This is a genomic window from Paenibacillus sp. FSL R7-0273, assembly GCF_000758625.1.
Lineage (GTDB): Bacteria > Bacillota > Bacilli > Paenibacillales > Paenibacillaceae > Paenibacillus_AQ.
Genome location: NZ_CP009283.1, coordinates 2,372,669 through 2,488,011, shown reverse-complemented (window position 1 = coordinate 2,488,011; position 115,343 = coordinate 2,372,669). Strand labels below are relative to the sequence as shown.

Here is a 115,343-nt window from a genome sequence, read left to right as displayed (position 1 = left end):
GCGCCACAACCAAAAAGATAAGTGAGATCGCCGTAAAACTGAGAACCAGCTTCCATTTCATGGATAAGTGCAGCATATTTCTTTTCAAGCCTTATCATCCCTTCTGTTAAAGCCTTGGTCATTTCGTTATGTATGTAATATTTGCCACGCACTTATTGTAGAAGCTGGATATTAACGGCTCTGCGGGGTTTTGTATGCGCACCGTAAATAAATTGTTGCAATATTGTTAACCCGGGACTGCAGCAGCATGACAAAATACCCACATAAACAACAAAAGACAGGCACCCTTACCGGGCACCTGCCTGAAAAATACTAATGTATTGATTTACTGTGCAGCACTTTCGTCCATATACATAACTTCCCACAGATGCCCGTCCGGGTCCTGGAAGCTCCAATTATACATAAAGCCGTGATCGACCGGATCGTTGAACGGCTTGCCGCCGGCATTCAGCGCCTTCTGCACCAGCTCGTCCACCTGTTCCCTGCTTGCTGCGGAGAAACAGGTAATAACCTCTGTATGGGCAGCAGAATCAATAATCGTCTTGTTCGTAAACGTACCGAAATACTCCCGTGTCAGCAGCATAGCATACGTATTGCCGTTAATAATCATACAGGTTGCGTTCTCATCCGTAAAATGAGGATTAAATTCAAACCCTAACGCGGTAAAAAATTCAACTGACCTCTGCAGATTGGCAACGGGCAAATTAATAAACACCTGTCCTGCCTGAAATCCCATTCGCTGATCACCTCGTACATGAATTTGGGCGTGCTCCGCTCCATTATAGCATGCAGTTTTCCCATAACAATAAAATTTAAAATATCCTTGCCGCAAAAAAGCTCCTGGATTTGCCTCCGTTTTTTGCGGCGCGGAACACTTTATAATAACAGGCTTTGTTTACTGTACAGCCTTCAATAGCTTAGCAAGCAAATGCGCCGTTTCCTCGCGTGTCGCTGAAGCCTGCGGGGCAAAGTTCACCGTACCGTCCGCCGCAGCCTGGCCTGACAGGATTCCCGCCTGCCGGACTGCCTTGGCCGCTTCCTGCGCGTAGCTGCTGATCGACGCCTGATCAGCGAAGCCGGCAGCTGTACCCCCGTTAACCGGCAGGCTCCAGTTCATCGCTTCAGCCAGACGGGTAATCATCACCGCCAGCTGTTCGCGTGAAACATTAGCCTTAGGATTAAATCGGCCGTCTCCTGTACCGTTCACAATTCCGTTTGCGCTGGCCCAGCTCACAGCTGTCCCATAATAATCATCAGCCTGCACATCGGTAAAGCTGCCGGCTCCTGCTGTATTCAGATCCGCTCCTGCAAGGCGGGCCAGCAGCAGCGCTGCATCTCCGCGGCTCAGCTGAGCCTTAAGCCCGAATTGCCCTGCCGAGGTGCCTGAGATAATACCGCGCGCCGCCAGATAAGTAATGGAATCTCTGGCAAAGCTGTTTGCAGTATCGTTAAACACCTGCTTGTTATAGCCGACAGCATAAACCGAGAAGTGCGGGGTCTTAAAGGTCAGCATTCCGGCTGCCGCGTCGTAGCTGCTTGCAGGCAGCACAGACAATGCTCCGGATGCTGTTACGTAATAAGCAGCAACCGCATTGGCATCTTCACCTGCAGACAAGGTATAAGGAATGCGGACCAGAGCACTGCCTGCGCCAAAGCTGGAAACCTCCCTGCTGCCGGCTTTTACTGTAAAGCTCAGCACCGGACGGGTGCCGATCAAGCCAGTTGAATCCGCCGGGAACGCGGCTTTGGCAACGGTCAGGCTGACAGCCTCCCCTGCCGCAGCAGTGTGGATGGCAGAGACGGCATTCCGGTCCAGCGAAACCGTACCGGAGCTGCTGGCAAAGGTCACTGTCTGAATCTGGCTGCCGGCGAGTTCGGCCCATGCAGCTGCCGGCACCTGAAGGGTAGCTGCTGCTGATGTATCAGACGCCGCTGTACGGAACAACAGCTCCTTTGCCACTGCTCCCTGCAGCAGCTCCAGTGCAGCTGTCACATCCTCCAGGCTGACAGGATAAGAAGTATTGCCGGCTGAATCCGTAACTGCTGCAACCTCTACAACAGCCTTGCCGTCAGCCTGGATGACAGTTCCATCAGATGCTGGAACCGGCGCAGGGACTCCGCTTGTCGGGCCGGTGCCCGGCAGGCTCGTTACCGGATCGGCTGCCTTCACTGTCACCTGCGCTTCAGCCAGACCGTAGCCGTCAGCACTGGATACTGAGATTACCGCTGTCCCGGCAGCAAGCGGCGTTACCTTGCCTGCCTGGTCAACCGATGCAACCGCTGAATTGGAGGAGCTCCAGCTCAGCCCGGCCGCAGCTCCTCCTGCCGGCTGCACATCTGCTGCAAGCACTGCTGCTGCACCGCCGGCTTGCAGGGACAATGCCGTCTTATCGAGCGTCAACGTTGTTACATTCAGCTGGTAGATGGCCACTGTGCCGCCGACTTCGTTGGCAACCAGCACCAGCGGCAGTCCGGTCGGACTGTCTGCTGCAGCGATAAATTCAATTCCCTCCGGACCCGTATCCGTCTCTATATTATTCTTCGGGGTGAACTCGCGTGTGTTGATATAGTTCACAAATGCCGGCTGCTCCGGATTGGTTACATCATAGGTCATCAGACCGCCGATGCGCTCCAGCCCGATAAAGGCCAGCGCCTTATTGCCCACCTTGCCGGTCTTTACATATTCCGGCTCCGGCCCTTTTTTGGTGCTGCGGCTGTCCAGTGTGGTGTTGCTGTTGCTGGCATTGAAGTAAGCAGGCAGACGCTCTGCCGTGATCTGCTCAAAATCGCTGCCGCTGTCATACACCTGCTTCATGGTAGAAGCATCCCAGATGGAGAAGGAACGCGCTCCATACAGATAAATGCCGTCATGGCCCATATCCGACATTACTTCAACGCCATCATAATTTGTTGTTCCGGCCAGGAACTTGGCGGCGGCTGAAGCCGGATCAAGTGAGCTTTTCATTTTACCGATCGTGCTGGCATTCTCCTTGCTGTCCCATTCCGTTGCATCGCCTTCGTTGGCCGTGAACAGATAGGTTGTACCGTTGACTGTATACTGGCTAATCCCGTCGGGCATATAGACGCCGTAAAATGGTACGTTTTCAAGCTGGATCAGATTATCCTTTTGCAGATCCAGCGCATTTTGCGGAAGGCTGAGATCCTTGAATCCCAGTCCTTTCACCCATAGCAGCTTGCCGGAAGCAATATCTACAGCGGCGATAGCATTGTTCTCCTGCAGACTGATATACGCCGTCTTCTGGTCTTCGGACAGCTCGATGAATTCCGGCTCCAGATCACGTACTGCGTCTGCTTTGGCGCCTTTGCCGGTAATCAGCTTCGTCTCCGGGTCTGCTGCCCCGCGGATATGCACCAGATCATCTATGACTGCAGGGTTATCGAACTTCACCAGGCTTACTGCCTTGGTCACGGTATCAATAATCGTAACGCTGCCCTCCGGATCGCCTGCCAGAGTACGAGGCTCCGCCTCATCAGCTGTCAGGATATAGCGGCCGTCAGCCGTGTATTTGACCATATCCGGCTGAACCCCGGCTTCAAACGTCTCCAGCAGCTTGCCGCCGTAATCAAGCACAAGCACCTTGCCGTTCTTCATCGCATCGGCTTCCTGGACCGCCACTGCAATCCGTTTAGTCGCCGTATTAATATCCACACTGGTCAAATCCCCGTAGCTGAAGCCTCCGGTCTCGGACAGCACCTCAATATTGATGCTAGCCTCCTTCTCCGGGTGCACACCGTCTTTGAGATCGACAATATCTACAGTCGCCGGATGAGTTGATCCGTTAACCAGATAAAATTTGCCGTTATCCCGGTTATAGCGGACTATTTCGGCCACGCCGCCGTCTTCATTCGTCGTACCGACGGAATACCCGCCGATTTTGGTAATGCTGATCAGATCCTGCTTAGGGTCAGGTGCAGGCTTATTCACAATAAGGTCAAGCGTTCCGGAAACCTTGGCTGGAGCAGCAGAGCTGTCATAGACGGTATAGCTCACTGTTGATGTACCTGCTGCCAGAGGAATGCCGCTGATCGTACCGGTTGCTGTATCAAGCACAAGTCCTTCCGGCAAGCCGGCTGCACTGAAGGAATACGGCTGGACTCCGCCGTACACGGACAGGGCAACCGTATATTGTGAGCCCGCTGTCGCTTTTGGCAGCGCGGTTGTGGCTACACCGAGGGCGGGTGCCTTGACTCCCCACGCCCCATCCCTACTACTGTGCGGCTTCATCAGATTCATTGCGGCTGCATCCAGGCTGTCGAAGCTGATCTGCTTCAGATCCTTCTTATTGTTATCCGTATCGGCGAAATCCGCGCGGCGCACCGACTTCTGTTTGGAGGTTCCTTCCTCCTTGCCTGTCGGATAATCCCCTTCATAGCCGTCAATCACGGAGCCCTTGTCATTTCCCGCTGTGCCGATCATGTCCACATAGGCAGCGCTTTTGCTCTCGAACGGATTTACCGCCGTCAGCAGGTCCGTATTGCTGAGCAGAACCACCTTTACACCTTTATTATTGAAAAGGAGCCCGCCCCATGTCTGGTCACCCTTGCCGCTGATGTCGCTTTGGAAGGACGGGTTATTTTTACTGTCCGTAATAAGATAAGAGGAATGCGCCTTGATAGTCCCGCTCAGCTCTAATCTGCTCCAAGTCCCGTTCATGGCCGGATCAGAGTATTGCAGTGACCACCCGCTCAGGTCAACATCCACGTCCAGAGGATTATAAAGCTCAATATAGCCGCTTGAAAAATAACCGCCTGTAGTATCTGCATCCCCTCCGCCATATACCTGATTCACAATAATATGAGGAACGTTTACATTATAAGAGCCGTCAGCATTGTACGGAGTGCCCGCCGGTTGTGCCGCAGCCGCCGATGCAGGGGCCCCGCCCCAGGCGGGAACAAGTGCTAATTCAGCTGCCAGCAGCAGCGAGAGGATGGTAGTGCCTGATCTTTTCAAAGTCGATGTCACTCCTATAGTTTATTTTTTAAATAACTATAGTGGACGAGTGTTTACGGTTGTGCGGATTTGTATCAACGGAGCGTAAAGTGCAGGGACAACTCTGCCGATCCCGAAAAAAGCCTTAACATTCCGCTGACCCCCGCCAAATATTCACCTGCTATGATCAGGGCAACTAAAGTCCTGGAGGGGATATTGATGCGTCTTGCCTTGTTTACGGACACTTATCTTCCGCAGACCAACGGAGTTGCCCGTACGCTTCACCGGCTGACCGGCCATCTGAACCGCCGTGGAATCGAGCATCTGCTGTTCACACCAAAGTCTGCTCCCGGAGAAGAGTGTGACGATCCGGTACGCAAAATCTCCAGCATCCCCTTTTTCCTGTATCCCGAGTGCAGACTGGCCCTTCCGGGCCTGTCCTCCATCAGCAATGAGCTCCGCGCCTTCCGCCCCGACCTGCTGCACCTGGCGACCCCGTTCAACCTCGGCTTATACGGCCTGCGTTATGCCCACAAACATAATCTTCCGCATGTCGCCTCCTACCACACCCATTTTGACCGCTACCTCCGCTATTACCGGATGCCCAGCCTCATTCCGCTCTACTGGAAGTATATGAAATGGTTTCACCGCAGCTGCGACGCCATCCTGGCACCATCCCGGGAAACGTCCGGCGTGCTTCGGGCACACGGCTTTACAGGCCTGAAGCTGTGGTCGAGAGGCGTCGACTGCGGGCTGTATAATCCGGGGAAGCGTACGGAGGATGTGCGGGGACGTTACGGGGTCGAAGCTCCGCTGCTGCTGCTGTATGTAGGACGGATCGCTCCGGAAAAAGACCTCGCAACGCTCATGGCGGCCATGCGCCTCCTGCCGGCTTCCGCTGCCGCTGACGTGCATCTGCTTGTCGTCGGGGATGGTCCGCTGCTGCCGGAGCTGCGGGAATCGGCGCCCGGGAATGTCAGCTTTACCGGCAGCAGGCACGGCGATGAGCTGGCAGAGCTGTACGCCTCCAGCGACATCTTCGTGTTTCCGTCCGCTACGGAAACCTTCGGGAATGTCGTGCTGGAGGCTATGGCCTCCGGGCTGCCGGTCATCGCCGCAGATGCGGGCGGCCCGCGCGAGCTGGTCGTGCCCGGCCGGAGCGGCACACTGTTCAGCCCGCAGCAGCCGGAGGCAATGGCCGAGGCCATCTGCAGGCTGGCCGGGCAGCCCGAGCTGCGATCAGCGATGGGCCACGAGGGGCGGCGCCTGGCGCTTAGCCGCTCCTGGGATAATATCTTTGACGGACTGGTCAGAGATTACGAGGAGGTTATTGAAGCCCGGCGTGTGAAGGGCCGTGCGGGGATTTTTACGGCTTAGCCGTTCGGACGGGTTTCGGCGGAATCAAAGGCACTTTTGCCTTTCATTTCGCCATCCGGCCGGATTTCGCCGGAATCAGAGGCACTTTTGCCTTTCATTTCGCCATCCGGCCGGGTTTCGCCGGAATCAGAGGCACTTTTGCCTTTCATTTCGCCGTTCGGCCGGGTTTCGCCGGAATCAGAGGCATTTTTGACTTTCATTTTGCCGCTCGGCTCAGTTTTGCCGGATGAGAGGCACTTTTTCCTCTACCTCCAACAGCAGTACACCGACCCTCACGACTCTCAGAACACTATCTGCCCTCCCCTACTATAATAACTAGCAGAGCCCGACCAGCCTTCTGCGATAGAAGGTTGGTCGGGCTCTTTTTTGAAGTGCTGCTATAGATGGCAGTGGCGGCCTAGTACCGGTCAGAAATCTCCTGAAACTTCTGGCTGCATTTCACAAAAATCTCTACGATATCGGGGTCGAAATGCCGGCCGGCATCCCCGACAATAATATCGACTGCCTGCTCATGGCTCATCGCCTCCTTGTAGACGCGCTTGCTGGTTAGCGCATCGTACACATCAGCAACCGCCATCAGCCTTGCGGACAACGGGATTGCATCACCGGTCAGTCCTTGCGGATAGCCGGTACCGTCCCATTTCTCATGATGGGAATAGACGATTTCCTTGGCAAACCGCAGAAAGGTTTCGGTGCTGTTCATCAGCCGCTCGGCACGCAGGACCGCATCCCGGCCCTGGGTTGTGTGTGTCTTCATCACTTCATATTCTTCGTCTGTCAGCTTGCCCGGCTTGAGAAGAATATGGTCCGGGATGCCCACCTTGCCGATGTCATGCAGCGGTGCCGAGGTAACAATCAGGCTGATATGCTCGGGGCTGAGGACGTCCGCATATTTTTCCGTTCGGCCCAGCCCGGTTGCCAGCTCCTTGATATACAGCTTGGTTCTTTGAATATGATTGCCCGTTTCCGGATCACGCATTTCCGCCAGCGCCGCCATCGCCATGACCGAGACCTCCTGGATCAGCGATATTTCCTGGATCCGCCGGGAGATTTCTGCTTCGAGATACTGGTTTTTGTCTGCAAGAAAATCCTTGGAGCGCTTCAGTGTCAGATGTGTCTTCACGCGCGAGAGGAGGATCGGCGCACTGATCGGCTTGGTAATATAATCGACCGCACCGGAATCGAAGCCCTTGTTCTCATCCTCCACCTCTTCTTTTGCGGTCAGAAAAATCACCGGTATCTCCCTCAGCACCTCATCCTCCATTAGCCTGCGGCAGGTTTCGTAACCGTCCATACCCGGCATCATAATATCCAGCAGAATCAGATCTGGGGGAGCAGCCTTGGCAATCTGCAGCGCTTTTTCGCCGTTTGTAGCGACCTTCACCTTGTAGCATTCCTTCAGCAGGCCGCTGAGCAGCGCAATATTGTCCGGCGTGTCGTCAACGACTAATATAACAGGTCTTAAATCCAGCATTGTTTACATCAACCTCTGTTCATAATGACTTTCAAGGATAGCCTGCCGGGTAATTTCCACAGCCTCCTCATATTCAAACCGGCCAAGACTGCGCTCCAGCCGCTGCAGATCAGCCGGATCTATCAGGCGGGCCACCGTACCCCTTATATCGGCATAATAATCAACAGCTTCACTGTCATCATCCAACAGCAGCTCCAGCAGGCGCTCAAGCAATTGCACCCGCGGGACCGTCAGCTGTCCCCTCTCCTCCTCCGGCACTGCTGAACGCCGGTTGCTGCCCAACTGCTTGATGATTGTCCCGGAGCTTTCCTGTACGGCTGCTTCCAGCCTGCGCAGCAGCTCCTCCAGCACCTCCGGCCCTGCGTCCCGGCTGAACATTTCAACCAGGCTACCGGCCAGCCTCTCTACCTCGGTAACCCCGAGATTGCCCGATACCCCTCTCAGGTTATGGGCAAGCCTTTCCGCTGCTGCAGCCTCCTCCTTCCGGAGCGCCTCACGCAAAGACTGAACCATTTCATGCTGGCTGTCCGCATATTTCAGCAGCAGGCTGCTGTATAATGTCCGGTTGTGCCCCACCCGGTTCAGACCGCCCGCTGTATCAATCCCGCCGAGCCGCAGGATAGACAACGCACCGGTGTCAATCCTTGCATTAGCACTTGCCTCTGTACTTGCTTCCAGACTCACTTCCCCACTCGCACCAGCCTGCCGGACAGCCCCGTCTGTAACCCATCTGCTGATCTTCGTGAACAGGATATCCGGGTCAACCGGCTTGGCGATATGCCCGTTCATGCCTGAAGCAAAGCTGCGCTCCCGCTCCTCCTGCATCGTCCGGGCCGTCATGGCGATTACCGGCAGTCCCGGAGACAGCTCGCGGATTCTCGCCGCCGCCTCGAAGCCGTCCATCTCCGGCATCTGCAGATCCATCAGGACGATGCCGTAAGGCCGGTCCGCAGGCATCGCTTCTATCAACCGCACTGCTTCAGCCCCGTTCACTGCCAGATCCGGCAGCATTCCCTGGCTTCTCAGCAGCTCAGCGGCAATCTGCCGGTTAATTTCATTGTCTTCGGCTACCAGCACCCGGGTTCCGGCCAGCCTGTAATCCTTTTCCTGAACCGGGGAAGCCGCTTCCGGCAGCAGCAGAACCGGGGAAGCCGCATTCTGCACCAGATCAAACCAGGCGGTAAATGCAAAGGTGCTGCCCTGCCCCTCCACACTGTCCACCCACAGGCTGCCGCCCATATTTTCTACCAGCTTGCGGCTGATAGCCAGCCCCAGTCCCGTTCCGCCAAACCTCCGCGTTGTCGAGCTGTCAGCCTGGGTAAAGGCCTGAAACACCTTGCTCTCCGTCTCTTTACTCATGCCGATGCCGGTGTCGTGTACGCTGATCTGCAGCTTGACCCTGCTGTCAATCACGCTGTTCAGCTCAACTGCAATCGAAATCTCACCCTCCTCGGTGAATTTAATCGCGTTGCTCAGCAGGTTCGTAATAATCTGTCCCAGACGCAGCGGGTCACCGCTGAGCTTGGCGGGCACCTCAGGCTGGATTGTACAGAGCAGCTGCAGCCCCTTTTCCCCGGCCGTCTGGCTGGACAGATCCAGTGCCCCGGTGATGACCTCCATAAGTGTAAAGTCCGTGTTCTCCAGCTCCAGCTTGCCTGATTCCACCTTTGAAAAATCAAGAATTTCATTAATAATGCCCAGCAGTGAGGTGCCGGCGTTATGAATTTTGGAGATATAATCCTGCTGAACAGGGTTAAGGCCGGTCTTTAGCGCCAGATAGGCCATTCCGATAATCGCATTCATCGGTGTACGGATCTCATGGCTCATGTTCGCCAGAAACTGTGACTTGGCAGCTGTTGCTTCTTCCGCCAGATTAAGTGCAGATTTCAGCTCCGCCTCCTGCCGTTTGGCATCAGTAATATCCTCCGATACGCTTAGCAGGTAGAGCGGCTGCCCCTCGGCATCCATGATCGGCAGCTTGGTGGTCAGTACATATCTGAGATTGCAGTGCTCACCGTCGTCGGGAATAATCTCGATTTCGCTGAAGGACTGACCGGTGGCGATTACTCTTTTATCCGCATCCATCAGCTTGCGGGCAATCTCCTCAGGGAACACCGTCTGCAGATCCAGGCCTACCAGCTGCTCAGGCGCTATGCCCAGGAAATCCGCACTGGCCTGATTAGCCTTAAAAATCTTCAGGTGCTGCGCATCCTTCACCGTTATCATGAGCGGCATATGGCTGATGATGGCATCAAGGAAATTGCGGTTATCGATAATCTCTTTTTCCTTATGCTTCAGATCGCTGATATCGGTCATAATCCCCAGGTACCCGCCGACCGAATAATCGGACAAGCGGTAGGCAGACAGGGAATACAGAATGTGGTGCTCCTCCCCCGAAGCAAAGGTCCTGATAATCTGCCGGTTCGAGGATCTGCCGGTCGCCGCCACTTCAGTCATCATCTCGCTCAGATTGCGGTACCCGTCCTCCGGCAAATGCGGCAGCATGCTCATCGGAATACCGGCCAGCCTGCTACGCGACACCTGAAAGGCCTGCTCATAAGCGGCATTACAGCCGAGAAAGCACTGCCGTTCATCGATATAAAAAAGCGGATGCGGCAGCGTATCAATTAACTGTGAGGTGAAGTACAGCTGGTCAGACAGCTCTTTTCTCATCCGTTTGTATTCAGAAATATCCTCTTTAATGCCGACGTAGTGCGTGACTTCACCGCTGTCATTTTTAATGGAGGAGACGAGCACCGCTTCCGTATATTCCTCACCGTTCTTTTTACGGTTAACAAATTCCCCGTGCCATTTCCCCCCTGCCTCCAGCGTTTCATTTAATTGGTTATAGGTCTCACGCCTGGTCTTGTCAGTCTTCAGGAGGGAGGGTGTCTTGCCGAGAATTTCCTCCTTAGGGTATCCCGTCACCTCAGTAAAATAGGGATTGATATATTCAATCTGCCTGTCCTTGTCCGTAATCAGAATAGACATCGGCGCCTGCTCAATAACATTCAGATAGAGGCGAAGCTTCTCGTTGTACTCCCTTTCGGTTTCCAGCATTTTTTTGGCGGCGATGGTCTGCTTGGCATATAGTCTTACAATGAAATAAGCCATAATGATGATCGTAAAATACAGAAACACGTATACAGAGAAGCCTTTCAGCAGCACAATCATCACTGGATACATTAAAAAGAGGATCCCGCCCTTCAGCATCCGCGGATTATTCTCCGGTACTGCTGCGGGTTCCGATTTGCTAATCTGCAGCGTCCCCATCATACCGCTGGCTGCTATTCCTGCGATGGAGAGCCGGTACAGGCTGTCTATGTATGGACTTGAGATTAGTCCGCCGTGCAGCGCCTGGATGAGATCGAGCGTCCCGATCAGGGCGATCCCCGAAATCAGCAGGATACAGCCGGGTGTGCGCTGGCTGCTGTCCATATAGATCCAGATCAGAGTAAGTCCGGCCAGCACCAGCAGCGGTACAAGCAGATAAAAGAAGACGGCGAACGACTGCAGGCCGCCCGGCATCCAGTGAAAGGTTTCGTCCTGAAAAAAGATAAACCATACACTGCCCACAATGCACTCTACAGTTGTAATCTGGTCCCATAGAACCTGCAGTTTACTTATCCGCTTTTTCAGCTTCCTGTAAACCTGTACAATGCCGAACAGAATCGCGACTCTTGCCGGAATATGCACCATTACCGCCAGCAGCACGCTGTACGGCTCATCTCCGAAGGAAATGGTCAGGCCTCCCGGAAACAGAGTCAGAAACAGATTGCCCGCTGACCACAGCAGAAACGCAAGCTGAATCCAGTGGCGTGATATATTTAACTCCGGCCTGCTGCCGCCCCCTCTTTTCCAAAATGCACAGCAGACCAGCAGCGGTCCGCCTGTTATAATGATCATCCACAGTATGCTGCTGTATTGGATCTCTACCCAGATACAGGCCAATATGTACAGCGCCAGAGCTGCCCATAGCCCGCGTATCCTGCCTTTCTCCATCCGCCGCTGACCACCCTTAATTTCTATAATATTTCCTTTGCTGAAGCTTTCCTGCCGGTTCCTGATAGTGTTGTTTCATTCTACCTCTATATGCTATCTTATTCCTACTACTTTTTTCGACATTCTTCCGCAAAAAACTTAGCCCATCCAAGACTCCAACTGGGAGTTTGGACGGGCTATTTACACCTATATGGCCGGACTAAGAAGAAATCTGCCGTTATCGCTATACACCGGATTCTGTGCGATCTATATGCTCTCTCCCAAAGTAGCGGTCCGCGCAGTCTTTGACGAGGTGTCGCCGGGAGGTTTCATGAAGGTTGAGCAGCTGGTTTAAGACAAATATCCGCTGGACCTTATCCTCTGCATACATAAACAGCTGCTGCTTATAATAATCGAGCTGCCGCTGATTCGGCCCGGAAGGCCGCACATTTTTTTCGTATACACTGAGCAGCTGTAAATGCAGCTTATAAGTCTCTTCCTCATTCATAATGGCATCTCCCTGTAGAAACAGTTCTTAGTATGCCATTGTCTCCATCTATGAATGATTAATACCTGGTAATAGAGCTATCCGGTAGTTTTCATGTAATAATCCCCGTAAGGCAGCTCTCTGCTTCTCTCCAGCTTATGGTAGCCCAGCCTCTGAAGCACTGCGACCCGGTGCACCGCCTGCGGAACCGCCTTGGTTAACACGCCGCTGAAGGTGAAATGCTGCGGAAACTGAAGCTCTACCAGCTCTATTATTTCAGATAACACATCAGCTTGCTCATACTCAGAGACCAGATCAAGTCTCAGGATACCGGCCTCACCCTTTTCCTCCCCCTGCTCAAGCTTCCTGGTAAAAAATTCGACAGTTCCGATTACCCGCTCAGACGTTTGTTCAACAATACTGAACCGCACATAGGCCCGTGTCTTATATTCTCCCAGCCAGGCTTCAATACAACGCTCCATTTCCTCAAGCCTGGTCATCTTGAAATCGGAATGGCAATTGTCGCTGTTGAACAGAGGATGGGAATCGGGATCACTATAGCATCTAAGCAAATCTGCAGCATCGTCCATCCGGACCAGCCTCAGGCTGAAGCTTCCGGTTTCATATACGGGACAACAGGTATAAGGGTCTGTAATTCCAAGGTTCATGGTAAAATCCTCCTTATTGAATGGGAATGATTCCATTATAAGCAGGTAAACCGGACAACAGCCTGTCGTCATTCCTCATATTGCTGCAAAATCATCCGGGCATGGCTCTGCAGCCGCCGGCGCAGCGTCTCAGGCTCCAGCACGGTACAGGAGCCGGCGTTCAGCAGCAGGATTCCGAACCAGCCGGTTTCCGTCTCAGGCACACTGAATTGCAGAATCAGCTCAGAGCCGTGTTCTTCAACTACTCTGGCATTCGGAAAAGCTTCTTCCAGCTGAACCCTCCTTCCGGCAGGACAGGCAAGCTTGATGCTGATGCTGGGCCGTACATCCTGATGGGCAGCAAGCAGCTGCTCCGCGTTTCCGTGACTATGAATAAAGGTCTGACCGGTATTTCGGATTTCCCTGATCCTCGACAAACGGAACAGCCGGTAATCCTCACGTCCGCAGCAATAGGCAAACAGATACCAGGCATACCATCTGTATGACAAAAGCAAGGGCTCCACATAACGGCTGGAAACAGACTGCTGCGCATCCGTGTACTGAAACTGGACCGCAGTCCGGCTGCGGATCGCCTCTTCAATAACTTCGACTGAATGTATGGTTCCACTGCCTTCACGCAGCGTATCCAGCTGCAGCCGGAACGGCTGCTCAGACGAAAGTCCCGCCGGGGACAGGGATATCATTTTTTCTACCGTTTCCTCTGCCTGCCTGCTGTTATAGCCTGAGACCAGCCCCTTTAACGCAGTCAAAATGTACATGTAATCCTCTGACTGGAGCAGTTGCCTGTTCATTTTGTAGCTGTCCAGGATATAATAGCCGCCGCTTTTGCCCTGTATGGAGCCTACTGGGATGCCCGCCTCGCCAATCGAGTCCATATCACGCTGAATCGTACGCGGAGAAACATCAAATTTCTCAGCGAGGGCACGTGCACTGACCACGTCCCTGTTAAGCAGGTATACCACTAAGCCCAGCAGCCTGTTTACCTTCATCTTATTTCACCGGCTCCTCAGCCCTACTGAACCACTCACGACCAAGCAGTCCGTACGCAAAGGTATCATGCCATTTGGGTTCACCGTGCTCATCATGCTTAAAATAACCGGTCTCACGGAAAAAACCTTCTCTCCGCAGCTTCAACCGTTCAAGCAGCCGCCATGACGGTGCATTATCCGGATTACAACGGGCCGTTACACGCCGTATCTGCAAATCGGTGAATCCGTAATCCAGCAGCCGCCGGCAGGCTTCCGCCGCATACCCGCAGCCGTGAAACCCGCTGTTAAACACATAACCAAGCTCCCAGGTCCGGAAAGCAGCGGGCTGCTGCTGCTGAAAATACAGGTTGCCGATCAGCTTGCCCGAATCCTTCAGGCAAACGGCCCAAAACGCCGGATCACCGGAACGCCGCAGCGCCTCAGCCTCACACTGGGCTTCATTATGTACACCGTATGGCTCAAATTTCACAACGTCTTCCCTGGAAAGGTACTCATACAAATCCCTGGCATCCTCAGGCTTAAATCGCCGTAATATCAGCCGCTCTGTCTCTAATACTCCCAATGTATTCACCTCATAACGATAGTTATTGGACGCACCAGCCCCACTATCCATAATTTTCCTACCAAGTATAAATGAGCTTACGGGTTTCTTCAAATGAACATATGAAGGCGGTGGGCTTGCGCGGACTGGGTCCGTTAGAATTGAGGTTCTACTACTATATAAAAGAAAAAGAGATGCCCGGCCATTACACGGCTGACGGAACATCTCTTGCCCATAAATTACTTGCGGATGCCGCTAAGGCTTCCGCCCTGCGCAAACACCCGTTCAATATTGCGCTGCACATCCGGATCCGGAATGAGCGGCGGCGCCTGATGCGGCTTCACACGGGCATCGATAATGACATTATCGCAGGCCCAGTGCTTGTGCGTGATTCTGCTGTTCACACCGTGAATATCATGCGAAGGATTGCTGCGCGTAAAGGTCGCCCACAGGAAGTTATTCAGCTCCTCGCTGATAAACCTGCTGTCATCGCACAGAATGATCATCGGGCACCCGGGAAGCGCTCCCTGCGCTTCAATGACAGCACTCAGGCGGCTCATTTCCTGCTCGGTATCATCATAGGTCGTAAATGCAGGGCCCGTAAGCGCCACAATTCCCGGCAGGACCAGCTTAGCCTCACCGAAGCCCTCCAGAGAAGCCAGAGCCTCCGGCACCTCTGTGCACAGGGTTCTTTTCTTATCACCGACTGCGGCAAAAACAACCTTACTCCCCGTGTTGATTCCCGTTCCCGAGTAATCCAGCGTATCAATCGTCGTATTCGTCTGAAAATGAATATCCCGCCGCAGGTCGATCCGCTCCAGAATATACGTCAGGAAATCAGGGATATCATGCGTGCTGACCGGACGGTCCTCCACTGCAGTGATGAACAGATATTTAGCCAGACTGAGCTGGCCGGTGCCGAGCACCCGGTTGGCAATCGTCAGCAGCTCTGCCGGCTGCTTCAGCTGCTGGTAAGGTGTGTAGCGCTCGCTGCCGATTGCGAACAGCAGCGGATGCACACCTGCCGCATCGACGGCATGCACTTCTTTTACACCGGGCACCTCATTTTTAATCGCGCTGCCGGTCAGCTCATGGATCAGCTCGCCGAAGGCAGTGTCCTCCTGCGGCGGCCGTCCCACTACTGTGAAGGGGAAGATTGCGCCTTTTTTGGCATACACCTTATGCACCTTCATTACCGGAAACGGATGAGTCAGGCTGTAATAGCCCAGATGGTCGCCGAACGGCCCTTCCGGCTTCGTGTCGCCGGGATGGATCTCGCCTGTAATTACAAAATCCGCATCCGCGCTGACACAGAAGCCGTCTACATAGCTGTAGCGGAAGTGGCGTCCGCCGATCAGACCGGCAAAGGTCATCTCGCTGAGGCCTTCCGGCAGCGGCATAACCGCAGAGAGCGTATGGGCCGGGGGGCCGCCGATGAAGCAGCTGACCTTGAGCGGCTCGCCCCGCTTGACCGCATGGCTCTGGTGGATGCCGATGCCGCGGTGAATCTGGTAATGGACGCCTACCTCTTTATCAATCTCATAATCGTTGCCGCTGAGCTGAATCCGGTACATCCCCAGATTGGAATTCATGATCCCCGGCTTGTCCGGGTCCTCCGAATAAACCTGCGGGAGCGTTACAAAAGCGCCGCCGTCCCCCTGCCAGTGCTTGATCTGCGGCAGATCGGAGATCTGAATCTCCTCGAAGCTAGGCGGCAGTCCGCCTGGCAGCTTGAGCGGCAGCGCCTTCCGGGCGGCAAGCCCTGTACCTACATATTTGAACGGCGCTTTCAGCGCCTTCATGGGATCATCCCGCAAAGCTATAACATCCTGGGAAGATTCCCACGTATCCCGGAAAATAAACTTGCTGCGCTCGATTGTGCCGAACAGGTTCGAGACTGCACGGTACTTGGAGCCCTTTACCTTTTCGAATAACAGTGCGGGGCCGCCTGCCTCGTAAACCTTCATATGGATGGCTGCCATCTCCAGGTGGGGATCAACCTCCTCACGGATCCGGATCAGATGCCCGTGCTTTTCAAGATCGTTAATGCATTCTTCTAAATTGCGGTATGTCATTGGTCTTACTCCAATCTGCAGAAGAAATAGGTTCCTCTTTATTATCAATGAGCCGGGAGCCAAGGTCAAACTTCTAATGTGCTGCAGCAGACAAAAAAAACTGCCTGAACCATTGTTCAGGCAGGCGTTATTCTATAAATGAAAGAATCAGGCCTTGGCAGGCAGCCACTCTGCAGTAAACTCAGCCACATCATATTCGTAAAAAGCCTGCAGCACCGCTTCCCGGTCATCCGTGAACAGCTGATCCGCCACACCGGCGACCAGCTTCGGAATCGCGTTCCGCATCCCGGAAATGGCCGAGGCTGACAGCCCGTTGCTGGCCAAGGCCGAATAATTGAATACAAACAATCCGTGCAGCAGCTGCTCGCCCTCCTTACTCCTGCTCTGCAGGGCAAAGCCCGGGCTGAGATAGGGATGTGCATCAAGCAGCGGATTGGCCGTAGCTGCCGGTGCCTGATAACGGTCGCTCCAGCGCGCGATATGGGGCTCAACCAGCCGCAGCTCCGGGCGCAGCCCGGGATCGCTGAGCAGTCCGGTGCTGACAACCAGGAAGTCAAAGGTATACTCGCCCTGCGGTGTAGTCACAACGGCCTTATCCCCGGACGCCTCCACCTTCAGCCAAGGTGAGCCGAGATGCAGCCGGAAGCCCGGCCACGCTGCCGCACGGGTAAAGGTATCGTTCGTCGGCGGCTGGTTGTATTTGAAGAAATGCGAGATTACCCCGTATTTGTCTTTATCCGCCAGCGTGTGGAACCGTTCAATCATCCCCGACAGCTCCATCTGGCGGATCGGATTGATGCTGGGCAGCTGGTCCCGGCGCACGAACACATGAGCCTCTGCAGCACCATCCGAGAGAATGTAATTTGCATTATCAAAGGCGGATGCGCCGCCGCCGAGAATCGCGATTGTCCGTCCGGCCAGTGCAGTACAATCGATGGCCTCCGAAGTATGTGCATATAGATGCTTTGGAAGGTTCTCAGCGATCATCGGCGGTACATGCCACTCACCACCGCCCTGAATACCTGTTGCCAATACAACCTTGCGGGCCAGCAGCACATCGGAGGGCGTTCCCGCTCCGGTAATATGCAGCCGGTGAACGCCTTCCCCCGCAGGCTCAATCAGCTTAAGCGTTACTTCATTCATAACCGGCAGGCTGAGCACGCTGCGGTACCAGCGAAGGTAATTCATCCAGTCGCTGCGGGGGATTTTATCGACTGCTGCCCAGCCTTCCGGGCCGGTCTGTGCTTCCCGCCAGGCGCGGAAGGTCAATGAGGGAATTCCCAGATCGATAGAGGTCAGGTGCTTCGGTGTCCGCAGCGTAACCATCCGGGCATAAGTCTCCCAAGGCCCCTCCTGCCCCTCCTTGTTCTCGTCGATCACAACAATATTGGAGATCCGCTCCCTCAGCAGTCCAAAAGCCGCTCCCAGCCCGCTCTGCCCGCCGCCGACAATGACAACATCATATACATGGCCTTCGGGATGCTCCAGGGGACGCACCCAATCCGCGCCGCCGTAGGCCAGATAGGAAAGATCGGTTTGTACTCGTTCGTTCAAAGCTTCCAGGCTCATCATTCCTCAGACCTTTCACCGGCATATTATCAGGAGCTCCCCGCATTCCAGGCTGCTCCGATGCGCTTCAGTAATATTATTTGCCATATTATATCCGCTGCGGGCTGTCTTTTGAATATATATGTGAGGTTAATTGTCATTATAGCTAAAAAACAAGCAAATGATTGTACATTTCAACCAAATTTCAGCGCCTGGTTAACCTCGTCCATCATTCTTTGTAAAGTATCCTCATCAAAAAATAAGCTTGTCCCTTCCAGACACTCCGCTGTTCCGGGATCAAATTCCGCAAAATCAGTATTCTCTCCAAGAGAGTACAGCTTAGCGTCTGCAAAGCCCTCCCATTTCGTAAGCTCCGGCTGCACCATCAGGTTCACCACATAGACCAGCCCGTGGCCCACATTCAGATACAGATAGTGATCTACACGCCTTGACGGCTGCGGCTGTGCGGACGGCAGATACAGCTTATGGACAGGCTCTTTCGCCGTTATGTTCAGCAGAATAACTTCATTACTGTACTCATCCACAGACAAGGTCAGCTTCGGGGCAAACCCGGCAACAAAACGCAGCGCCGCAGAATGTCTTAAGGAATCGTCAAACGGCCAGCCGAGCGGCATGATTCCGAATTCAACAGCTTCACCGCCGAAATAAGCCTGCTGCAGCAGGGCTTGGACCTCTTTTACCTCTGCATCCTCATAAGGTTCAAGCTCTGTAGTATCGACAGTGTAATGCACCAGCCTGCGCTTTTGACCAGAATACCAGTGCTCGCTGTCGTTATGGCGGTACAAATCCTTCATGACAGGAAGAATGCCAGTCTCCGTTTCATGGAACAGCTTGACCGATCCGGGCTTCAACTGATTCATATGTACAGATTCAATCCTCCCTTTGCGTTCAAGCTGTCTCACCACACCGAAATGCGGAGCCACCTCCTCCATCACCAGCTGCAGCAGCTGTTCATCCGGTACAGGAACCGTAATATTGAAATCCATAGCAAGCAGTACACTTCCCGCTGTAAAATATTGCGCCAGCGCGGTCATCCCTGACGGAGCATCTGCCGTGACTGTATGCATAAAGAACCGGGAGCGGTCTCCAACATTCATGTGCTCCTGCCTGCTGCAATATTCCAGTAACCGGTAGTCTTGAATCCAATCCAACATGGCTTCTGCCTCCTATCGTTGCAATACCTTATTAGAAAACATAATATATCCCCTATAATATCCTATTCAGGATGTTTATAGGGGATAAGGGTGTGTCTATTCTACATTAAGACTATAAGTCTGTTAGAAACGGGCTACAAAGAATTCGCGGTTAGCGGAAACGCTTTTAGTTGTCAGGAGGTTACCAGCTTCATCTCTTATCCGCAGCACATACGGCACTGTAGTCAGAGTAGAAATGGTTGGAAACTGGGCTACACCGAAATCGTCGAAATCCGTAGTCGTTGTGACCGCTCCGCTAGTCAGCGAGGCTGTCCAGCCGGTGGTGTCCTTATTGACATTGCCTGTGCTTGTTGCCAGAACGACGAAGCGGCTGAAGGTTTGTTTGATTCTCCGTTTTCTTTTCACAACCTTCTTTGCATTCGTTTTGCGGGCCATCATAGCTTTCTTCGCCAGTAATGCTTTTTTTGCCAACAATGCTTTTTTCTCAGCTTCTCTCACTTTGCTTCACCACTTTCTTTTAAGATAGTGTATTAAATGCAATTTAAGTGCTGCCTGAAAGGAATAATGACCTACTCTCGTAAAAATGTGGTATCGTCTCCGTTTCATAGATTGGTGTCCGCTGGGCTGTTCTCTGCATAGGATGTGCTATTGGAGAGGTGAAGCGACAGACATGAGTGAATCAATGTGGGTACGGCATTACGCCGCCAAAATCAACAGGCCCCTAAAGCACAAGCTGCAGAATTCTAAGGGATCAGCTAAACGGGCTGCCGCAGTTCCAGTAATTGTCCAGTTCAAGCACAAGCTGACTCCGGCCCGGATGCAAATGCTGCAGAGGCATTTAGGCGGACATTCTTTTCCGGTAAAGCACAGGCTGCCTCTGCTGAATGCCGTATCTGCACAGGTTTCGCTGAAATGTCTGGAGCGGATCTGCAGCTGCGGGGAAGTCGGCAAGGTCTATCTGGACGGAGTTAAAAAGGCTTTCCTGAATATCGCCACCCCTTCAATCGGATCGGCAGCCCTTCAGCAGACACGCAAGCTTACCGGAAAAGGGATTAACATCGCTATTATAGATACGGGGGTTTACCCTCATCCCGATCTGACCCGGCCGGTCAACCGGATTATCGCCTTTAAGGACCTCATAAACCACCGGACAAAGCCTTATGATGATAACGGTCACGGCACACATATCAGCGGGGATGCCGCAGGTAACGGTTGGTCTAGCAAGGGCAAATACAGAGGGCCTGCTCCTGAAGCAGGTATAGTAGGGGTTAAAGTGCTTGATCAATACGGCGAAGGCTATGATTCTACCATTATTAAAGGCATTGAATGGTGCATCGCCAACAAAAAAAGGCTTAACTTGCGCATCCTGTCCATGTCCTTCGGCGGACCGGCAGCCGCTTCAGCTGAAGAGGATCTGCTCGTCCAGGCAGCTGAACAGGCCGTCAAGGCCGGGCTGACGGTCGTCATCTCCGCCGGCAACAGCGGACCTTTGGCCCGGACGGTGGATTCTCCGGGAGTCAGCCCTTCTGCCATTACAGTCGGAGCGGTTAACGACCGCCGGACCGTCACCCAGGCGGATGACCGCATTACGTTCTATTCCAGCCGCGGGCCTGCTCCGGGCGGCAGAGTGAAACCGGATATCGTGGCACCCGGGGAGATGGTCATCTCCCTCCTCGCACCAGGCTCCCGGCTGGCCCGCCAGCAGCCGGGACTGAGGGTGGGCAAATGCTATATTAAGCTGTCCGGCACCTCCATTTCTACGCCGATTGTCTCAGGCGCAGCCGCCCAGCTGCTGCAGCTCCGTCCATGCCTGACACCGCAGCAGGTAAAAACCACCCTGAAGCGTAACGCCTTCCGCCTCAACCTGAAGCCGAACACCGCCGGCAGCGGTGAGATAAACATGCGGTTTCTGGATTGCCGGAAGAAGCGGAAATGATGGAGCTGCGGGTTACAGCCGGGCAGACTAAAGGCACGGGCGTTATGCCCGTGCCTTTAAGTCTTTTAATTCATGAAGAACGTCCTTTACATCACAGTGGGGATTTATGAGACGGATCAAATCTTCCGTAATGGCGGAATCATCGTAAATTTTTACAACAGCATCCAATGATAGCGGTAGCTCAAAATAATCTGCTGCAAATGCTACAAACTCCTCGGGTGTTCGGTATATACAGCCCATTGAATTCTCCCCCACTTAGCTAACGCTTGAAGTGGCGGATTCTTGCGAACAGAAGAGTAACCTCTTCTTATTTAGCAAGCGATTCCTGCGTTCCCGCAGTTCTATCATTTGGATAGGTGGCGGTTAAACCGCTACTTGTGCAATATTATGAGCGGCGTTTTCATCACGGTCATGAAGCGTACCGCAAACGGTACACGTCCATTCCCGAACCGCAAGATTCTTTACTTCCGGGTGAATCGTGCCACACACGTGACACCGCTGACTGGTCGGTTCGAACGTATCAGCGATCCGAAGGGTTCGTCCATACCAAAGGGCTTTGTACGTCAGTTGCCGTACCCACTCCCCCCAAGACGCATCCGCGATGGATTTTGAAAGCTTGGGATTCTGAATCATATTCGCGACACGCAGATGTTCGATACTAATCGTTTGGTTTTCACGGATCAGTTTCGTTGTCAGTTGGTGGAGAAAATCATTTCGTTTATTCGCAATACGTTCGTGAATGCGAGCGACATGCTGCTTCGCTTTCTTCCAGTTGGAGCCGCCCGGAGTACGCCGAGCCATCCGCCGCTGCCAAAGCGCCAGCTTTTTCTCATATTGGCGGTAAAAGCGGGGGTTGGCATACCGTTCACCATTTGAGCTTACAGCATACTCTTTCAAACCCAGATCGATTCCGATATGTGCGTCCACTTGCGGCAGTGGGTTCTTTTCAACTTCGCAGCCAAGCGAAACGAAAAATTTCCCACTGGCGTTTTGACGCACGGTAGCGGACAATATCCGGCCTTCCAGCTTCCGGGAGTTTGCAAAACGCATCCAGCCGAGTTTTGGGAGCTTCAAGCGACTCCCCTCAATGGCGATATTCCCGTTCGTGAATTTGGTCGTGTAACTTTGAACCGGATGCTTCCGGCTCTTAAAGCATGGCGCTTGATTTTGCTTTTTGAAAAAGCGATCAAAGCTATCCGCCACATGACGGGCAGCCGACTGCAAAGCAATGCTATCGACTTCTTTCAGCCAGTCGTATTGTGCTTTTAGTGCAGGGAGTTTTGTCGCACAAGCGTGATAGGACAAGCCTTTTCCCGTTTCCGCATAGCTTTGATTCCAAGTGTCCAAAAAGGTATTGAACACAAAGCGGCAGCAGCCAAACATACGCCTTATGAGTTGCTGTTGTTCCGGTGTGGGGTAGATCCGGTATTTATAGGCTTGATGTATCAGCATGTGCAACACCTCATTTTTGGTAATATTATTCATATTATAGCACATGCGTTCGGGTTTAGGTCAAATACCGCAGATTCATCCCCACCCTATCGAGGGTGGAGTATTCTCAGCTTTTTTAGATAAATCCCTTGCCATACTTTATATTCATCTTGTGCATAGGGGCTTAATCCAGATTCATGATCAAAGCCTTTTATGATACAGCCTTCACCGGAAAATAAAATAATCAGATGATCACCAGCACCATTATCTATTTTCGCCATAGAAATACCCTCATCCCACTCTTGAACAAAGTCATGGTAACGAAGTCATTCCTCCTTACAAAGAATATAATTTAGTGATGCTTGAATTTTCATTAACTTTATTAAGGTTATCGGTTCTGGTAACCGCTCTAGCACCTTTGCTTCCATGAATCCTCACCCTTTCTTATCTGATAGCAAAGCAATTATCAATCAACACAACGCAATAATGTTACGGGCTCCTCAAAGGTTCCAGGTGTCGTGAATACGGCAGCTTTTACCACTTTACCCTTATATGATATTTTCAAGTTCAATCTATGTAGCACGTTGCAGTATCTCGTTCACAAAACAGCTTTTGGCATTTGAATATGCCGCACGGTCTTTACTGAACCGTTCGGCAAGTTCAATTTTTAAGTTGCTGTATCTTTTAGCGTCCTCGGGATGACCTCTCATATAATCGCGAAAGAGAATATGACGCTTATATTCAGCGCTGTCCACGGTACACACGTACAAATGATGCCAAATTACATCGGCTGGAGGAATAAATGCCTCTCGTCCTTTAATTCCTAAATCACCTTCATGGACATAGCCTAGAGTTGCAAGCCTCTGTACAGCTATATACACATCTTCCTGCGTAGGAACCACAACGTCCAGATCGATAATGGGCTTTGCTGCTAACCCAGGAACTGAGGTACTTCCAACGTGCTCAATTGAGACTACAATGTCTTCAAGTACCGGCAGTACGAATTCCCTCAGTTTTGCAAATGCTCTAGTCCAGCTAGGGTCGTAATCAACAACTATTAATTCAGAGCCCATACATTCTCTCCCCACTTAATAAAATAAATAATTTAGCGTCGGTATACACAAGCCTTCTAGGAACGTGACGAAGCTATTTCAATTTGTTTGCTTTACTATACCTTTAAACTCGAATAAATGAATTAATGCTATTGCGTAAGTTGCACCATCACGTGCTGCTTTCAAGTATTCAACCATGTTCTCACTAAATTTTCAACCTAACAAATTCTTGGTAAACACATTGTTAAACGTAGTTACTCCAAAGTAGCTACTCCCCCGAAGCATGACCCGGCTCGAGTTTTTAATTAAAAATCTTTTTTATTATCCCAACACTGTCTTCTTGAGGATATAACCATACAGAAAGAATCACAGTTACAATTAGTAACGAAGCCCGTATAAAAAGGATCAATGCTCCATTACGTTTTCTAAATAAAAATAGATATAAAAGGACAACCACGCTGTTGAGAAAGTATATATTTGGTAAATACAATATACGTGCTAGTCCTGTATATGGGAAGATCAGTATTAAGAGTGTAATTATTAGTATTGAAGGTGACATCGCAAGTAAATATATATCAGAATTATTTCCTAACCAAAAGTTATTTAAATTAAATTTGGGCAATCCCAGAAATGTTTTATTACAGTTAGAGCATTTGTATGAATAAGGAATAAAAACAGGAATTATAGCGATCAATGCTCCGTAATCAATGGCACCTGTAAAAAAGTAAAAATTTAAAAATAAGTAGATGGAAAGTAAGAGTCTTGTATGAAATGAACTTATCTGTTTGATGTTTGTATTTTGACAATTAGAACAGCGATTCATATTTTCACCTCTTATTTATCATAGACAACGCACAACATAAATCTACCTTCAGTTAAATTATAGGATGTTTTGTTTTATTTCAATAGTGAATTGGCATGAAAGTTATATAAGGTGCTTAGATTTGCCGAACTGGGCGGTATTGTAAAGTGCAAAGAATTTATCAGCTAGTAAAATTGGCAATGAGGGTAAAACTTTCCCAGATTTAATACACAACCCGAAATGTATAGAGTACCTTCGTAATGTTCAGTGAGCAGTTCATTGGCTTGCGTCAAATTCGACATAAAACCCTCACTTATCTTGTTCAACTATCCTGCCCGTTACTTCGAAAATGCATCCGATCACTTGCTTTTCTTGCATCATAAACGTATTCTTTTAATTCCTCTAAGGGAATGCCAGTTGAACGCAGGGCTAAAATGGTTTCTATCCACTCAATACTCGAGTGGGAGAGATTTCTCTGACCTCAATTAATCTGCAACTGCTATATTTTGATAATGTGAGCCATCGCCGATGTTGTCTGCAGACAGCCATTCAAGTATTTTGTATATATTTTCTATTTTCCCTCAGATAAAGGAAACATTTCCCTTCATTCCTCGTCTAATCTTTTATATCGTATATGAAGCTTCAGCCTAATTCTATTATTTCCGAAAGGAAGGTAACCTGCATGATAAGAAAACTGCTGCTCCTGTCCACTGCCGGACTTATGCTTTTATCAGGTACAATATCAGCTCCGGCCTCAGCCGGACCAGGCACCGAAGAAGTGAAATATTATGTGACTTATGGCAGTGACAGCGGCATATCAGGAAGCTTCGTAGGTACAGCTTTGATTAAGAACGGTGTATCCTACCTGCCAGCCAACATCACGGGCGGACTCGGAATTGAAATGAAGTGGGACAAGACCCGTACACGAGCCACATTCAGCGGCTGGGAAAAAAGCTTCGCCGTTCGGCTCGGCAGCTCAGCCGGGGTACTGGATAACGTCACCGTCAATATCGGGGGTACTCCTTTTATTGCCCGGGACGAGCTGTATCTGCCTGCCAAATTTCTGGTTAAGGCGCTGGAAGGCGGCACGGTCCGCTGGGATGCCACAACCCGCAGCTTGCTGGCTAACGGCCTCCATATGTACCGCGGTTATTCAGAGACTTACAAGGGCACTCGCTACTCCGTCTCTTTTGATAGCGGTGATCTATACATTTCATCCGGTAATGGCGCGAAACAGAAGCTCGCCCATCTGGGCAGGGGTCTGGATCTGGTCGACCTCACCTTCGAGGATACCCCTGGCGGATTGACGGTGCTGCAGGTTAGAAACTCTTACGGGGAACCTCATCTCTATGCAGAGTACTATACCTATCTGCTCAAAAACGGGGCTCTCATGCGCCAGGCGCATACCGATTTTCATACTACCTTTGATGAGCCGGCTCTCTGGTCCGGGGACAGGCTGCTGATGAACGACGGGCAGACCCTGCGTCTGATCGAAGACGGTACCGGTGCGGTAAAAGAAACCGTCGACCTGCCGAAATTGATGCGAACCGGCGTAACGCGGGACGTTTATTACAATGTAGAGGCTTTTTATTCCGATGTTGCTCTGATCCGGCCGGGCGATACCGCCTTTTTGACTGCTGTTGACCGTTCCACCGGCACCCAGACACTCTTATATGAGCAATTACCTGCAGCCGACAGCAAATGGATATTGGACCAGTGGGACTCCATGTTCCCCGGTGATGATCTGCGGTTTGAAGGCCGCAGCGGCAATGAGCTAACCCTCCGCGCTTACAACCTAGGGCCTGAGAATAAGGATACACAATTCATCTATACCCTGCCTGCACCGCAATAATTAAAAGATCTGGAGTGTATACTCCATTCCTGCCCCGAAGCGCCAAAACAGCCGCTGAACACAAAACGTGTGTCCAGCGGCTGTTAAGTGTGTTTGCAATTCAAATCCTCTTCGGACAAAGCTCCTGCGCCACCTGCCGTGCCCAGGCCAGCAGCCATTCATCTTCCCCGTAGCTGCCGACACATTGAAAGCCGAGCGGAAGTCCGTCTATATCGGCCGCTGGAATGCTGATAGCCGGGCACCCGGCAAAGCCCCAGATTGCTGTCATGCCAGCCCAGCCGGTATTGTTAGCCTCCAGCCTTGGTGCGGTTCCGCCCTGTGCCGGTGATACCCACAGATCAACCCCCTCTTGCTCCATAAGGTTCTTCAGCCGGTCTCTTAACACCAGCTGCAGCTGCCGGTAATCAGCCAGCTCCTCCTCCGGAACAGCCGCACCACTAAGAATGGCTTCCCTGACACTGGCACCATAGTATTCTTCATACTTTACGATACGATCCTTATGCTCACGGGCCATTTCCCCCTGAATAAACCGCAGCATCGCATTACCATAGACAAGCTCGTCCTCCCAGGGCATCTGAACCTGCTTCACCTGATAGCCAAGCAGCTCTAGCGAACGAACCTGTGCAGCAAAAGCTTGTTTCACCTCTTCCGACATCAGCTCCATATATACCCCGCGCGGGATGCCAAGCACAGGTTTACGACTCACCTGACGGACCTGCCATTCCGGAATAAGCAGCTCAGCCGCCGTCTCCATACCGGACAGATCCTGGGTGAAGAAGCCGATCGTGTCAAATGAGGGCGACAGCTTGATCACCCCGTCCAGCGGAACTCTGCCATAGCTCGGCTTAAACCCCACCACTCCGCAAAAAGACGCCGGCGCGAGAACAGAACGTAAAGTCTGTGTTCCCAAAGCCAGCGGACATAGCCCTGCAGCAACTGCAGCAGCTGAGCCTGCACTCGACCCGCCGGGAGTATGGGCAGGATTATGCGGATTAAGGGTAGCGATGGGACCATGGTAGGCGAACTCCTCAGTTACGGTCTTACCGGCAATAAACGCCCCGAGTTCACGCAGCCGGGTGACTATGGAGGCTTCCCCACCGGCAAGTGCCTCATCAGGCAGCCGGGACCCGGCTTGCGTCGGCATATTCTTAACATGGATTAAATCCTTGATTCCGACCGGTATCCCCAAAAGGGCAGGTTTACCGGCGGTACCGGCGAGGAAAGCCAGCAGACGCTCCTGTTCCAGCTTAAGTCTCTGCTCCAGCCGGGCTTCGGGCACAAAGGCATGAAGCTGCGGCTCCAGCTCCCGGAATCTGGTCAGATAACTGTCAATTGACGTTTTAAGCGAAATTTCGGCTTCTTCGGTGTTATGTATCAGATCGTTAAGAGAATTGCGGACAAGCTGCATATCATCATCTCCAGGATCAGTTTGGGACATTCTCCTGACATACGCAGCCCGCCCCCAAAGGTTACATTTTTTTCCTAATTAATTCCTCTGAAAATAGTTCCTAGTCCATACACATCAAAAAAATGCTACAATACATCCGAATATAAGAAAGGAAGGGGATATAATGCTCAAACTGTTCAGAAAAAGCGATCTTAAGCAGACCTTCTGGAAATAGTTCAGTAAACGGGAGCATGAATTTTATACCGGGTTTGAACATAAGAAAGAACAATATATGGCCGAAATCAGCGGCAGGCTCCATGAGATAGATGAGAACTTAACCTATGAAATAGGTACTGTAAATGCAGATGGAAAACGGGAGTTTATTGTTTCTGCCGACGGGCTCGTAGATTCCTTTGAGACGGTGGAGCTTCTGTGCGGCAAGGCGCCAGTCTACAGCAATTGGATAATCATCCCGTTCAGGCCCCGCATGAATTCTGATAGTCTTGAAATCAGCATGGGAGATGTCAGCCTATCCTATGAGGATATTTATTTCGCCTATGAGAGTAACGGACAGATACTTGATTTGAATGTGTATATCCAAAATTATGATCAGGATGACAGCTGTTATCAGTTCGCGTATTTTATCCTACTGGATTCATTAATCGGAGAGTATGATGCGGTTAGTAAAATTGGAATACACACTTTGGGCCGCTGACGGCGATACATAAAAGCAGAGCACTTCCTTTTGTCAAGCTGCGGGAGATTGTTGACGGACTTGCCCTGTGAATATCTGAAGGTTTAACTAGATTACATCCGCTTTTCTTTCTAGCCTATGTACTTCAGTTGAGCCTGCAGCAGCCTTCTTCCTTTTGCCGCAGCTCCGGGCATAGTCTGCCTTGTGCCCCAGTAAATATCACCCAGCGCCAGCTTTATGCAGCTGATCCTGATCTGAATTTGCTTTTCCTGCAGAATGTCTGAACCATAACCGGCAAAGAACGCCTTCATTGAAGCTTCGTCATTGATAAAATATTTCTCAAACAAAGCCGCGAAGCTGTCAACCTCTACGCCCCACAGCATATTCTCAAAATCAATCATCCCGGTAAATTCACCGCCAGCACCGACCAGCCAATTGCCTGGAGTCGAATCCCAGCTTACCGGTACAGGCTTGGCTCCTGCAAACACTTCTGCCTGCTCCATTGCCCAATGTAAGCTTACCTCCTCAGCAGGCTCAAGCAAATCAGCTTCCAGACACTTTCCTCCGAGGTCACTGAGCGATTGCCTGATATAGGTTACGGGATCACTATGATGAAAAAGCTCAATTGGCTGTCCGTTCTGATCCGGGCGTCCAAACCATTCCCCGCTCTGTGACTCATGGATCAGCCTCGTCAATTGTCCTGCCTTATAATAAGCAGCATGTAATGCCGGTGGCTGGAGCCCCGCTTCCCGCATAATTGTTCCTTCGATGGCTGTGATTAGAATCGCCTGCCAGCCGTCACCCTCATAGACCGAGATAAGCTCCGGCACATACGGCTGCAGACCGTTCACCCAGTGCTTATAAGCATAGACCTCCGGGTGCCATCTTTCTTTCCGGCTAAATGTTTTCAGGTAATACGCCTTCTGACCTTCCGCTGCCCGAAGCTTCCAAACCCCCGTTCTCGCACTGCCGGGCCTGAGATCCGAGATGACTTCAAATGCCCCCAGCGTTAATTTTACCCGGGAATATAATTCAAACGGATGTACCGCAAATAGCTGCATGACTACCTCCCAATGTATTCAGCATATGATGCAAACATCGCCAACTTCCACAATATACCATTATTCAACCATAAAAAATAGCCGTCAGAACACTTCTTTTTGTGTCGGACGGCTAAGCTTTTGCAGCTTAACGTTTCAGTATAATTTTCTGGAATTCCAGCCAGGCTAGCGGGTCTCTAACATTTAGTTAGATTTTCGTCAGCTAATTCTGCGGTTTATCAATATTTCCAAGCATTAGGTGGAAAATAGTAACCTAATTTAGCCAAAAATCCCCTTAGGGCTAAAAACAAGAGAATTAACTGACCTTTTTCCACCTAATCCTCTCATCCGGCCGAATCACCTTGATTTAGGTGACTAATTTCCACTTAATTCGATTAGCCCCACTCCGTTACCCAGAAAACCAGCACTCGCAGCCCTCTAGCACAGCACTCACTAGCCCGCTAGCCTCTTACCCCAGCACACTCCGCAAATACCGCCCGGTATGCGATGCCTCCACCCTGGCAACCTGCTCCGGGGTGCCCTCCGCGACCACGAATCCGCCGCCGTTACCGCCCTCCGGGCCCATGTCGATGATGTAGTCGGCAGATTTAATCACGTCCAGGTGATGCTCAATCACGATGACGGAATGCCCGCCGTCCACCAGCTTGTTCAGCGCCAGCAGCAGCTTCTGGATGTCGGCCAGATGCAGGCCGGTGGTCGGCTCGTCGAGAATGTACAGGTTGTGTGCACCCCGCTTGATCTTCGCCAGCTCATTCGAGAGCTTTACCCGCTGCGCCTCCCCGCCGGAGAGGGTGGTCGAGCTCTGGCCGAGTGTCAGATAGCCCAGCCCGAGCTCGTTCATAATGCCCAGCTTATGCTTAAGGTACTTGTGATCTGCAAAAAACTCAGCAGCCTCCTCCACCGTCATCTCCAGCACCTCAGAGATCGATTTGCCCCGGATCTTGATCTCCAGCCCTTCCTCCGAGAAACGGTTGCCCTTGCACACCGGGCAGATCGTTTCAATGTCGGCCATGAACTGCAGGCTGGTGACGATGATCCCGTCTCCTGCGCAGTGCTCACAGCGTGTCCCGTTCGCATGGGTCAGGCTGAAGTCAATGGATTGATAGCCGCGCTCCACGGCTTCCGGCTGCGAGGCGAACAGATCGCGGATTTTATCATACAGCCCGATATAAGTAGCCGGGTTAGACTTGCTGTTGCGGCCGATCGGCGACTGGTCGATGTTGATAACATGGTTCACCAAATCTGCGCCGAACACATAGTCATGCTTGCCGGCGACAATCCGTGCACCTGTCTTGTCAATTTTGAGCTGCTTGGTCAGGATTTCGTTGATCAGCGAGCTTTTACCCGAACCGGACACACCGGTAATGCAGATGAAGACATTCAGCGGGATATCCAGATCGACATCCTTCAGATTGTTCTCCCTCGCGCCTTGAACAGAGAGAAAAAAGTCCCCAAGCTGGCGCCGCCGCTCAGGTACAGGAATAACCGTTCTGCCGGATAAATAGCCGCCTGTGACAGATTCCGCTGCACCCTTTATATCCTCAAGCGTTCCGCTGGCCACTATGTTACCGCCGTGAATCCCCGGTCCCGGACCAATCTCAATAATATGATCGGCACAGCCGATCGTTTCGAGGTCATGCTCCACAACGATTACCGTGTTGCCAAGATCGCGCAGCTTTTTCATCGTCTCAATGACCCTGCCGGAATCACGGGGATGCAGCCCGATGCTCGGCTCATCCATAATGTAGAGCATGCCCATCAGCTCACTGCTGATCTGGGTGGACATCTTGATCCGCTGCATCTCGCCGCCGGAGATACTGTCACTGCGTCTGCCGAGATTGATGTAATGCAGGCCGATTTCGATCAGCAGGCTGGTGCGCGTATGCAGCTCGCGGACGATGGTCTCCGCCACATCCCGTACCTCCGGCTCAAAGGTGAGCGCCTCCAGAAAAGCCAGCAGCTCCTGCAGCTGCATCCGGCTGAGCTGATCGATGTTTTTGCCTCCGACCGTTACCTGCAGCCGCTGCTGCTTAAGCCGGGCGCCGCTGCATTCCGGGCATACCTTTTCAATCATGCAGTCCTTAATGAAGCTCGGCTCAAACGCCTCTGTTGTGGAGGATTTGCGGATATAATGCTTGTACCAGTTCTCCATCTCATGGACAAAGCCGCCAAACGCCCGGTCCTTGCCGGTCATCCAGTTTTTCTTCTGGGAAAACGGCGGCTGCAGCATCGGCACAAGCTCACCATGGGTTCCGTAGAATAGCAGCTCGTGGATTTCTTTTGGCAGCTCATGAAACGGGGTATCCAGACTGAAGTTGTATTTCTGGGACAGGCTGTACATCAGCACCGTGCGGTAGCTGTCCTTGCCTGAGGTGTTGAACACCGTATTCTTAAGCGCGCCTTTGCTGATGCTCTTCTCCGGGGCGACCACCAGAAAATGCGGCTCCACCACATAAGACATCCCCACCCCGAGACAGGTATGGCAGGCGCTCGCCGGCGTGTTAAAAGAGAAATGGAACGGCTGCATATCGCACAGGAAGAAGTGATGCTCCGGGCAGGCAAAATGCTGATAGAAATCCTCCGGCGCACCGCCGATCACCTCCACCTTGATCATAATATCCTCATCCAGTGCAAGAATGGCCGCTTCAATTGACTTCGTAAGCTGGATATAGGTATCCTGGCGCAGCGTTATCCGGTCTATCACAATCTCAATCACATGGGACTTGCTCTCATCCGTCTCCAGCTCATCCCCCAGCGATACCGGCTCCCCGTCGATCAGCAGGTGCTTGAAGCCCTTTTCCCTTAGCTGCTGGAAGGTGTAGCTGTAGTCCTCCCCGTATATTTTGTATACCGGAGCCCGCAGCTCAATAACGGTCCCCTCCGGCAGGCCTGTAATATGCTCGGCAATCTGGGCAGCAGACAGCTGGCGCAGCGGCTTGCTGCATTCAGGACAGTGTCCCGTACCCGCTGTGGCGAACAGCAGACGGAGATAGTCGTTGGTATCCGTAACCGTTCCGACCGTGGAGCGCGGGTTGTTGTTGCCTTTTTTCTGCTCAATTGCAATCACCGGAGACAGGCCGCGCACGTAATCCACCTTGGCTTTTTTGAGCTGGCTGATCCGGCTTTTGGCAAAATTGGAGATGGAATCGAGAAACCGCCGCTGCCCCTCCCCATAGATCACATCGAACGCCAGCGAGGATTTGCCGGAGCCCGAAACCCCTGTAATCACCGTCAGCTTATCGCGCGGAATTTCCACCGACACATTCTTGAGATTGTTCTGCTTCGCCCCTGAGATTTCAATGCTCGTTCTTATGGACATTAACCCGTTCTCCCCCCGTTATGGTATGTATAGAAATCCGATTTCCTCAGCCGCCGGTTTGCTTTTTGCTGTAATGCGGATCGTCTGCGATACCTTCTCGATGATCCCCTTTTCGGCCATATACTCCAGAATATTGATCAGGTAATGCCCCTCCATATGAAAATGCTTCGTCAGCATGGTCATCGTCTTAAGCGACTGATCCCCCATAAAATCAAGCACCGGGCGGCTCATAGCCTCAAGATGGCGGTCCAGCACCTGCTCAATCTCCCGGATGGCGCTCCAGAGCTCTGTTTCGCTTAAAGGTCCGGACAACGGATTCTGGTAAAAGGGGGCCATCTGCTCCGGCGAACGCTCCAGCATGCTCAAAACCGCTTCACGGGTCGGCGGCTCACCTTGCGCACACAGCTCCATACCGGCGATCAGATCGGCAGCCTTCAGGAGAAAAAACTGGGTATATCTCGCGTCCTTACGCACCGTCAGCCATTTCTGGCATTTGTGGCAGATATCAATCAGCTCACAGGCTCTCCATAGAAGCGACCGCGCAATATCCTGGCTGCCCATCCTTCTCAGCTCATCGAAATAGTCATACAGGCTCTCGTCCGAGCTGTAAACCATCCGCCCCTTGGCAAAATACGACTGCGGCATTGAGCCGCCGAGCAGCCTGTCCATCCCCCGCTTAAAGCTGCTCCGCTCAAACAGCTGCACATTTATGATGATTCCATCCTCGTCAAGACAGTATGATGTCTGCTGCAGGGTCTGATCGCGGATGATCAGGGTCATATCGATGTCGCTTTTCTCCCAGACCGTATCATACGCCAGACTTCCGCACACAATGACTGCAATAACGTTAGCATCCTTCTTCACCCGTTCCACAAAGCTGTCCGTTGCTGTCCTGTAACGCTCCTGCAGCTCCCGAAGCCCGTTCTCTTCCATGTCCGTTCCTCCTTCTGTTAACGCTGTATGATGAAATCGCTTGCCCTTTCAGCAGCCTATGGTAGAATTATACACCTCATCCATTCCGCAAAACCGGACACTAATTGCGAAGTACAGGAGGAACGCATGGACCATTACTTGCTGGAAACCATTAACCGGACTACGGATTACATTGAAGAGCATCTGCTGGAGCCGCTGTGCCTTGACGATATTTCAGAGCATGTTAACGTCTCCAAGTTTCATCTGCTGCGGATCTGGAAGGGTGCTACGGCTACCGGTCTGATGGAATATGTACGGAGAAGACGGATTGCCTGCTCACTCGGGGATCTATTGGGCAGAAGGATCAGCATTGAATTTATTGCGGACAAATACGGGTTCAGCTGTGAGCGGACCTATAACCGCAGCTTTAAGGAAGAGTACGGCCTTACTCCGGCAAAATGGCGTAATGCACCGTCCCAGCTCAATATTCTCGACCGGTTCAATGCTGACTTTATGAGCCGAGCCGGAGAAGGGCTGGTCTTCTTCCGCTCGATCAGTGTGGTCCCTTCCTTCTCGATTGCCGGACCGGAATATACACTTAAGGACGGGCGCAGCGCCGATTCCGTGGATGCCGCCAGGCTTGGCGTTGATTTCTTTACCCTCGACCGCCAGCGGATTCTGAATCCGTTACATAAGGATGTCTTTATCGGATTCACGGCTGTCCCTGAGCCGTTCCGGGGGCTGACCTTTTACCAGCCGTCCCTGCAGATCAGCCACAGCAGCATCATCCCGCCGGATATGAACGTCCGGCACACCAAGCCGCATAAATATGGCGTATTCACCTATATCGGCCTACACCGGCCGGAAGAAATTTCTGCAGAGTCCCTGAGTGAAATCTGGAGGTATATCTTCGAAATCTGGATGCCGACCGTACAGTTTGAGCTGGAGGAGAAGTTCAGCTATGAGTCCGTTAACTATGCCAAGGGCAACAGGCATTACTGCGAGTGTGATCTGTATTTTCCGATTGCGGGGCTGTGAATAGTGGTGTCGGAAAAATGTCTTACGGGTCCGCAGCCGTCACAACAGGTTGTAGACATAAACAAGCCAGGATCCGTAGTTCAGAGCCTGGCTTAGCCATCAGATTATTTTTTTGCGCCACACGCCCAGCTTAACCTCCGGAACGAAGCCGATCCGTTCATAGAAGGGCTGGTTTGGACCGGTATAGGCCTTAACCATTCCTTTGGAGCGCAGCCGGTTCAGTGCTTCATAGATTACTGCCTTGCCAAGCCCGCAATTTCTGTAGTCCCGGTGGGTTCCAACCGGCTCAAGTATACCAATCCGGTTAGCTTCATCCACAAAAGCATTACAGAACGCTGCGACCTCCCCCTGCCCGTTAAGCAGCGCCAGATCAAGATCGGGGGAGTAACCCGGCGCCTCGCGGATACCGCCGTAGAACTGCAGCATCTGCTCAGCTCCCTGTGTCCCCGGGTAATTAAAGGCCATAATATGGCCCTGGGCCTTGACAATATCGGAGACCTCCTCACCGCTGTACAGCTTGAAGCCCTCCGGCAGGCGTACCGGAAACTCCTTATCGAGCACAATGGAGACCGAGCTGTCGCTTTCATCCGGAAGCAGCTCGTATCCCCGGCTCAATGCTTGCCTTTCCAGGCTGCCCATAAAATTAGGAATGGCCAGCTTGCAGTACTCGGCAGGCTCCCTGGCGCTCTTTCCCTCAATGTAGTCAAACATTTCTCCGGTGAGGCTGTCCGGCGGATTCTCAGAATCCAGCTGGAAATAGAAGTCTCCGTCTTTGCTGGCCACGGCTGTGAGCCTGCCGGTCTCATCCTCCCATAGCCCGATGTTCCGCTCCCAGTCCTGCAGCGTGCCTGCCCTCAGCTGAAAGAAAAAAATCTCGAATTCCCAGCGGGCAATCAGCCAGCTGTTCGGCCGTTTCAATCGACCGTAAGCATCAGACAGAAACTGACGGACCTTCAGCATATCCGTACGTTCATAAGCCCTATAATGATAATTCAAATCTGAAACCTCCCTACAACTCTTTACAACCTAATTATAGGGGAAGTATCAAATTCTATAAATGCCCAATTTTACTATAAATAAACTTTACACCTTCTATTCACCCAGCATTACTTTAACAATCGAATCAAGCTGCAGCTCCAGGGAGTAAGGGTCCTCCATAACAAATTCATCATCCTCCCCGGTGCTGGATCCGTATTTATAGACCTGTCCCTTCTGCACAGCCGGCAGTGCTTTCCAGATGCTGGTATCCAGTATTTCGGATGCCCCTTCACTCCCTGATCCGTACACGAACACATGGTCGCCGAGATACTCCGGTAATACCTCCAGAGAAATATTTTCATACCCGTCTTCCATATTCAGGGCTTTTTCGGTCGGCGGAAGCTGCAGCATTTCATAAATGGTCGAGCTGCCGTAGTTGCCGCCTTTTGCCCCAAGTACATACAGTGTACCTTCACTTACCGAAATAACGGATACTTTTTCCCCTTCTTTAACTATACCTTCTATCTTCTTACGGGCGTCTGCTACCTGGGCTTCATAATCCGTGATCCAAGCCTCTGCTACCTGCTCCTTGCCGAAGATTTCGCTGATTCTACGGAATTTGTCCAGCGGTCCTGAGGTGGATTCCCCTTCCCAGTACGGAAGGAAGACGGTGGTACCGATTTTCTTGTAATCCTCAATGTTCTTCTCGATTGATCCGATGATCAGATCAGGCTCCAGGTACGCCAGCTTCTCCAGATTCATCGGAAAGCCGCCCAGATCCTCAATACCGGCAATCGTCTCGGCAGATATACCGGAATCTGCAATCCAGCTTTCCTTCAGCATGAAGCTGCGGGCACCGACAGGTATAATGCCCAGCTTCAGCAGCTGGCCCATATACTGGTCAGAGGCTACCCGCTGCGGGTTAGCCGGCACCTCGACATCCCCGATCAGCGTGGATACCGTTCTTGTTGCCTGCGCTGCTGCAGCCTCGGCTTCAGGCTTGGCAGTTGCAGGAGCAGCAGTCTCAGCGGCTACGGCATTGGCGGTGTTGCCTGAACCGGCAGCATTTGTATTGGTATTGGTACCCGCAGCCCCTGAACAGGCTGTCAGTAAAAGCGACAAGCATAATACCATAGTCATTGCGGTGAGTTTAAATCTTCCTTGCATGAATAGATCCCCTTCCGGTCTGTAGTGAAATTGATTCTCAATATCACTATAACCCGGCAGTAAGCCTTGCTGAACGGCAGATTTTAGCATCGGGAAGGGCATATCCTGACTCGTTTTACGTTTTTGCAGCTCATTTTTCAGGCGGATGGGAGAAAGCCCCTTATATTTTTTAAAGCTCCGGCTTAAGGAATGCGCATCCGGATACCCTACATGCTCAGCAATCTCCTGCAGAGTAGCATCCGTCTGAAGCAGCAGCTCCAGCGCCCGTTCCACTCTCACCTGTCCCAGGTAATGAATCGGGCTTGTGTTCATTCTATTCTTGAACAGCCGGGACAGATGGCCCGCGCTGCAGTCCAGCTCCCCGGAAATCTGCTGCAGTGTGACCGCAGAGCTGTAATGCTCACGGATAAAATCCACTGCCTGCATAACAAGATCCGGCTTCTGTAAGTGAACCTTCTGGCTGTACAGCTGGCTGAGCAGCTCATATACGAACTGGTAGAACAGCGCCCGTACGTGCAGCTTCCCGAGTCCGGATCCGTGTCCCCACTCCCGCTCCAGCAGCTCAACCTTCTCATATAAGATCAAGGGATTGTGCGGAACAAACGCATACTGGTCAAGAAAAGGATTATCCTGCTCCATCAGCCTGGTAATTTCCTTAAGATTCGCGGAGCCCGGCGTAGCCCGGTACAGCAGGAGGTAATATTCAAGTCCGCTTTCAGGAACGGCCCGCAGCCTGGTGCCCTTCCCCCCGTGCAGCACGTGAAAACGCTCCACCCTATGCCTGCTGTGGTCCAGATATACATCCGCTGCACCGCGTACAACGTACAGGAACGCGCTTGACGGCAGCCGGTAAGCCGGCAGCTCCCCGGGTGCAAGAATGGTGTGACGGACATCGATTATTTTAATAAACACATGATTCCATAACAAAATATGATCGTTCAGCTTCATTCCAGTCTGTCCTGCCTCCAATCTCAAGTCTGCATGCCTCTATTATAAGTGATAATCGTTCTCACTTGCAGCATAAAAAAATCCAACCATCGCTGGCTGGACTGCTGTGTATCATTTATTTGCTTTTTCAATATTCTCTGCTGCCCTGTATTTTACAATCCGGGTGATCAGGTCGTAGGGCATCGGCTGGTCTAGCGGGAACTGGACTGAACCCTTCGCCCCTTTATAGACAGACAGCTCGTCCTTAAAGGCCTCGATTCCCTGTGGTGCCGGATAAAATCCGATATGCTTCTTGAACGCTGCATAATGCACCAGATTGCCATGCAGGTAAAATGTGGGCATCTGGTAGCTGATTTTCTCAGTGGCTTCCGGAGCAGCTTCATGAATGACCTTGCGTATATTCTGCAAAAGCTCCCGGACCTCCGGTGCGGCCTGTCCAATATAGTCATCAATACTCTCATATGTAACCTTGTTAGCGTCCATTTCATCACCCTCCGTGATTTTTGATAGCCGATTGTATCTGATCATGCTCTATTATCTATTCTTCATTTGGGCGATTTCCCGTTCATATAATTGAATATATTCTGCGGCTGTGAGCTTGCTGCTTAACTCACCAAGCAGTTCATAAGGGATCGCCCCCGACGGCCTGAACCGGATGCAGGATTTGCCCATATCCAGCTTGGTCTTCATATGCATCGGATACTCCCCGCGGAACCAGGACAGCAGCTCCGGCTTCATATAGATACCCATGTGATACAGGGCGATATGATTTTTCTGGGAGGCTATACTCATGAACGGCAGCGGCTGCTCCGGCGTCACATGATAACCCGGGGGATACAGCTCATGCGGCACCATATATTCAATACCGTAACCTGCAGCTTCTGCAAATCCGTCCGGAAGGTTTTCTTTAATTACTGCTCTAAGCTTCTCTATAATCGGCCTGCGCTCTTCCGGCAGCTGGCTGATATAATCTTCGGGACTGCTTGCGTTGTACTCCATGCCTGCTCCTCCTCAGTCAGTCGGGATATTTACATTATTCAGATCATTCAGTAATCGATTAGACGCCCATTATCATGCCACGCGCCATACATCCGGTTGTCCCGCGTATTTGCTATGAATTTGTCCAGCCTGCTCTGATACAGCTCCGGCTGCTTCTTGTAGCTTTGTATGTTATCAATCCGGATTCTGCTGTACAGCGGCGGGAAGGCCAGAAAGTTCGCATAGACCTCCGGGTCCTCTTTTAACCTTTGCCCGATTACTTCATCTATTACAAAAGATTCCGGCGCCATATCCGGCAGCACCTGTCTGCCCTCCTCGCTCATCAGCCCCAGCCTGTCCAGACGGCGGACCCGTTCTTTATTCAGCTCGGTCCACGAGCTTCTTTTGGATCTTGGAGACAGCCGCTGCATAACACCCTGCTCCGTGCTTTTTTTGACTCCGTCAATCCAGCCGAAGCACAGCGCCTCTTCAACAGCATCCAAATACAGCAGCTTGTCTGGTGCAGGTGTCATACTTACGGTAATCCAGCAGCATTTCTCTGTCCTGCCGTGCGCCTGCAGCCAGCTCCGCAGCTCGTCACGCGTTGCTGCTGTTAACAGATTTTCCATTTCCATAGATTACATTCACTCCCTATCGGACTCAGTTGACCTTATTCGGACTCCCGTTCATGTTACCACAAGCTAACGGACTCAGATGAGCTTATCTGCTGCTTTTTGCCTCATTTTAGCCTCTCCGGCAGGTAATAAGGTCCTCTCGGTCCGTTAAATTAAATGTAAGCGGTATCAATGAAAAATAAGGGCTGTACGGTCCGTTACAAAGTACGGCCGGGCAAATGGAGCTGAAGCATGTTATAGCGCCAGACTGGCACAGACGTAACAGCACTTGCGTCTGCATCTGTACCAGAACCTGTACTAGAACCAGTCATCAACTTCAGAATAGGCATCAAAATCAACATCAACATAAGCACCAGCATCAGCCAGCCCGTAAGCTGGTCCTGTAAATCATATTTCTGCCAGCCACTCCAGACAAAGCGGTATGAATTCCGCATAGTCGTTAAGCGATTCCAGTGTGCCGGTGACCTGCTCTGCCCCCAGCTGCTGCTCGGCCTCATCCGAGCACTCCACCCCAAGCGAGCGCTTCACACTGTATTCCAGCCAGTCCAGTTTCCCCGTATACCCCAGGTTCAGCACATCCGTCCAGTCCCGGCAGAGTGTCCCGCCGCCCTCACGGTAGGCCCGGATTAACGCCTGAAAGGCTTCCTTACTCGGCTTTCCCGCTTCAAAACCCGACCAGTACAGCGCCACCTCAAGCAGCTCCTGCATCGGATGAACGGCTCCGGCAGACTCCCAGTCTATAAGCAGCGGCTGCCGGTCGGCGGTCCACAGCACATTCTTGGGATCGAGATCCCTGTGGCTGATCACCCGTTCATGCCGGAGGCGCTGCGCAGAGGCATAAGCCTGCTGTCCGTATTGCTCCAGATTGGCTGAAGAAGCCGCCAGCCGGTCTGCATAGTCCAGCGGCAGCAGCCCGGCCTGCCCGGCATAGGCCTGCCAGTCCGCTGCTCTCGGACTGATTACATCCTCCGGCAGCTCAGCCAGCAGCTCTGCAAAGTCAGCCGTATGTATATCTGCCAGTACAGCACCCATTTTCACGGCACAATCCAGATCGACAGTACCGGCAGGCAGGGACTTTCCTTCCTGCCACGGGAACACAAGGTAATATTGGCCTTTCGTCTCATGCATACAGCTGTCCCCGGACAGAATAGCCGGCAGTGCTTTTATGCCCAGCTTCTGCGCGCGCACAGTAACCTTTTCAGCAAACAGCATATTACCCATTGCGTCGCTACGCTGCATGATCTGGGGATTCAGCGCTTTGACCGCATAATCAGCCTTGTCAGTGGTGATCCGGTACATCCTGTGCATGAAGCCCCCGGATACCTGCTCCGGCACACCGGCCAGCCTGCCCAGCTCATATTTGGCGCACAGCGCATCGAAATCCAGTTTGTAGCTTAAAGCTTCCATCATCAAAGTACTCCTTATATGGGGTTTTATACAGGCTCCGGCACTTAACACTCCTGTATTTGCTAAGTGTAATCCTGATATTAACTTTTTGGTGCATCAGTTTTAACATTCATAGAATTTTTCTATGTTAACCTGTAGCTAATAGCGCGGGGGAGTGAACGGAATGAACCTGAATTTAATCAAGCTGCAGATTGTTGAGCTTCTGTATAAGCACAAAAAAATAACAACGGTTGCAAGCGTTCTCGGCCTGAAGCAGCCGACAGTAACCTATCATCTCAAAAATCTGGAGCTGCAGCTCGGGGAAAAGCTGTTTGAGCCGAGGATGGACAAAATGATTCTCACAGAAAGCGGGAGAGCCTTCCTCCATTATGCAGTCAAAATAAACGCCCTGGCTGCCGAGGCAGAGCGTGTAGTGAAGGAGTTCAGCCTTGCCGGACGCAGCTCGCTGAGCATCGGTGCCAGCTATGTTCCGGCCACCTACATCCTGCCCGGAATTCTGAGCCGTTTCGGCGAGCTGCATCCTGAAACCACAGTGTCGCTGTCCGTAAAGCCTTCGCCAGTCATCAAGGAAATGCTGGTCAATCAGGAGCTTGACCTGGGGATTCTATCAACGGAGTCCTTTTATCTGCCCAGCCTGCACAGCCAGCCGCTCTGCGAGGACGAGCTTGTACTCGTGTTCGCGCCGGGGCATGACTTCGCAGGTTATCCGGAGCTGACCCCCTCCCTGATCTCGGAAGCAAAGTTTATCCAGCACAACAGCCAGTCCAGCACCGGGCGGATCACAAGCAAATGGTTTGAAGATTGCGGGTTCGAACCCCGCGCCCACCTGCTGCTGGATTCCCTGGAGGCGATCAAGCACTCGCTGATGAGCGGCAGGTATGTATCCTTCATTTCACGGCTTGCGGTTGCGGATGAGGTGGCCTCCGGTAAGCTTATCATGCGTCCAATTCCGGAATACCGCTGCCAGCGGCGGATTTTCTATTCCTATAACAGGGACCGTCATCTTTCACCCTTCATCGGCTTGTTTATTGAGCTGATGCAGAACTTTTGCCTCTAAAACTCTCTATTATTTGGCTGTTAGTTTACTCTCTCACATAGTATAATATACTTCATCTGGCAGAGAAAGGATGTTGAATCTTACATGAAATTTACCGAATATCCCTATGAACGCCCCGATATTGACAAGCTTAAGCAGGATTTCGCAACCCTGATCAAGGGTCTGGAAGCAGACAGCCTGGAGGAGCAGAAGGCCTCCATTACCGCGCTGAATGAGCTGCGCAGCGGATTCGAAACCCTGCTGAGTCTGGCCTACGTCCGGGCCTCGATCAATACCCTGGATGAATTTTACAAGGCAGAGCGGAATTATTTTGATGAAGTTGAACCTATCCTTCAGGAGTACATAACCGATTACTACAAAGCACTCGTAAAGTCTAAATACAGGACTGAATTCGAGCAGGAATGGGGTTCCCAGCTCTTTGACCTGGCTGAAATTTCGATCCGTACCTTTAGTCCGGAGGTCATTGAGGATCTGCAGCTGGAGAACAAGCTGGCCACCGAGTACAGCCAGCTCATCGCTTCAGCCAAAATTATGTTTGAAGGCCAAGAACGCACTTTAGCCCAGCTCACACCGTTTGAGATGTCGCCCGACCGTGATATGCGTAAACGGGCATTCCAGGCCAAATATGATTTTATGGCAGCACATGAAGCTGAATTTGACCGTATTTATGACGAGATGGTTGCCGTACGTACAGGCATCGCCCGCAAGCTTGGATATCCCAGCTTCGTTGAGCTCGGCTATGACCGGATGAACCGGACCGCCTATGACGCCGGCATAGTTGCCAACTTCCGCAAGCAGGTGCTTGAGCAGATTGTACCTGTAGCGCAGAAGCTGAAGCAGCGCCAGAATGAACGGCTGGGTCTGGACAAGCTGAAATTTTATGACGAATCCCTTATTTTTAACAGCGGAAATGCTACGCCAAAGGGGGATGCCGACTGGATTGTTGCTAATGGTGCACAAATGTACCGGGAGCTCTCACCTGAAACAGGCGAATTCTTTACGATGATGCAGAACAATGAGCTGATGGACCTCTTGAGCAAAAGCGGCAAGGAAGGCGGCGGATACTGCGCCTATTTCGGCAAGTACCAGGCGCCGTTTATTTTCTCGAATTTTAACGGAACCTCTGGAGATATTGATGTGCTGACCCATGAGGTAGGCCATGCTTTCCAGGCGTATTCCAGCCGCGGCCTGAAGGTTCCTGAATATGCATTTCCTACCCATGAGGCCGCAGAGATCCACTCGATGAGCATGGAGTTTTTTGCCTGGCCGTGGATGAATCTGTTCTTCGAGGAGGATGCCGACAAATACCGGTTCAACCATCTCGCAGGCAGCCTGGAGTTTATTCCTTATGGTGTATCCGTAGATGAATTCCAGCATTTCGTATACAGCCATCCCGAAGCGACTCCGCTTGAACGTAAGCAGGCGTGGCGCGAAATTGAGCAGAAGTATCTGCCGCACCGTGACTATGACGGCAACAGCTATCTGGAGCAGGGCAGCTTCTGGCATAAGCAGTCGCATATTTTCCGCACTCCGTTCTACTATATCGATTACACCCTGGCGCAGCTGTGCGCTTTCCAGTTCTGGAAGCGTTCGAACGAGGATTTTGCAAGTGCCTGGAGCGATTATCTCAGGCTCTGTCAGGCTGGCGGCAGCAAATCCTTCATTGAGCTGGTAGAGCTGGCCGGGCTGATCTCACCGTTTAAGGACGGCTGTGTCGGCTCGGTAATCGGCGAAATTGAGAGCTGGCTGGATTCGATTGACGATAAAGCTTTATAAGACGGCTTTACTGACTGCAGTCCGCAGGCAGATCTAACAGAAAAGTCCCGTTCCCCGGAATCAGCCGGAGCGCGGGACTCTTTATTGTCACTCAAACAAGCTCAATCACTATACCCGGAAGGCAGGCGGCAGAAATGCACAAGGAATCTGTATCTCATCATTCATATGAAGAAATGGCAGAGTATTATTTTCGCGATATAGACAACAAGCCCTACAATGCCCATTACGAACGTCCGGCCACTTTGTCGTTGCTTCCTGAGGTCGAAGGTAAATCCGTTGTCGATGCGGGCTGTGCCGCAGGCTGGTATACAGAGCAGCTGCTCCGCATGGGCGCGAAGGTTACCGCTGTTGATTTCAGCTCCCGGATGATTGAAATGACCCGCAGACGGGTTGGCGGCAGAGCCCGGCTCATTCAAGCCGATTTAAATGAGCCGCTGGAATTTCTGGAGGATGGTTCTCAGGACGTCATACTTTCTTCACTGGCGCTGCATTATCTAAAAGACTGGACACCCGTAATGAGCGAATTCCGCAGAACGCTGAAGCCCGGGGGAGTACTGGTCTTCTCTGTGCATCATCCGTTTATGGATTTCACCCATTTCGGTAAGGAGAATTATTTTATGACCGAGCTGCTGGATGATGAATGGGATACGCCTGACGGCAAGGTGAAGGTACAGTTTTACCGCCGCCCGCTGCACCAGATTATATCGGCAGTACACCGTGCCAGATTTGTCCTGGAGGAGCTGCTTGAGCCGATGCCGACAGAAGCCTTCAGACAGCAGGCGCCGCTTGCCTACGACAGGCTTACGCATAATCCGCAGTTCTTGTTCATCCGGGCTTATAAACCGCAGCTATAGCTCACGGTCGGCAAAGCTCCGGAAATTCCCGGTTACCGCCACTGGAACACTGCCCTTCAGGTAAAAATAATCCTTGGCCTTCCAGGTATGGCTGCCTTTGTCCGACCGGCGCACATAGACATAGTTATACGTGGAGGTGGCAAAGGTGCGGAACCCTTTTCTTTTACAGCGCCTGAGAAAGTTAACATCCTCTCCCACCGAGCGGTCGGGGAACAGCACCTGGCTGCTTACCCGCTTCCTGAACAGCAGCGTCCCTCCCTGCAAAAAAACCACAGGCTTGCGCTGCTCCTTCGGCGACCGGACGATCAGCTGCCGGCTTGCCTCCAGATAGACGAGACAGGCATGCTTGCCGACAATATCGCTCCGGGTCCGGTTCAGCGCCCTGATCTGCTCTTTCAGATAATAAGGGGAATAATAATCATCATCGTCAAATTTGGCAATCAGCGGATAACGCGCCTTGGTAATGGCACCGTTCAGGCATTGGCCGAGTGAGACCGACTCCGGCAGCTTATAGACCGAAATGTTGTGCCCTGAGCCTGCCCTCAGCTGATACTCCTTCAGCTTCATGCTGTCCTTGTTGAGGATAATAATCAGTTCCTTGTGCTTCACCTGCTGAGTCTTGTAATTGGCAAGCAGATTATCAAAAAACTCCGGACGATTCGTGCACACGATTATAGAGACTGCATTGACATGGCTTTCCGCCGCTTTTCCCACTGCCCCTCTCTCCCCTCCTGTTTTCCCTTCAACATATGAGCTTCGTTCAGGGCCCGTTCGGGCGTAAGGCATACACTGTTACTCCAAGTATCATTAGCTCACATTTTTGCCATTCCCCCCTTAAACCGCAAGATGTGAGTTATTGATTGTAGCCGCACTTTTCGGCTGTACGGTATAATTTCGCTTGATCAGGCCATCCGGCCGGTCAAATACAGGTATATATGGAGGGGATTCCGGTTTTGTATAAAAAACGCTTGCTGTCTGTACTCACATCCATCCTTTTACTGTCATCCTCGCTTCTGCCGGCGGCAGCTGCAGCAGACGGTTCTGACGCTGATCCGTCTGCAGGTATGATTAATATCAGCAGCAGCTGGAAGGGCAGCGTGTTCGGCGATGTAGGCGGCCAGGACAAAATTACCGCAGCGAACTTCGGTATCACTGAGCATGCGGATTCTACCGTAACCCTGCGCAGCTCAGCCGACCGCGGCAAAATTTCCGGCAGCACCGAGGGGATCACTTATTATTTTCAGCAGATCGATCCGGAAGCGGACTTTGAACTCAAGGCTACGGCTCATGTGGATGCCTGGACAGCGAATAACCAGGTATCGTTCGGAATGATGCTGCGCAGTAATGTGTGGGATAACCAGTCCGGGGCGTACACAGGGGATTTCACTGCTGTCGGTGCATTGGACCAAGAAATGAAAGCGTTTTATAAGTCGAATGGCGGCAGCCTGCAGAAGACCGGCTATCTGTTTGAATCAGCTACCAAGCCTGCAGCCGGAGAGGATTATGATCTCAGCATCCGGAAAACCGGAGATCTGTATGTCTTCACTCTTGACGGTGTCACCAAAACGCTCGAAGGCTTTGGCGGTGCAGTCCAATATGCCGGGCTTTACACCGCAAGGAACACAACCGTTACGTTCAGTAATGTACAGCTGCTTCAGGAGGAGCCTATACAGCTCGGCCCGTGGACGTACAGCGCTTTTGGCGGGAACACCAGTGCAGTGAAGAATCCTGCGCCTGTGGACGCTACCGAGACTTCGGTGACTCTGGAAACCTACGGCGGAAAAATCTCCGGCAGTGACGAAGGGCTTTCCTTCTACTTCAGGGAGATACCTGCCCAGGCTAATTTTGAGCTTACAGCCACGGCCAGGGTCATTTCGTTCAACAGCAACAGCAGCATCAGCACGCCGAACCAGAAGTCCTTCGGTCTAATGCTGCGGGATAGCGTCGGCATGAACGGCGATTCCGCTGCTGTAACCTCCAATTACGCTGCGGTCGGTGCGCTGGATCAGGTAATGAAGGGGTTTTACAAGCAGGCAGCACAAGTAAAGCTAAGCCCGTTCAGCGGGATATCCGTCCCGGCAGCCGGTGAAGAATACGGGCTCCGTATCAAAAAATCCGGCAACACCCTGCAGCTCAGCGCCGGCGTCCAAACCGAAACCGTTACGCTGGGCGGAGCCTTCAGTGATACGCTGTTCGCGGGGGTGTATGCAGCCAGAGATGCCATGATTGCCTTTAGCGATATCAGTATCAGGCTCGAGACCAAAACTGTCACTGCCTTGACGGCTGATACCAGTGCGATGCCGAAGACCTCCTATTTCATCGGGGAGGCGCTTGACCTGACGGGCTTGTCTGTAAAAGCTCTGTATTCCGATAATAGCGAGGCTATTCTGTCACCGGCTGACTATATCGTAACCGGCTTTGACAGCAGCAAGGCCGGAGCAAATACGGTAACCATTCATTATAACGGTGCGGCTGCGGCAATTACCCTGCAGATTCTTCCGCTGTCTGTATCCGGGCTTACAGTCAAATACTATCCGGCCAAAACGGTCTATTATCCGGGCGATACCTTTGATCCGCAGGGCCTTGTCCTTATGGCCGGCTATAACAGCAGCACCGCCGTGACTGAACTGGACGATAGTCTTTATTCATTGTCCATCAAAGGTGAAAGTGTAACCGAGCAGGCGCCGTACCTGTTCACCGAAGCGGGTGTTTATGAGGTGACTGTCACCTCGGTGGAGACACCGGAGGTAACAACTGCCTTTGACATTAAGGTTGAGGATGCTACTCTCAGCAAAATGGAGATCCGCAATCTTCCTGAGCAGACCGTTTACTACATCGGGGATTCACTGAAGCTGGAGGGGCTGGTGCTCTACGCGCATTACAGTGACGGGTCGTCACAACGGCTGATGAAGGAGGAATACACCGTTTCTCCGCTTGATACATCGGCCCCCGGTACAAAGGAGCTTACTGTGACCCACAAGGGAGTTACTGCCAAGTTCCCTGTTCAGGTCAAAATAAAACAGCTGACCGGCATCGAAGTTACCGCCTATCCAAAAACAACCTTCCTGCTGAACGAAGGCTTTGACAGTGAAGGGCTTGCCGTCTCCAAGGTGTATGACAACGGTGACCGGGAAGTGCTCAGCAGTTATACCCTCGACACAAGCAAGTTTAACAGCAAGGCAGCCGGTGTGTATGCTATCGGGGTTATCCCGGCAGATCACTCCATCGATTCCATTACTTATTCTGTAACGGTTAGAGAAGCCTCTCAGCCGGTATGGAGCAGCATCCAGTTCGGCCAGTCTACTTCTGCATCCAATAATCAGACGCTTGTCCGCGAGGATGGCACAGTCCGCCTGATTGCCCTGGAAGGCGGAGGCAAGGTTACCGAGGATCATGACGGTATCACGTTCTACTACACCGTGCTTGATGCGGCGCAGGATAATTTCGTGCTGTCTGCAGACATTCAGGTATCTGCCTATGCCAAGTCCCCGTATGACGGTCAGGAATCCTTCGGGATCATGGCCCGGGATGCAATCGGCACCGCAGGCAATTCCAGCGTATTTGCTTCGAACATAGCGGCAATCGGCGGCTATAGCGGCGGCACCAAAAGCAGCAACGGAACCCAGCTGTTTGTGCGCACCGGGGTAGAATCCTCCGACGGAGCCGGAAGCAAGGGAATCAAGGCTGTTATGCTGAACACCGAGCAGCCTGCTCCAGGCAATACGTTCCCTGCAGCTCCTTATCGGCTGACGTTGTCCAAAACAAACAGCGGCTTTACGGGCCAGCTTAACGACGGCAAGGAAGCGGTGTTCTTTACGCCGGATATTCTGAACGTGCAGGACGGCAAAATGTATGTGGGCTTCTACACAGCCCGGCTGGCGACTATAGATATCAGCAGCATTCAGCTGACCGTAACCTCCGCAGCTACGGATACGCCTAAGGTAGATCCGCCGCAGAGTCCGGTTACCCCGGTCTTTGACATTCTGTCGCTGGGCAGAACCTCACAGTCTGATTATCAGCTGATTCTGCGGCCGAATGTCAGCGGAACGGTAACGCTGAAGCAGGGCTCTGCCGTGATTGCACAGGATGTCAGAGCCGAAGCCGGCAAACGGCTTGCGCTTCCTGCTTCACTTGCAGCGCAGCAGGATACAAATTTCAGCATCAGCTTTTTGCCGGATGATACCCAGTACCTGACCTCCTACGATAAAATCGTCCGTAACTTTACCGTTACTATGAAAAGCTATGGTGACAAAAGCGATATTTACGTCTCTCCAGCCGGAACAAGCACCGGGGACGGTACGCCGGAGCATCCGCTCGATGTTGATACCGCAATTGATTTCGTACAGCCGGGACAGCATATTATCGTTCTGGACGGCCGGTACGTGCGCAGCAGCAAGCTTGAGATTAAGAAGTACAATGACGGGACGGCAGACGCCATGAAGGTGCTTGAGGCTGCTCCCGGTGCCAGACCGGTCTTTGATTTTGATAAAAAAACAGAGGGCGTCCTGCTGAGCGGCAGCTACTGGCACATCAAGGGACTGGATTTCACGCGTACGGCCGGCAATACCAAAGGCTTCACCGTAGGCGGCAATCATAACATCGTTGAAAACAGCCGTTTCTATGCCAACGGCGATACCGGCCTGCAGATTAGCCGGACAGACGGTACCGCTGTGGAATTAGCAGATTGGCCGTCGTACAACCTGATTCTGAACAGCTCCTCCTTCGATAACCGTGACCCTTCCGACAATAACGCCGACGGCTTCGCCGCCAAGCTGACCTCCGGTGTCGGAAATGTATTCAGAGGCTGTCTGGCATACAACAATATTGACGACGGGTGGGATTTGTACACCAAGGCGGGTACGGGAGCGATTGGCGCTGTACTGATTGAGGATAGCGCGGCCTTCAACAACGGCCATCTGACGGACGGAACAACGGGTGCAGGTGACAAAAACGGCTTCAAGCTCGGCGGAGAAGGGATTTCGGTCCATCATACGATCCGTAATTCCATCGCCTTCGGCAATGGAGCCTATGGCTATACCAGTAACAGCAATCCCGGCGTCATTGCCGAGAACAATATCGGCTTCAACAATACGCGCGGCAATCTAAGCTTCACCACTTATGATCACATTACGCCAAATTTCACGATTGACGGCTTTCTGTCCTACCGGACGGCCAGCATTGCCAAGGACCAATATCCGGCAGGACTTGCGTCCGACAAAAACTTTATGTATGACGGAACCATTTCGGTGAACAAGTCCGGCAAACAGCTGAGCGATGCCAGCTTTGTCAGCCTGATCCCGGTCAGCTCCTATGCAAGAGATGCCGCCGGGAACGTGGTCTGGGGCGATTTCCTGAAATTCATTCCGTTTAGTGATAACGGGCCGACCGCGACTCCTAGTCCGGCTGCGACTCCTAGTCCGGCTGCAACTCCTAGTCCGGCTGCGACTCCTAGCCCGGCTGCAACTCCTAGTCCGGCTGCGACTCCTAGCCCGGCTGCGACTCCTAGTCCGGCTACAACTCCGGAGCCGACGCCCACAGCAAGCCCTGACGTACCGGCGATCCCGGGCGGTACCGGAGCAACCGCTGAGCTCGCGGTAACGGCAGTACAGACGGATGGAAGCATCAGCATCTCTCTCCCGGTTACGGCTGCTCAAGGTACGGCCCGGGCGGTACTGACAGATATCACGCTGCAGAACGCGCTGGCCCAGGCTAAGAGCCAGGCAGACGGCACCCGGCGGCTTCAGCTCCAGCTGAAAGAGAACGCAGCAGGCGGCTTCAGTGCCTATGAAATCACGCTCCCTGCATCTGCGTTCACAGCAGGGAACTCCAGACTCCAGCTGGAGGTGAACACCGCTCTGGCCGGCTTTGTGCTTCCGGATACACTGTTCCGGTCAGCCGAGCTAACAAAAGCGGGCAGTGTTACGCTAAAGATAGGTATCGCTGAAGCTACTAGTACACTGAAGGGACAGCTTGGAAGCTCTCCTCTTCTAACTTATGAGCTTTCGGTTGACGGTAAGCTATCAGGAGCTGACAGCCTGGGCTCAGCAATCGGGATCCGCCTGCCTTACCAGACTGCTCTGCCTGCCTCCGAGCATCCGTTTATCGTTGTCTGGCAGGTCAGCAGCAGTGGCAGCATTACGCCGGTCGTAAGCAGCAGCTACGATGCCGTCCGCAGACAGGCGGTTTTCCAGACTAATCATCCTGCCGGGCAATATGCGGCTGTCCTTCACCATCCGGTCTTCGGTGATGTCTCCGGCCAGCACTGGGCAAAAAATGAGATTGAAGTGCTGGCCTCGCGCGGTATTATCCAAGGTGTACCTGGAGACGGCTTCCTGCCGGGGAAATCCGTTACACGCGCTGACTTTGCCCTGCTTCTGGTCCGGCTGCTGGAGCTGTCCGGAACCGGCAGCAGCACCGCGGCAGGCTTCACGGATGTCCAGCCGGGTGATTACTTCCATAACGGGCTCCTGACTGCTCAGCAGTATGGGCTAATCAACGGCCAGCAGGACGGCAGCTTTCATCCGCAGGAGCCGGTCTCCCGGCAGGATATGTTTGTGATGACGGCCAGAGCGCTTAAGGCCGCCGGTATCCTGCAAGGAGACTCCGCAGCAGCCAGAGCATCCGCTGACTTTGCTGACCAGGCCGGTATTGCCGGCTACGCTGCCGCTGACATTGCAGCGCTGGCAGAGGCTGGCTTCATCCAGGGGGATACCGGCAGCCGGCTTCATCCGGCGGCTCTGTCCACCCGCGCTGAAGCTGCTGTGTTGATCTACCGGATACTCATGCGGTAATGAGAGCGGAGGCAGAGCACCGCATTCCGGAAGTCTTCCAGCATTCCTTCGGAGTTCTTCCGGAGTTCTCCGGGCATTCCATCAGGCTCTTTCAGACTCCGCAACACAACACAAAGAGACGGCATTACTGCCGTCTCTTTGTGTTTGTCTGTCGGGCAGAATTCCCGACACTAAAGAATTAGTTTTTTGTGCAGTCAGCCGCAGCCGGCGGAGCATGGATTAAAGCCGACTCCCAAACGGAGTCCTCTGCCGGGATCTAACGGACTGAGCGGCCCTTATTTCTGCGAAAATACCGGTTTTCTCCGGTTAACGGACACCAGTGCCGTTATTTACGGATATTTACCGCAAATATGCCCTACACAGAGACAATAAGAGCGCTACGGTCCGTTAGACCAGATAAACGGGCCCGGTCCGGCAAATAATGCCCCTTCGGTCCGTTAGCATCCGAAAGCAGGCATTCATCCTACAGCAGGTAAGCAGCCCGTCCTATTCCAGCCCATGCTGCTTACGGATGTTGTACATTCCGCCAAGCAGCAGCTCGGAAGGATCACGGTTCAGCTGGAAATGTGTAAAGAGCAGCTGGAGCGGGATCGCGCAGACATTGTTGCCGTCAGTAATAGCAGGGAAGCCTGCTTCGAATACTGGTCCATGCTCTTCATTCCAAGCCAGTCCGGCATGCACCTTCTCGGGTGCAAATTCCTCTTCGACGGTTTTGATGCACAAAGGAATTACCTTGTTGTCAATGATCGCCTTGGCTTCCTCTTCACTCTCAGGCTGCTTCGGAAGCGGCTGTCCGCCTTTGGTCTTCATCAGTTCATGGAAGAACGAGGATACCCAGACTTCAGGATTCTTGTCCGCCTGGAACCGGTTCACCAGCTCGCGCAAGAAGAAGCCGGTCGAATACACATCGCCTGCTTCATCTTTCACATGGTACACAAACACCGGTCCAAAAGCCGCAAGGTTAATAATCTGGCTCTGTACCTCTTTAAAATACATTCTCAAAGCTACCATACCATTATGATGAACCGCTTTGATCAGCTCATTCCATTTCTCTTCAGTCATGCCTGTCGGTTTACTGCTTGTCTCTTCATTGACTGTCTCGTTTACAGTCTCTTGTACTTCCTCATTTACTGTCTCGTTCTCATTATTCATTCGTATTCTCACCCCGCTATCTATCATACCATCAACCGGCCCCGGGTAAAATATAATCCTCAGCCCGGGCATCGGCCAAAGCGCCCGCACACGCACAAGAAACCCTGCAATGACGGGCTTCCATCCGGGTCTGCGTCGTATTTTTACAATACAGTGAAAACTATTTCCTGTAAAATATTTATATAATCAGCTGCTCATACCCTAACTATACCTGTAAAGGAGCTTTCCGGTGCTTATTCCGCAATTGTATTTAAACGGCCGCACAAACGAGGCGATCAAACTGTACGCACAGGCTTTTAACAGTACTGCAGATTCGGTAATGTATGATCCGGACCAGGAGCCTGAAACCTTTGTCATTCACGCAGAAATGCACATTCTGGGCCAGCGGGTCATGCTGAGCGATTATTGCGGTACAGCCGGTTATCCGGCAGAATCAGTCCAGGAGCTTGTTGCCATCTTCGAGCATGAGGCTGCCCTGAAACAGGCTTACGAAAGCATCAGGAACGGAAGCACAACCCTTACTCCGCTCGGTCCGGTCTTTTACAGTCCGTGCATGGTACAGTTTGCTGATACTTTTGGGGTCCGCTGGTGCTTCATGGTGTAATCCCGGCATGCAAAAACACCTTCACAGCTCCCGCTGTGAAGGTGTAGCACACTAAGCCGTTTCTTATTTGGCAGCTTTGGCTGCATCAAGAATCGCTTTCAGATAACCGTGAGTATCGACAAGCGTTGCTCCGCTTACAGCGTCAACTACCTGTTCTGCCGATTTGTAGGTCAGCGTCTGCTCCAGCGATTTGATGGTTCTGCCTGTTGCGAATTTCTCAATCGCTGCCAGGTTCTTATCATAGGCTACAGTGGAGCCTGCAGCTTCAGTCATATGCTCACTGTAGTATTTGGTGTTGGTTTTTTTGGAGGCCAGAACGACCTTTGGATCTTTATAGTTCTGTCCAAAGTCCTTATCGGAGTTCGGTACTCCCTTAGCCACATCTGTGCTCAGGAACTGGTAATCATCCAGCGATGCCGCTACGATCACACCATTCTGAACGACTGCAACGGCTACTGTAAAGCATTTGGTTCCATGGGCTGCTGCCTCAACACGGCCCACCTTTAAAGGCGCGCTTGCTGCAGAAGATACGTTGTTAAGTGCACCGCTGTTGCCTACGCCTACAAGTGCCAGTGAGATTCCAGCCACCAGCAATAGTTTTGTAACTTTTTTCACAAACATTCCCCCAGTCATGTTATAAAAAACGCTTACACCCTATTTTTATCAAATTCTAGCGCTAAACTCTGTTACAAATGTTACTAGAAATATGTTAATTCGTGGAAGTCAAGCGTGCCTGCTGCCGGCACCACAATATAGCGACAATAGTAATGCCCGACAATAGTACAAAGGTTGTAACCGCACCGCCCTCCGGACCAAACGCTCCGCCTGTAAAAATCGCCGGTCCCGTCTGGCTCATTTCAAAAAGTGTCTGCCCGTTATCCGAAAAACCGCTGACCGGAAAACCGTAAATATTCCCCAGTGTAACATTCCACGCAAAATGCATGCCGCAGACTCCCCACAGCTGCTTCGTAAGAATTGCATAACCCGCAAAAAATAAACCGGACAGAACCAGATTAGTAAACGACAATACTGTAACCCCGCTGCTAAACAGGTGAAAGAACCCGAATATTAGGGAAGACAGCAGGATTGCAAAAGCGGGTGTGCTCTCCCTTGCCAGCATTGGAATAAGCGAGCCTCTTACGGCTATTTCCTCCGCTGCGCTCTGAACCATCCATCCAAAAGCAATGACAGCTGCCAGCGGTGTTAGGGATGCCCAATGATGAGCCTCCACCTGCACCATCCCCAAACTAAGTAATATGGCAGTGACCGCCGAAATCGCACAGAATCCGATAAGACAACCTGTCCAGTAGGCTTTAAACGGTTTTTCCGTGTGGAATCCCGCTGCCCTGAGCGGACGTTTCTCGACTATGATGATCCATAAACAAAATAAAACCACTTGTACACCGCATACGATAAACTTCCTGTACACCTGAATCGCGCTTTCATCCAGCCCCAAAGAATGAACAAGGCCATAAGAAACTCCTGAATAAATCCAACGCCCTGCAGTCAGACTCCCCATCCATAATGTGAAATAGAGCGGCACCAGCAAATAAAGCTTAAGTTTTAGTGTGCTTGCCCGTGCTCCGGCAAATATCGGATTGCCCTTTAACGTTGTGTTGAGATCAGACACGAAATCACCAGCTTTTACATAGGATTGTAAATTTCACCCTATCACAGGATTGAAAAGCTCCGATATAATAAAAGTCCCTCACACTTTACTCCATCATGAAATTTGGAGGCGTTCCTATGAGATATATCCCTGATCTTCTTACTGTCATGCGGATGCTTGGCTCACTCAGCCTGCTGTTTGTAGAGCCGGTATCCGGCATGTTTTTGACAATCTACGCTTTATGCGGGGTGAGTGATGCGCTGGACGGTTATATTGCACGTAAAACAAACAGCGCCAGCGAAGCTGGCGCAAGTCTGGACAGTATGGCGGACTTTCTTTTTATAGGCGTATTACTGCTGATTTTCATTCCGATTCTGCAGCTGCCCGTTTGGATCCTAAGCTGGGTAGCCGGCATTGCCCTTATCCGGGGCGCCTCTCTGCTGGTCGGATGGTTCAGGTACAGCGCGCTGGCGTTCATCCATACCTATGCTAATAAGGCGGCCGGACTGCTGCTGTTCTGCTTCCCGTTTTTGTACTACCTGCTTGGACTTACGGCAACTGCAAGCCTGCTGTGCATCGCGGCCAGCCTGTCAGCCCTTGAGGAGCTGGCGATCAATATCCGGTCACAGGAGCTGAAGAGGGATGCCCGTTATTTTCAATGGAAAAGATAAAGTGCCGGTAAAATAGCGCTGCCGTTCCTTAAAGTTGGCATCACAATCAGGATTGCTGAAACAGCGTCGCGGACATCCTGCCCTCCGGACATAAGAACATATAATAAATGCCTTCTCCGTATTTCTCTACGGCTTCCCAGTCCAGCTGTCCTATAAAATGCATGCTCTGTGAGCAGCAGGGACACACGGGATATTCCCCATCCTGAATCCAGGTCGGATAACCGCCAATCTGCGAGGCCCGGGGCTCCATCGTCCACTGAACGGCATGGTAGGTGTTCCTCGGTTTCTCTGCTATCCTGAATTGTTTACCGGCAGACAGGTATTCCCGGCTCTCATTCTCCGGATCCGTCTCCGGCAAATAATCAGGCTTCCGGTTAAAAGCGCTCCACCGTGCTCCCTGCAAGGAATCCAGCTCTATATACACCGGTCCGTAGCAGCTGCAGATTATGCAGGTCTGTACCTGCAGCTTTTGCCCGTTCACAGGCAGACGTTCAACGGATGGATGACCTGCATGAATATCCAGAAGGACAGTGAGCGGGCTCCCGCACCATTCACAATTTTGCCAACTCTCAGTGAGAAAGCTTGCGGCCGGTTCCTCCAGGTATGCTTCAGCAGCAGACGGATTTATTGTTTCAACAGCATAATTGTCCGGATAAAATAAATCCCGCCGCTTCCCGTCCGCAGTCAGCTCCCAGCCGGCTTCATGTGCATACCGTTCAGGGGCTACATACAGCTCCTCTGCCCATTCCGGCGTATGCTCCCGCCATTCCCTGAAGCGCTGAACGACAACATCATCTCCAATCCAGCTTAAAGCGAGCAGAAGTAAATTACGGTTCTCCCCGTCTGCTTCCACCTGCTCCAGCAGCAGATCACGGATTTCTGCAGGTGCATCTTTATACAAGAATCCCGGATCATATACTTCTCTGTCCATCAGCCCGGCAAGGGTTCCCGTTCCGCTCAGCAGCCTGTTGTTGTAACAGACCAGCGCCATCAGAATGTCAGTGCATCCATCCTCATCCCCTGCCCTCAGCAATTCGAGCGCATAAGTCTCCAGCCTGCCGGCATCGTCCCCGGAAAGAGAGCGGTACAACTCCTCCTTGCCGGCTTTGTGCGGAGTGTACACAATTAACGGATCATGCGGTCTGGAAGCATGCATAATCTTCAGCACCTCAACGGGGTCTGTTACTCCTGCATATAAATCCACTGTTTTGCGGTTCTGTAGAACGTATGCCTGCCATTCCTGCCGTTCCTTGGCCTGCACACAGGGCATACAGTAGCCTCCGGTTTTCTGAAAGGTAGCCGGAAGAATGGCCGCGGTGCAGCCTTCACTTTTACACGGGATGCGTTCAGTCATGGCAAAGCCTCCTTTAGCCTACAAATTCTTCTCCCAGCGCGCTATCTCCTCCCGCACCAGCGGAGCCACTTCAGTTCCAAGCAGCCGGATCGACTCCATCACCTCGCTGTGGGCCATCGTCCCGTGCGGGACATGCAGCAGGAATCTGGTGATTCCGACTTCCTTGCGCAACCGGATGATTTTGTCCGCAACTGTCCGCGGATCACCGACGAACAATGCCCCCTCCGGACTGACTGCCGCATCATAATCTGCACGGGTATACGGAGGCAGGCTTTTTTCAACCGCCCGGACATTGGTTCTGGCAAAGGTTGACGGGAAAAACTGCCCGATAGCCTTTGGCGTACTTTCCGCCACAAAGCCATGCGCATGCGCTGCAACCGGCAGTCTGTCGTAATCATGTCCTGCCGCCGCTGCTGCCTCCTTATACAGCTTCACCTGTGAGGCAAAATCCAGCGGGCGTACAGGGCCAATCATCGCCAGCGCAAACGGCAGGCCGAGTGCTCCCGTGCGCACCGCAGATTCCGGGCTTCCCGCACTGGCAATCCAGACCGGCAGAGGGTCCTGTACAGGACGGGGATAAACCGGTAAATTATGTATGGCAGGTCTGTGCTTACCTTCCCAGGTTACATATTCAGACTGCTGAAGCTTCATCAGGAGATCGAGCTTTTCTTCAAACAGGCTTTCGTAATCCTTCAGATCACAGCCGAACAGCGGAAACGATTCTATAAATGAGCCCCGGCCGACCATAATTTCAGCCCTGCCGTTACTTAATCCGTCCAATGTGGCAAAATCCTGATAGACCCTCACCGGGTCTGCCGATGACAGAATCATCACCGCACTGGTCAGGCGGATTCTGCTCGTCAGGCTGGCCGCTGCTGCCATCACCACTGCGGGAGAGGATGCGGCAAAATCCGGCCGGTGATGCTCCCCGACCCCATACACATCCAGACCAACCTGGTCGGCCAGAACGATCTCCTCTACTACTTCACGCAGCCGTTCTGCGTGGCTCATTGTCTTCCCGGTAACCACATCCGGCGTGGTCTCCACAAATGTACTGATTCCAAGTTCCACGGTTCTGTTCCCCCAAGCTGTTGTTATATGACTATCATTTTTACTATTTCATCATTTTATCTTTAAATTGCTGAATATTCAAAATTAATATTTACTAGGCTCCCGGCCGCAGCAAAAAGCAGGTCATGCAGCTATTGCGCTGCTTAACCTGCTTTTCATAGTGTTAACGTTTTACTGGTTAGCCAAAATATCGGACAGCAGCTTCTCGGCTCCGTCAAAGATAGAGTAGCTGTAGCCCCAGAACTGGTTGAAATCAATCAGGTAGATTGCTTTGTCTTTGATGGCATTCAGGCTTTGCAGCGACGGATCAGCATAGAAGGCCTTCAATGTCTCCTGCGGATCAACACCGCCGGTGTATACAGAGAGGAGCATTACATCGGGATTGGAAGCCAGCAGCTGTTCTTTACTGACATCACCGGTAACGTCACCGAAGCTGTTGGTGATACCCAGCAAACTCAATACATCGCCAGCGAAAGTATCGATGTTTCCGCTGTATACTGTAATTGCTCCGTTTCCGCCGTCGGATACATAAGCAAAGGTCTTCGCGTTGCTGGAAGCAGATTTATCTGTAATGGCCTGGGCACGCTGTTTCAGCTCTTCGATATAAGCAGCTGCATTCTCCTGCACATCAAAGATTTGCCCGATCTGTTCAATGTCCTTGTACAGGCTGTCCAGAGTTGCACCCTTTACACTTGTGTTCTGCAGATAGGTTTTAATACCCAGCCCGTTTAAGCCCTCAACGGTTCCCACACCCCAATCCGCATCTGCGAACAGGTCAGCACGTCCCAGTACCAGGTCAGGACTTGCTCCGACAACCAGCTCTTTGCTGGCATAATTTTCGGAGATGACAGGGATTTTCTTGAACTCCTCCTGAACGGAAGGATCACCCGCACCATATAACGCAGCAACTCCTACCATTTTGTCGGTCAGGCCCAGCTTGATTAAGAGCTCAGCGGCACCCTGGGTATTGGCTACGACCTTCTCAGGTGCTTTGTCAAAAGTCACGGACTTGGCAGTCCATGCGGTACCTTCACCGTTATTCGTGTAATTCTCAATAGTCAGCGGATATACTGTGCTTGTACTTGGAGCAGCAGACGGAGCCTCAGTAGCCTCGGCAGCCGTATTGGCCGCAGGTGCTGCTGTTGCAGCCGATGCATTCTCATTCTTAGTATTGGAAGAGCACGCTGAAAGAATCCCTACCAGCAGCAAAACCGCCAGCAGCGGCATAAATCTCTTAAACCCTTTTCTCATCATTCCTATCCCCTTTTCTATATATCTGGTAAACAGCCTTGCCAGAGTTGGCACAACCTTCCGTTCTGCAAGGAATACAATCGTAGAATATAGAAAGCTGGCGCATATGTCAATGATAATAATTCTCATTGACAACAATTCTCAATATGCGCTATATTTTAAATTAAACTTTATAATTAAGGAGTCTATATGAATGTCATGCAAACCGAGATAGCCGCGCAGCCGGCAGCCAAGCAATCTATCATTAATAGCCGTTATGGCTTTACTGCTGTTATTATTGTTCTGCTGGTCATTACAGTTCTGTCGGCGGGGGCCGCCGTCTCCTTTGGACAGGTTGAAATCCCCGTCTCCCAATCGTACCGGATTCTGCTCCATCAGATTACCGGCATTCAGATAGGAGATGTGCAGGACCTGACTTCCGGATCTTTTGTAGATATCATCTGGAAAATCCGTTTTCCGCGCGTGCTAATGGCCCTGTTTATCGGTGCAGGCCTTACACTGTGCGGTACCATTATGCAGGCCGCTGTACAGAATCCGCTCGCTGATCCATACATACTAGGTATTTCCTCAGGCGGTTCACTCGGTGCAACCTTCGCCATTCTGGTCGGCTTTGGGACGATGGGCTTTCTGGGGCAGACGGGTGTAGCCTTCTGGGCTTTTGCCGGCGCCGTCGGTGCTTCCCTTCTTGTGCTGCTCCTGGCCAATGCCGGAGGCAAAATGACATCAGTCAAGCTCGTGCTGGCCGGTATGGTCATAAACGCGCTATGCACCGCTTTTGCCAATTTCATCGTCTATTTCGCTAACAATGCCGAAGGCATTAAGACCGTAACTTTCTGGACTATGGGAAGTCTGGCCGCCTCAAGCTGGGATAAGCTGCCGCTGATTGCCGTATCCATCACAGTGGCTGCTGCATTTTTCCTGATGCAGTTCCGTGCCCTGAATGCCATGATGCTTGGTGATGAAGCGGCTGTTACACTGGGAATATCGCTGGGTGCTTACCGCAGAGCCTATATGATTCTCACTGCCCTGATTACCGGTATTATGGTCGCAAGCTGCGGAATGATCGGCTTCGTCGGCCTGATTATCCCCCATCTGATTCGCGGACTTGTCGGCTCTGACCACCGCAGGCTGCTACCGGCTTCTATCCTGTTCGGTGCCATCTTCATGATCTGGACTGATGTAATTGCCCGGACCATTGTTCCGAGTGTGGAGCTTCCGATCGGGATTATCACTGCCCTGATTGGTGCGCCGATGTTCATGTATATGCTGGTCAAAAAAGGCTACGCGTTTGGAGGCAAATCATAATGGACTTAAACGTTGAACGTCTGGCGGTTTCCTTTTCCAATGTAAATATTGTTAAGGATGTATCACTAAAGGTCCGCAATAAGCAATTCGTGGGTCTGATCGGGCCGAACGGCTGCGGTAAATCCACGCTCCTGAAAAGCATCTATAAAGTCATCAAGCCTAAGCAGGGGGACGTCTTTCTCTCTGATCTGGATGTAATCAAAGCAAGCCCCAAGGTGGTCGCGCAAAAGCTGGGCGTCGTCGGGCAGTTTAATGAGCTGAGCTTCGACTTCACTGTCCGCGAAATGGCCGCAATGGGCCGGACTCCGCATAAAGGAATGCTGGAGACAGACAACAGACAGGACCATGAAATCGTGACTGCTGCCCTGCGTAAGGTTAATCTGGAAGGTCATGCAGAGCGCAGCTACAATTCTCTGTCAGGCGGGGAGAAGCAGCGGGTGATCCTGGCACGTGTGCTGGCCCAGCAGCCGGAATTTATGATTCTTGACGAGCCGACCAACCATTTGGACATTAAATACCAGCTGCAGATCCTGAATATTGTCAAAAAGCTGGACATCGGCATTCTCGCCGCACTCCACGACCTTACCCTTGCTGCCGAATACTGTGATTATCTGTATGTAATGAAGCAGGGGCAGGTTGCCGCCAGCGGCAAGCCTGAGGATATCCTGACCAAGGAGCTGATCGGCCAGGTCTTTGACGTAGCCTGCGAAACCTACCGTAATCCGGTTACCGGGGCGCTGGGTATTGCGTATCTGGAGACCAGATAACCTGTATATAAAAAAGAGCGCCCCCCCTTTGTTTACACGGGGGCGCTCTTTCAGCTGTATAAATGAACAGAAAAAGAACGGCATCGCTGCCGTTCTTCATGTAATGGACTCTCAGGGGCTCGAACCCTGGACAAATAGATTAAGAGTCTACTGCTCTACCAACTGAGCTAAGAGTCCATATTATGTCGGCCGTTATGACCGTTGTTCTCAAAAGGAACTCTTATAATATACCTCGCCGCTGACTAATTGTCAAACATTTTTTTATTTTATTTAGTCATAGTAAACTTGAGATGTTAATGAACTACATAGAGGAGGAAGCCGGGACTGATAACCTGCTGACGGATTATACCTTGGCTGCAAATATCATTTATGCGGCTTTTGCCTGGTCGGTGGCCGGAGACGCATATATTAAAATGCGGGAGCTGGCGCTCAGGCACAAGGTTGGATTCTTTAATGTTAGTGCAGACGCTGATGCTGCTCCTGAGATTATCTTTCCCTAGCGTGCAATAGCTACAGCGATTTTTATTAAAGAAGGAGACTGCATTATGAACTTAAAAATGAATTGGATTACGCTCAGAGTACGCGACCTGGAGGCATCTCTACATTTCTACCACGGGATTCTGGGTCTTCCCATTGAACGGCAATTTGAGAGCAGAGGCAGGCAGATCGTTATGCTGGGTCCGGAGGGTCAGCCCAAAATCGAGCTTATCCAAGGAAGTGATCCGGCATTGCTGCCGGAATGCGGGGTGTCTGTCGGATTCGAAACGGAGTCCCTGGACGGAACTATCGAGGAATTGAAAAGCCATGGTATCCCGGTAGCGCGCGGACCCGTCTCACCCAATCCGCATCTGCGGTTCTTTTATGTGCTGGACCCGGACGGCTTTGAGGTTCAGATTGCGGAGCACAGCTAGGCTGTTCCAGCCGGTAGTTAGCGGTATGATAGCCTGCGATTGGATGTTTAGCAATCTATACAAAATGACCGCCTTTATAAAAGGGCGGTCATTTTTGCTTTTACAGGGGAACAACGAACTTATAACAAATCCGGCACCGGCACCTTGGACCATTTCATATCCGTACCCAGATAGAAGCTAGTGTAGCAGGGCTGATTATAAACTACATTCTGCCAGGCCACCCCTGTGCGGTACTGCGGATCATGCATCAGAGTATACAGCTTCCGGTCCGTCACCTCTGTGTTCATGTAGATGCGGATAGCCGAGCTGTCTGCCACACGTACAACAAGCTCCTCGCGCCAGTCCCCGAACAGATCCGCCACCAGGCAAGGATTGCCCTTGGTGCCGTTGTTAGAGCGTGTACCCTCTGCCGTCAGCAGCGTGCCCCGCTTCCAGTCCTCAATAGAAACCGGTTCTTCAAAGGTTCCGCTGATGAACTGGGTCGTCATATCGCCTGCCCATTTAATGTTCATGTTAGTGCCTGGCGCTTCCTCATCCAGCTGCTCACCCTTGGATGAGCGCAGCCCCCGGGACGGCTCATGAGCCAGATGGCTTTCACTGCACCACGTCTGCAGCCCGGGCACCGCCGGGTCTACCTTGCCGATCATGCCGCGTCCGACATCCTCCTTGGCAAAGCCGCCAAAGAGCACTTCTCCGGTAGCCGCATCCCGCAGTGTATATCCATAAGGGCCGTGTATGCCCTCCTCATGAACCATATAAATCTGCAATCCGTCCCGGTCAGGATCGACCACCGCGACATGCAGGGCATCCCCGTGACCAAGCTTGGCGTATTCACCCGGAGCCGCGCTTCCCTCCGGCAGAATCCCGCCTGAGCTGTACAAAAGACTGCCGTCATGGTCAATCGTAGCCGACCCGTAGATGATCTCCTGGCAGCCGTCCCCGTCTACGTCGGCCGTAGACAGCGCATGGGCCCCCTGCTTGGCTAACCCGCCGAAGCCTGGGTTCCGGCCGTCCTGCAGGTGCAGCGTGTCAGCAAACGGATTGTTCATGGTAACCCAGCCGCTGTCGATATACCAGGTCTCCCTCAATTCCTGTCCGTCCCAGCTGTAGGCGGCCATTGTAGCTCTTGTATAATACCCGCGGGCAAACAAAGCATATGGCTTCTTTCCGTCCAGATAAGCGACTCCGGCCAGGAATCGGTCTACCCGGTTGCCCGGCTCGATACGGTTCCAGGAATAGTCGCCCCACATCAGCCCGTCATCATGACGTTCCGGCTTGTAGCGGACTGTCTTAAGCTCCTCTCCCGTTTCGCCGCGGAAGACTGTGAGGTACTCCGGCCCTTTTAGAATAAAGCCTTCGAATTCACGCAGCTTGTTCCGTTCGCTTCTGGAAGGCGCATACACATCGAGGAAATAATCTGCCAGACGCAGCGCATCCTCCCGTGACAGCGGATACGTATATGCAGGAGCAATACCAAAACACTCCTCCAGTGTAGCCGGCCAGTGTCCGGCTGTTACCTCTTCATGCTCATGCCAGCGTTCGAACATATCAGCCACATGCACTGCGTAGCCCTCACCATTGATCCGGTAATCATCCTGATGACTGTATCGGGCAGCTTCATCCTCCGGCAGCAGCGTAATGAATGCTTCAGACGCAGGAGCGCCGTCTAAGTACCGGATAATCCGGGTGCCCGGCGCTGTTTTGAACATCAGCTCCGCCTTACCGTCTCCGTCAAAGTCATAGACCAGGAACTGGGTATAGTGCGCCCCTGCCCGGATATTAACACCTAAATCGATCCGGTACAGCAGAGTGCCGTTTTGCTTGTAACAATCCACATACACATTGCCTGTATATCCTACATGGGAAACATCCTTCGCATTCGACGGGTCCCATTTGACGATATATTCGTATTCTCCGTCTCCGTCCACATCACCTACACTCATGTCATTTGCACTGTAGGTGTAGGATTGACCGGCAGGTGTAACCCCGTCTGCGGGCTTCTGCAGCGGGATTTCCAGGTAGGGTGTCTCCCAAGGCCGGATTGACCGGCACTGCTCTTTCTCTTCTCCGTTTATAACTGCGGCTACCGCATACTCCGCTTCCCGGCTGCCGGACCTGTCCAGATAATTCGTGCTGTCACTAATCTCAGCAATCCGTTCACCGTTACGGTATATCCGAAAATCTGCAGCAATCAGGCCGCTGTCTGTAGCAGCGCTCACTTCCTGTCCCAGCAGCCGCCAGCTGATAAATATCCCCTCCGAAGTGCAGACTGCCGCCAGCCCCCGGTCCAAATGCTCCAATTGAATGCTCATGTACGTTTCTCCTCCATACCTGCCTGTTTATAATGAGAACTCTCCAAAGAATCAACACCTGTAGCATACTGATCTCCCGTTATTCCGGCAATAGGACAATTTTGCCCGCCCTGTTATGCGGTTTTGGACTATTTAACCCGGATTGGACATTCTTGCAGCCAAGGCTGGCTGTACGCAAAAAGACCACTCCTCCGAGTTAACAGAAGGTGGTCTTTTGGATGCAGATTAAGCTTTTTTACGCGATAAAATATAATACACCGGCAGTCCGGCCAGCGTAATCCCGATTCCGGTCAGCGAGCGCAGCGGGTCACTGACAATCGTGCTGCCGAGAATGTAGAGTCCGCCAGCAACCCCGATTATCGGAGTAACCGGATAAAGCGGCACACGGTAGCGCCCTTTTTCCGGAGGCATTTTTTTACGCAAAAGAAAGACTCCAAACACACCCATCGTAAAAAAGATCCACAATACAAACACCAGCAAATCCGTCAGCGTGTTGAAGGTCCCCGAGAATATGTAGATTACCGCCAGCACACTTTGAAAAAGCAGTGCATTCGCCGGAGTCTGGAACTTCGGATGAATGCTGCTCAGCACACGCGAGAACGGAATCTGGTTCTTCTCCCCCATCGCCTGCGGCACACGCGCTGCAGTCATCAGATAGCCGTTCAGCGCACCAAGCACTGATATAATGATGCCTGCCGTAATAAACGCTCCGCCCCCGTTGCCGAACAGCGCCTCAGCCGCATCAGCCCCTGGAGTCGGTGAACTAATAATCTGCTCATAAGGCAGCGCCTTGAACACCGCCAGATTAAACAGCACATACACCGCTATCACAAAAATAACCCCGGCCGAGATGACCCTCGGCAGCGTTTTGGCGGGATTTTTAATTTCACCAGCCATATTCGTAACACTGATCCAGCCGTCATAAGCCCATAGCGTACCCAGTACCGCTGCTCCAAAGCCTGCTCCCGCTGCCGGTGCACTGATGCCGTCAAAGCCGGGTGTCAGATTCGAGAATAGGCCAACGCCGATAATTCCCGCAACCGGAATCAGCTTGCCCACCGTCGCAACCGTCTGGATGATGCCGCCAAATCTGGTGGCAATGACATTCATAATGAGGATGAACGCCAGTATGGCTACAGCCAGCAGCTTCTGCTGCCAGCCGTTCAAAGGCACGAAGTACCCGGAATAGGTGGCAAAAGCAATCGCCAGCGCCGCTACAGACGCCGGATAAGAGATCACCGCCTGCACCCAGCCCAGCAGATAGCCTGCCACACCGCCGTAGAGATCACCCAGATAGGTGTACAAGCCGCCGGATTTCGGAATCGCAGCCGCAATCTCCGCCACAGTGAGCGCCGACGCCAGAGTAATGATCCCGCCGACACCCCAAGCCAGGATGCTCATCCACGGAGTACCGGCATTGCTCAGCACAATCCCCGGCTTCAAAAAGATTCCTGAACCGATAATCATCCCGACCACAATGGCCAGGGCCTGAATGGAGGTTACTGTTTTGCCAAGTGAATTGGCTGTTTCCTTCTTTGTGCTCATAATGTAATTCCTGACCCTTCCTGTCTCTATACTCACGGTAAATTTCCGCCTGCTTATCTTACCATGCTGTGTGAGATTTAGAAGTGGGGAATTTCACTACGGCCTGACCAGAATTCTGCTACTCTTCCTCATCATCCCAATCATCCTCAACACCAAAGCTGTCATATTGCTCATACGTCTCCCCTTTGCTCTCGATAACATAAGGCAGCTGTTGACCCGGCCTCACCTCTGCAGCCCCCAGATATTGAACAATAAAATGCCAGCAGACACCGTAATCAAATAACAGCAGCAGCTTTTGTTTAGGGGTATGGAATACGGTGTGGATTGCCACTTTTTGAACACCGGGAAATCGGCTTTCCTGGCCAATATCCGCAAACAATTCGTAGCCTTCTTCAGCCCGTGTCCAGTCAGTGATATTGTCGTAGAAGCCAAAGGCATGATCCAGGTCAAAATCAAAGGCTTCGATGGCAGCCTCTGCGAGATCATATAAGGATGCTCCGGCAGCAACAGCAATGGTGCGGTACGGGCGTCCTCTGACCCCTCCGCTGGGATCGCTTAGGATTATTTTAAATTGTTGAGGTTGTTTGGTTGCAGCCATGTTGCCCCTCCTGCGATTTTTATTTTATGGAATTACTGACGAATATACTTGAAACTTATCATTTATTGCGGCTGTAATCAAAAGAATGTCATTGCTCGATTATTTGGTAACGATATAATTGATTTATAAGCCGTGAAGCACACGCCGCTTTTAATGCTCTATCTCCGTCCAAAGTTATGTTTGGAGGGAATAGGCATTGAGGCGGCTTTTTTGCGGAGAAAATTAGCACTTGAATGGGCCAAGGAGGAGTATGAGATGCCGCGATTTGAACAGCAGTATGAGGAATGGTTAGTACGCAATCTGGAGAATGAGAGCAACCACAGGAGAAAAGATTTACTCGGCAAAGGATTAGGATATGGAACAGTTGAATTCCTCCGCACCATCTGGTTCCCGGCTGTCGGGAATTTAGACCATTTGTTTCCGGAGTGGGAAGTGCGTGATTTTAGTAACGGCTACCGCTATCTGGATTTGGCTTATATGCCTGGAGGCGTGAAGGGCGGAATTGAGATTCAAGGGTATGGACCACATGCCAGGGATCTGGATGTCAGGAGGTTCAAGGATTTATGCCGCAGACATTGTCTGCTGGCTTTGGACGGCTGGACCTTTCTGCCGATCGCCTATCCTTCCATAGTAGAAGAACCAAAACAATGTCAGCAGCTGGTGCTTTCCTTTATTGGGAAATTCATCGCTACAGATGTCTCTTCTTCGTTAACTTGGCTGGAAGCCGAGACGATCCGGTTCGCCAGACGTCTACTCAGGACCTTCACCCCGCTGGAGCTTACCGAGCATCTAAAAGTGACTGATCGCCATGCCCGGCGGATTCTCCATAAGCTGGTCGAGCAACAGATGTTGGAGATTACAGGCGGCGGCGCTCAGCGCAACCGTTCATACCGTTTGAAATTATAGGTCCATATGGTGAGGGAGCGCTGGCACTGGAGCAGCAGCAGGGGCGCTCAGCTCTACCTTTCGTACCGTGCGAAGTTATAGCCGCTGAGTAAGGTTGTTAGAAATGAGGGAACCCCATGACGACAACTTCGTTGAATATGGGGTCCCGAAAGCGACTCCTTGCGGACTGAGATGCGCTTATTTTCGCCAATCTGGCCCATTTGCCCGGCTTACGGACTCAGATGCCGTTATTGGATGACTTTAGGGTGCAAATCCGCTACTTGAGGGCAAATAAGTGCAGTACGGTCCGTTAGCTCCGAGGAATGAGCCAAATAGAGCAGATAAGGGCTGCAGGGTCCGTAAGCGAGGGAGAGATGGTATGCGAGGGGGGCGATCGTACGCGAGGAAGTAACGCTACTTCAGGGAGCTCCAACATACTGGGAGAGCAGCTACATGCCCCAGTGTGCATCACATTCCAGAAACAACAAAAAAAACGGCATTTCTGCCGTTTCTTCAAGGATGGACTCTCAGGGGCTCGAACCCTGGACAAATAGATTAAGAGTCTACTGCTCTACCAACTGAGCTAAGAGTCCATAATATTAGGATATTTGGTGGAGCCAAGGGGGATCGAACCCCTGACCTCATCGCTGCCAGCGATGCGCTCTCCCAGCTGAGCTATGGCCCCAAGTTAACCATTTTAGAATTACATTATGTATTCTAAATTCTTGTGTGAGCAACAAGCTCACTTCGTCGTGTTATTTATTATTTCGTAGCCGACTTCTATATAATACAGAAATCCATTCCTCATGTCAACACTTTAATTAAAAAAGTTTAAATGCTTCAAATCCGGAGGACCCGCTACAGCACCTATGCTGCTAAGCTCTACATCAAACCGAGCCTAAGTTGGGCACAGGTGCTGCAGCCTGTCTATAGCCCCTCCAGTTCTCCATCATCTTTGGACAGCAGACCCTTCAGTTCCTTCATGAACATATTGATGTCCTTGAACTGGCGGTATACTGAGGCAAAACGGACGTAGGCCACTTCGTCTACCGGATACAGCTGCTCCATCACCAGCTCGCCGATCTGGCGGCTTTCGATCTCAGCCAGGGCGATACCGCGAAGCGTCTTTTCCACCTCAGAAACGATGGCCTCCAGGCGCTCCACAGATACAGGACGCTTCTCACAGGCGCGGATCAGGCCGCGGAGGATTTTGTCCCGGCTGAATTCTTCACGGCTGCCGCCCTTCTTGATAACGATCAGCGGAGTTTCCTCAATCATCTCGAATGTAGTAAAGCGCTTGCTGCAGCGCTCGCATTCACGCCTGCGGCGGATCGATTTATTCTCATTGGCCGGACGCGAGTCAAGCACCTTGGTATTGGTATGATCGCAGTATGGGCATTTCATAAGCTTAGGCCACTCCTTTTACTGTAATATTAGTCTTCGCTGATCTCCTTAGCCCTTTTTGGACGGGTGAAATTTATTTCCAGAAAACACCGTTTTTCTCTTGTTATGAATCTGGCGAGTCCGGCACATAATACAGTTACCAACCGATAGGAGGTGAACAGAAATGAGCCAAAACAACAACAGCAACAACCTGGTAGTCTCCAACTCACGTGGTGCCTTGGAACAACTGAAATATGAAGTTGCCCAAGAATTGGGTATCACTCTTTCCCCAGACGGATACCAAGGCAATAAAACTTCTTACGAAAACGGTTCGATCGGTGGTTACATCACTAAACGTCTTGTAACGATCGCTGAGCAATCCCTGGCAGGTCAATACAAATAACCTGTCCCCATAAGCTTGCCTAAGAAGTATTAAATGGCTGATGCCATTTAATACTTCTTTTTACATAGCACAGGCTTAAAATTCACTGTAAATCTCCGTGTACTGATTATAATAATAAATCACGCGCTGCACGTAGTGTCTGGTCTCCCCAAACGGGATATTCTTGACCGCCGCCTCTGTGCCGTCCCATTTCCCCTCATCAAGCCAGCTCTGCACCTTACCGGGTCCGGCGTTGTAGGCGGCAATAACCGCTGTACGGTTACCGTCAAACTGACGGGACAGCGAGGAGAGATACCAGGTGCCCAGCTCAATATTCTCCGACGGCTCCTCTTTAAGCTCATCCAGGGAAACGTCAGGCAGCTTGGCCATTTCGAGTGCCCATTTGGCGGTGTCCGGCATTAGCTGCATTAGTCCGAGAGCACCTTTTTTGGACTCACGCCCTGTCTTAAAATTGGTCTCTACGCGGATAATGGCCGCAACCAGGAAAGGATCAGTCTCATACGTGCTGCTGTGCTTACGGATTTCGTCTTTATAATGGATTGGATAAAACCAGGACATCCAGTTGGTGCCGAGAAACAGAATGGCGGTAAAGCCGATGAACAGCAGGAGCAGCACTCTTTTTTTACGCAGCCAGCTCATAATAACCCCAGCCTGTCCCACATAACGGCAACCTGCTGCTCAGTCTCTGCAAGCTCACCGCTGTTATCAATGATATAATCTGCTCTCCTGCGCTTCTCTTCAATGTCCATCTGGGCGTCCAGCCTGGCTGCAGCCTGTTCGGGACCAAGACCGTTACGCTCCATTAAGCGGGCCAGCTGCACCTCACGGGGCACATACACGACCATAACCTTATCGAATAGGCTGTCCAGCTTGGATTCATACAATAACGGAATATCCACAACAATCAGTCGCTGCGCATCTTCCTCTTCCAGTGCATACATCTGGTCCTTGATTTCCTGGCGGATCGCCGGGTGTGTCAGGCTGTTCAACGCCTGCAGGGCAGCAGGGTCGCTGAAGACGATTTCCCCCAGCGCAGCCCGGTTCAGTGTGCCGTCAGGCAGCAGTATTCCTTGGCCGAAATGCTCTACAGCAGCAGCCAGCACGGGATGTCCCGGGAGCATGACCCCTCTTGCGATAACATCAGCATCGACGAGTCGTGCTCCTTTTTGCATAAACAATGCGGAGACGGTGCTTTTTCCGGATGCAATGCCTCCGGTTAAGCCCATAATCATGTACTCACCTCATAACAGCTTCATTATTCCCATAGCAATTAATAATAACGCGGGCAGAGCGGCAGCATGCTTCATCCAGAAGCTTCCGGACAGCTTTAGGCCGGTTTTCATTCCGAGCAGTAGAAAGGTTCCGCTAAACAGGGCAATCATCAGCGAGGTCCACACCGGGCTGAAACCAAGCAGCGCAGCACCAAGTCCCGCGCCAAACGCATCCAGCGACAGTGCAATCCCCAGAATCATCGCTTCCATAGAGGAGATACTGCCCGAATCATCCATATCCGCGGAAGACGGCGTACGCAGAATCTGGATGACCACACCCAGATGCCGCAGCTCCAGCGAGAAAACAGCAGACTTCTGCGGGCCGGCTTTTCCGGAGTCCTGAGACAGCTCTGTAAACCCTGCAGTTTCGGTCTCTGAACCGGCCTGGGCAGCCGCTTCCGTTCTCACAGATGCCCCTTTGTGTTCCTCTTCGTGCGGACTTTTCTCCTTCTGAGTCAGCATCTGAATCAGTGACCAGCAGCCCATTAAGACGAGAATAACCGCTCCAATAATGGAGGCGGCATCCGGGGAGACAACCTTGGCTAATAGTACACCGACCTGCATCGAGACACATATGACAATGCCCGAGCAGAGTGAGATAATCAGAATGGAGAGCAGCGGAATTTTCATTTTACGTAAACCATATGTAATGCCTACACCAAAACCGTCCAGACTAAGCGCAAAAGCCAGCAGCAGCAGTGAAAATAATGGGCTGATCACCCGCAATCCCTCCCGTGAAGAAACGGAAGTCCGGAGGATGAATCCGTCCGGCTCCGTTTGCTTGTTTCAGCGTTCTTCACACAGTATATGGGCGGGACCGGCAGTCGGTTCCTGGGCAATTGCGTCAGTCCGGGTAGCTCCGGTGCATTTTAATCACGAATCAGACGAAACTGAATTCAATCTATTGCTTATAACAACGGTTAAAGGCTGGCAATTCGGGCAGATGTGGGTGCCCCGTCCGCCTACGACGCTTTTCTCGATCAGGGTGCCGCAGGTTCTGCAGGGCTGATCCTTACGGCCGTAAATGAGATGCTGCTGCTGGTAGCTGCCGCACTCACCCTGGCCGTTGACATACGATTTGACCGATGAGCCTCCAGCGTTCACGGCATCAGTCAGCGTTGTTACGATCGCACTATGCAGCCGGTTCAGCTGCCCGTCCGAAAGCGACTTTGCCGTCTCCTCAGGGTGAATCCCTGCACGGTGCAGAGCCTCATCTACATAGATATTACCGATGCCGACAATGTATTCCTGATTCAGCAGCAGGGGCTTGATCTTAGTATTCCGGCCTCCGACAATTTCCTTAAACCGCCCGGGCGTAAAAGAAGCATCCAGCGGCTCCTGGCCCAGCTTGTTCAGCGGCTTCAGCAGCAGATCCTCACCGGGATCAAACAGATGCATAGTCCCGAACTGGCGTACGTCCGTGTAGCGCAGCTCGGTCCCGTCGGTGAAATGGAAAATAACATGAGTATGCTTGTCCAGCAGCTCATCCTGGCTGTACAGGCCGTAACGGCCCTCCATCCGCAGATGGGAGACCATAACGAGTCCGTCCAGCACAAACCGCAGGAACTTGCCCCTGCGCTCAACCGTAACAATGCTATGGCCTGCCAGCATGTTGGCAAAGGCCTGGGTATCGTCCGGACGCTGGATAATCCGCGGAAGCCGGACGGTGACGTGCTCTATCTGCTTGCCTGTAATTAATTCATTAAGTGTTCTTCTGACTGTTTCTACTTCCGGTAATTCCGGCATAATGACTCACCTCTACACCATTATAACGGATATAGACAAGCAGCGGGGAGTCTATTTCGCCTCATACCAGTTACTTCCATAACTTACCTCCGCCTTTAGCGGCACAGACAGCTCGAGTGCTCCGGCCATAACCTCAGGCACCAGCTTCTTCATCAGCTCCAGCTCATCCTCCGGCACCTCAAACACAAGCTCATCGTGCACCTGCAGCAGCATACGGCTCTTCAGTCCGCGTTCAAACAGCGCTTTATCCATATGCACCATAGCCAGCTTGATAATATCGGCTGCTGTTCCCTGAATCGGTGTATTCATCGCCGTACGTTCAGCAAAAGAACGCAGGTTGAAGTTGCTGGCATTAATCTCAGGGAGATAGCGGCGGCGTTCCAGCATCGTCGTAACATAGCCCTGCTTGCGCGCTTCCACCACAATATCAACCATATACTGGCGGACACCGTTGAAAACTTCCTTATACTGCTCAATAAACTGGGCAGCTTCCTTACGCGGTATATTAAGGTTCTGGGACAATCCGTAATCACTGATGCCATACACAATCCCGAAGTTAACCGCCTTGGCGGAGCGGCGCATATTACTGTCCACCTGCTCAGCTGTTACGCCGAATACATCCATCGCTGTCTTGGTGTGAATATCCATATCCTCCAGAAAAGCTTCCTTCATCCGCTCATCACCGGAAATATGGGCCAGCACCCGCAGCTCAATCTGCGAATAGTCTGCCGCCAGAATCGACCAGCCTGGTTCCGACGGGACAAAAATCTTCCGCAGCTTGCGGCCCTCCTCCAGCCGGATCGGGATATTCTGCAGGTTAGGGAATTGGCTGCTAAGCCGTCCAGTAGCCGCAATGGTTTGGCGGTAGAAGGTATGCACCTTGCCAGTCTGTTCCGAAATTTCCTTGAGCAGTCCCTCCACATAGGTGGATTGAAGCTTGGCAATTGTACGGTACTGCAGAATCAGGCGCACAACATCATGATAAGGTGCCAGCTTCTCTAATACCTCTGCATCTGTAGAGTAGCCTGTCTTGGTCTTCTTCACCACAGGCAATCCCAGCTTCACAAACAGGATTTCGCCGAGCTGCTTCGGTGAGTTGAGGTTAAACTCGGTGCCGCAGATCTCATAAATCTCAGCTACAAGCGATGCGATCTGCGCCTCGAATTCTTTACCCAGCTCTTTAAGCTCCTCTTTGTTGACGGCAATCCCCTGCTTCTCCATATCAGCCAGAATCCGTGACAGCGGCATTTCCAGATCCTCGAACAACCCGGTCATTGCCGTCTCACGCAGCTCCTCCTGCTGTTTAGCCACAATACCGAGTACAGTCGCGCTTTTGCGGGCTACATGGTTGCCCAGAATTTCAAGCTCCGGAATTTTGTATTTGGCACCTTTGCCGAAAATATCTTCGTCCGGTGACAGGCGGGGCAGCCCGTATTTGGAGGTGAGATCATTCAGGTTCTGGTTCGTTTCCGTCGGGTCAAGCAGGTAAGCGGCAAGCTGCACATCATTAGCGGCCCCGGCAAAAGCGATCCCCTGCCAGTGTAATGCCAGATCTGCGCGGTGCAGGTCATAACCGCTCTTCGGCGCATTGCTGTCTCCCAGCCAGTCCCGCAGCGGTGCTGCCGCCGGGCTCTGCAGCAGGGCAAACGGCACGAAGTAATGGCGCTCAGATGAAGAGAGGCCTAGACCGATTACCTCGGACCGGTGCGGGTTCTCCCCGTTTGTCTCGACATGCAGGGCTGAAATCTCCGGGAGTGCGGCAATCAGCGCTTCCAGATCAGCCTCACCGGCGATTGTGATATCCAGCTCTGCAGCTTCAACTGCTGCTGATTCATCCGATGATCCGGAATGCGCACTCAGCGACAGACGCTCCAGAAGAGATTTGAACTCCAGCTTCGCCAGTGCAGGCCCGGCCGTATCCCGGTTAATCCCAGTAAAGGACATATCCTCCCAGGCATGCTCCAGCGGAACCTCACGGTAGATCGTCGCCAGCTTTTTACTCATAACTGCGCTGTCCGCATGCTCCTCCAGCTTCTCTTTCATCTTCCCCTTAAGCTCACCGGTTCCGGCCAGAACGCCTTCTACCGAGCCGAACTGGTGCAGCAGCTTAAGCGCTGTTTTCTCACCTACTCCAGGTACCCCTGGAATATTATCACTCGCATCGCCCATAAGACCCTTGAGGTCAATAATCTGTTCAGGCGTCAAATCGTATTTCTCACGGATCTGCTCCGGCCCGTACAGCTCCACTTCAGTTACGCCTTTACGCACCAGCGCTATGGTCGTATGCTCCGAAGCCAGCTGCAGCATGTCCTTATCCCCGGATACGATCATCACTTCACGCCCGGCAGCATCGGCCTCGCGGGAAATACTTCCGATAATATCGTCTGCTTCATATCCGTTGATCTCAAACTGCGGCACACCCAGGTCACGCAGCAAGCCTTTCAATAATGGGAACTGTTCGGACAGCTCCGGCGGCGTTTTCTGCCGTCCGCCCTTATAATCCTCATAGCCTTCATGCCGGAACGTAATCTTCCCTGCATCAAATGCAACAATCATATGGCTTGGTTTATGTTCTTCAATTAAACGCAGCAGCATGGTTGTAAAGCCGTATACGGCGTTCGTCTGCTGCCCGGCTGTATTCGTCAGCGGCGGCATCGCAAAAAACGCGCGGTAAATAATGTTGTTTCCGTCTATAAGTATCAACTTGTCCACTGTAGCACCTCGCCTTTTTCTTGCTTACTCTTTACATCTTACCATACGCCCTGCACCAAAATGAACCAAAGCGCACGATTTACGCTGCAGCTAAGCATAATCCCGCATGGAATGCAGGATTGCCAAACTTCACCAGCTTGAAACCGTAAACCCTGCGATGACAACAAAAAAACAGCAGCCCGCCTTAGGCGGGTGCTGTTACGGTACTGCTTCGTTCTACTGATTCAAATCCGGGCGCTTACCCGTTACCAGATACACTACGCTCTCACCGATGTTGGTCGCATGATCGGCAATCCGCTCGATATAGCGGCCCACCAGCGTCAGCAGCATAGCCTGGTTCAGGGATTCCGGTTTCTCAACCATGTAAGCATACAGCTCATTAATGGTTGAACTGTACAGCCCGTCTACCTGATCGTCATCCTGGGCCATTTTGTATGCCAGATCGGTATTCTCATCCAGGTAGGATTGGATCGCTTCGGTAATCATCACGGATACAATCTCAGCCATGCGCGGAATATCAACCAGCGGCTTAATCAGTGTCTGCCCCTGGATACGCATCGTTACCTTTGCCACATCCAGTGCCAGATCGCCCATACGCTCAAGGTCACTGGAAATTTTGAACGCAACAATAATGCGGCGCAGATCCTTGGCTACAGGCTGCTGGGTAATAATCAGACGTGAACCGATTTCCATAATCCGGTCTTCCATCGCATTGAGGCGCAAATCCGCCTTTACAATTTCCTGTGCGCGTACAATGTCAAGCGTCTGCAAGGCAACAATCGCACCTTCCAGTGCATCATTTACGTGTTCGCCCATTTGCTGCAGCAGGCTGCGCAGCTCTTCAAGATCTTTGTCGAATTCTTTTCTGCGAATCATAATTAAAGAGTTCCTCCTCAAAAACATATGGTCAGCCTGATATTCCAGGAGCGGGTCCCCATAGGGTATTAGCCGAAACGTCCGGAGATATAGTCTTCTGTGCGGGAGTCCTTCGGGTTCGAGAACAGCATTTCTGTATCCGCAGCCTCTACAATAACACCGTTCAGGAAAAATACAGTGCGGCCGGATACACGGGCAGCCTGGTGCATGTTGTGCGTTACCATAACAATCGTATATTTGCTGCGGAGCTCCTGTACCAGTTCCTCAATCTTGAGGGTCGAGACAGGGTCGAGAGCAGAGGTTGCCTCATCCATCAGCAGGATATCAGGCTGGACGGCCAGCGCTCTGGCAATACAAAGGCGCTGCTGCTGTCCGCCGGACAGGCTGAGTGCAGACTTTTTCAGGAAATCCTTAACTTCCTCCCACAGGGCGGACTGGCGGAGACTCTGCTCCACAATCTCATCCAGCTCCTGCTTCGAGCGGGTTCCGTGCAGGCGCGGGCCGTAGGCCACGTTGTCATAGATTGACTTCGGAAAAGGATTGGGCTGCTGGAATACCATGCCGACCTGCTTGCGCAGGCTTTCCACTTCCACTTCGTCGCTGTAGATATTTTTGCCGCCGATGTTCACTTTACCTTCAATGCGTGTTCCGGGAATCATGTCGTTCATACGGTTTAGGGTGCGCAGGAGAGTGGATTTACCACAGCCGGATGGTCCGATAAAAGCGGTCACCTGTTTCTCCGGAATCTGCAGATCCACGTTCTTCAATGCGTGAAATGACTCATAGTAGAGATCAAGCTTCTCTATGTCAATGATGGATTTCATGTGTTTTGGCAGTCTCCTTCTCATCATCTTCGTTCCCAATGATAAGCTTTTAGTGTAAATAGAGTTGAAGAGAAATGTTAACGCAGTGTAAAATCACATTATCCCGTTATAATTCATCTAACATAATTGTAATTATATTTTATATTTAAAATGATTTTTTTATGTACAGCGTTTAAATCTTAACTATGAAAAGAACACCGTCATGTTAAATGACCGGTGCTCTTTTTTTGTTGACAACCAGCTTGTAGCCTACTCCGCGGATCGAATCAATATGGACGGATTCCGGATCAAGCTCCAGCTTCTTGCGCAGGGAGCTTACGTGAACATCCACCGTACGCTGCCCGCCGATATAATCAAATCCCCAGACCGCATTCATCAGATCATCCCGGGTAAGCACAACCCCCGGCTTGCGCGCCAGATACAGCAGCACTTCAAATTCCTTGGGCCGCAGGTTAATACTGTGTCCGCCCAGTGAGACCTCATACCGCTCCGGATAAATCTCCAGCTGCCCCAGAATAATCGTTGAAGCGGAGACTGGAATTTCCGGCTGAATGTCTTCAGCCACACCGGATATCCGCCGGAGCACAGCGCTGACTCTCGCAAGCAGCTCCGATACGCCGAACGGCTTCGTTATGTAATCATCGGCGCCGGATTTCAGGCCGCGGACTACATCCTCTTCGGCATTTTTAGCCGTCAGGACAATAACAGGCGTGCGGATGCCTTGTCCGCGAAGCTTATCGAGGATATCTATCCCGTTCATACCGGGCAGCATCAGATCCAGTACGATCAGATCAAAAGGTTCTCTAGTCGCACGGTCGTATCCTGCCGTTCCATGATCCTCCACTGTTACCTCATAACCTTCCTGCGTCAAATTATAAGACAGCAGCCGGGCCAGCGTCGGTTCGTCTTCAATGACCAGCAATCGTTGTGCCATAGTTCCCCCCGTATTTACATGTTTTTAGATTTTACAAAAAAAGCAGCAAACCCATCATATCACCGGAATGTTAACTTGGTGTAAAATAACAACAAATTTCGCAGATGAACCTGCAGATTAATAGTATTCCTCCCGGCTGCAATTAGCAAATCCAATCCGCAGCCCGTTTTGCCGCTTCCTGCAGCCTGCTGTTACTTGTCATGCTCCTGCAGCAGCGGCAGCTCCATAATGAATGAGCTCCCGATTCCCAGGTCACTTTCAACGGTAATCGTTCCGCGGTGCAGCTCCACCAGGTGCTTTACAATGGATAATCCGAGCCCTGTACCACCGGAGCTTCTGGAACGTGCCTTATCCACCCGGTAGAACCGCTCAAAGATTCGCGGCAGATCCTTGCGGGGAATGCCCATCCCTGTATCACTGACTGTAAAGATCACTGTCTCTGTCCCGTCCGGCTTATGCCCGTCAGCTACTGTGACCTTGACATTCCCGCCGTCATGCGTGTAATTGATCGCATTAGAGAGCAGATTCATAAAGATCTGCCGCAGCTTGTCCTCATCGCCTTCCATAAACAGCTCATCCGGGATATTTGCACTGAGGCTTATCTTTTTCTTCTCGGCTACTTTACTTAGCGTCTCCAAAACGGAAGCCAGAAACTCCCTTATATAGATCGGTGAGCAGTCGAGCTGCACCCGTTTTGATTCTATTTTGGACAGCTCCAGTATATCTCCAATCAGCCGGTTCAGCCGCTCGTTCTCATCATAAATAATCTGCAGGAAGGAACGGGCCGTCTTCTCGTCGGTCACCCCTCCGCCAAGCAGCGTCTCGGCAAAGCCCCGGACGGCAGCGACCGGTGTTTTCAGCTCATGGGATACATTAGCGACAAATTCACTGCGCATTTTCTCCAGCCGGCGGATCTCGGTAACCTCCTGCAGCAGAAACAGCATCCCCCGGTGAGAGCCGTCCTGTGTCATCGGCACCCCGTCCAGCCGGACAATCCGCTCAGCCGGAGTGTAGATGCTCCGTTCCTCATGAATAGGCTCGCAGCGCATTACACCTTCTTCAATAAGCCGGCTCAGCTCATAATGATGCTTCAGCTCCTTGTAGGAGTACCCGGCCATTTCGCTATTTTTCACATCAAGCATGCGTTCTGCCGCCCGGTTAATCAGAGCAAACTCACCTTCCGCATTGACCATGACGATACCGCCGGTCATATTATCAAGTACACTCTGCAGCAGATCCTCGTTATCGCGGATTGTTTTGAGCTGGGCCTGCAGGCTGTCAGCCATTGCATTGATCGCTTTGGCCAGCTGGCCGACCTCATCCTTGCGCTGCATCGGTACTCTGGCATCGTAATCCAGATCGGTTATACGGCGGGCAACTCTTGTAATCTGCTCCAGCGGCGAGGTCATGCTCGAGGCCACTTTATAGCTGACAAAGGTCGCCGCTACGAACAGCAGCACCAGTCCCACGGCCATAATCACCCAGGCCCTGCTGAGCCCCTCTGTTACTGCGTCCAGGCCCATCGACAGACGGATATAGCCGTCAAAGCCTGCATCCGAGGTTACGGCACCGGCAACATAAAGCATCTCGCGGTCCAGCGTATCACTGTAGCGGATAGCCCGGCCGATTCCTTCCTTTTCCGCAAGCATTTCTTCCTCACGGTTAGAATGGTTGTCCATTTCCAGCGGATTCCGTTCAGAATCACCGATAACCTTGCCTTCCTTCGTGATAAAGGTAATCCGCGAGTCGGTTAGTCCGGCAATATGCTTGGCGCGCTCTGTATAATAGGTAATCGCCTCCGGGCTGTTCATATCCATAAACTGGAACGTTCCGGAGAGCAGCTTTATTTCCCGGGACATATTCTCCTCCAGCGCTGAAATGTGCGAATCCTTAAAGAGCTTGGCCATCGTCAAGCCTGCACCCATCATGGAGATGCCGACGAGAGCCATAAGGATAAAGGTAAGACGAATGCGGAACGGTTTCATATCAGGCAATCCTCTTTCTTCTCTTTTGTCTTTGAGAACATCCTAACTCCATTTCCGCAAAAATACCAGTTCACAAGCCAATTATCAACGCAGTGTAAAATCCCCGTCAGACTTGCCGGCGCTCCGCTAAAAAATGTTGACAGTCGAATAAAGCACCGCAAAATGATAAACTATTAAATAATACCTTTTACTCTTATTTTTTGTGAGGGATCCCGATGAAAGTAACCATTTCGGATGTGGCAAGGGCAGCAAATGTGGCAAAGTCCACTGTCTCCAAGGTATTGAATGACTCTCCCAAAATATCAGCCGAGACGAAGCAGCGCGTCCGCGAGATAATGAAGCAGATGAATTATATACCGAGCAGTATCGCAACCGGTTTAGCCAGACAAAGCTCGCAGACGGTTGGACTGCTGGTTGACATGTCAAAGGAAAGTGAATTTCTTAACCAGTTCTTCTACAATATAATCGGCGGGATTGAGAGCGTCATGGGCCCCCTCGGATATGAGCTGACGCTCTGCAATATCCAGCATCTTGATGCTGAGGACCATTTCCTCAACCGGCTGGTGCTGAACCAGCGGGTTGACGGTATTATCGCCAACAACTCGGTATTGACCGCCGATCTGGCCAAGGAGCTTGACCGTCTCCGCTTTCCATACGTTTCCATCGGAGAAATGGAGCCGGCTGCGAGCTGGGTTGATTTTGACAATGAAGCCGGCGGAAGAATGCTGACCCGCCATCTGCTGGAGCAGGGCTACCGCTCTCCGGCTTTCATCGGCGGCCAGCGGAATGAACGGATCTTCACCCGCCGGCTGGGCGGTTATCTTCAGGCGCTTAAGCAGACAGGCGTCATTGTACGCCAGGACTGGATTCTGAACGGCCAGGCGGATGAGCATGAGGGCTACCGCTCTGCCCTGCGGCTGCTGCAGCGCGAAGACCGGCCTGATTCCGTTGTATGCATGACCAACTATACCGCCTTTGGCGTCTTGAAAGCCGCCCGTGAGCTGGGGATCGGGGTTCCGGGGCAGCTGGGCATTGCAGCATTTGATGAATATCCCTTGTCCCGCTATACGACTCCGCCGCTGACCTCACTGAACATCGATACCTTCAAGCTCGGAGTAACCTCAGGCCAGTGGCTGATGGACCATATCCGCGAGAACTGCACAGGCTCCCGGAGACTGCTGCTTGAACCGGAGCTCATCGTACGCGAGTCTACAGCAGGTCTTGCGCGCTGACTTTTCACTCTAATCTTAGTTAACACAAAGAGAGGGGCTGTTCTGCTTGTTTGGCAGACAGCCCCTCTCTTTATATTTTTAATAGGGAAGACCAAAAAAACAGAACCGGATGACATCGACAATTCCATGCGCCAGCATGGCGGAAGCAATGTCCCTTTTCTTCTGGAGGATGGCAAACGGAAGGCCGAAGAGCAAGGCCAGCATTATAATATTGACGATTCCCGGAACGATCCCGTTATTGATAAAGATGTCAGGAGTATGTATCAGCACGTGCGGAATAATCATCATAAACCAGGCGGTGAACCTCCGGGCTCTGGTATCCATTCTTCCGTTCAGCAGTGACAGGCATAAGGCGTAGAACACTGCACGCATAGCCATCTCTTCATATATCGCCGGACTGAGTGCAATCTTGAAATAAGCAAACTTGATACTAAAGCTGTCCAACGCCTTCCCGCTCAGCAGCAGATTGATTATGCCAAGAACTGCACCTGCAGCTGCGCCCGTAAGCAGGCTGACAGCAACAGATTTTTTGCTTGCGGTGTGCAGAAAGACAAGCCGATTCTCACGGAACCTGCTAAAAGTACTGAATACCGCAAGAGATGCAAATAAAGTAATGACACTTGTTTCGATCATAGAGAAGAGGGAAACGTTAATATAAGCTGCCGCAACTGCAGCCGCCAGCAGGAGTGAGACCAGGATCTGCCGTTTTGCAGGCAGCCCGTGCTTAACTAATAAAATTACACTTACAACCAGGGACCATCCCCCAAGGACAACCCACATTCTTGATGTTGCCCCGGTTTGATTACTGCCGGCATAAAAGTTCAGCACAAATAGCAGCATAAAAATGCCAAACATTATCCATACCGTCTTCAGGTTACTCTTGATAGTCACACCTCTACCCCTTCCGGATTACACATTTATCAAACAGACAATTATATAACCCTACCACTATAATCTTTGTGAATAAATGAACTAACTCACTCCATAGCAGTAAAAAAGCAGCGCCGCCCCAAACGGAGCTGCGCTGCTGTAACTACCGGGTAAATTATTGATCCTTCCAGCGCTGCACAGTCAGATTCACAGTCTGCGCTCCGCCGGCAGGTGTCAGGGTCCGGTTGGCAATCTCCGCACCGCTGGAGCTTGTTTCAACCGATGCCCAGCTGCCGCGGGTCACTTTGTACTGTACAGCTGTACCTGCAGGCAGACTGAGTGTAATGGAGTAAATGCCGTCGCTGCCTTTAGTCAGCTGGTAGGCAGGATCTGCCGCGTTCCAGCTGTTGAAGGAGCCGCTGAGATATACCGGCCCGGATGCAGGTGTAGTACCGGGCACACTGACCCTGAAGGTTACGCTGTCGGCCTGCGGCACGCCTGAGGTGAGGCTGCCGTTTACAAGGCTCCAGCTGCCGGCGGTCAGACGGTAATTGCTGCCTCCGTTGTTATCCCAGGTCCCGCTGCCGTTATTGAACGCTGCCGTCAGGCCGGCCGCTGTGCCCAGCTGAATAGTTGCTGTCTTATAGCCGGAATACGGCGAGGCCTGCAGCTGCAGTCCCGGTGAGGTTGTCCATACGCCAGAGCCGTCTACACTATAATGCATATATGAATTCGTATACGCAGTGTTCTTGTAATAAATGGTTACTGAATTGCCACCAGGAGTGGCAGTAGGCGTTGGTGTTGCAGTTGGTGCTACTGTTGGTGTTGCAGTTGGTGCTACTGTTGGTGTTGCAGTTGGTGCTACCGTAGGTGTAGGGGTCGGCGCTATTGTCGGTGTTGGCGCTACTGTTGGAGTCGGTGTGGCAGTAGGCGCAACCGTTGGAGTCGGTGTAGCTGTAGGGCTTACCGGTCCTCCTGATTGGATATTTCCGGTAGGCGTATACGTCCAGGTGCCTGTACCGAACAGATAATTGCTGCCTCCATTGCTGTCCCACGTGCCGCTGCCGTTGTTGAAGCAGGCCTCGAGCTGGGTAGCAGCGCCGATATTAATTGTAATCTTATTGTAGCCTGATACTTCTGCTGCCGGAATAGCTACACCGGGTGCAGTCGTCCAGGTTCCGCCGGCAGGCCGGTAGTGGATGTAAGGGGTGGTATAACCCTGCTTATAATAGATAGTCACACTGTTCCCGGCCGGAGTTGTCACCAGCGCAGCTGCACTGAAGGCGGACAGGTTACCCGCCGCATCAAAAGCTTTTACCGTATAGCTGTAATTGGTCTGGCCTGCGAGTCCGCTGTCCGTATAGGAGGTGGTTGCAGAGGTGCCTACCTTGACCCCGTTACGGTAAATTTCATATCCGGTTACCCCGACATTGTCCGTGGATGCCGTCCAGCTCACCAGTGCACTGGAAGCATTCTGTACAGTTGCTGTAACATTACCTGGAACAGTTGGAGCTGATTTATCATCTACCGGCTGGTTCTTGGAGTAGATTTTGGCCGAGTTTGCGCCGACGGATACAGTAATTTGCTTGCCTGTTACACCGCCTGCCTGCACGGTTACTGTATCGGAAGTATTCAGCTGATTGATCAGAACTGTACCTGCAGTCAGTGTGCTTTCGCTGCGCAGTGGAATGGTTACAGTCTGCGTACCGCCGGAGGCATTGCTGAATACAGAGATGACTTCCTGTCCGACATTTGTACCGGTGTCAATCCGCCGGGAGAACGCATAAAGGTTCTGGGCAGACCACATTTCGCGCTGGGTACCAGTACGAAGGGCCGGGTTGTTTTTGCGGATTTCGTTCAGCTTGGCCACATGCTTGTAGGTGCTGGTATTTTCATTAAAATAATTCTCCAGAACATTACCGCTTGCATCCCTCTTCACCATCGACCAGCGGTTCCAGGTATCGGCAATGCCGCCTGTCATAATCTGCCCGTTGCCGTTACCCTTATTCTGCTCGGTTCCCTGGAAAACTACAGGTGTTCCGCGGACAGTAAAAATAAAGGAGAGTGCATTCTGCAGCTTCTCTACACTGCCACCGGCCTCTGTCAGGAAGCGGTTGCGGTCATGGTTGTCGATAAAGGTGACCATGTGGTTCGCATTCCCGTTGTAATAGGAATCCTGAGCCAGTGTACTCTTAATATTGGACTCAAAAGACTGCCCGTAAGCAAAGCTGTTCAGCACCGAGAAGAATAACGGGAAATCCAGCATCCCCCATTCCTTGTTCGCGCCTACCCAGCGTGAGACAAATTCCGCATTGCCGTCAAAGTTCTCCCCAAAGGTATTAACCCCAAGCAGATTTTGCAGCTCGCCGATGTCCGTAGGCTTCATCAGCTTGGCGGCGTCCACACGCGCTCCGTCTGCTCCAGTGTAGTCAAACCAGGCTTTAATGGAGCTGAAGATCGCCTGCTTCGCGGCAGGAACGTCAAAGTCAATGTCATCCAGCCCGCCCAGATCGTGATTCTCCAGATAATCCTGGGCCCATTGATCATATCTGCCGTCAGCCAGTGACCAGTTAATGTCTCCGTTATGATGATACCAGGACGGATTATTAAACGGTGCGGCAGGCTGCAGGCCAGGGATATCATAGTAAGCCTGGGTACCCAGCATATAATCACCGATATGATTCGGCACTACATCAATAATGACCTTGATGCCCAGCGCATGCGCAGAATCCACCAGCTCCTTCAGCTTCTCCTTGGTGCCGAAGTACGGATTAGCCGCATTAGGGTCTTTTACGTTATAGCCGTGATAGGCTGTATTCTTGCCTGTGCCGTTATTCTCGCGGTTGGTCATCTGCGGCTCGGCAACAGGGGAAATCCAGATTGCAGTGTAGCCCATATTGGCGATGTACGGGAGCTTGTTGATGACCCCCTGCCAGTCGCCGCCCTTCATGTAGCGGAAATCCTCCTCAGAGTTTTCCCCGTAGCGTATTGCGGCCCCGGTTGCATTATTGGATGTGTCTCCGTCATGGAACCGGTCGACCATAATCTGATAAATCGTGTCATTCTCCGTAATCGTGCCGATACTTGCCGCCTCAGCCTTTGACGGTGCCAGCGCAAACAGATTCGTCATAACAGACAGAACAATAGACGTGATCATAACCGGAATCAGCCATCGGTTGCGTTTCATTCCTTCATCTCCCTCTCCTTATTGGAAATCTGCTGCCAGTGAACAAGCTTCACATCACGTGCAAATCTGGGATGTCATTCAGGAAACCGGTTTCCCAAGTAAAAATTACCATGTCCATGTATGCGCTGTCAACAAAAATTAATGTCAAAAAGCCTCCTTTCCGAAATTTGAAAGGAGGCTTTGGCATATAAGGATAATCTGTTTATTTAAATACCGGCTCACGGAACTGGGCCAGCTTGGCAGCCGAGTCCTTCTCGACATCTGCATGCAGGCTGTTGCCATGCGCATCCATTGTTACGATCGCCGCAAAGCCCTCTACCTGAAGATGCCACATCGCTTCAGGAATACCGAATTCCATGAAGTCAACCGCGTTAACCTTTTTAATGCATTCCGCATAGTACTGTGCTGCTCCGCCGATCGCATTCAGGTATACCCCGCCATGCTCCTGCAGCGCCTTGAGCGTCTTGGGACCCATTCCTCCCTTGCCGATTACTGCGCGGATGCCGAATTTCTTGATAATATCGCCCTGGTAAGGCTCCTCGCGGATACTGGTAGTCGGTCCTGCCGCCTTAACATGCCACCCTTCATCGTCCTTCAGCATAACAGGGCCGCAGTGATAGATGACCGCTCCGTTCAGATCGACCGGCGCGTCATGATCCATCAGGTATTTATGCAGTGCGTCACGTCCGGTATGCATTTCTCCGGACAGAATCACAACATCACCGACCCGCAGGCTGCGGATATCCTCTTCGCTGACCGGTGTAGTCAGCCGTACCTCACGTGAACCCTCAGCTGCAGCGATATCAGGCTCAGCCGGGGCCGAAGCCTCCGCTGCTGCAATTGCAGGTGCTGACGTAATTACAGCATCCCCTGGAGTAACGCCGGCTTCGGCAGCAGCCGGATGTGCAGTGACGGGCACAGGAACCGGCGCGCCCGCTTCATCGACAGAGATGCCTGTACCGCTCTCATAGAGCCAGTCCCTGATCTCACCTGTGGCAGGCTCAACCAGAATGCCCTGGCGGCGGAAGGCCCAGCAGTTATAGGCAACCGAGACGAAAAAGCTGGCCGGAAGGCGGTTCATCACACCGATCTTACAGCCGAGGAGGGTGACTTCACCGCCAAAGCCCATCGTACCGATTCCCAGCTTGTTCGCATTCTCCATAATATAATTCTCCAGCTTGGCCAGATCCTCCACCGGGTTCGTATCTTCAACCTTGCGGAACAGCTGTTTTTTGGCCAGCTCATAACCGGTTGTCCGGTCTCCGCCGATGCCGACGCCGATAAAGCCGGCGCTGCAGCCCTGACCCTGCGCCTGATACACGGCATGCAGGATACATTTACGGATACCGTCCAGATCCCGGCCCGCCTTGCCCAGGCCCTCAAGCTCGGCGGGAAGGCTGTACTGGATATTCTTATTCTCACAGCCGCCGCCTTTGAGAATAAGCCTTACGTCTATATTCTCTTCTTCCCATTGCTCAAAATGAATGACTGGTGTTCCGGCGCCCAGATTGTCACCGCTGTTTTCCCCGGTCAGCGAATCCACTGAATTGGGCCGCAGCTTTCCGTTCTTGGTAGCCCGGATAACCGCACTATGGATATCCTTCTTCATCTCAATCTGATTAACGCCTACAGGCGTATGAATGATAAAGGTCGGCATCCCCGTATCCTGGCAGATCGGTGATACCTGAAGCTCGGCCATGCCGATATTGCGGGCGATTGTTGTCAGGGCAAGGCCCGAGCGGGTGGCACGGTCTTCCAGTGCACGTCCCTTGGCAACGGCTCTGCGCACATCACCAGGCAAATTCGTGGAGGTCTCTACGATCAGATTATAAATGCTTTCTTCAAAATTCCGCATCTTCATTCCGGCTCCTCTCATCCATTGCAGGTTGTCTTAAGGCTGATACAATTAGTATTATCATATCACACTCTGCCGTGCATGAAAGGGTTTACTTTAAAATTGAACTACCCTATCCCGGACTATATATGCCATGTTTAGTATATTCCGGCATCAAGCATATCCCAGTCCTTATAAACCGGCTGCAGGCTGTTTGCTTTGAGCATCTCGGAGATTTCATGCACACTCCGTCCGTCGGAAATTTCAAACTGCGGAGTGCCTCCCTGCTGTGTATGGCCTCCAACTTCAGTGGATACCCCGGCAGACATTTTGGTTACGCCCAGATGGATCAGACGGTCTCTTAGCGCGGACGGCTCACGTGTGGACAGGGTTATGCCTGCCCGGGGGAGGAACAGGCGGTAGGCCAGAATAATCTGTACCAGAGCCCGGTCGGTTACGATATGTCCGGAATCATACTCTCCAAGAAAAGGGCGGAAACGCGGAGCAGACAGCCCGATTTCACACTCCGGGTACTTGTCCTGCAGGTATCTCGCATGCATGGCGGTAAAGAAAGCTTCCTGCCGCCAGTCATACATCCCCAGCAGCGCTCCGATATTTACCACCCGGAATCCTGCCCGGCAGCCCCGCTCAGGCGCATCCAGGCGGTTGCGGTAGATTTTTTTGGGACCTTTGACATGCAGCTTGCTGTAGGTCTCCTCATGGTAAACTTCCTGATACAAGGTTAATCCGTCTACACCGGCTTCCTTAAGCTCCTTGTATTCACCCTCAGACAAAGGATTCACTTCAATACTGACAGAAGAGAAAAATTCCTTTAGTATCCTCACACATTCCTTGAGATAAGAAACCGGGCTTTCCGTCCGCGATTCACCTGTCAGAATAAGAATATGCCGGATTCCGGTAGCCGCTATCGCCTCTGCCTCCCGTCTAACCTCTTCAGGACTAAGCTTTTTTCTCGGAAAATCATAAATAGAGCTGAAGCTGCAGTACGTGCAGTGATTTATGCAGAAATCTGCAAGATACATCGGTGTAAAAAGCTGCATGACATGTCCGAAATGCGAACGGGTCAGACTTCTGGCCTGCCGGGCCATCTCCTCCAGACAATCCCCTGCTGCAGGAGACAGCAGAACCTGCAGATCATGCTCATCCAGCTGCTCTTTGCGGAGCGAACGCCTTACATCTTCTTTGTTAAATTGCCCCCACATTCCTGCATTCACCTGATGGCCAAGAGCGTGTGCAGTCTCGTAAAAACCCATGGTACTCCTCCTTTTCGCCGGTTCCTGATTCTGTCACTGTCAGCCAAGAAAACCCGTTAATGGCGATGATGCCGATGCAGTCTCCTCTACGGGACCCAGTCCAGCCAGGTAGGCCTTACGGCCTGCAGCTACAGCATCACGGAATGCCGAGGCCATGAGCAGCGGATCGCGTGCAGTGGCGATGGCCGTATTGAGCAGCACAGCAGCAGCGCCCAGCTCCATCGCTTCCGCTGCCTCAGACGGCCGGCCGATTCCGGCATCAACAATGACCGGAAGCTCTACTTCAGCTATCAGAATGCGCAGCAGCTCCAAGGTTTTTAGCCCCCGGTTTGTGCCTATAGGCGATCCAAGCGGCATAACTGCGGCAGCACCCGCCTTTTGCATACGGAGGGCCGCAGACAAGTCAGGGCTCATATAAGGAAGCACCACAAAGCCTTCAGCCGCCAGAATTTCCGTGGCACGGATCGTTTCCGCATTATCGGGCAGCAGGTATTTCTGATCATTGATTACTTCAATCTTAACCCAGTTGCCGAGACCGGAAGCCTTGGCCAGTCTGGCAATACGGACAGCTTCCTCGGCAGTACGTGCACCGGAGGTATTAGGAAGCAGGGTCATGCTGTCCGGGATATGGCTGATAATATTATCATTACTGTTTGGGTCCACACGTCTGAGCGCTACTGTAATGACCTCTGAGCCCGAAGCCTCCACCACCTCCGGAATAAGAGTGTTCCGGCTGTATTTGCCGGTTCCGATAAACAGCCTGCTCGATAAGGAGCGGCCTCCGATTACGAAAGGATCTGACATCTGAATTGCCTCCTGTATTTAAAATTTGTACCCGGCATGTAAACGGGATTAGCCGCCTCCCACAAAATGCACGACCTCAATCCGGTCTCCTTCATTCAACAGATAAGCACCGTGATGCTCCTTGGCAACAATCTCGCCGTTCAGCTCTACAATGACCAGTCTCCTGTTCCATTCAGGCAGACTAAGCAAATCAGCTACTGTACGGCAATCCTCACTGTAATTTGCCGCTTTGCCGTTGACGATCAGATTCATGCCTTCTCACCTCCTTTGGCGGCAGCTCCCGTCACTGCGTTCCGGTAGGCTTGTGAAGCTGCAAACGGATCATCTGCACCGCATATACCGGACATCACTGCTATTCCCGCTGCGCCAGCCTGCAGGACCTCCGGCGCATTATCCGGCGTAATTCCCCCCAATGCAATAACCGGAACCCCGGCGGCAAGCACAGCCTCTTTCAGCTGGGCCAAGCCTCGCTCCCTCAGGCCGGGCTTGCTGGTTGAAGGATACACATGCCCGAAGAGGCAGTAATCTGCCCCTTGGCAGCCTGCGTCCCTAATCTCCTGGACCGAATGCACGGAGGAGCCAAGCCGCAGGGTAGCGCCCGCTGCCAGCCGGGCTGGAGCGGCAGGCAGGCTGTGCCAGGCCAGCTGTACACCTGCTGCCCCCACAGCCATTGCCACATCCAGCCGGTCATTGATGATCAATTTACCGGCCGGTACACCGGCACGGAGCAAGCCTACGGCCATTTGATACAGCCCGCGCGCCGATAGCTTTTTTTCACGTAAATGAATGTAGTCTACCTGCGGATGAACAGCTGCTGCGAGAACAGCAAACGGCTCCGCGGCAAGCTTTCCGTCTGAGAGCAGATGAATTTCGGCCAGTACGTCCACCTCCCTTTTCTTTAAAAACACAAAAAAAACCGCCTCCAGGCAGGAGGCGGTGAAAACAGTATACAGAAAAACAGCCGGATTTCCGGACCGTATGCGCTGCAATACAATGCTTATCCACTTTCCTACGCTGGTATAAACCAGATCAGGTTCAAAGGGTCCGAACTAAACGTACGTTCGTCTCAGCCTTGCGGCACCCCTAGTGACAAATTCATATTCTGTTGCTGACTTCGTATATATTAACACTATTTTGCATGAAAAATCTAGGTTAAGCGGCATAATATTCCGCAGTCTGCATATAAAGCAGCAGAGAGTGCACCAATTGGCGCACTCTCTGCTGCTTGTTACATAATCGTTTGGATGGCTCCGGACATCAGCCGTTAATAATCTCTCCGCCGTTAACATGAATGACCTGGCCGCTGACATAGGAAGAATCACTGGAAGCCAGATAGACATAGGCTGGTGCCAGCTCCTCCGGCTGTCCCGGACGCTTCATCGGCTGCGTGCCCCCGAACTCGCTCACTTTTTTCGCATCAAAGGTGGATGGAATCAGCGGAGTCCAGATCGGACCCGGAGCCACAGCATTGACCCGGATGCCTTTTTCAGCCAGATTCATCGACAGGGAGCGGGTGAAGCTGAGAATCGCCCCTTTGGTGGACGAATAGTCCAGCAGCTGCTGATTACCGCGGTAGGCCGTAATCGAAGTTGTGTTAATGATTGTTGAACCTTTTTTCAGATGAGGCATGGCTGCTTTGGTTAAATAAAACATTGAGAATATATTAGTACGGAAGGTCCGCTCCAGCTGTTCCGAGGTAATGTCCTCAATCTTGTCCTGCGGATGCTGTTCGGCAGCATTGTTGATCAGAATATCCAGCTTACCGAGCCCTTCTACCGTCTTGTTGATCAGGTCCTGGCAGAAGGCTTCTACACCGATGTCACCGGCAATCAGAATACACTTGCGGCCCTCCTGCTCCACTTGGCGTTTCGTCTCCTCTGCGTCGCTATGCTCATTCAGATAGGAAATAACGACATCAGCACCCTCCTTGGCAAAATGCACGGCTACCGCACGCCCGATTCCGCTGTCTCCCCCGGTAATAAGCGCTGCCTTGCCCAGCAGCTTGCCGGCCGCTTTATATTCGGAGGTTTCAAACTCCGGCAGCGGATTCATCTCACTTTCGATTCCCGGCTGCTTGTCCTGCACCTGCGGAGGCAACGTTTTCTTGGCTTCTTGATTTTCTGGCATGATCCATTCTCCTTTCGCTTTTGCACTTCTCGAAGTCATTCATCGTTTTAGGATGGCTAAGGATTGCTGGTTTATGCGCTGATCTCAGGCACTTTAGGTCTACGCTATGTTACTTACCACAGTTAAAAGCCGGCCAAACAAAAAAATCAGTCGTTGCCGGCGTAAAGTGCGGATATAATGTATCAGGATGAACAGGAGCAGGCATGAAGGAGGCAGAACCTATATGACCAGAAATTCCAGGAGCATTATCATTGCCGTCAAAGGAATCATTGTGCACCAGGGCCGTATTCTTATTGTCCGGCGCGCTGCGGCAGATATTATAGGGGCCGGAAGCTGGGAGTGTCCCGGAGGGAAAATTGAATTCGGAGAAGGGCTGGAAGCCGCGCTTGAACGGGAGATCGCTGAAGAAACAGGACTTGGCGTAACGGTCGGAGCAGTAGCATATGCCGCTTCTTTTCTGACCGATCCCGGCAGGCAGGTTGTCATCATCACTTATCTCTGCGAAAGCGAAAAGGACGCAGTAATTCTCTCTGAGGAGCACGCAGCCTACAAATGGTGTACCCGGACTGAGCTTGAGGAGCTGCTGCCTCCGGGAATTCTGGCTGAATTTGAGCGGAGCGGCGTGCTCACAATGGCGGAGCTGTTGTAGCGCGGTATGCTTACAGGCGAAAAAGACCGCGCCTTTGAGGGCAGCGGTCTTTGATGTGCTGGTAGGGACTTTCTTTCCTAACCAAGCTTTAATTTGTCTATTGCTGTTTTTAGTGCAATGATTTTGTCCGTGTTTGCTTTGTTGACCAGCTCTTTCTGAGCTTCAGTCAGGTTGGAATATCTCCGGTACACCCAATTAACCGCCGGCTCATGCTCAAGGGTGAGTTTTTCTGCTTCAGGCAGCTGATCGATTTTGAAAGCAACGGTATCTGCAGCCTGCTGGTCAGTAAGGATAGACGGACCCTGATAATAACCGGTCACATGCATATCCTTATCGTAGAAAATAATCATATACTGCTCTTCAAAATTTTTCACTGTATAGAACGGCGCTAAATAATCTTCAGAGTCCTCATAGGAATATCCGTATACGATATCCGTTACCCCATTCAAATAATGAGATTGGGCTGAAAGACTCTTAACATTGAAATCCTTATCCGCATCCACCACATAAGGCAGCTCGGTATTTGCCGAGTATACGAAGTATTGAATTTCTGGATGCTGTGCTGCAAATTCTTCCCTGATCGCTATTCTGTCGTTAATAAAGCCTCTCTCAAGGCTTCGGGTGATTGTGACTCCTTCACTGAAACGCTCAACCGGCTCATCCAGCGTTGAATACCTGGCCTTCAGATCTAATTTGATTACCTGATGGCCTATTGCTTTATTATTTACATCATACAAAATTACTGTCATATAGTCCTGCAGATGCTTTGGCTCAATCGAAAACCTGTAGCTTCCTTTTGCATCAGGCAGTGTCTCTATATAATGATTAGCCGGATCAGGTGCTGTCTCAGCAGTTGCCGTAAAATAGTAGCCCGCATAATGCGCTGCCGCCTGCTCAGCTCCGGATAGCCCGTTAAAGCTTATGACCGCAGTTGCGGCATTAGTATATACATCTTTACTGCCTTGAGCCAAGGTAATTCCTTCGATGACCGGCAAAACCGCTGGAGCGGGCGCTTCAATAGAACCACCATCTCCGCCTCCGTTACTGCCGCCTCCTGCAGAACCGCCGCCCGAGCCTCCTCCGCCAGCAACAATAACCGGTGTTCCCGTACCTGTTACTATTGATTCTTTCTGGCTTCCATCTACTGTTAAAGGCTTCCGGGCGAAAGAAGAGCCTTTACCGCCATCGTTTACAGTTGCCGCCTGAATCTCGCCGCTTCCTGTAAAGCTTGCTGCCGAATCAAGTACAGCACGGGCTATAACTGTTCCTGCTTCCAGCTCCGCTTGAAGAGACGAGGCCCCTTGTGCCACACTCAGAAGGCTCAAAGTGCCCTTCTGCAGCTTCAACACTGCTGCTGCAGCTTCAACCTTAACATGATTAAAGACTCCACTCAGTGCTACAACTGTTCCTGAAGGCAGATCAGAAGAGACAGCAATATCAGTAAAGCCCTTGCCGGAACCTTCGCTTTCTTCCAGCTTAACGCCGGAACGCACCTGCACCTGTCCGGCTTCGGTTGTGCCTGCGGCAATTATCTGAACCTCGCCGCTCTTTTTCTGGACAACAATCTGATTGAGTCTGGAATTACTCAGATATACAGTATCAGAACCGCTGCCTTCGATGATTAACCGGCCTTCAACTGTAACATTATCCAGAGTAAGCCCGCCGGCACCGGTCACTTCCTTCAGAAGCAGATCACCTTGGATCGTTATGTTCTTCAGCTTTACTCCGGATGCGGTAACAGTAAGATTTTTAAAAGCCCTGAGACTAGAGGAATTGGAGCTTCCAAATTCCACCGCGCGGGTGACAACGGCATCACCCACTCCTCCGCTAAGGTTGTTGAACGATTCCATCAATGCCACAGACTCCGCTCTTGTCATCGGGCGGTCAGGCTTGAAGCTGCCGTCAGGATACCCCTTCATCGCTCCGGCATTTACTACTGCCGCTACCTTTGGCTGGCTCCAGGCGGCGATGCGGCCGGCATCGGTAAAGGCAGCGAGCGCATCCGCTGAGCCGTCCTCGAATTTCATCAGCCTGCTGATTATGATCGCTGCCTCCTGGCGGGTAATCAGCGCATTGGGATGAACCTTCCCTTCATACCCCTGAATATAACCGGCTGACACCGCTTTGGAGAATTCTGTGTATGCCCAGCTTGACTTAGACAGGTCGCTGAACGCTGCCGACTTGCCCTCACTAATGTCCCACATCCGGTTGACCAGTGTAACAAACTCCGCTCTTGAGATCCCCTGATCCGGCTTAACCGAGCCGTCTTCAAAGCCTTTCAGCCAGCCGTTCTGCAGCCAGCTTTCAATCTGCTTCTGCGCCCAGTGCCCCTCGTAGTCCTTAATTCCTTCAGCTGCATTGACTGCCGACGGTGCATTGAAGGCCAGAGTAACTCCCAACCCTAGCGCTATTATCCCTTTAGTTCTCATCCTTGTTGCTTCTCTCCCCCGCAATACCATGTATAATCATTATTTCGCCAAACGCTGTTATTTTACATTAATATTTGGCAAATAGGAATACATTACCGGCAATTACGTTGTCTTTGTCACGCCATATACAGCCTATATATGTACACAAACCAAATAGCCCCGGCAGCCGCAGCCCCGGAGCTATTTCCCGATTCTTCAATTAAATAATACGTCTGTAGACCATGAAGAAAATCATGGCGATCAGCACAACCATCAGCAGCAGGCTCATCGTCCGCAGCTTGGCCGTGTAAGACGATACATCGCGGTTCTCGCGCATACCAGCCGCTGCTAAGCGGAGAGGCTTGCCCATAATTCCTGCGAGCGCAAACATAGCCAGAAGCAGCACAACTACGACAACCATCCATGCTACGGAGTAATCATCCTGACTCATCATGTAGCCGCCGGTCAGCAGCTGAATAATGAGCCCGAACTGGGCAAAGCGGTTGAAGCCGGTAATTGCGCTAAGCGTACCTTCTCTGGCCGGTGCCGAGAGCTTCTGCGCCCCGCTTAAGATAAACGGCAGTACCAGATAGAAGCCTAGCGCCAGAGTCCCGATCATATGTAGAAAATACAAAAAACGGTCCATCCTCTACCTCCTCTAATAGTCGCTGTGATATAAGTTACATACTAATTATAACCGACTGTGCTGCGCAAGAAAAGAAAACCCCGCTTTATTAAATAAAATGGAAGCCGATTTCCGGAGCTGTCCGGATCAGACACTGACAGCGGACGTAACTGCACGCACTGAATCCGCCGATTTATCCAGGGCTGCCTGCTCTTCAGCTGTAAGCTCCAGCTCATAGATTGTCTCAATACCATCGGCGCCAAGCAGCGCAGGAACACCCATGAACAGATTGTCGTACCCATATTCACCTTCGAGCAGGGCGATGACCGGAATAATACGCTTCTTGTCCTTGAGGATCGCTTCCGTCATCTGTACAAGAGATGCTGCAGGCGCATAGTAAGCGCTGCCGTTGCCGAGCAGGCTGACGATTTCCCCGCCGCCTACACGGGTACGCTGCACGATCTCGGCAATACGTTCCTCGGGAATCAGCTTATCCACCGGAATGCCGCCTACACTGGAATAACGCACGAGCGGCACCATATCATCCCCGTGTCCGCCGAGGACAAAGCCGCGCACATCCTCTACCGAAACATTAAGCTCCTGGGCAATAAAGGTGCAATAACGCGCCGTATCCAGTACCCCGGATTGACCAATAACACGGTTCTTCGGGAATTCAAGGGCATTATAAGCCACATAGGTCATCGCATCAACCGGATTGCTCAGAATGATAACAATCGATTCTGGCGCTACACGCTTGATGTTCTCACAGACTGATTTAACGATGCTGGCATTCGTGTTCACCAGATCATCACGGCTCATTCCCGGCTTGCGGGCAATGCCTGCTGTAATAATGACAATATCCGAATCTGCGGCATCATCGTAGTTGGAGGTGCCGGTGATCTGGCTGTCAAACTTCTGGACCGGACCTGCCTCAAGCATATCCAGCGCTTTGCCCTTGGTCGGATTCTCCAGCTGGGGAATATCGAGCAGCACGACGTTGCCGAGCTCCTTCTGGGCAAGCATAAGTGCTGTGGTAGCTCCGGTAAAACCGGCGCCTACGACAGTAATTTTATAACGTTTGATGGCCACAGGTGAACCTCCTGAATTTTAATTTAATTTTTATTAATACTCCTTCTCGCACAAAACGGGCCTTGGAAGCATTCAGCTTCCTCCGGCCCGAAGATCAGGAGTAACAGATTACAGATGTTTAATAATTTCGTCAGCAAAGGCCGAGCATTTCAGCTCTGTCGCGCCTTCCATCTGGCGGGCAAAGTCATAGGTTACCGTCTTGTTGTTAATTGCGGTAGTCATGCCTTTGTAGATCAGGTCAGCCGCTTCCTGCCAGCCGAGGTGCTCAAGCAGCATAACGCCGGAGAGGATAACCGATCCCGGGTTAACAACGTCTTTGTCAGCGTACTTAGGCGCCGTGCCGTGAGTCGCTTCAAAGATTGCATGTCCGGTCACATAGTTGATATTCGCTCCCGGTGCAATGCCGATACCGCCGATCTGTGCAGCCAGTGCGTCGGACAGGTAGTCCCCGTTCAGGTTCAGTGTAGCGATAACGTCGAAGTCAGTCGGGCGGGTCAGCACCTGCTGCAGCGCGATGTCTGCGATAGCATCCTTGATAATGATTTTACCGGCTGCCTCCGCTTCCTTCTGGGCTGCATTTGCCGCCGCTTCGCCGTCCTTCTCTTTAATTACATCATATTGGTTCCAGGTAAACACCTTGTCGCCGAACTCCTGCTCAGCCACTTCGTATCCCCAGTTCTTAAACGCGCCTTCGGTAAACTTCATGATGTTGCCCTTATGCACTAGGGTAACGCTCTTGCGTCCGTGCTTGATTGCATATTCAACTGCAGCACGCACCAGACGCTTGGAGCCTTCGGAGGATACAGGCTTAATACCGATACCGGAGGTTTCCGGGAAGCGGATTTTGTTAACGCCCATTTCCTTCTTGAGGAATTCGATTACTTTTTTAACTTCCTCAGAGCCTTCCTTGTACTCGATACCGGCATAGATGTCTTCAGTGTTTTCCCGGAAAATAACCATATCCACAAGCTCCGGATGCTTAACCGGTGAAGGCACGCCGTCAAAATAACGTACAGGACGCAGGCACACGTACAAATCCAGCTCCTGGCGCAGCGCCACGTTCAAAGAGCGGATCCCTCCGCCAATCGGGGTTGTCAGCGGTCCCTTGATCGCTACGATATACTCACGGATTGCTTCCAGCGTATCATTCGGCAGCCATTCACCATATGTATTGAAGGCCTTCTCGCCGGCAAACACTTCGTACCAGGCCAGCTTCTTCTCGCCGCCGTATGCTTTATCTACAGCTGCATCCAGCACGCGCTTGGAGGCTTTCCAGATGTCGCGCCCTGTGCCGTCGCCTTCGATAAACGGAATAATCGGATTAGCAGGAACCACCAGCTTGCCATCTTCAATCGTAATTTGTTCGCCTTCAGTCGGCAGATCGTACTTCTCGAGTTTCAACATTTGTGGGGATTCCTCCTAAAAAAGTATAGTAGCGGCAGACGTTCTGCGGAAGCCTTGACTCTAAGCCGGCACTAAAAACGTCTGCCTGGTTCACTCATAATGCGTTACTGTCATAACTACAATTCTACTAAGGGGGGCAGCCGCCTGCAAGTCCCCTGCCTATCTCTCGTCTACCGGAACGTATTTCTGCTCCAGCATTCCTGTATATTCAGCACGCGGACGGATAATGCGGTTGTCCTCATACTGCTCCAGAATATGCGCGGTCCAGCCGGAGGTCCGGCTGATTGCAAAGATCGGGGTGAACAGCTCGCGCTCAATGCCCAGCTGTGTATACACGGAGGCCGAGTAGAAGTCGACATTCGGCTTCAGCCCCTTTTGCCCGGTAATCAGCTCCTCGATCTTCACGGACATATCGTAGAGTGTTGTATCATTCTTCATCGTTCCCAGCTCCTGGGACATCTTCATCAGATGCTTGGCGCGCGGATCGCCGTTTTTGTACACGCGGTGCCCGAAGCCCATAATCTTCTCGCGCCGCTCCAGCTTATCGTTAATATAGGGCTCAACCGCATCCAGACTGCCGATCTCCTCCAGCATTTTCATTACGGCTTCATTCGCCCCGCCATGCAGCGGGCCTTTGAGCGCGCCGATGGCCGAGGTTACACCGGAATAAATATCGGACAGCGTAGCCACAGTAACGCGGCTGGCAAAGGTAGAAGCATTAAGCTCATGGTCGGCATGCAGGACAAGGGCTGCATCCAGTGCTTTAACCGATACAATATCCGGCTGTCTGCCCCAGAGCATATAGAGGAAATTCTCGGCGATGGAGACGCCTTCCTTTGGAGCCACCGGCTCCAGACCCTTGCGGATACGCGCCAGCGCAGCCACAATCGTCGGTATCTGCGCCTGCAGCTTCACTGCTTTTATTACATTGGCTTCACGGCTCATGTCATCGGCGGCTTCATCGTACAGCGCAAGGCTGGATACGGCGGAACGCAGCGCGGCCATCGTGCTCGCTTCCTTGGGATAGAGCTTCATCTGGGCAATGACCTGCTCCGGGATAGGCGCAAAAGCGCTGAAATCACGCTGCAGGGTCTGCAGCTCAGGGGTAGTCGGCAGGTTACCAAACCACAGCAAATAAGCGGTCTCTTCAAAAGTCGCATTTACCGCAAGATCATCAATATCGTATCCGCGGTAGGTGAGTACGCCGTCCACAATCGAGCTGATCGAGGAGGTTGTAGCGACGATGCCTTCCAGGCCTTTAGTAGCTGTCATAGTATATCTCTCCTTTGCCAACGAGGGTGTGCGAGCCGTTCCTGACATCATGAAAACATTTACAATTTTAAGGATAGAACTTCACAAACCAGGCAGTAATACCCCTTCCGGGGATTGCAACTAACTTTCGAAACAGAACCTTTAATTATCATACCGGATTTTGACGGTTATGTGAACAACGTGGAAGCTTTGTTTGGCATCAAATGATTTTATCGGAGGGATAGAAAAAAACATTCCGCATTCCCGTTTCATGATTGCGCTTTCAGTTTATATTTAATGCCCTGTTTTTTTGCTTCTCAGCATTTCACGGCATTTCATAGTCTGCAATTCTGACAGCTGAATATACATTAGACGAGCTGTTTTTCAGCAGAAGCTCAGGGCTTACAGGAGGGGTGGACAATGGATTCTCCGCTGGTAAAAAAAATGCTGCGCGGCCTGTGGGTCGTACTTGCCGGAGCCGGCCTGGTGCTGGCTGTATATGTACTGCTGCCGCTGATCTATCCGCTGCTGCTTGCCTGGCTGCTGGCTTACCTTATCCATCCGCTGGTGCTGATTCTTAAGGGCTTCAAGCTGCCGGGGTGGCTGGCCGTTGTGCTGTCGCTGCTCTTTTATATCGGGGGGACCGCGCTGGTGCTGACCGCGCTGATTACCCGTCTTGTCAAGGAGCTTATTGTACTGCTTCAGACCTTTGATCTGCACACCGATGAATGGCGGGAGCTGCTGATGTCGCTCAGCCGCAATGCCAGTATTCAGAATATTATTAACCAGATCAACCAGTTTTACCACGATAATCCCGGCTATCACGCTACAATTGACAGTAATATCACCCGGACTACGGAGACGGTAGGCCAATTCGTAACGAAGCTGATCACCGGATTTTTCAATATGATTCTGGGGCTTGTGTCCGCACTCCCGAGCCTCGGAACGATCCTGATTGTCATTGTGCTGGCCGCATTTTTCCTCAGCACCGGATGGGAGCGCCATAACGCCAGACTGACCGGACTCCTGCCCGCCCCCCTGCTGCGTCCCGTATCTAACATCTGGAAGGATCTGCGCAAAGCCCTGGTCGGCTATCTCCGCGCCCAGGCGGTGCTAATCTCCGTCACGGCATTCATTGTGATCATTGGTCTACTGCTGCTCGGGGTCAACTCCGCCTTTGTCATCGGGCTGACCATCGGGCTGATCGACACGGTGCCCTACCTCGGTGTAGGTATTATTATGCTGCCGTGGGCGCTGTATTCCTACATGACCGGCAATTTAGGGCTGGCCGCTGGACTGCTCGTGCTCTACGGCATCATCCTTATCACCCGTCAGGTACTGGAGCCAAAGGTACTGGCCAGCAGCATCGGGGTTGACCCGCTCTTCATGCTGATCGGCGTATTCGCCGGCCTCCAGCTGTTCGGCATGCTCGGCATTCTGATTGGCCCGGTCGTGCTGGTCGTGCTGGGCGCCTTCAGCCGTGCCGGAGTTTTCCGCGCGCTGCACAGCTATATCGTTAGCGGCAAGCTGCATTAGCGGCGCCGGGTGCTTCAAGGAGGGGTTCCGTTTAATTCCCTAAACAAACAAAAAACGCCCCTGCCGCATATTGCGGACAAAGGCGCCATCACTAAACCAACCTATCCCTGCACTCCAAACGGCAGTCCGCCTCTACCTCCGGTAAAAGGTGAACGTGCCGTTTTTCATTTTTTTCTCGATCCATTTCAGCAGAAAAACCCGGTACAGCGGCCGGGTCAGCGGAAATACCAGTGAAAAACCGATTATATCCGTAACAAAGCCCGGCAGGATCAGCAGCAGACCGCCAAAAAATATACATAAGCCGTCAAGCATGGTCCGTCCCGGCACCCTGCCCTCCTGCATCTGCACCTTGCTGTCCTGCAGTACCTTCTTCCCTTCAAACTGCATCATCAGGAAGCCGATCACCGAAGTGACCACCATAATCAGCAGTGTTTTGGGCGCACCGAGATAGCCTGCCACGTAAATGAACCCGAATAATTCCACAGCCGGGATTACAAACATTGCAGCCCACAGCCATTTGCTTCTAATCATTATGCTCCTCCTTCTTCCCTCAGCGCCCCGGTTATAGCCTGGTACAGCTCCGGCAGTACGCGGTCCAGCCGGACCGGCTTCCACCCTGCATTCAGCCATACGTGGGAGGTTGAACCGCTCACCAGCAGCTCGCCGGGCAGCGGCGGGTCCAGCGGCATTGCAATCCGCACGCTCCCGGAGCCTGCGATGCTGTCTTGGCCAATATCCTCCGTAAGCCGGCGGATTTCATACTCATATTCCACTCTTAAGGGTGAGAAGACGCTGAGCCGTGCATACACGATGATAAGATCATCATAGCGCGCCGGACTTTTAAATTGCAAATCTGCCGCGGTCACGGGAAGCAGGACACCCATTTCCTCAAGTGAGCGGTAGGCAAAGCCAAGCCCGCGGAACATTTCGGTCCGTCCGCTCTCAAACCAGCTCAAGTAGTTGGCATGGTACACCACACCCATCTTGTCCGTTTCCTGATATCTTACGCGGAAAGCAGTGCTGTACCAGCGGCTGGCAGGCACCGGTTCACGTGTTGTCATAAATAATGCCCCTTTCAATAGTCACATCTGTCAGATTGCGGCAGCAGGAGCCTAGAGAGCCAGTCCGTCAGAGGATACAGGCAGCCGGTCCTTGCGGCGCGATCTGATAGCTACATAGAGCAGCAGAAGCGAACCTACGGCAGCACTCAGCATGCAGGCCAGATTCATCAGCCCCACTCCCCCTTGACTGAGCAGCACACCGTTCAGCAGATTGCCCAGAATCCCCGCAAAGCCGGAGAAGACGATATTAAAGACGCTTTGGCCGGTCGCCTGAATTTCAGACGAGGTAATCTGTGATACATATTCAACCGCAGCGATATAGAAAAGGCCAAACGACAGGCCATGCAGCACCTGCACACCGACCATAACCGAAGGGTATGGAAAGGCAACCTGAATGCCCCAGCGCAGCACATAAATGAGCGCCCCGATCAGCAGCGTGCGTTCGCGGCCCAGCCTGCGGATCACCTTTGATGCATAGAGCATGGACGGCACATTGGTAAAGGAAGCAATAAACAGGGCAATCCCGGCATAGCTCGCCGATCCTCCCACCGACTGAAACGCCACTACAAAATAGGTTCCGAAGGCTGCCATCGTCTGGTTCACCAGAAAGCAGCCGCCGAGAAAGGCCAGAAAAATCCGGTTGCTGAGCAGCTGCTTCACTCCCTGTGAAAAGGACTGGCTCATCATATGATTTTCTTCCGCCTGCTTTGGCAGAGTCATAGCAAAAACGACTGCAACCATGCTCAGGATCAGAAAAGGCAGCCAGATCGTGGATACCGAAAACCGCTCAATATACTGCCCGCCCGCATAGGCCCCTACGGCCGCTCCTATGCTCATCATCATCCGGATGCTGCCGTAGGAGGAACCGGCCTTGTTCGCGGCTGCAATGGCGTATGAATCGGCGATAGGCGCCTGTGTAGCAGAGAAGATGGTAGACACTGTGTAGATCAGAAGCATGACTATAAAATAATCGAAACGGTAAAAAGCAGCCAGCACCGCAGGTACGGCCACACTCAGAATCAGCACCAGACGCGCCTGGTTATAACGGTCGGCAATCAGCCCCCATATCGGCTGGATACAGATGGCTATCAGGGTGCCGGTCGCCATCATCATGCCAATCTGGCTGACATCCATGCCGTTATCCTTCAGCAGCAGAGTCAGATAGGAGCCGAAGGAACCGCCGGCCAAGCCTAAAAAGAGATAGAAGCCTCGCAGCTTCAGCAGTTTTTCCATATGTGCTATAAGTCCTCTCCAATCCTTTTTAACGGATAACCCATACTTTACGAGACTACACCGCATTAAATAGAGCAGAACCTGATAAAAGGCGGTGGACAAGTGAGCACAGTTCATAGTTTTCAGCGCGGTCAGCCCTGTCTTTCAGACAAGACCCATACAGGCCGGAGCCGGATTACCGGGTTCGGCTGGACGTCAAGCAACTGGAGCGGATACGCCATCAAAGGCAAGAAGGGTGCCTTCCGGCGGATCTCAGCCGAATGGACTGTTCCCTACGTAAAACCTACGGCTAAGCCGACTTATTCTTCGGCATGGATCGGAATTGACGGCTTCAGGAACGGCAGCCTGATTCAGACCGGCACCGGACACGAATCCGTTAACGGAAGGGTCCATTATTATGCCTGGTGGGAAATCCTTCCCGAGGCAGAAACCGTTATTCCGCTCCCCGTATCCCCCGGAGACCTGATGCGGGCCAGCATTGTTAAGCTCAGCCCCGGAAGATGGTGCATCCGGCTGTGCAACCTGAGCAAACGCTGGACCTTCCGCACCATCCAGCGCTACAACGGTCCGCAGACCTCTGCGGAGTGGATTATGGAAGCGCCGCAGGTAGGCGGCACCGTTGCCGATCTGGCCCGGCTGTCGAACGTCTGCTTCCGCTGCTGCCGGGTAAACGGCAGAAGTCCCAAGCTTGTCCAGGCCAACGGCGGCATTATGATCCAGAATAAAATCACCGTTGCCGTGCCTTCAAGCCCGAATGCCAAAGGCGATTCTTTCACAGTAAAACGCCTGTATCCCAAGGGTGTGTCCCAAGCTTACCTGAAACGTCCTGTCACCATACGGACCCGGACATCTGCTATTCACAAAAAACCCTCAATCAAATATAAACATTCATAGCCCTGAGATCAAGCAAAAAAGCAATGGCGGATTACACCATTGCTTTTTGCTCATAGCTATATTCTGTTTGAGGAAACGAAGCCTGTCTTAGTCGGCAGGAATCGTGTCCACTTTTACGAGGTTAGTGGAACCGGAACGTCCCAGAGGGATACCGGCAGTGATCACAACGAGATCGCCTGCTTTTACCAGACCGGAGGCTTTACCGCCTTGCAGTGCAGTAGCCAGCAGTTCGTCAGTCGAAGTAGCTTCTTTGCCGAATACCGGAGTAACACCCCATACAAGTGCCAGCTGACGCATAGTTCTTTCCTGAGTCGTAACGGCAATGATCTGGGATTTAGGACGGTATTTGGAAACCACGCGTGCTGTGTGGCCTGTTACAGTTGAAGAAAGAATCGCTTTAGCGTTCAGGTCCAGAGCGGAAATCGCTACGGATTGGCTGATTGCTTCAGTTACTGTTGTTTCCTGCGCGATCTGCTGCTTCATGAAGATTTCACGGTGGTTCAGTGCAGATTCCGCTTTTTCAGCAATGCGGGACATTGTTAGTACGGATTCTACCGGATATTTCCCGGCAGCTGTTTCACCGGACAGCATGATTGCATCAGTACCGTCGAAGATAGCGTTAGCTACGTCACTCGCTTCAGCGCGGGTAGGACGCGGGTTGCGCTGCATGGAATCCAGCATTTGGGTAGCTGTGATTACAGGCTTGCCGGCAATGTTACATTTTTTGATCATCAGCTTCTGGGCCAGAGGCACATCTTCAGCAGGAATTTCTACGCCGAGGTCACCGCGGGCAACCATCAGACCGTCAGATACTGCCAGGATTTCATCAAGGTTGTCGACGCCTTCCTGGTTCTCGATCTTGGAGATGATTTGGATGTGGGAAGCGTTGTGCTTCTCAAGCAGTGCACGGATTTCCAGAACGTCGCTGGCTTTGCGAACGAAGGAAGCGGCGATAAAATCGATGTCCTGTCCGATCCCAAAAACGATATCGTTGGTGTCTTTTTCCGTAATACCCGGCAGGGAGATGGAAACTCCCGGTACGTTAACGCCTTTTTTGCTCTTGATTGTACCGCCGTTAACAATACGGGTCTTGATTTCAGTGCCTTGAATGTCTACAACTGTAAGTCCGATAAGACCGTCATCGATCAGGATTGTTGATCCAACCGAAACGTCGTTAGGAAGGTCGCTGTAAGTGATAGAGATACGGTTCTGATCGCCAAGGATTTCTTCCGTAGTCAATGTCAGGTACTCGTCCTGCACCAGTTCAATCGGTTCTACTTCCAGCTTGCCTGTACGAATTTCTGGTCCTTTGGTGTCAAGCAGGATAGCAACGGTCTTGCCCAGCTCCTGGGAAGCCTGACGGATCGTTTTGATCCGGTTGCCGTGCTCTTCAAAATCGCCGTGGGAGAAGTTCAGACGGGCTACATTCATACCAGCCAAAATCAATTTTTTGATGTTCTCCAACGATTCACTTGCAGGTCCGATCGTACATACAATTTTACTTTTCCGCATTAGGTTTTCCTCCGTTTTTTCGTTCTCTCTGTCTCACTTTTTCCAACTACAAAATCTACTATAAGGCTTAATGTTTGTATAGGAACTATGTCACATGCACCTTTTACTGCGCCCTAATGAATATTACTGCAACTTGGACACAAAATCAATGTTCCAGCGTCTTTTCCGTGTAATTTTACGTCGAATTTACGCAATCTGTCACGAAAATAAAAATCACCCTGCAGGCAGCGCAGGGTGATTCCGGTGGAAATTAATGTATACTCCGGTCTTCTGCAGCTCTGAACCGGAAAAGCCTTGCATATGTGTAAAAGTGCAAATGAAGCAGCCAGGCTACTCCACGCTCTGCACTTCTTCCTCCGGTGCCTCAGACTCTTGGCCGCCTTCGGCAAATTCACCGATTTTGCGGAATTTACGGTAGCGGTCCTCCTTGAGTTCGGCAGCATCCAGACTGGACAGTTCCTCCAAATGGCGCCATAAGGCTTCCTTGATATTGGCTGCGGCTGTCTCATAGTCATGATGTGCGCCGCCTCTCGGTTCAGGGACAATCTCCTCGATGACCTCCATTCCAAGCAAATCTGCAGCCGTGATCTTCATCGCTTCGGCTGCCTGCTCCGCCTTGGAGGCATCCTTCCAAAGAATGGAGGCGGCACCGTTCGGCGAGATCGCCGAATAGATGGCATGCTCCAGCATCAGCACACGGTTGCCCACGGCAAGAGCCAGCGCCCCGCCGCTTCCGCCTTCGCCGATGACGACACAGATGACCGGCACAGCCAGCTGGGACATCTCGTAAAGATTGCGCGCAATCGCTTCAGACTGCCCGCGCTCCTCCGCTGTATTGCCGGGATAAGCCCCCTTAGTATCAATAAAAGTGATAATAGGGCGGCGGAATTTCTCCGCCTGCTTCATCAGCCGCAACGCCTTGCGGAAGCCTTCCGGATGCGCGCTGCCGAAAAAGCGCTGGATGTTGTCCTTCGTATCCTTGCCCCGCTGCTGTCCGACTACTGTAACAGGCCGGTTATTAAGCTTGGCAATCCCCGCGACAACCGCCAGATCATCGCCAAACTGGCGGTCACCGTGCAGCTCCACGAAATCAGTAAAAATCAGCCCGATCAGGTCAAGCGAGGTCGGACGTCCGTGATGCCGGGCGAGATGCATCTTTTGGGGAGCCGATATGTTGCTGTAAATTTCATCCGCCATAACGCGGTAACGTTCCTCAAGCCGAAAAATCTCATCTGTAAAATCTATGCCCTTTTCTTCACCGAACTGCTTCAGCTCGGCGATTTTCTTGCGCATTTCTACCAGAGGCATTTCAAAAGGCAACTCTCCCGCCAACCTAAAATCCCCCTTTCACATCATGCAAATCAAGCAGTCTGGTCAGCGTAGACCGCATTTCCTTACGGTGCACCACCAGATCAAGCTGGCCGTGCTGGAGATTAAACTCCGCCGTCTGGAAATCCTCCGGCAGCTTCTGGCGGATGGTCTGTTCAATGACAATTCTGCCGGCAAAGCCGAACACGGCTCCGGGCTCGGCAATAATGATATCGCCAAGGCTCGCAAAGCTAGCGGATACACCGCCGGTTGTTGGATCGGTAATGACTGAAATATAGAGTCCCCCGGACTCGCCAAAGCGGGCCAGAGCCGCACTTGTCTTGGCCATCTGCATGAGACTGAGAATGCTTTCCTGCATCCGCGCTCCGCCAGAGGTTGAGAAAATCAGCAGCGGGAGCTTCTTCTCCGTCGCCTCTTCCACTGCACGGGTAATCTTCTCTCCGACTACGGAGCCCATGCTGCCTGAGAAAAATTCAAAATTCATTACCGCAACAATGACGGAATGGCCGCCGATGGTGCCCTGGCCGGTAATTACCGCCTCAACTTGTCCGGTTTTGGAGCGCTGCTGCTCAAGCTTCGAGGCATAGCCCGGGAACTGCAGCGGGTCCACTGACGACATCTCGCTGTCAAATTCAATGAAGCCTTCGGGATCGAGGGTCATCGCAATCCGCTCCAGCGCGTTCAGCCGCATATGATGGCCGCAGGCCGGACATACCTTAAGATTCTTCTCCAGCTCCTTGCTGTACTGGATCGTACCGCATTTACTGCATTTGTTCATCAGCCCTTCGGGGATTTCCCGTTTCGGGCGTTCGCCTTCCGCCGGTCCGCCGCTCCGCTCCAGACGTTCTGAAGGAATAGTCGCGTACTTCCGTTTTTTCTGAAATAAATCTTTGAACAAGGGTCGCACCTCTTCAGCCGTTTATTTGCGCATTTCAGCAGCTTGCCGCTGTTACTACCGCACTTATACTTATTTAATTAGGGATGCAAAATCAGATTCAGGGCTTCCTGCACTTCCTCAAGCTCGCCTGAAGGAACCAGAATTTCAAACTGCTGCTTGGACATATTGATCGGACGGCACTTGACCAGAAACCCTTCTTCCGTCAGCTTGCTCTGAATCATATCCGCCACTTTGGCGGTTGGAGCTATATAAATTACCGTCCACATGCCCTGCAAGGCCTCCCTAATCTCAATTCCCAGCCGTATCCCGCGTATAATGGAATCATGATAACACAGTTTTCTTTTTTCCCGCAACAGGAGCAAAACGGAGGAGACGGGACCAGGAGGCCGCATTCATCAGCTAACAGGCGCTCATTTATGGCGTACCGCTGACATGGGGATACACCTTCGCTCCTTCGTGGCGGTGGGCAATCCGGGCCGAAGCGGCTGCGGCAATGCCGGCCACCAGATCATCCAGAAACACATGGATTCTGCCGGGCTCATCATTCAGTGTCCCGATCACCCCGAGCTTCACTTTGTCCAGATAGCCGAAGCTGGTCAGCCCGATCATGCCGTATACGCCCGTAATGCCGAGCGCAAGCGTCTCATCCGCCCCGTAGAGCGATTCATCTGCCTCCATCACCGCCTGCAGCGGCTGGGGAAGCGCCCCCTTCTCCGCCAGCTCATCGAGGGCGACACCTGTCATCAGCGTGTACTGGACCTCTCTTTTGCCGAGCACCGACTTCACGCTGGACAGGCATTCTTCCTCCGTTAAATTCTGATAATACTTGGATTGTAAAATATATACGATGTCAGCGATAGACTCCAGTGTAACGCCCCTGCGTTCCAGCAGCTCTGTTGCCATTTGATAGGACATGTTGTCATTCCCCTTTCCGCACGGGACCGCTCCCTGTGGTTTCCTAATGTATGCGGAAAAGGGCGAAAATGTTCTTATTTTATTCTTACTGTACCGGCTCCCAGCATCTCTTCAACCGCTGCGAACAGCTCCGGCGAAGGCTCGATCCGGTAGCTGTCGCTGAGCGCGAGCACCCGCTGCTCGCGCTCGTAGAACAACAGCGTGGCTGCAGGCCCGGGATGGGTCTGCAGCAGTGCCTGCAGGCGCGAGAGCAGCGCCGGGTTCTCCGCGGCCTGCGTGATCTTGATAAAGACACGCTGGCCGCTCCCCGCCGCTCCCGCAGGCGCGGCAGGCGGGGCTGCAGGCGCTGCTGCGCCGCCTGCGGCAGTGCGCGCCGCGCCGGTGCCCCCGGCGCCGCCCCGCGGGCCAGGAGCGCTGCGCTGTGCTCCTGCAGAGGCCGTCCGTCCGCCGGACGGACGGGAGGCAGCTGCGCTGCGGCGCTGCAGTAGGCCATGGAGAGCGTCCGCGCCAAGCGGCGCGACCTCCTCGGCCAGCAGCTTGAAGCCCTCGTCCTCCTGCTGCACCTTGGCGCGCAGGGCCAGCAGCGCACCCTTCTCGACCAGGCTGCGGCTGCGTTTCCACACCTCAGGGAACAGCACGACCTCGCAGCGCTCGATCTGGTCCTCCCACTGGATGAAGGCCATCGCCTTGCCGGCCTTGGTCGTTATCTCCTTGATGGAGACGACCATCCCCGCCGTAACCGTCTGGCTCTCATCCGGGGCTTCGCCAAGGTCCATCAGCCGCTGGATGCCCGGCTCCTCAAGCAGGGCCGCGCTGTCGTCCAGCGGATGGCCGGACAGGTACAGCCCGAGCAGCTCACGCTCCAGCTCCAGCTGCTGCGTGACACTGAACTTCGGAATATCCGGGTAGCGGATTTCCCAGTTCGGGGTTTCAATCAGATCGTCGAACAGCTGGATCTGCAGCTCGTCCCGCTCCTTGCGCCATTTGGCGGCCGCATCCGCGGTCTCGTCGAGCATGGCCAGCAGCTGGGCCCGGTGGCCGGGCAGCCGGTCAAAGGCGCCGGCCTGGAGCAGGGATTCAATCACACGCTTATTGCAGACGCGCAAATCGACACGGCGGCAAAAATCGAGCAAACTGTCGAACGGACGCTCCTTGCGGACAGCGATAATGTTTTCCACCGCCAGCGTTCCGACATTTTTCACGGCGGCCAGCCCGAAGCGGATATGCCCGCTGCTCCTGTCTCCGCCGGGAACCGGAGTGAACAGCACGCCGCTCTCGTTGACATCCGGCGGCAGCACCCCGATGCCGGTGCGGCGGCATTCCAGCACATATTCCGCCACCTTGCGGTGGGTGCCCATAACCGCCGTAAGCATCGATGCCATGAACTGCACCGGATAGTGCGCCTTCAGATAGGCCGTCTGGAAGGCCAGCACGCCGTAAGCGGCGGCATGAGCCCGCGGGAAGCCGTAATCGGCGAAGCGGACAATCATATCATAGACGGCATTAGCATCCGCCTCCTGATAGCCCTGCTGCAGGCTGCCCTGCACAAAGTGGCTGCGCTCTTTATCCAGCGTCTCGCGCTTCTTCTTGGATACCGCACGGCGCAGCAGGTCAGCTTCACCGAGCGAGAAGCCGGCCATCAGTGAGGCAATCTGCATAATCTGCTCCTGGTACACGATAATGCCGTACGTATCCGCCAGAATCGGCGTCAGGTCGGCGTGCGGGTAATCCACCGCTATTTCACCATGCTTGCCGGCGATAAACTTGGGGATGAACTCCATCGGGCCCGGACGGTACAGCGCCAGCACCGAGATGACATCCTCGAAGCCGGACGGCTTCAGGTCCTTCAGCACACGGCGGACGCCTGCAGACTCCAGCTGAAAGACGCCGGTCGTCTCGCCCGCCCCGAGCATTTCATAGGTCAGCGGATCATTATCGGAGATCGTGCGGAAATCGGGAGCCGCCCCCTCCATCTCCCTGATCCAGTTCATGCAGCGCTCAATAATCGACAGCGTCCGCAGTCCCAGAAAATCCATCTTAAGCAGTCCGACGCTCTCCAGATGCTCCATGGAATACTGCGTCAGTGCCGTGCTCTCATTGCCGGCCTGCAGCGGCACCGCATCGGTCAGCGGGCCTTTGGAAATTACAACACCGGCAGCATGCGTAGACGCATGGCGCGGCATGCCTTCGACCTTCATTGCCATATCCAGCAGCTCTCTGGTCTTGCGGCTGGTCTCATACAGAGCCTTCAGATCCGGGCTGCCCTCCAGCGCCCGGGCAATACTGATTCCCAGCTGCCCCGGAATCAGCTTCGCAGCCTTGTCCACCTCGTTGTACGGCAGGTTCAGCACGCGGCCGACATCGCGGACCGCTGCCCGCGCAGCCATTGTTCCGAAGGTAATGATCTGGGCCACATGCTCCTTGCCGTATTTCTCAACGACATAAGCGATAACCTCATCGCGCCGCTCATCGCTGAAGTCGATATCAATATCCGGCATCGTAATCCGCTCAGGATTCAGGAAACGCTCAAACAGCAGATTGTATTTAAGCGGGTCCACATCGGTAATCCGCAGGGTATATGCGGTAAGGCTGCCTGCTGAGGAGCCGCGGCCCGGGCCGGTAACGATGCCGTTCTTGTGGCAATAGGCAATGAAATCCCAGACGATCAGGAAATAATCGCTAAAGCCCATGCTTTCAATGACACCAAGCTCGTAGTCCAGCCGCTGCTCCGCAGCCGCCTTCTGCTCAGCTGAAGCCCACAGCGGCGTGTCCGCATAGCGTGCTTCCAGCCCGCTGCGGCAGAGCCGGCGCAGATAAGCCGCTGCATCCAGCCCTTCCGGCAGAGGGGAATATTCAGGGAGAATATGCTGCCCGAACGTCAATTCCAGATTGCATTTATCGGCAATCTCCTGCGTATTGGCGATCGCCTGCGGCACATGCGGAAACAGCGCCGCCATCTGCTCCCCGCTCTTCAGGAACAGCTGGTCCGTACCGATCTTCAGCCTGTCCTCATCGTCTACCGTCTTGCCTGTCCCGATGCAGATCAGCACATCCTGAACCTCGGCATCCTCCTTGGCCAGATAGTGCACATCATTCGTCGCAGCGAGCTGGATATCAAGCTCTGCCGCCAGGGCAATCAGCTGCGGATTGACTCTTTTTTGCTCCGGAATGCCGTGATCCTGAAGCTCGAGATAGAAATCTCCGCCAAAAATCTCCTTGTACCGCAGCGCCGCCTTACGCGCCTCATCGTCGCGCCCGTGCAGCAGATGCTGCGGCACTTCCCCGCCCAGACAGGCGCTAAGGCAGATGATGCCCTCAGCATGGGCGGCCAGAGCTTCCATATCAATGCGCGGCTTATAGTGCTGGCCCTCCAGATGACCGATGGAGACGAGCTTCATCAGGTTTCTGTAGCCGGTTTCATTCTTCGCGAGCAGGATCAGATGATAGATCGGCTGATCCTTACGGCTGCCCCGCTCACGGCGCGAGCCTGCCGTCAGATAGGCCTCACAGCCGATAATCGGCTTGATGCCGGCGGCAGTGCAGGCTTTATAAAAGGGGATCGCCCCATACATCACTCCATGATCCGTCAGCGCCAGCGACTTCATGCCGTATTCGCCGGCCCGGCGCACCAGATCCGTTATGCGCGCCGCACCGTCCAGTAAACTGTATTCGCTGTGCACATGCAAATGCACGAATGGGCTCATGTTCCCCACTTCCCTTCCACTACTTAAATCAAAACATAAGATGTAACTATTTTATCATATTACCGGGGGAGCCGCCCATAGAATGGATTAAGTGCATATGGACAGGCAGACTTGTCCGGAAAGGGGCCTTGTATGAGTATTTTCATGAGCAAAGCCGTTCTCGATTTCTTCATCGCCTTCGGCATCGTGCTGGGCGGCGCCATGCTGGGGGGCATCGGTGCAGTCGTATCGCTGCAGCCGCCGACAGAGACGATGCTGGATATTGCCGACCGGATAAAGATATGGGCGCTCGCCGCCGCTGTCGGAGGCACCATCGACCCTATGCGGGTGATTGAGAGTAATATGATCGGGGGCAATCTGTCTCCGGCGATCAAGCAGATCCTTTACCTTGTATTCGCCTTTTTAGGCGCCCATATGGGCAGCGAGCTGGTCAAATGGGTATGCGGCAAGGGGTGAGCAGTTTATGAGGATTCCGCCTTTTCAGCGTTTCCGCCGTTTTTCACAGATTTCTGCCGTTTTTGTGCTGGGGATGATTACGGGGGCCGTCATGTACAACGCCATTTTTCATATCGGCTATAATGTGCTGTGGCTGGACAACCAGGATCTGAGGGTACAGCTCGCGCAGTATAGCAAAGATATCAAAACGCTCAAAAAGTATAACAATACCTCGACCGTGATCCGGGAGATCAAGCTGCGCACAGAGGGCAGCAAGTCCAAAGACGGCGCCGATGCGCTTGACCAGGTAACGCTGAAGGAGATTATCAGCCGGATGAGCGAGGATCTGGAGCCGATGCGCGGCCGCAGCATGTTCGATATCGATACGGACAGTAAGCTGGCGCGGCTGCTGCTGGATGGCAAGCTCTACATTGTCCGTGAAAAAGAGTACTCCGTGCGCATACGCACGATGCTGGTTATGGAGGGCGTGCTCCAGATCTGGGTGGAGGTCAATCCTTCTAAGCGCAGCTGAGCCGCAGATTAATCCGGGCACCCCGGCGGCAGCCGTGCTACAATATGGGCAGGTATATAGGCAAACAGAAGCCGCGCAGAGGACTAAACTGTTCTTTATTATTGACTGATAAAGGAGCTGCCTGTCCATGATTATGCTGATCAAGTATCTGCTGTTCATCCTGCTTGTTGTTTTTATGACGGGTGCCGCCGCGTACAGCCTCTCCTCACGCCGGACCTCCGACCCGCTTGAAAAAGGCCGCCGGCGCTCCATCATGAACGTGCTGCTCGGGGCTATGCTGGTTACTCTGTCACTGATGTCGATGTTTCTGTTCCGCGGCTCAACGCTCAGCGTTATTGTGGAGGCGGTGTTTCTGGTCATCGGGGCGTTTAATATTTTCTCCGGGCTGCGCAGCTACGGGTATTACAGCCGGAGCAGGCGGAAGGCTTAAGCCCGTGAAGCTTGTTTGTGTGATGTGATGTGTAATTTTGATTCTGGTGTTTGTTTGTACAACCTGATTCTGTAATGTACAACAGTCCCCTTCCGCCGCGCGCTACTTCTGTAAAGGGAGCTAAGTAGAAAATTGACACCTAATTTCCTGATAATGACCGAAAATATGATATTAGTTGTAAAAAGGTTACTTAATTCCAGCATTTTCGCCCCAGATGGCGCTTTCGGCCTGAAATAAGTGATGATTTTCCATCTAATTTTTATAAGGATAGGTTTCTAACCGATTTAAGTATCAAAAATCCAACTATATAAATTGAACTAATAATATTGCTGTTTTGGGATTGCATGTGACTCCAGAGAATGTTTGGACTTCCAGCCGCTGTTGTCTGCAGATTTCTTGATTTATACCGTTTCTAACGGTTGAAATCCGCAGACAAAGGCGGTCGCTACCGCTCCTCCAGTTCCAAAATTCTCCTCCGTCACTCTTCCCTTAACATAAATTCTTAAGTTCAATCTATATAAATGCCTAATGCATGTACAGCAGCAGTCTGCTACCGGACCGGGATTTTCCAATTCTACTTCAACATAATAATAGTAAAAAAAGAGACTGCCCATAAGAGCGGTCTCTCTTCATAAACTTCTTACCCGTGATCAATTGACTGCAGCATCAGCACGGCCTTGGCGACCATCGTGTCATTGTGGCTGATTTCGATCTCCAGCTTGCAGGTCCGGCGGCTGATCTCCAGCAGCTTGGGCATCACAATAACCGAGTGCTCAATCTGCACCGGACGGATAAAATAAGTAGACATATTGTCCAGCACATAGTCGTTGCCTGTAATATCCTTGGCCGCTTTAAAGGCAGACCGGGTCATCAGTGTGGACAGTACGCCCTCGGAAATGGTACCCAGGTCTGTCGCCATCTGCGGCGTAATGAAGCCGTGGAAGAACAGCTTGCCTTCCTCATCCCGCTCCTCGGCAAAGCCGTTCCAGATCAGATGATCGAACGTCTCGCCCAGCTGCGGCTGGTTGCTGACATCGCGCAGGCTCTGCAGCACCTCGCGGCGGGTCAGCGAACCGATCAGCTTGCGGTTGCGGTCCACAATCGGCAGGAAGTCAATCCCCTCCCACATCATGATCTGCGCCGCCGAAGCCAGCGAGGTCTGCAGCGCCGCTGTTACCGGGCTGCGGACCATCGCTTTTTCAATACTCTGCCCCTCCTGCAGCTCCTCGACATCACGCCGGCCGACAATCCCGATGACACGGTTCCATTCATCCGTTACGGCAAAGCGCTGCTCCCCGCTGGAGAGTGCCAGCTGCCGCAGCTCACCGACCGTACTGGAAATCTTAAGCGTGTTCAGCCGCGGCTTGCTCTCCAGGATATCCTCGACCAGCATGATCTTTTTCTTAATCAGCCGGTCGAAGATCGCCCGGTTAATCATCGAGGCCACTGTAAACGTATCATGTCTTGAGGATATCACCGGCAGATCCAGCTCGTCCGCCAGCGCTTTGACCTCACGGCTTGTCCCGAAGCCGCCCGTTACCAGCACCCCCGCCCCCTGCTCCAGGGCCAGCGAATGCACATCGTCGCGGTTCCCCACGATCAGCAGGCTGTCGGCATCAATATAACGGATCATAGCATCGACCTTCATCGCGCCGATTATATATTTATGCAGGTGCTTGTTCAAACCGTCAGCCCCGCCGAGCACATGCCCCTCTACAATGTCCACAACATCCGCGAAGGTAAGCTGATCGGAAATGTTCCGCGGCTTCTTTTCGACACGGACGGTGCCAATCCGCTCCTTCGTAATCACAATGCCGAGGTTCTCAGCCTCCTTCACCGCCCGGTAAGCCGTCCCCTCACTCACTACCATTTCCTTCGCCAGCTTGCGTACAGAAATTTTGGTGCCTACCTTGAGACCTTCGATATGCTGCAGCAGTTGTTCATGCTTTGTAATGTTATCGCCTTGTCCTTCCAACTGTTACACCCCCATACCCCAATCTGTACTATTCTGTACTCATTATACAGCCGGAATTTACAGAGTACAACCGCCCGCAGGACGCCAAATAAGGTAACTCCGTGAATGATTTTCACACCAAAAAAGCCCGGACCGCCGTTTCCGGCAGCCAGGCCTCTGGATCGCGCTTCAGGTGTGTTCAGACTACAGACGCTGTGACATTCTCGCTTCCTCGTTCCATTTGCCCTGCCACTGCTCCAGCTTGTGCTTGCGGACCGCCTCCAGCTGCTTCTGCTTCTCCTCATCCACCCCGATGATGAAATGCAGATGAGCGGCAATAATCAGAAAAGCAAATACGCACCAGACTACGCCGAAGCCCAGCACCCAGCTTGGACCGTTCTGGAACGACAGCTGCGGCAGCGCATAGAGCAGCATAGCCAGCGCAATCAGCAGATACATGACGTGCTTGAACTTGTTTCTTTTTTTCATGTCAAACAGCTCCTTCAACTGAATCTATATCTCTACTCTATGAGCCGCCCCAGGGATTTATGAGACAAGTCTGCAAAATTTTGAACCCGCCCAGGTAAAATGCTATAGCACCGCCCGCAGTCATATGAGATGATGGATACAATTATTAGGAGGCGAT

At 52.4% G+C, this 115,343-nt stretch carries 96 protein-coding genes, 3 tRNA genes and 1 riboswitch (1 of these 100 cut by a window edge); of the genes, 24 read left to right on the top strand and 75 right to left on the bottom strand.

Annotation, left to right across the window (positions count from 1 at the left end; genetic code table 11):
* The 3 genes from R70723_RS10550 to R70723_RS10540 all read right to left on the bottom strand — a co-directional run.
* A protein-coding gene (locus tag R70723_RS10550; protein ID WP_039871858.1) for a methyl-accepting chemotaxis protein crosses the window boundary here: on the bottom strand, positions 1 to 88 show its start. Its footprint begins 1,724 nt before the window's first position; the window shows 88 of its 1,812 coding nt (coding positions 1-88); it begins with the start codon at positions 86 to 88; the stop codon falls past the left edge of the window.
* Between the two features lie 237 nt (positions 89 to 325).
* The gene (locus R70723_RS10545; RefSeq protein WP_039871855.1) at positions 326 to 736 is read right to left on the bottom strand and encodes a VOC family protein; all 411 of its coding nucleotides are present in this window, start codon (positions 734 to 736) and stop codon (positions 326 to 328) included.
* A gap of 159 nt (positions 737 to 895) precedes the next feature.
* On the bottom strand, positions 896 to 4,972 hold the full coding sequence (locus tag R70723_RS10540; protein ID WP_039871854.1) for a choice-of-anchor I family protein: 4,077 nt from the start codon (positions 4,970 to 4,972) through the stop codon (positions 896 to 898).
* A gap of 198 nt (positions 4,973 to 5,170) precedes the next feature.
* Here R70723_RS10540 and R70723_RS10535 point away from each other — a divergent pair, with 198 nt between their 5' ends.
* Positions 5,171 to 6,328: a glycosyltransferase family 4 protein gene (locus R70723_RS10535; RefSeq protein WP_039871853.1), complete on the top strand. Its 1,158-nt coding sequence runs from the start codon at positions 5,171 to 5,173 to the stop codon at positions 6,326 to 6,328.
* Here R70723_RS10535 and R70723_RS10530 read toward each other — a convergent pair.
* From R70723_RS10530 to R70723_RS10480, 11 genes are all read right to left on the bottom strand, one after another.
* Positions 6,325 to 6,528, bottom strand: a complete 204-nt coding sequence (locus tag R70723_RS10530; protein ID WP_039871852.1) for a hypothetical protein — start codon at positions 6,526 to 6,528, stop codon at positions 6,325 to 6,327. The two genes, R70723_RS10535 and R70723_RS10530, sit on opposite strands and share 4 nt — an antisense overlap.
* 197 nt (positions 6,529 to 6,725) lie before the next feature.
* Positions 6,726 to 7,802, bottom strand: coding sequence for a response regulator (locus tag R70723_RS10525; RefSeq protein ID WP_039871851.1), 1,077 nt, complete (start codon positions 7,800 to 7,802; stop codon positions 6,726 to 6,728).
* Between the two features lie 3 nt (positions 7,803 to 7,805).
* A complete protein-coding gene (locus R70723_RS32010) occupies positions 7,806 to 11,804 on the bottom strand; it encodes a PAS domain-containing protein (RefSeq protein ID WP_052421264.1) in 3,999 nt (1,332 codons plus the stop codon).
* Positions 11,805 to 12,027: 223 nt separating this feature from the next.
* Entirely contained in the window at positions 12,028 to 12,291 is a 264-nt protein-coding gene (locus tag R70723_RS10515) for a hypothetical protein (RefSeq protein WP_039871850.1), read from the bottom strand.
* Between the two features lie 77 nt (positions 12,292 to 12,368).
* On the bottom strand, positions 12,369 to 12,938 hold the full coding sequence (locus tag R70723_RS10510) for a GNAT family N-acetyltransferase (protein WP_052421263.1): 570 nt from the start codon (positions 12,936 to 12,938) through the stop codon (positions 12,369 to 12,371).
* A gap of 68 nt (positions 12,939 to 13,006) precedes the next feature.
* Complete coding sequence (locus R70723_RS10505; RefSeq protein ID WP_039871849.1) at positions 13,007 to 13,927, bottom strand: helix-turn-helix transcriptional regulator; 921 nt, start codon at positions 13,925 to 13,927, stop codon at positions 13,007 to 13,009.
* A 1-nt stretch (position 13,928) separates the two neighbouring features.
* Positions 13,929 to 14,489, bottom strand: a complete 561-nt coding sequence (locus R70723_RS10500; protein WP_039871847.1) for a GNAT family N-acetyltransferase — start codon at positions 14,487 to 14,489, stop codon at positions 13,929 to 13,931.
* A 218-nt stretch (positions 14,490 to 14,707) separates the two neighbouring features.
* Positions 14,708 to 16,543 carry a UbiD family decarboxylase gene (locus tag R70723_RS10495; protein ID WP_039871846.1) on the bottom strand — a complete coding sequence of 612 codons (1,836 nt, stop codon included), beginning with the start codon at positions 16,541 to 16,543 and terminating at the stop codon, positions 14,708 to 14,710.
* A gap of 147 nt (positions 16,544 to 16,690) precedes the next feature.
* Complete coding sequence (locus tag R70723_RS10490) at positions 16,691 to 18,112, bottom strand: flavin-containing monooxygenase (protein ID WP_039878562.1); 1,422 nt, start codon at positions 18,110 to 18,112, stop codon at positions 16,691 to 16,693.
* 173 nt (positions 18,113 to 18,285) lie between these two features.
* Positions 18,286 to 19,266: a hypothetical protein gene (locus tag R70723_RS10485; protein WP_039871845.1), complete on the bottom strand. Its 981-nt coding sequence runs from the start codon at positions 19,264 to 19,266 to the stop codon at positions 18,286 to 18,288.
* A gap of 123 nt (positions 19,267 to 19,389) precedes the next feature.
* Positions 19,390 to 19,764 (bottom strand): hypothetical protein, encoded by a 375-nt coding sequence (locus R70723_RS10480; RefSeq protein ID WP_039871844.1) that lies wholly within the window; start codon positions 19,762 to 19,764, stop codon positions 19,390 to 19,392.
* A gap of 172 nt (positions 19,765 to 19,936) precedes the next feature.
* Here R70723_RS10480 and R70723_RS31520 point away from each other — a divergent pair, with 172 nt between their 5' ends.
* Positions 19,937 to 21,202: a S8 family peptidase gene (locus R70723_RS31520; RefSeq protein ID WP_047171093.1), complete on the top strand. Its 1,266-nt coding sequence runs from the start codon at positions 19,937 to 19,939 to the stop codon at positions 21,200 to 21,202.
* A gap of 42 nt (positions 21,203 to 21,244) precedes the next feature.
* Here R70723_RS31520 and R70723_RS10470 read toward each other — a convergent pair whose 3' ends face one another.
* The 4 genes from R70723_RS10470 to R70723_RS10455 all read right to left on the bottom strand — a co-directional run bounded on the left by R70723_RS10470 (position 21,245) and on the right by R70723_RS10455 (position 23,706).
* Entirely contained in the window at positions 21,245 to 21,442 is a 198-nt protein-coding gene (locus tag R70723_RS10470; protein WP_039871843.1) for a hypothetical protein, read from the bottom strand.
* A 123-nt stretch (positions 21,443 to 21,565) separates the two neighbouring features.
* A complete protein-coding gene (gene tnpB, locus R70723_RS10465; RefSeq protein WP_197071798.1) occupies positions 21,566 to 22,654 on the bottom strand; it encodes an IS200/IS605 family element RNA-guided endonuclease TnpB in 1,089 nt (362 codons plus the stop codon).
* An 86-nt stretch (positions 22,655 to 22,740) separates the two neighbouring features.
* Positions 22,741 to 22,914, bottom strand: coding sequence for a hypothetical protein (locus R70723_RS33365; RefSeq protein WP_156123804.1), 174 nt, complete (start codon positions 22,912 to 22,914; stop codon positions 22,741 to 22,743).
* Positions 22,915 to 23,205: 291 nt separating this feature from the next.
* The gene (locus R70723_RS10455; RefSeq protein ID WP_039871840.1) at positions 23,206 to 23,706 is read right to left on the bottom strand and encodes a GrpB family protein; all 501 of its coding nucleotides are present in this window, start codon (positions 23,704 to 23,706) and stop codon (positions 23,206 to 23,208) included.
* A 1,463-nt stretch (positions 23,707 to 25,169) separates the two neighbouring features.
* Here R70723_RS10455 and R70723_RS10450 point away from each other — a divergent pair.
* Complete coding sequence (locus tag R70723_RS10450) at positions 25,170 to 26,339, top strand: stalk domain-containing protein (protein ID WP_231574862.1); 1,170 nt, start codon at positions 25,170 to 25,172, stop codon at positions 26,337 to 26,339.
* 100 nt (positions 26,340 to 26,439) lie between these two features.
* On the opposite strand, the gene R70723_RS10445 is transcribed toward R70723_RS10450, so the two are convergent.
* Entirely contained in the window at positions 26,440 to 27,777 is a 1,338-nt protein-coding gene (locus R70723_RS10445) for an amidase (RefSeq protein WP_039871838.1), read from the bottom strand.
* A 241-nt stretch (positions 27,778 to 28,018) separates the two neighbouring features.
* Here R70723_RS10445 and R70723_RS10440 point away from each other — a divergent pair, with 241 nt between their 5' ends.
* Entirely contained in the window at positions 28,019 to 28,441 is a 423-nt protein-coding gene (locus R70723_RS10440; RefSeq protein WP_039871835.1) for a hypothetical protein, read from the top strand.
* A gap of 110 nt (positions 28,442 to 28,551) precedes the next feature.
* Here the strand turns inward: R70723_RS10440 and R70723_RS10435 are convergent, their stop codons facing one another.
* From R70723_RS10435 to R70723_RS10425, 3 genes are all read right to left on the bottom strand, one after another.
* Complete coding sequence (locus R70723_RS10435) at positions 28,552 to 29,481, bottom strand: aminoglycoside phosphotransferase family protein (RefSeq protein WP_039871834.1); 930 nt, start codon at positions 29,479 to 29,481, stop codon at positions 28,552 to 28,554.
* Between the two features lie 448 nt (positions 29,482 to 29,929).
* Positions 29,930 to 32,800, bottom strand: coding sequence for an excinuclease ABC subunit UvrA (uvrA, locus tag R70723_RS10430; protein ID WP_039871833.1), 2,871 nt, complete (start codon positions 32,798 to 32,800; stop codon positions 29,930 to 29,932).
* A gap of 18 nt (positions 32,801 to 32,818) precedes the next feature.
* Positions 32,819 to 33,733 carry a nucleotidyltransferase gene (locus tag R70723_RS10425; RefSeq protein WP_039871832.1) on the bottom strand — a complete coding sequence of 305 codons (915 nt, stop codon included), beginning with the start codon at positions 33,731 to 33,733 and terminating at the stop codon, positions 32,819 to 32,821.
* Positions 33,734 to 33,859: 126 nt separating this feature from the next.
* Here R70723_RS10425 and R70723_RS10420 point away from each other — a divergent pair, with 126 nt between their 5' ends.
* A complete protein-coding gene (locus R70723_RS10420) occupies positions 33,860 to 34,750 on the top strand; it encodes a helix-turn-helix domain-containing protein (RefSeq protein WP_039871830.1) in 891 nt (296 codons plus the stop codon).
* A 99-nt stretch (positions 34,751 to 34,849) separates the two neighbouring features.
* Here the strand turns inward: R70723_RS10420 and R70723_RS10415 are convergent, their stop codons facing one another.
* From R70723_RS10415 to R70723_RS10390, 6 genes are all read right to left on the bottom strand, one after another.
* A complete protein-coding gene (locus R70723_RS10415; RefSeq protein WP_039871829.1) occupies positions 34,850 to 35,746 on the bottom strand; it encodes a GNAT family N-acetyltransferase in 897 nt (298 codons plus the stop codon).
* 96 nt (positions 35,747 to 35,842) lie between these two features.
* Positions 35,843 to 37,843, bottom strand: coding sequence for an AraC family transcriptional regulator (locus tag R70723_RS10410; protein WP_039871827.1), 2,001 nt, complete (start codon positions 37,841 to 37,843; stop codon positions 35,843 to 35,845).
* 111 nt (positions 37,844 to 37,954) lie between these two features.
* The gene (locus R70723_RS10405; protein WP_039871826.1) at positions 37,955 to 38,326 is read right to left on the bottom strand and encodes an iron chaperone; all 372 of its coding nucleotides are present in this window, start codon (positions 38,324 to 38,326) and stop codon (positions 37,955 to 37,957) included.
* 51 nt (positions 38,327 to 38,377) lie between these two features.
* On the bottom strand, positions 38,378 to 38,842 hold the full coding sequence (locus R70723_RS10400) for a DUF1801 domain-containing protein (RefSeq protein WP_039871823.1): 465 nt from the start codon (positions 38,840 to 38,842) through the stop codon (positions 38,378 to 38,380).
* Between the two features lie 47 nt (positions 38,843 to 38,889).
* Complete coding sequence (locus tag R70723_RS10395) at positions 38,890 to 39,456, bottom strand: YdeI/OmpD-associated family protein (protein ID WP_039871822.1); 567 nt, start codon at positions 39,454 to 39,456, stop codon at positions 38,890 to 38,892.
* A gap of 387 nt (positions 39,457 to 39,843) precedes the next feature.
* On the bottom strand, positions 39,844 to 40,866 hold the full coding sequence (locus R70723_RS10390; RefSeq protein WP_052421261.1) for an aminoglycoside phosphotransferase family protein: 1,023 nt from the start codon (positions 40,864 to 40,866) through the stop codon (positions 39,844 to 39,846).
* A 160-nt stretch (positions 40,867 to 41,026) separates the two neighbouring features.
* Between R70723_RS10390 and R70723_RS10385 the strand changes: the two genes are divergently transcribed.
* The 3 genes from R70723_RS10385 (at position 41,027) to R70723_RS10375 (ending at position 44,550) form a co-directional block, all read left to right on the top strand.
* Positions 41,027 to 41,920: a LysR family transcriptional regulator gene (locus R70723_RS10385; protein WP_039871821.1), complete on the top strand. Its 894-nt coding sequence runs from the start codon at positions 41,027 to 41,029 to the stop codon at positions 41,918 to 41,920.
* Positions 41,921 to 42,004: 84 nt separating this feature from the next.
* Positions 42,005 to 43,696: a M3 family oligoendopeptidase gene (locus R70723_RS10380; RefSeq protein ID WP_039871820.1), complete on the top strand. Its 1,692-nt coding sequence runs from the start codon at positions 42,005 to 42,007 to the stop codon at positions 43,694 to 43,696.
* Between the two features lie 134 nt (positions 43,697 to 43,830).
* Complete coding sequence (locus R70723_RS10375; RefSeq protein WP_039871819.1) at positions 43,831 to 44,550, top strand: class I SAM-dependent methyltransferase; 720 nt, start codon at positions 43,831 to 43,833, stop codon at positions 44,548 to 44,550.
* On the opposite strand, the gene R70723_RS10370 is transcribed toward R70723_RS10375, so the two are convergent.
* Entirely contained in the window at positions 44,545 to 45,264 is a 720-nt protein-coding gene (locus R70723_RS10370) for a glycosyltransferase (RefSeq protein ID WP_039871816.1), read from the bottom strand. The two genes, R70723_RS10375 and R70723_RS10370, sit on opposite strands and share 6 nt — an antisense overlap.
* 239 nt (positions 45,265 to 45,503) lie before the next feature.
* On the opposite strand from R70723_RS10370, the gene R70723_RS32005 reads away from it, so the two are divergent.
* Entirely contained in the window at positions 45,504 to 51,341 is a 5,838-nt protein-coding gene (locus R70723_RS32005; protein WP_052421260.1) for a right-handed parallel beta-helix repeat-containing protein, read from the top strand.
* Positions 51,342 to 51,827: 486 nt separating this feature from the next.
* Here the strand turns inward: R70723_RS32005 and R70723_RS10360 are convergent, their stop codons facing one another.
* Positions 51,828 to 52,493, bottom strand: a complete 666-nt coding sequence (locus R70723_RS10360) for a hypothetical protein (RefSeq protein ID WP_039871815.1) — start codon at positions 52,491 to 52,493, stop codon at positions 51,828 to 51,830.
* 229 nt (positions 52,494 to 52,722) lie between these two features.
* Between R70723_RS10360 and R70723_RS10355 the strand changes: the two genes are divergently transcribed.
* Entirely contained in the window at positions 52,723 to 53,097 is a 375-nt protein-coding gene (locus tag R70723_RS10355; RefSeq protein ID WP_039871814.1) for a VOC family protein, read from the top strand.
* A 63-nt stretch (positions 53,098 to 53,160) separates the two neighbouring features.
* Here the strand turns inward: R70723_RS10355 and R70723_RS10350 are convergent, their stop codons facing one another.
* The gene (locus tag R70723_RS10350; protein ID WP_039871812.1) at positions 53,161 to 53,712 is read right to left on the bottom strand and encodes a hypothetical protein; all 552 of its coding nucleotides are present in this window, start codon (positions 53,710 to 53,712) and stop codon (positions 53,161 to 53,163) included.
* A gap of 94 nt (positions 53,713 to 53,806) precedes the next feature.
* Positions 53,807 to 54,727: a CPBP family intramembrane glutamic endopeptidase gene (locus R70723_RS32865; RefSeq protein WP_081957339.1), complete on the bottom strand. Its 921-nt coding sequence runs from the start codon at positions 54,725 to 54,727 to the stop codon at positions 53,807 to 53,809.
* Positions 54,728 to 54,843: 116 nt separating this feature from the next.
* On the opposite strand from R70723_RS32865, the gene R70723_RS10340 reads away from it, so the two are divergent.
* The gene (locus R70723_RS10340; protein WP_039871810.1) at positions 54,844 to 55,377 is read left to right on the top strand and encodes a CDP-alcohol phosphatidyltransferase family protein; all 534 of its coding nucleotides are present in this window, start codon (positions 54,844 to 54,846) and stop codon (positions 55,375 to 55,377) included.
* 46 nt (positions 55,378 to 55,423) lie between these two features.
* Here the strand turns inward: R70723_RS10340 and R70723_RS10335 are convergent, their stop codons facing one another.
* From R70723_RS10335 to R70723_RS10325, 3 genes are all read right to left on the bottom strand, one after another.
* Positions 55,424 to 56,731, bottom strand: a complete 1,308-nt coding sequence (locus R70723_RS10335) for a hypothetical protein (RefSeq protein WP_039871809.1) — start codon at positions 56,729 to 56,731, stop codon at positions 55,424 to 55,426.
* 18 nt (positions 56,732 to 56,749) lie between these two features.
* Complete coding sequence (locus R70723_RS10330) at positions 56,750 to 57,802, bottom strand: LLM class flavin-dependent oxidoreductase (RefSeq protein ID WP_039871808.1); 1,053 nt, start codon at positions 57,800 to 57,802, stop codon at positions 56,750 to 56,752.
* 171 nt (positions 57,803 to 57,973) lie between these two features.
* Complete coding sequence (locus R70723_RS10325) at positions 57,974 to 59,056, bottom strand: ABC transporter substrate-binding protein (protein WP_231574861.1); 1,083 nt, start codon at positions 59,054 to 59,056, stop codon at positions 57,974 to 57,976.
* Between the two features lie 186 nt (positions 59,057 to 59,242).
* On the opposite strand from R70723_RS10325, the gene R70723_RS10320 reads away from it, so the two are divergent.
* Both R70723_RS10320 and R70723_RS10315 read left to right on the top strand, forming a co-directional pair.
* Complete coding sequence (locus tag R70723_RS10320; RefSeq protein WP_372238258.1) at positions 59,243 to 60,358, top strand: FecCD family ABC transporter permease; 1,116 nt, start codon at positions 59,243 to 59,245, stop codon at positions 60,356 to 60,358.
* Positions 60,358 to 61,125 carry an ABC transporter ATP-binding protein gene (locus tag R70723_RS10315; RefSeq protein WP_039871807.1) on the top strand — a complete coding sequence of 256 codons (768 nt, stop codon included), beginning with the start codon at positions 60,358 to 60,360 and terminating at the stop codon, positions 61,123 to 61,125. The genes R70723_RS10320 and R70723_RS10315 overlap by 1 nt, the downstream gene beginning before the upstream one ends.
* 104 nt (positions 61,126 to 61,229) lie before the next feature.
* Here R70723_RS10315 and R70723_RS10310 read toward each other — a convergent pair.
* Positions 61,230 to 61,302, bottom strand: a tRNA-Lys gene (locus R70723_RS10310).
* A 119-nt stretch (positions 61,303 to 61,421) separates the two neighbouring features.
* On the opposite strand from R70723_RS10310, the gene R70723_RS10305 reads away from it, so the two are divergent.
* Together R70723_RS10305 and R70723_RS10300 are read left to right on the top strand one after the other, a co-directional pair.
* On the top strand, positions 61,422 to 61,625 hold the full coding sequence (locus R70723_RS10305; protein ID WP_052421258.1) for a hypothetical protein: 204 nt from the start codon (positions 61,422 to 61,424) through the stop codon (positions 61,623 to 61,625).
* A 45-nt stretch (positions 61,626 to 61,670) separates the two neighbouring features.
* A complete protein-coding gene (locus tag R70723_RS10300; RefSeq protein WP_039871805.1) occupies positions 61,671 to 62,036 on the top strand; it encodes a VOC family protein in 366 nt (121 codons plus the stop codon).
* Between the two features lie 119 nt (positions 62,037 to 62,155).
* Here the strand turns inward: R70723_RS10300 and R70723_RS10295 are convergent, their stop codons facing one another.
* From R70723_RS10295 to R70723_RS31510, 3 genes are all read right to left on the bottom strand, one after another.
* Positions 62,156 to 64,348, bottom strand: a complete 2,193-nt coding sequence (locus R70723_RS10295; RefSeq protein ID WP_047171092.1) for a rhamnogalacturonan lyase — start codon at positions 64,346 to 64,348, stop codon at positions 62,156 to 62,158.
* A 225-nt stretch (positions 64,349 to 64,573) separates the two neighbouring features.
* A complete protein-coding gene (locus R70723_RS10290) occupies positions 64,574 to 65,893 on the bottom strand; it encodes an APC family permease (protein WP_039871804.1) in 1,320 nt (439 codons plus the stop codon).
* A 118-nt stretch (positions 65,894 to 66,011) separates the two neighbouring features.
* Positions 66,012 to 66,491, bottom strand: a complete 480-nt coding sequence (locus R70723_RS31510) for an IS1096 element passenger TnpR family protein (protein WP_052421257.1) — start codon at positions 66,489 to 66,491, stop codon at positions 66,012 to 66,014.
* Between the two features lie 255 nt (positions 66,492 to 66,746).
* Between R70723_RS31510 and R70723_RS10280 the strand changes: the two genes are divergently transcribed.
* Positions 66,747 to 67,397 (top strand): DeoR/GlpR family DNA-binding transcription regulator, encoded by a 651-nt coding sequence (locus tag R70723_RS10280; protein ID WP_039871803.1) that lies wholly within the window; start codon positions 66,747 to 66,749, stop codon positions 67,395 to 67,397.
* Between the two features lie 499 nt (positions 67,398 to 67,896).
* On the opposite strand, the gene R70723_RS10275 is transcribed toward R70723_RS10280, so the two are convergent.
* The 3 genes from R70723_RS10275 to nrdR all read right to left on the bottom strand — a co-directional run bounded on the left by R70723_RS10275 (position 67,897) and on the right by nrdR (position 68,780).
* Positions 67,897 to 67,969 (bottom strand) — tRNA-Lys (locus tag R70723_RS10275).
* A gap of 16 nt (positions 67,970 to 67,985) precedes the next feature.
* Positions 67,986 to 68,061: transfer RNA gene (locus R70723_RS10270), tRNA-Ala, on the bottom strand.
* 242 nt (positions 68,062 to 68,303) lie between these two features.
* Positions 68,304 to 68,780: a transcriptional regulator NrdR gene (nrdR, locus tag R70723_RS10265; protein WP_039871800.1), complete on the bottom strand. Its 477-nt coding sequence runs from the start codon at positions 68,778 to 68,780 to the stop codon at positions 68,304 to 68,306.
* Between the two features lie 163 nt (positions 68,781 to 68,943).
* Between nrdR and R70723_RS10260 the strand changes: the two genes are divergently transcribed.
* Positions 68,944 to 69,162: an alpha/beta-type small acid-soluble spore protein gene (locus R70723_RS10260; RefSeq protein ID WP_039871799.1), complete on the top strand. Its 219-nt coding sequence runs from the start codon at positions 68,944 to 68,946 to the stop codon at positions 69,160 to 69,162.
* 75 nt (positions 69,163 to 69,237) lie between these two features.
* Here the strand turns inward: R70723_RS10260 and R70723_RS10255 are convergent, their stop codons facing one another.
* From R70723_RS10255 to pnpS, 9 genes are all read right to left on the bottom strand, one after another.
* Positions 69,238 to 69,801: a lytic transglycosylase domain-containing protein gene (locus R70723_RS10255; RefSeq protein WP_039871798.1), complete on the bottom strand. Its 564-nt coding sequence runs from the start codon at positions 69,799 to 69,801 to the stop codon at positions 69,238 to 69,240.
* Positions 69,798 to 70,394 (bottom strand): dephospho-CoA kinase, encoded by a 597-nt coding sequence (coaE, locus tag R70723_RS10250; RefSeq protein ID WP_039871795.1) that lies wholly within the window; start codon positions 70,392 to 70,394, stop codon positions 69,798 to 69,800. The genes R70723_RS10255 and coaE overlap by 4 nt, the downstream gene beginning before the upstream one ends.
* Positions 70,395 to 70,403: 9 nt before the next feature.
* Positions 70,404 to 71,153, bottom strand: coding sequence for a manganese efflux pump (locus tag R70723_RS10245; RefSeq protein WP_039871794.1), 750 nt, complete (start codon positions 71,151 to 71,153; stop codon positions 70,404 to 70,406).
* Between the two features lie 153 nt (positions 71,154 to 71,306).
* Positions 71,307 to 72,179 carry a DNA-formamidopyrimidine glycosylase gene (gene mutM, locus R70723_RS10240; protein ID WP_047171091.1) on the bottom strand — a complete coding sequence of 291 codons (873 nt, stop codon included), beginning with the start codon at positions 72,177 to 72,179 and terminating at the stop codon, positions 71,307 to 71,309.
* Positions 72,180 to 72,230: 51 nt separating this feature from the next.
* The gene (gene polA, locus R70723_RS10235) at positions 72,231 to 74,891 is read right to left on the bottom strand and encodes a DNA polymerase I (RefSeq protein ID WP_039871793.1); all 2,661 of its coding nucleotides are present in this window, start codon (positions 74,889 to 74,891) and stop codon (positions 72,231 to 72,233) included.
* 216 nt (positions 74,892 to 75,107) lie between these two features.
* Positions 75,108 to 75,767, bottom strand: coding sequence for a phosphate signaling complex protein PhoU (phoU, locus tag R70723_RS10230; RefSeq protein WP_039871791.1), 660 nt, complete (start codon positions 75,765 to 75,767; stop codon positions 75,108 to 75,110).
* Positions 75,768 to 75,835: 68 nt separating this feature from the next.
* Complete coding sequence (pstB, locus tag R70723_RS10225; protein WP_039871790.1) at positions 75,836 to 76,591, bottom strand: phosphate ABC transporter ATP-binding protein PstB; 756 nt, start codon at positions 76,589 to 76,591, stop codon at positions 75,836 to 75,838.
* Between the two features lie 205 nt (positions 76,592 to 76,796).
* A complete protein-coding gene (locus R70723_RS10220) occupies positions 76,797 to 77,525 on the bottom strand; it encodes a response regulator transcription factor (protein WP_039871788.1) in 729 nt (242 codons plus the stop codon).
* 191 nt (positions 77,526 to 77,716) lie between these two features.
* Entirely contained in the window at positions 77,717 to 79,510 is a 1,794-nt protein-coding gene (gene pnpS / locus R70723_RS10215; RefSeq protein ID WP_039871787.1) for a two-component system histidine kinase PnpS, read from the bottom strand.
* A gap of 215 nt (positions 79,511 to 79,725) precedes the next feature.
* Here pnpS and R70723_RS10210 point away from each other — a divergent pair, with 215 nt between their 5' ends.
* Complete coding sequence (locus R70723_RS10210; RefSeq protein WP_039871785.1) at positions 79,726 to 80,742, top strand: LacI family DNA-binding transcriptional regulator; 1,017 nt, start codon at positions 79,726 to 79,728, stop codon at positions 80,740 to 80,742.
* 78 nt (positions 80,743 to 80,820) lie between these two features.
* Here R70723_RS10210 and R70723_RS10205 read toward each other — a convergent pair whose 3' ends face one another.
* The 8 genes from R70723_RS10205 to R70723_RS10170 form a co-directional block, all read right to left on the bottom strand.
* Positions 80,821 to 81,633, bottom strand: coding sequence for a CPBP family intramembrane metalloprotease (locus R70723_RS10205; protein WP_039871783.1), 813 nt, complete (start codon positions 81,631 to 81,633; stop codon positions 80,821 to 80,823).
* Between the two features lie 154 nt (positions 81,634 to 81,787).
* On the bottom strand, positions 81,788 to 84,799 hold the full coding sequence (locus tag R70723_RS10200) for an alpha-amylase family glycosyl hydrolase (RefSeq protein WP_039871780.1): 3,012 nt from the start codon (positions 84,797 to 84,799) through the stop codon (positions 81,788 to 81,790).
* Positions 84,800 to 85,001: 202 nt separating this feature from the next.
* Positions 85,002 to 86,654 carry a fumarate hydratase gene (locus R70723_RS10195; protein WP_039878543.1) on the bottom strand — a complete coding sequence of 551 codons (1,653 nt, stop codon included), beginning with the start codon at positions 86,652 to 86,654 and terminating at the stop codon, positions 85,002 to 85,004.
* Between the two features lie 137 nt (positions 86,655 to 86,791).
* Positions 86,792 to 87,907, bottom strand: a complete 1,116-nt coding sequence (thiH, locus tag R70723_RS10190; protein ID WP_039871778.1) for a 2-iminoacetate synthase ThiH — start codon at positions 87,905 to 87,907, stop codon at positions 86,792 to 86,794.
* A 39-nt stretch (positions 87,908 to 87,946) separates the two neighbouring features.
* Positions 87,947 to 88,711, bottom strand: coding sequence for a thiazole synthase (locus tag R70723_RS10185; protein ID WP_039871777.1), 765 nt, complete (start codon positions 88,709 to 88,711; stop codon positions 87,947 to 87,949).
* Between the two features lie 48 nt (positions 88,712 to 88,759).
* On the bottom strand, positions 88,760 to 88,963 hold the full coding sequence (gene thiS / locus R70723_RS10180) for a sulfur carrier protein ThiS (protein ID WP_039871775.1): 204 nt from the start codon (positions 88,961 to 88,963) through the stop codon (positions 88,760 to 88,762).
* Positions 88,960 to 89,619: a thiamine phosphate synthase gene (locus R70723_RS10175; RefSeq protein ID WP_179088076.1), complete on the bottom strand. Its 660-nt coding sequence runs from the start codon at positions 89,617 to 89,619 to the stop codon at positions 88,960 to 88,962. Before R70723_RS10175 ends, thiS begins: the two co-directional genes overlap by 4 nt.
* An 81-nt stretch (positions 89,620 to 89,700) precedes the next feature.
* Positions 89,701 to 89,806, bottom strand: a riboswitch (TPP riboswitch).
* 162 nt (positions 89,807 to 89,968) lie between these two features.
* Complete coding sequence (locus R70723_RS10170; protein ID WP_039871773.1) at positions 89,969 to 90,838, bottom strand: SDR family oxidoreductase; 870 nt, start codon at positions 90,836 to 90,838, stop codon at positions 89,969 to 89,971.
* A 223-nt stretch (positions 90,839 to 91,061) separates the two neighbouring features.
* Here R70723_RS10170 and R70723_RS10165 point away from each other — a divergent pair, with 223 nt between their 5' ends.
* Positions 91,062 to 91,487 carry an NUDIX hydrolase gene (locus R70723_RS10165; RefSeq protein WP_039871771.1) on the top strand — a complete coding sequence of 142 codons (426 nt, stop codon included), beginning with the start codon at positions 91,062 to 91,064 and terminating at the stop codon, positions 91,485 to 91,487.
* Positions 91,488 to 91,564: 77 nt separating this feature from the next.
* Here the strand turns inward: R70723_RS10165 and R70723_RS10160 are convergent, their stop codons facing one another.
* The 5 genes from R70723_RS10160 to R70723_RS10140 form a co-directional block, all read right to left on the bottom strand.
* The gene (locus tag R70723_RS10160) at positions 91,565 to 93,916 is read right to left on the bottom strand and encodes an S-layer homology domain-containing protein (protein WP_179088075.1); all 2,352 of its coding nucleotides are present in this window, start codon (positions 93,914 to 93,916) and stop codon (positions 91,565 to 91,567) included.
* 199 nt (positions 93,917 to 94,115) lie between these two features.
* Positions 94,116 to 94,541, bottom strand: a complete 426-nt coding sequence (locus R70723_RS10155) for a hypothetical protein (RefSeq protein WP_039871768.1) — start codon at positions 94,539 to 94,541, stop codon at positions 94,116 to 94,118.
* A 126-nt stretch (positions 94,542 to 94,667) separates the two neighbouring features.
* On the bottom strand, positions 94,668 to 95,609 hold the full coding sequence (mdh, locus tag R70723_RS10150) for a malate dehydrogenase (protein WP_039871767.1): 942 nt from the start codon (positions 95,607 to 95,609) through the stop codon (positions 94,668 to 94,670).
* Positions 95,610 to 95,717: 108 nt separating this feature from the next.
* Positions 95,718 to 97,013, bottom strand: a complete 1,296-nt coding sequence (gene icd / locus R70723_RS10145) for an NADP-dependent isocitrate dehydrogenase (RefSeq protein WP_039871766.1) — start codon at positions 97,011 to 97,013, stop codon at positions 95,718 to 95,720.
* Between the two features lie 159 nt (positions 97,014 to 97,172).
* Positions 97,173 to 98,285 (bottom strand): citrate/2-methylcitrate synthase, encoded by a 1,113-nt coding sequence (locus R70723_RS10140; RefSeq protein WP_039871765.1) that lies wholly within the window; start codon positions 98,283 to 98,285, stop codon positions 97,173 to 97,175.
* 399 nt (positions 98,286 to 98,684) lie between these two features.
* Here R70723_RS10140 and ytvI point away from each other — a divergent pair, with 399 nt between their 5' ends.
* On the top strand, positions 98,685 to 99,800 hold the full coding sequence (ytvI, locus tag R70723_RS10135) for a sporulation integral membrane protein YtvI (RefSeq protein WP_039871764.1): 1,116 nt from the start codon (positions 98,685 to 98,687) through the stop codon (positions 99,798 to 99,800).
* Positions 99,801 to 99,932: 132 nt separating this feature from the next.
* On the opposite strand, the gene R70723_RS10130 is transcribed toward ytvI, so the two are convergent.
* Genes R70723_RS10130 through R70723_RS10120 form a run of 3 tightly spaced genes read right to left on the bottom strand, consistent with a single transcriptional unit; the run spans position 99,933 to position 102,094 of the window.
* Complete coding sequence (locus tag R70723_RS10130) at positions 99,933 to 100,331, bottom strand: FxsA family protein (RefSeq protein WP_039871761.1); 399 nt, start codon at positions 100,329 to 100,331, stop codon at positions 99,933 to 99,935.
* Positions 100,331 to 100,861, bottom strand: a complete 531-nt coding sequence (locus R70723_RS10125; protein WP_039871760.1) for an acyl-CoA thioesterase — start codon at positions 100,859 to 100,861, stop codon at positions 100,331 to 100,333. The genes R70723_RS10130 and R70723_RS10125 overlap by 1 nt, the downstream gene beginning before the upstream one ends.
* A 51-nt stretch (positions 100,862 to 100,912) precedes the next feature.
* Entirely contained in the window at positions 100,913 to 102,094 is a 1,182-nt protein-coding gene (locus R70723_RS10120; protein ID WP_039871758.1) for an MFS transporter, read from the bottom strand.
* 102 nt (positions 102,095 to 102,196) lie between these two features.
* Between R70723_RS10120 and R70723_RS31505 the strand changes: the two genes are divergently transcribed.
* A complete protein-coding gene (locus R70723_RS31505) occupies positions 102,197 to 102,988 on the top strand; it encodes a G1 family glutamic endopeptidase (RefSeq protein ID WP_052421255.1) in 792 nt (263 codons plus the stop codon).
* An 87-nt stretch (positions 102,989 to 103,075) separates the two neighbouring features.
* Here the strand turns inward: R70723_RS31505 and pyk are convergent, their stop codons facing one another.
* The 6 genes from pyk to R70723_RS10085 form a co-directional block, all read right to left on the bottom strand.
* Entirely contained in the window at positions 103,076 to 104,500 is a 1,425-nt protein-coding gene (gene pyk, locus R70723_RS10110; protein WP_039871757.1) for a pyruvate kinase, read from the bottom strand.
* A 330-nt stretch (positions 104,501 to 104,830) separates the two neighbouring features.
* Positions 104,831 to 105,832: an acetyl-CoA carboxylase carboxyltransferase subunit alpha gene (locus R70723_RS10105; protein ID WP_039871755.1), complete on the bottom strand. Its 1,002-nt coding sequence runs from the start codon at positions 105,830 to 105,832 to the stop codon at positions 104,831 to 104,833.
* A gap of 1 nt (position 105,833) precedes the next feature.
* Positions 105,834 to 106,727 carry an acetyl-CoA carboxylase, carboxyltransferase subunit beta gene (gene accD / locus R70723_RS10100; RefSeq protein WP_039871752.1) on the bottom strand — a complete coding sequence of 298 codons (894 nt, stop codon included), beginning with the start codon at positions 106,725 to 106,727 and terminating at the stop codon, positions 105,834 to 105,836.
* A 77-nt stretch (positions 106,728 to 106,804) separates the two neighbouring features.
* Positions 106,805 to 106,993, bottom strand: coding sequence for a hypothetical protein (locus tag R70723_RS10095; protein ID WP_039871751.1), 189 nt, complete (start codon positions 106,991 to 106,993; stop codon positions 106,805 to 106,807).
* A gap of 148 nt (positions 106,994 to 107,141) precedes the next feature.
* Complete coding sequence (locus R70723_RS10090; protein ID WP_039871750.1) at positions 107,142 to 107,642, bottom strand: phosphatidylglycerophosphatase A family protein; 501 nt, start codon at positions 107,640 to 107,642, stop codon at positions 107,142 to 107,144.
* A 74-nt stretch (positions 107,643 to 107,716) separates the two neighbouring features.
* The gene (locus R70723_RS10085) at positions 107,717 to 111,346 is read right to left on the bottom strand and encodes a DNA polymerase III subunit alpha (protein WP_039871749.1); all 3,630 of its coding nucleotides are present in this window, start codon (positions 111,344 to 111,346) and stop codon (positions 107,717 to 107,719) included.
* A gap of 132 nt (positions 111,347 to 111,478) precedes the next feature.
* Here R70723_RS10085 and R70723_RS10080 point away from each other — a divergent pair, with 132 nt between their 5' ends.
* The 3 genes from R70723_RS10080 to R70723_RS10070 all read left to right on the top strand — a co-directional run bounded on the left by R70723_RS10080 (position 111,479) and on the right by R70723_RS10070 (position 112,743).
* Positions 111,479 to 111,802, top strand: coding sequence for a YtrH family sporulation protein (locus R70723_RS10080; RefSeq protein WP_039871748.1), 324 nt, complete (start codon positions 111,479 to 111,481; stop codon positions 111,800 to 111,802).
* Between the two features lie 7 nt (positions 111,803 to 111,809).
* A complete protein-coding gene (locus R70723_RS10075) occupies positions 111,810 to 112,313 on the top strand; it encodes a sporulation membrane protein YtrI (protein ID WP_039871746.1) in 504 nt (167 codons plus the stop codon).
* Positions 112,314 to 112,440: 127 nt separating this feature from the next.
* A complete protein-coding gene (locus R70723_RS10070) occupies positions 112,441 to 112,743 on the top strand; it encodes a YtpI family protein (RefSeq protein WP_039871745.1) in 303 nt (100 codons plus the stop codon).
* Positions 112,744 to 113,383: 640 nt separating this feature from the next.
* Here R70723_RS10070 and R70723_RS10065 read toward each other — a convergent pair.
* Complete coding sequence (locus R70723_RS10065; protein ID WP_039871744.1) at positions 113,384 to 114,718, bottom strand: DRTGG domain-containing protein; 1,335 nt, start codon at positions 114,716 to 114,718, stop codon at positions 113,384 to 113,386.
* A 183-nt stretch (positions 114,719 to 114,901) separates the two neighbouring features.
* Positions 114,902 to 115,186, bottom strand: a complete 285-nt coding sequence (locus R70723_RS10060) for a hypothetical protein (RefSeq protein ID WP_039871743.1) — start codon at positions 115,184 to 115,186, stop codon at positions 114,902 to 114,904.
* Positions 115,187 to 115,343: the final 157 nt, after the last annotated feature.

What these genes read in the sequence shown, in the direction of transcription:
- R70723_RS10325 (WP_231574861.1), bottom strand. Translation starts at nt 59,056, where the DNA reads ATGATGAGAAAAGGGTTTAAGAGATTTATGCCGCTGCTGGCGGTTTTG.
- R70723_RS10210 (WP_039871785.1), top strand. Translation starts at nt 79,726, where the DNA reads ATGAAAGTAACCATTTCGGATGTGGCAAGGGCAGCAAATGTGGCAAAG.
- R70723_RS10095 (WP_039871751.1), bottom strand. Translation starts at nt 106,993, where the DNA reads ATGTGGACGGTAATTTATATAGCTCCAACCGCCAAAGTGGCGGATATG.
- R70723_RS10085 (WP_039871749.1), bottom strand. Translation starts at nt 111,346, where the DNA reads ATGAGCCCATTCGTGCATTTGCATGTGCACAGCGAATACAGTTTACTG.
- R70723_RS10300 (WP_039871805.1), top strand. Translation starts at nt 61,671, where the DNA reads ATGAACTTAAAAATGAATTGGATTACGCTCAGAGTACGCGACCTGGAG.
- R70723_RS10260 (WP_039871799.1), top strand. Translation starts at nt 68,944, where the DNA reads ATGAGCCAAAACAACAACAGCAACAACCTGGTAGTCTCCAACTCACGT.
- icd (WP_039871766.1), bottom strand. Translation starts at nt 97,013, where the DNA reads ATGTTGAAACTCGAGAAGTACGATCTGCCGACTGAAGGCGAACAAATT.
- R70723_RS10290 (WP_039871804.1), bottom strand. Translation starts at nt 65,893, where the DNA reads ATGAGCACAAAGAAGGAAACAGCCAATTCACTTGGCAAAACAGTAACC.
- phoU (WP_039871791.1), bottom strand. Translation starts at nt 75,767, where the DNA reads ATGATTCGCAGAAAAGAATTCGACAAAGATCTTGAAGAGCTGCGCAGC.
- R70723_RS10385 (WP_039871821.1), top strand. Translation starts at nt 41,027, where the DNA reads ATGAACCTGAATTTAATCAAGCTGCAGATTGTTGAGCTTCTGTATAAG.
- R70723_RS33365 (WP_156123804.1), bottom strand. Translation starts at nt 22,914, where the DNA reads ATGGCGAAAATAGATAATGGTGCTGGTGATCATCTGATTATTTTATTT.
- R70723_RS10165 (WP_039871771.1), top strand. Translation starts at nt 91,062, where the DNA reads ATGACCAGAAATTCCAGGAGCATTATCATTGCCGTCAAAGGAATCATT.
- R70723_RS10535 (WP_039871853.1), top strand. Translation starts at nt 5,171, where the DNA reads ATGCGTCTTGCCTTGTTTACGGACACTTATCTTCCGCAGACCAACGGA.
- R70723_RS10410 (WP_039871827.1), bottom strand. Translation starts at nt 37,843, where the DNA reads ATGAAGCTGAACGATCATATTTTGTTATGGAATCATGTGTTTATTAAA.
- R70723_RS10505 (WP_039871849.1), bottom strand. Translation starts at nt 13,927, where the DNA reads ATGAAGGTAAACAGGCTGCTGGGCTTAGTGGTATACCTGCTTAACAGG.
- R70723_RS10140 (WP_039871765.1), bottom strand. Translation starts at nt 98,285, where the DNA reads ATGACAGCTACTAAAGGCCTGGAAGGCATCGTCGCTACAACCTCCTCG.
- R70723_RS10130 (WP_039871761.1), bottom strand. Translation starts at nt 100,331, where the DNA reads ATGATTAGAAGCAAATGGCTGTGGGCTGCAATGTTTGTAATCCCGGCT.
- R70723_RS10445 (WP_039871838.1), bottom strand. Translation starts at nt 27,777, where the DNA reads ATGTCCCAAACTGATCCTGGAGATGATGATATGCAGCTTGTCCGCAAT.
- ytvI (WP_039871764.1), top strand. Translation starts at nt 98,685, where the DNA reads ATGGATTCTCCGCTGGTAAAAAAAATGCTGCGCGGCCTGTGGGTCGTA.
- R70723_RS10125 (WP_039871760.1), bottom strand. Translation starts at nt 100,861, where the DNA reads ATGACAACACGTGAACCGGTGCCTGCCAGCCGCTGGTACAGCACTGCT.
- R70723_RS10405 (WP_039871826.1), bottom strand. Translation starts at nt 38,326, where the DNA reads ATGGACGCTAACAAGGTTACATATGAGAGTATTGATGACTATATTGGA.
- thiH (WP_039871778.1), bottom strand. Translation starts at nt 87,907, where the DNA reads ATGGGTTTTTACGAGACTGCACACGCTCTTGGCCATCAGGTGAATGCA.
- uvrA (WP_039871833.1), bottom strand. Translation starts at nt 32,800, where the DNA reads ATGTCCATAAGAACGAGCATTGAAATCTCAGGGGCGAAGCAGAACAAT.
- R70723_RS10160 (WP_179088075.1), bottom strand. Translation starts at nt 93,916, where the DNA reads ATGAGAACTAAAGGGATAATAGCGCTAGGGTTGGGAGTTACTCTGGCC.
- R70723_RS10470 (WP_039871843.1), bottom strand. Translation starts at nt 21,442, where the DNA reads ATGGGCTGTATATACCGAACACCCGAGGAGTTTGTAGCATTTGCAGCA.
- R70723_RS10360 (WP_039871815.1), bottom strand. Translation starts at nt 52,493, where the DNA reads ATGAATAATGAGAACGAGACAGTAAATGAGGAAGTACAAGAGACTGTA.
- R70723_RS10400 (WP_039871823.1), bottom strand. Translation starts at nt 38,842, where the DNA reads ATGGAGTACAACGCAAGCAGTCCCGAAGATTATATCAGCCAGCTGCCG.
- R70723_RS10090 (WP_039871750.1), bottom strand. Translation starts at nt 107,642, where the DNA reads ATGTCCTATCAAATGGCAACAGAGCTGCTGGAACGCAGGGGCGTTACA.
- pyk (WP_039871757.1), bottom strand. Translation starts at nt 104,500, where the DNA reads ATGCGGAAAAGTAAAATTGTATGTACGATCGGACCTGCAAGTGAATCG.
- thiS (WP_039871775.1), bottom strand. Translation starts at nt 88,963, where the DNA reads ATGAATCTGATCGTCAACGGCAAAGCGGCAAATTACAGTGAGGATTGC.
- R70723_RS10335 (WP_039871809.1), bottom strand. Translation starts at nt 56,731, where the DNA reads ATGACTGAACGCATCCCGTGTAAAAGTGAAGGCTGCACCGCGGCCATT.
- R70723_RS10515 (WP_039871850.1), bottom strand. Translation starts at nt 12,291, where the DNA reads ATGAATGAGGAAGAGACTTATAAGCTGCATTTACAGCTGCTCAGTGTA.
- coaE (WP_039871795.1), bottom strand. Translation starts at nt 70,394, where the DNA reads ATGATTATGGGCTTAACCGGAGGCATTGCATCCGGAAAAAGCACCGTC.
- R70723_RS10170 (WP_039871773.1), bottom strand. Translation starts at nt 90,838, where the DNA reads ATGCCAGAAAATCAAGAAGCCAAGAAAACGTTGCCTCCGCAGGTGCAG.
- R70723_RS10320 (WP_372238258.1), top strand. Translation starts at nt 59,243, where the DNA reads ATGAATGTCATGCAAACCGAGATAGCCGCGCAGCCGGCAGCCAAGCAA.
- R70723_RS10380 (WP_039871820.1), top strand. Translation starts at nt 42,005, where the DNA reads ATGAAATTTACCGAATATCCCTATGAACGCCCCGATATTGACAAGCTT.
- R70723_RS10390 (WP_052421261.1), bottom strand. Translation starts at nt 40,866, where the DNA reads ATGATGGAAGCTTTAAGCTACAAACTGGATTTCGATGCGCTGTGCGCC.
- R70723_RS10420 (WP_039871830.1), top strand. Translation starts at nt 33,860, where the DNA reads ATGGACCATTACTTGCTGGAAACCATTAACCGGACTACGGATTACATT.
- R70723_RS10255 (WP_039871798.1), bottom strand. Translation starts at nt 69,801, where the DNA reads ATGAGCTGGCTGCGTAAAAAAAGAGTGCTGCTCCTGCTGTTCATCGGC.
- R70723_RS10060 (WP_039871743.1), bottom strand. Translation starts at nt 115,186, where the DNA reads ATGAAAAAAAGAAACAAGTTCAAGCACGTCATGTATCTGCTGATTGCG.
- R70723_RS10185 (WP_039871777.1), bottom strand. Translation starts at nt 88,711, where the DNA reads ATGTCAGATCCTTTCGTAATCGGAGGCCGCTCCTTATCGAGCAGGCTG.
- R70723_RS10485 (WP_039871845.1), bottom strand. Translation starts at nt 19,266, where the DNA reads ATGTTGGATTGGATTCAAGACTACCGGTTACTGGAATATTGCAGCAGG.
- R70723_RS10075 (WP_039871746.1), top strand. Translation starts at nt 111,810, where the DNA reads ATGAGGATTCCGCCTTTTCAGCGTTTCCGCCGTTTTTCACAGATTTCT.
- R70723_RS10340 (WP_039871810.1), top strand. Translation starts at nt 54,844, where the DNA reads ATGAGATATATCCCTGATCTTCTTACTGTCATGCGGATGCTTGGCTCA.
- R70723_RS10315 (WP_039871807.1), top strand. Translation starts at nt 60,358, where the DNA reads ATGGACTTAAACGTTGAACGTCTGGCGGTTTCCTTTTCCAATGTAAAT.
- tnpB (WP_197071798.1), bottom strand. Translation starts at nt 22,654, where the DNA reads ATGCTGATACATCAAGCCTATAAATACCGGATCTACCCCACACCGGAA.
- R70723_RS10425 (WP_039871832.1), bottom strand. Translation starts at nt 33,733, where the DNA reads ATGGAAGAGAACGGGCTTCGGGAGCTGCAGGAGCGTTACAGGACAGCA.
- R70723_RS10545 (WP_039871855.1), bottom strand. Translation starts at nt 736, where the DNA reads ATGGGATTTCAGGCAGGACAGGTGTTTATTAATTTGCCCGTTGCCAAT.
- R70723_RS10120 (WP_039871758.1), bottom strand. Translation starts at nt 102,094, where the DNA reads ATGGAAAAACTGCTGAAGCTGCGAGGCTTCTATCTCTTTTTAGGCTTG.
- R70723_RS31510 (WP_052421257.1), bottom strand. Translation starts at nt 66,491, where the DNA reads ATGGCTGCAACCAAACAACCTCAACAATTTAAAATAATCCTAAGCGAT.
- R70723_RS10510 (WP_052421263.1), bottom strand. Translation starts at nt 12,938, where the DNA reads ATGAACCTTGGAATTACAGACCCTTATACCTGTTGTCCCGTATATGAA.
- pnpS (WP_039871787.1), bottom strand. Translation starts at nt 79,510, where the DNA reads ATGAAACCGTTCCGCATTCGTCTTACCTTTATCCTTATGGCTCTCGTC.
- R70723_RS10490 (WP_039878562.1), bottom strand. Translation starts at nt 18,112, where the DNA reads ATGAGCCTGGAAGCTTTGAACGAACGAGTACAAACCGATCTTTCCTAT.
- R70723_RS10200 (WP_039871780.1), bottom strand. Translation starts at nt 84,799, where the DNA reads ATGAAACGCAACCGATGGCTGATTCCGGTTATGATCACGTCTATTGTT.
- R70723_RS10220 (WP_039871788.1), bottom strand. Translation starts at nt 77,525, where the DNA reads ATGGCACAACGATTGCTGGTCATTGAAGACGAACCGACGCTGGCCCGG.
- R70723_RS10525 (WP_039871851.1), bottom strand. Translation starts at nt 7,802, where the DNA reads ATGCTGGATTTAAGACCTGTTATATTAGTCGTTGACGACACGCCGGAC.
- R70723_RS10295 (WP_047171092.1), bottom strand. Translation starts at nt 64,348, where the DNA reads ATGAGCATTCAATTGGAGCATTTGGACCGGGGGCTGGCGGCAGTCTGC.
- R70723_RS10375 (WP_039871819.1), top strand. Translation starts at nt 43,831, where the DNA reads ATGCACAAGGAATCTGTATCTCATCATTCATATGAAGAAATGGCAGAG.
- R70723_RS10530 (WP_039871852.1), bottom strand. Translation starts at nt 6,528, where the DNA reads ATGAAAGTCAAAAATGCCTCTGATTCCGGCGAAACCCGGCCGAACGGC.
- R70723_RS10435 (WP_039871834.1), bottom strand. Translation starts at nt 29,481, where the DNA reads ATGCAGCTATTTGCGGTACATCCGTTTGAATTATATTCCCGGGTAAAA.
- pstB (WP_039871790.1), bottom strand. Translation starts at nt 76,591, where the DNA reads ATGAAATCCATCATTGACATAGAGAAGCTTGATCTCTACTATGAGTCA.
- R70723_RS10305 (WP_052421258.1), top strand. Translation starts at nt 61,422, where the DNA reads ATGAACTACATAGAGGAGGAAGCCGGGACTGATAACCTGCTGACGGAT.
- R70723_RS10395 (WP_039871822.1), bottom strand. Translation starts at nt 39,456, where the DNA reads ATGGAAATGGAAAATCTGTTAACAGCAGCAACGCGTGACGAGCTGCGG.
- R70723_RS10155 (WP_039871768.1), bottom strand. Translation starts at nt 94,541, where the DNA reads ATGGACCGTTTTTTGTATTTTCTACATATGATCGGGACTCTGGCGCTA.
- R70723_RS10195 (WP_039878543.1), bottom strand. Translation starts at nt 86,654, where the DNA reads ATGCGGAATTTTGAAGAAAGCATTTATAATCTGATCGTAGAGACCTCC.
- R70723_RS10080 (WP_039871748.1), top strand. Translation starts at nt 111,479, where the DNA reads ATGAGTATTTTCATGAGCAAAGCCGTTCTCGATTTCTTCATCGCCTTC.
- R70723_RS10440 (WP_039871835.1), top strand. Translation starts at nt 28,019, where the DNA reads ATGGCCGAAATCAGCGGCAGGCTCCATGAGATAGATGAGAACTTAACC.
- R70723_RS10455 (WP_039871840.1), bottom strand. Translation starts at nt 23,706, where the DNA reads ATGGGCTCTGAATTAATAGTTGTTGATTACGACCCTAGCTGGACTAGA.
- R70723_RS10495 (WP_039871846.1), bottom strand. Translation starts at nt 16,543, where the DNA reads ATGACATACCGCAATTTAGAAGAATGCATTAACGATCTTGAAAAGCAC.
- R70723_RS31520 (WP_047171093.1), top strand. Translation starts at nt 19,937, where the DNA reads ATGAGTGAATCAATGTGGGTACGGCATTACGCCGCCAAAATCAACAGG.
- R70723_RS10070 (WP_039871745.1), top strand. Translation starts at nt 112,441, where the DNA reads ATGATTATGCTGATCAAGTATCTGCTGTTCATCCTGCTTGTTGTTTTT.
- R70723_RS10280 (WP_039871803.1), top strand. Translation starts at nt 66,747, where the DNA reads ATGCCGCGATTTGAACAGCAGTATGAGGAATGGTTAGTACGCAATCTG.
- R70723_RS32010 (WP_052421264.1), bottom strand. Translation starts at nt 11,804, where the DNA reads ATGGAGAAAGGCAGGATACGCGGGCTATGGGCAGCTCTGGCGCTGTAC.
- nrdR (WP_039871800.1), bottom strand. Translation starts at nt 68,780, where the DNA reads ATGAAATGCCCATACTGCGATCATACCAATACCAAGGTGCTTGACTCG.
- mutM (WP_047171091.1), bottom strand. Translation starts at nt 72,179, where the DNA reads ATGCCGGAATTACCGGAAGTAGAAACAGTCAGAAGAACACTTAATGAA.
- R70723_RS10450 (WP_231574862.1), top strand. Translation starts at nt 25,170, where the DNA reads ATGATAAGAAAACTGCTGCTCCTGTCCACTGCCGGACTTATGCTTTTA.